The sequence below is a fragment of the Chitinophaga sp. 9-1-y genome (assembly GCF_059511905.2).
The window spans coordinates 4091586-4206928 of the sequence record NZ_CM197955.1 but is presented as its reverse complement, the minus strand read 5'-3'; the positions used below and the strand labels follow the sequence as shown (position 1 = coordinate 4206928).

100 protein-coding genes (2 of these 100 cut by a window edge) are annotated in these 115343 nt (G+C 46.2%); 58 read left to right on the top strand and 42 right to left on the bottom strand.

What is annotated here, in order from left to right; genetic code table 11:
* The 4 genes in view from AC5ZC7_RS16530 to AC5ZC7_RS16515 are tightly spaced (at most 47 nt apart) and all read left to right on the top strand, a layout consistent with a single transcriptional unit that may run on beyond the window.
* Positions 1-567 carry the 3' portion of a SusC/RagA family TonB-linked outer membrane protein gene (locus AC5ZC7_RS16530; RefSeq protein ID WP_496157808.1) on the top strand. It extends 2928 nt beyond the left edge of the window, so only the last 567 of its 3495 coding nucleotides appear in the window; its start codon lies off the left edge, out of view; the stop codon is at positions 565-567.
* Between the two features lie 18 nt (positions 568-585).
* Positions 586-2034, top strand: coding sequence for a RagB/SusD family nutrient uptake outer membrane protein (locus AC5ZC7_RS16525; RefSeq protein ID WP_496157809.1), 1449 nt, complete (start codon positions 586-588; stop codon positions 2032-2034).
* 25 nt (positions 2035-2059) lie between these two features.
* Positions 2060-2767, top strand: coding sequence for a DUF4843 domain-containing protein (locus AC5ZC7_RS16520; protein WP_496157810.1), 708 nt, complete (start codon positions 2060-2062; stop codon positions 2765-2767).
* A gap of 47 nt (positions 2768-2814) precedes the next feature.
* Entirely contained in the window at positions 2815-4278 is a 1464-nt protein-coding gene (locus AC5ZC7_RS16515) for a PKD-like family lipoprotein (protein WP_496157811.1), read from the top strand.
* 28 nt (positions 4279-4306) lie between these two features.
* Here AC5ZC7_RS16515 and AC5ZC7_RS16510 read toward each other — a convergent pair whose 3' ends face one another.
* Positions 4307-5227: an MBL fold metallo-hydrolase gene (locus AC5ZC7_RS16510; RefSeq protein ID WP_496157812.1), complete on the bottom strand. Its 921-nt coding sequence runs from the start codon at positions 5225-5227 to the stop codon at positions 4307-4309.
* A 91-nt stretch (positions 5228-5318) separates the two neighbouring features.
* On the opposite strand from AC5ZC7_RS16510, the gene AC5ZC7_RS16505 reads away from it, so the two are divergent.
* From AC5ZC7_RS16505 to AC5ZC7_RS16470, 8 genes are all read left to right on the top strand, one after another.
* A complete protein-coding gene (locus tag AC5ZC7_RS16505; RefSeq protein WP_496157813.1) occupies positions 5319-5693 on the top strand; it encodes a winged helix-turn-helix transcriptional regulator in 375 nt (124 codons plus the stop codon).
* 52 nt (positions 5694-5745) lie between these two features.
* Complete coding sequence (locus AC5ZC7_RS16500; protein WP_496157814.1) at positions 5746-6627, top strand: hypothetical protein; 882 nt, start codon at positions 5746-5748, stop codon at positions 6625-6627.
* A 253-nt stretch (positions 6628-6880) separates the two neighbouring features.
* Positions 6881-8035, top strand: coding sequence for a substrate-binding domain-containing protein (locus AC5ZC7_RS16495; protein ID WP_496157815.1), 1155 nt, complete (start codon positions 6881-6883; stop codon positions 8033-8035).
* Between the two features lie 159 nt (positions 8036-8194).
* Entirely contained in the window at positions 8195-9601 is a 1407-nt protein-coding gene (locus tag AC5ZC7_RS16490; protein ID WP_496157816.1) for a sugar porter family MFS transporter, read from the top strand.
* A gap of 8 nt (positions 9602-9609) precedes the next feature.
* Positions 9610-10485, top strand: coding sequence for a phytanoyl-CoA dioxygenase family protein (locus AC5ZC7_RS16485; RefSeq protein WP_496157817.1), 876 nt, complete (start codon positions 9610-9612; stop codon positions 10483-10485).
* Positions 10486-10488: 3 nt separating this feature from the next.
* On the top strand, positions 10489-11295 hold the full coding sequence (locus AC5ZC7_RS16480; protein WP_496157818.1) for a sugar phosphate isomerase/epimerase: 807 nt from the start codon (positions 10489-10491) through the stop codon (positions 11293-11295).
* 50 nt (positions 11296-11345) lie between these two features.
* Positions 11346-13274, top strand: coding sequence for a right-handed parallel beta-helix repeat-containing protein (locus AC5ZC7_RS16475; protein WP_496157819.1), 1929 nt, complete (start codon positions 11346-11348; stop codon positions 13272-13274).
* A gap of 134 nt (positions 13275-13408) precedes the next feature.
* A complete protein-coding gene (locus tag AC5ZC7_RS16470; RefSeq protein ID WP_496157820.1) occupies positions 13409-14299 on the top strand; it encodes a phytanoyl-CoA dioxygenase family protein in 891 nt (296 codons plus the stop codon).
* Positions 14300-14476: 177 nt separating this feature from the next.
* Here the strand turns inward: AC5ZC7_RS16470 and AC5ZC7_RS16465 are convergent, their stop codons facing one another.
* Both AC5ZC7_RS16465 and AC5ZC7_RS16460 read right to left on the bottom strand, forming a co-directional pair.
* Positions 14477-15100 (bottom strand): response regulator, encoded by a 624-nt coding sequence (locus AC5ZC7_RS16465; protein ID WP_496157821.1) that lies wholly within the window; start codon positions 15098-15100, stop codon positions 14477-14479.
* A complete protein-coding gene (locus AC5ZC7_RS16460; RefSeq protein WP_496157822.1) occupies positions 15097-17034 on the bottom strand; it encodes an ATP-binding protein in 1938 nt (645 codons plus the stop codon). The genes AC5ZC7_RS16465 and AC5ZC7_RS16460 overlap by 4 nt, the downstream gene beginning before the upstream one ends.
* A gap of 176 nt (positions 17035-17210) precedes the next feature.
* Here AC5ZC7_RS16460 and AC5ZC7_RS16455 point away from each other — a divergent pair, with 176 nt between their 5' ends.
* Positions 17211-18119 (top strand): TolB family protein, encoded by a 909-nt coding sequence (locus tag AC5ZC7_RS16455; protein ID WP_496157823.1) that lies wholly within the window; start codon positions 17211-17213, stop codon positions 18117-18119.
* Between the two features lie 110 nt (positions 18120-18229).
* Here AC5ZC7_RS16455 and AC5ZC7_RS16450 read toward each other — a convergent pair whose 3' ends face one another.
* Together AC5ZC7_RS16450 and AC5ZC7_RS16445 are read right to left on the bottom strand one after the other, a co-directional pair.
* Positions 18230-19891: a RagB/SusD family nutrient uptake outer membrane protein gene (locus AC5ZC7_RS16450; protein ID WP_496157824.1), complete on the bottom strand. Its 1662-nt coding sequence runs from the start codon at positions 19889-19891 to the stop codon at positions 18230-18232.
* A gap of 11 nt (positions 19892-19902) precedes the next feature.
* The gene (locus AC5ZC7_RS16445; RefSeq protein WP_496157825.1) at positions 19903-23070 is read right to left on the bottom strand and encodes a SusC/RagA family TonB-linked outer membrane protein; all 3168 of its coding nucleotides are present in this window, start codon (positions 23068-23070) and stop codon (positions 19903-19905) included.
* Positions 23071-23370: 300 nt separating this feature from the next.
* Between AC5ZC7_RS16445 and AC5ZC7_RS16440 the strand changes: the two genes are divergently transcribed.
* Positions 23371-24120 carry a DeoR family transcriptional regulator gene (locus tag AC5ZC7_RS16440; protein ID WP_496157826.1) on the top strand — a complete coding sequence of 250 codons (750 nt, stop codon included), beginning with the start codon at positions 23371-23373 and terminating at the stop codon, positions 24118-24120.
* Positions 24121-24201: 81 nt separating this feature from the next.
* On the opposite strand, the gene AC5ZC7_RS16435 is transcribed toward AC5ZC7_RS16440, so the two are convergent.
* On the bottom strand, positions 24202-25020 hold the full coding sequence (locus AC5ZC7_RS16435) for an alpha/beta fold hydrolase (RefSeq protein WP_496157827.1): 819 nt from the start codon (positions 25018-25020) through the stop codon (positions 24202-24204).
* Positions 25021-25303: 283 nt separating this feature from the next.
* Entirely contained in the window at positions 25304-25792 is a 489-nt protein-coding gene (locus AC5ZC7_RS16430) for a lipocalin family protein (RefSeq protein WP_496157828.1), read from the bottom strand.
* A gap of 268 nt (positions 25793-26060) precedes the next feature.
* On the opposite strand from AC5ZC7_RS16430, the gene AC5ZC7_RS16425 reads away from it, so the two are divergent.
* Positions 26061-27062, top strand: coding sequence for a lipase family protein (locus AC5ZC7_RS16425; RefSeq protein ID WP_496157829.1), 1002 nt, complete (start codon positions 26061-26063; stop codon positions 27060-27062).
* A 111-nt stretch (positions 27063-27173) separates the two neighbouring features.
* Here the strand turns inward: AC5ZC7_RS16425 and AC5ZC7_RS16420 are convergent, their stop codons facing one another.
* Both AC5ZC7_RS16420 and AC5ZC7_RS16415 read right to left on the bottom strand, forming a co-directional pair.
* Positions 27174-27869, bottom strand: coding sequence for a response regulator (locus tag AC5ZC7_RS16420; protein WP_496157830.1), 696 nt, complete (start codon positions 27867-27869; stop codon positions 27174-27176).
* Positions 27856-29301 carry an ATP-binding protein gene (locus AC5ZC7_RS16415; protein WP_496157831.1) on the bottom strand — a complete coding sequence of 482 codons (1446 nt, stop codon included), beginning with the start codon at positions 29299-29301 and terminating at the stop codon, positions 27856-27858. The genes AC5ZC7_RS16420 and AC5ZC7_RS16415 overlap by 14 nt, the downstream gene beginning before the upstream one ends.
* A 230-nt stretch (positions 29302-29531) precedes the next feature.
* Between AC5ZC7_RS16415 and AC5ZC7_RS16410 the strand changes: the two genes are divergently transcribed.
* From AC5ZC7_RS16410 to AC5ZC7_RS16375, 8 genes are all read left to right on the top strand, one after another.
* Positions 29532-31931, top strand: a complete 2400-nt coding sequence (locus AC5ZC7_RS16410; protein ID WP_496157832.1) for an outer membrane beta-barrel protein — start codon at positions 29532-29534, stop codon at positions 31929-31931.
* A 95-nt stretch (positions 31932-32026) separates the two neighbouring features.
* Entirely contained in the window at positions 32027-32671 is a 645-nt protein-coding gene (locus AC5ZC7_RS16405; protein WP_496157833.1) for a LuxR C-terminal-related transcriptional regulator, read from the top strand.
* Positions 32672-32802: 131 nt separating this feature from the next.
* Positions 32803-32991 carry a hypothetical protein gene (locus AC5ZC7_RS16400; protein WP_496157834.1) on the top strand — a complete coding sequence of 63 codons (189 nt, stop codon included), beginning with the start codon at positions 32803-32805 and terminating at the stop codon, positions 32989-32991.
* Positions 32992-33088: 97 nt separating this feature from the next.
* Complete coding sequence (locus tag AC5ZC7_RS16395) at positions 33089-34342, top strand: radical SAM protein (protein WP_496157835.1); 1254 nt, start codon at positions 33089-33091, stop codon at positions 34340-34342.
* A 30-nt stretch (positions 34343-34372) separates the two neighbouring features.
* Positions 34373-35503: a hypothetical protein gene (locus tag AC5ZC7_RS16390; protein ID WP_496157836.1), complete on the top strand. Its 1131-nt coding sequence runs from the start codon at positions 34373-34375 to the stop codon at positions 35501-35503.
* Positions 35504-35524: 21 nt separating this feature from the next.
* The gene (locus tag AC5ZC7_RS16385) at positions 35525-37738 is read left to right on the top strand and encodes a cysteine peptidase family C39 domain-containing protein (RefSeq protein WP_496157837.1); all 2214 of its coding nucleotides are present in this window, start codon (positions 35525-35527) and stop codon (positions 37736-37738) included.
* Complete coding sequence (locus AC5ZC7_RS16380) at positions 37735-38277, top strand: hypothetical protein (protein ID WP_496157838.1); 543 nt, start codon at positions 37735-37737, stop codon at positions 38275-38277. Before AC5ZC7_RS16385 ends, AC5ZC7_RS16380 begins: the two co-directional genes overlap by 4 nt.
* Before the next feature lie 94 nt (positions 38278-38371).
* Positions 38372-38953, top strand: coding sequence for a cyclic nucleotide-binding domain-containing protein (locus tag AC5ZC7_RS16375; RefSeq protein WP_496157839.1), 582 nt, complete (start codon positions 38372-38374; stop codon positions 38951-38953).
* A gap of 12 nt (positions 38954-38965) precedes the next feature.
* Here AC5ZC7_RS16375 and AC5ZC7_RS16370 read toward each other — a convergent pair whose 3' ends face one another.
* From AC5ZC7_RS16370 to AC5ZC7_RS16355, 4 genes are read right to left on the bottom strand one after another with little or no spacing between them, the layout of a single operon-like run.
* Positions 38966-39586, bottom strand: a complete 621-nt coding sequence (locus AC5ZC7_RS16370; protein ID WP_496157840.1) for a dienelactone hydrolase family protein — start codon at positions 39584-39586, stop codon at positions 38966-38968.
* Between the two features lie 55 nt (positions 39587-39641).
* Positions 39642-40574: a VOC family protein gene (locus tag AC5ZC7_RS16365; RefSeq protein ID WP_496157841.1), complete on the bottom strand. Its 933-nt coding sequence runs from the start codon at positions 40572-40574 to the stop codon at positions 39642-39644.
* A gap of 14 nt (positions 40575-40588) precedes the next feature.
* Complete coding sequence (locus tag AC5ZC7_RS16360) at positions 40589-40894, bottom strand: response regulator (protein ID WP_496157842.1); 306 nt, start codon at positions 40892-40894, stop codon at positions 40589-40591.
* 4 nt (positions 40895-40898) lie between these two features.
* Positions 40899-41624 carry a pirin family protein gene (locus tag AC5ZC7_RS16355; protein WP_496157843.1) on the bottom strand — a complete coding sequence of 242 codons (726 nt, stop codon included), beginning with the start codon at positions 41622-41624 and terminating at the stop codon, positions 40899-40901.
* A gap of 201 nt (positions 41625-41825) precedes the next feature.
* Here AC5ZC7_RS16355 and AC5ZC7_RS16350 point away from each other — a divergent pair, with 201 nt between their 5' ends.
* Positions 41826-43403, top strand: coding sequence for a Na+/H+ antiporter (locus AC5ZC7_RS16350; RefSeq protein WP_496157844.1), 1578 nt, complete (start codon positions 41826-41828; stop codon positions 43401-43403).
* A 66-nt stretch (positions 43404-43469) separates the two neighbouring features.
* On the opposite strand, the gene AC5ZC7_RS16345 is transcribed toward AC5ZC7_RS16350, so the two are convergent.
* Positions 43470-44333, bottom strand: coding sequence for a DUF6624 domain-containing protein (locus tag AC5ZC7_RS16345; protein ID WP_496157845.1), 864 nt, complete (start codon positions 44331-44333; stop codon positions 43470-43472).
* 148 nt (positions 44334-44481) lie between these two features.
* On the opposite strand from AC5ZC7_RS16345, the gene AC5ZC7_RS16340 reads away from it, so the two are divergent.
* Entirely contained in the window at positions 44482-45870 is a 1389-nt protein-coding gene (locus AC5ZC7_RS16340) for an MFS transporter (RefSeq protein ID WP_496157846.1), read from the top strand.
* Between the two features lie 122 nt (positions 45871-45992).
* On the opposite strand, the gene AC5ZC7_RS16335 is transcribed toward AC5ZC7_RS16340, so the two are convergent.
* A complete protein-coding gene (locus AC5ZC7_RS16335) occupies positions 45993-46196 on the bottom strand; it encodes a helix-turn-helix domain-containing protein (protein WP_496157847.1) in 204 nt (67 codons plus the stop codon).
* A gap of 10 nt (positions 46197-46206) precedes the next feature.
* Positions 46207-46554 carry a hypothetical protein gene (locus tag AC5ZC7_RS16330; RefSeq protein ID WP_496157848.1) on the bottom strand — a complete coding sequence of 116 codons (348 nt, stop codon included), beginning with the start codon at positions 46552-46554 and terminating at the stop codon, positions 46207-46209.
* Between the two features lie 745 nt (positions 46555-47299).
* Here AC5ZC7_RS16330 and AC5ZC7_RS16325 point away from each other — a divergent pair.
* From AC5ZC7_RS16325 to AC5ZC7_RS16315, 3 genes are all read left to right on the top strand, one after another.
* Positions 47300-48364 (top strand): alkaline phosphatase, encoded by a 1065-nt coding sequence (locus tag AC5ZC7_RS16325; RefSeq protein ID WP_496157850.1) that lies wholly within the window; start codon positions 47300-47302, stop codon positions 48362-48364.
* 92 nt (positions 48365-48456) lie between these two features.
* Complete coding sequence (locus tag AC5ZC7_RS16320) at positions 48457-48783, top strand: hypothetical protein (RefSeq protein WP_496157851.1); 327 nt, start codon at positions 48457-48459, stop codon at positions 48781-48783.
* Between the two features lie 77 nt (positions 48784-48860).
* Entirely contained in the window at positions 48861-51032 is a 2172-nt protein-coding gene (locus AC5ZC7_RS16315; protein ID WP_496157852.1) for a TonB-dependent receptor domain-containing protein, read from the top strand.
* 68 nt (positions 51033-51100) lie between these two features.
* Here AC5ZC7_RS16315 and AC5ZC7_RS16310 read toward each other — a convergent pair whose 3' ends face one another.
* Complete coding sequence (locus AC5ZC7_RS16310) at positions 51101-52435, bottom strand: amidohydrolase (RefSeq protein ID WP_496157853.1); 1335 nt, start codon at positions 52433-52435, stop codon at positions 51101-51103.
* 184 nt (positions 52436-52619) lie between these two features.
* Here AC5ZC7_RS16310 and AC5ZC7_RS16305 point away from each other — a divergent pair, with 184 nt between their 5' ends.
* From AC5ZC7_RS16305 to AC5ZC7_RS16290, 4 genes are all read left to right on the top strand, one after another.
* Positions 52620-53840: an amidohydrolase gene (locus AC5ZC7_RS16305; RefSeq protein ID WP_496157854.1), complete on the top strand. Its 1221-nt coding sequence runs from the start codon at positions 52620-52622 to the stop codon at positions 53838-53840.
* A gap of 110 nt (positions 53841-53950) precedes the next feature.
* Positions 53951-54433, top strand: coding sequence for a DUF4822 domain-containing protein (locus AC5ZC7_RS16300; RefSeq protein ID WP_496157855.1), 483 nt, complete (start codon positions 53951-53953; stop codon positions 54431-54433).
* A 96-nt stretch (positions 54434-54529) separates the two neighbouring features.
* Complete coding sequence (locus AC5ZC7_RS16295) at positions 54530-55387, top strand: helix-turn-helix domain-containing protein (RefSeq protein WP_496157856.1); 858 nt, start codon at positions 54530-54532, stop codon at positions 55385-55387.
* Between the two features lie 43 nt (positions 55388-55430).
* Entirely contained in the window at positions 55431-55862 is a 432-nt protein-coding gene (locus tag AC5ZC7_RS16290; protein WP_511911250.1) for a hypothetical protein, read from the top strand.
* Between the two features lie 24 nt (positions 55863-55886).
* On the opposite strand, the gene AC5ZC7_RS16285 is transcribed toward AC5ZC7_RS16290, so the two are convergent.
* The gene (locus AC5ZC7_RS16285) at positions 55887-56453 is read right to left on the bottom strand and encodes a hypothetical protein (protein WP_496157858.1); all 567 of its coding nucleotides are present in this window, start codon (positions 56451-56453) and stop codon (positions 55887-55889) included.
* A gap of 134 nt (positions 56454-56587) precedes the next feature.
* On the opposite strand from AC5ZC7_RS16285, the gene AC5ZC7_RS16280 reads away from it, so the two are divergent.
* Positions 56588-57526 (top strand): hypothetical protein, encoded by a 939-nt coding sequence (locus AC5ZC7_RS16280; protein ID WP_496157859.1) that lies wholly within the window; start codon positions 56588-56590, stop codon positions 57524-57526.
* Positions 57527-57604: 78 nt separating this feature from the next.
* Here AC5ZC7_RS16280 and AC5ZC7_RS16275 read toward each other — a convergent pair whose 3' ends face one another.
* Positions 57605-58159, bottom strand: coding sequence for an RNA polymerase sigma-70 factor (locus AC5ZC7_RS16275; RefSeq protein ID WP_496157860.1), 555 nt, complete (start codon positions 58157-58159; stop codon positions 57605-57607).
* Positions 58160-58279: 120 nt separating this feature from the next.
* On the opposite strand from AC5ZC7_RS16275, the gene AC5ZC7_RS16270 reads away from it, so the two are divergent.
* From AC5ZC7_RS16270 to AC5ZC7_RS16260, 3 genes are all read left to right on the top strand, one after another.
* Positions 58280-59449 (top strand): FecR domain-containing protein, encoded by a 1170-nt coding sequence (locus tag AC5ZC7_RS16270; protein ID WP_496157861.1) that lies wholly within the window; start codon positions 58280-58282, stop codon positions 59447-59449.
* Positions 59450-59519: 70 nt separating this feature from the next.
* Entirely contained in the window at positions 59520-62897 is a 3378-nt protein-coding gene (locus tag AC5ZC7_RS16265) for a SusC/RagA family TonB-linked outer membrane protein (RefSeq protein WP_496157862.1), read from the top strand.
* 12 nt (positions 62898-62909) lie between these two features.
* Positions 62910-64439, top strand: a complete 1530-nt coding sequence (locus AC5ZC7_RS16260) for a RagB/SusD family nutrient uptake outer membrane protein (protein WP_496157863.1) — start codon at positions 62910-62912, stop codon at positions 64437-64439.
* Between the two features lie 61 nt (positions 64440-64500).
* Here the strand turns inward: AC5ZC7_RS16260 and AC5ZC7_RS16255 are convergent, their stop codons facing one another.
* Together AC5ZC7_RS16255 and AC5ZC7_RS16250 are read right to left on the bottom strand one after the other, a co-directional pair.
* The gene (locus tag AC5ZC7_RS16255; RefSeq protein WP_496157864.1) at positions 64501-64956 is read right to left on the bottom strand and encodes a hypothetical protein; all 456 of its coding nucleotides are present in this window, start codon (positions 64954-64956) and stop codon (positions 64501-64503) included.
* A 61-nt stretch (positions 64957-65017) separates the two neighbouring features.
* Positions 65018-65920 (bottom strand): LysR family transcriptional regulator, encoded by a 903-nt coding sequence (locus AC5ZC7_RS16250; protein WP_496157865.1) that lies wholly within the window; start codon positions 65918-65920, stop codon positions 65018-65020.
* A 98-nt stretch (positions 65921-66018) separates the two neighbouring features.
* Here AC5ZC7_RS16250 and AC5ZC7_RS16245 point away from each other — a divergent pair, with 98 nt between their 5' ends.
* Together AC5ZC7_RS16245 and AC5ZC7_RS16240 are read left to right on the top strand one after the other, a co-directional pair.
* Positions 66019-66630: an NAD(P)H-dependent oxidoreductase gene (locus AC5ZC7_RS16245; RefSeq protein ID WP_496157866.1), complete on the top strand. Its 612-nt coding sequence runs from the start codon at positions 66019-66021 to the stop codon at positions 66628-66630.
* Complete coding sequence (locus AC5ZC7_RS16240) at positions 66627-66914, top strand: antibiotic biosynthesis monooxygenase (protein ID WP_496157867.1); 288 nt, start codon at positions 66627-66629, stop codon at positions 66912-66914. Before AC5ZC7_RS16245 ends, AC5ZC7_RS16240 begins: the two co-directional genes overlap by 4 nt.
* A gap of 44 nt (positions 66915-66958) precedes the next feature.
* Here AC5ZC7_RS16240 and AC5ZC7_RS16235 read toward each other — a convergent pair whose 3' ends face one another.
* Complete coding sequence (locus AC5ZC7_RS16235; RefSeq protein WP_496157868.1) at positions 66959-67339, bottom strand: hypothetical protein; 381 nt, start codon at positions 67337-67339, stop codon at positions 66959-66961.
* A 14-nt stretch (positions 67340-67353) separates the two neighbouring features.
* The gene (locus AC5ZC7_RS16230; RefSeq protein WP_496157869.1) at positions 67354-68193 is read right to left on the bottom strand and encodes a helix-turn-helix domain-containing protein; all 840 of its coding nucleotides are present in this window, start codon (positions 68191-68193) and stop codon (positions 67354-67356) included.
* A 137-nt stretch (positions 68194-68330) separates the two neighbouring features.
* On the opposite strand from AC5ZC7_RS16230, the gene xylA reads away from it, so the two are divergent.
* Complete coding sequence (gene xylA, locus AC5ZC7_RS16225; protein ID WP_496157870.1) at positions 68331-69659, top strand: xylose isomerase; 1329 nt, start codon at positions 68331-68333, stop codon at positions 69657-69659.
* 181 nt (positions 69660-69840) lie between these two features.
* Here the strand turns inward: xylA and AC5ZC7_RS16220 are convergent, their stop codons facing one another.
* Complete coding sequence (locus AC5ZC7_RS16220; protein WP_496157871.1) at positions 69841-71160, bottom strand: serine hydrolase; 1320 nt, start codon at positions 71158-71160, stop codon at positions 69841-69843.
* 415 nt (positions 71161-71575) lie between these two features.
* Between AC5ZC7_RS16220 and AC5ZC7_RS16215 the strand changes: the two genes are divergently transcribed.
* The 4 genes from AC5ZC7_RS16215 to AC5ZC7_RS16200 all read left to right on the top strand — a co-directional run bounded on the left by AC5ZC7_RS16215 (position 71576) and on the right by AC5ZC7_RS16200 (position 75931).
* Positions 71576-71953 (top strand): DoxX family membrane protein, encoded by a 378-nt coding sequence (locus AC5ZC7_RS16215; protein WP_496157873.1) that lies wholly within the window; start codon positions 71576-71578, stop codon positions 71951-71953.
* A 259-nt stretch (positions 71954-72212) separates the two neighbouring features.
* Positions 72213-73607, top strand: a complete 1395-nt coding sequence (locus AC5ZC7_RS16210) for a beta-L-arabinopyranosidase (protein ID WP_496157874.1) — start codon at positions 72213-72215, stop codon at positions 73605-73607.
* A 141-nt stretch (positions 73608-73748) separates the two neighbouring features.
* Positions 73749-74525, top strand: coding sequence for a DJ-1/PfpI family protein (locus tag AC5ZC7_RS16205; protein ID WP_496157875.1), 777 nt, complete (start codon positions 73749-73751; stop codon positions 74523-74525).
* Positions 74526-74728: 203 nt separating this feature from the next.
* On the top strand, positions 74729-75931 hold the full coding sequence (locus tag AC5ZC7_RS16200) for a redoxin family protein (protein WP_496157876.1): 1203 nt from the start codon (positions 74729-74731) through the stop codon (positions 75929-75931).
* Here AC5ZC7_RS16200 and AC5ZC7_RS16195 read toward each other — a convergent pair.
* Positions 75926-76891: a metallophosphoesterase gene (locus tag AC5ZC7_RS16195; RefSeq protein ID WP_496157877.1), complete on the bottom strand. Its 966-nt coding sequence runs from the start codon at positions 76889-76891 to the stop codon at positions 75926-75928. The genes AC5ZC7_RS16200 and AC5ZC7_RS16195 overlap by 6 nt on opposite strands.
* 110 nt (positions 76892-77001) lie before the next feature.
* Here AC5ZC7_RS16195 and AC5ZC7_RS16190 point away from each other — a divergent pair, with 110 nt between their 5' ends.
* Complete coding sequence (locus AC5ZC7_RS16190; RefSeq protein ID WP_496157878.1) at positions 77002-77694, top strand: TIGR02453 family protein; 693 nt, start codon at positions 77002-77004, stop codon at positions 77692-77694.
* Positions 77695-77730: 36 nt separating this feature from the next.
* On the opposite strand, the gene AC5ZC7_RS16185 is transcribed toward AC5ZC7_RS16190, so the two are convergent.
* The 5 genes from AC5ZC7_RS16185 to AC5ZC7_RS16165 all read right to left on the bottom strand — a co-directional run bounded on the left by AC5ZC7_RS16185 (position 77731) and on the right by AC5ZC7_RS16165 (position 80827).
* Positions 77731-78252, bottom strand: coding sequence for an SRPBCC domain-containing protein (locus AC5ZC7_RS16185; RefSeq protein ID WP_496157879.1), 522 nt, complete (start codon positions 78250-78252; stop codon positions 77731-77733).
* Between the two features lie 11 nt (positions 78253-78263).
* Entirely contained in the window at positions 78264-78719 is a 456-nt protein-coding gene (locus AC5ZC7_RS16180) for an SRPBCC domain-containing protein (protein WP_496157880.1), read from the bottom strand.
* Positions 78720-78750: 31 nt separating this feature from the next.
* A complete protein-coding gene (locus AC5ZC7_RS16175) occupies positions 78751-79065 on the bottom strand; it encodes a metalloregulator ArsR/SmtB family transcription factor (RefSeq protein ID WP_496157881.1) in 315 nt (104 codons plus the stop codon).
* A 116-nt stretch (positions 79066-79181) separates the two neighbouring features.
* Positions 79182-80426, bottom strand: coding sequence for a DUF6596 domain-containing protein (locus tag AC5ZC7_RS16170; protein WP_496157882.1), 1245 nt, complete (start codon positions 80424-80426; stop codon positions 79182-79184).
* A gap of 59 nt (positions 80427-80485) precedes the next feature.
* The gene (locus tag AC5ZC7_RS16165; protein ID WP_496157883.1) at positions 80486-80827 is read right to left on the bottom strand and encodes a YciI family protein; all 342 of its coding nucleotides are present in this window, start codon (positions 80825-80827) and stop codon (positions 80486-80488) included.
* A gap of 418 nt (positions 80828-81245) precedes the next feature.
* On the opposite strand from AC5ZC7_RS16165, the gene AC5ZC7_RS16160 reads away from it, so the two are divergent.
* Positions 81246-81653: a DoxX family membrane protein gene (locus AC5ZC7_RS16160; protein WP_496157884.1), complete on the top strand. Its 408-nt coding sequence runs from the start codon at positions 81246-81248 to the stop codon at positions 81651-81653.
* Positions 81654-81661: 8 nt separating this feature from the next.
* Here AC5ZC7_RS16160 and AC5ZC7_RS16155 read toward each other — a convergent pair whose 3' ends face one another.
* The 3 genes from AC5ZC7_RS16155 to AC5ZC7_RS16145 form a co-directional block, all read right to left on the bottom strand.
* The gene (locus tag AC5ZC7_RS16155; protein WP_496157885.1) at positions 81662-82048 is read right to left on the bottom strand and encodes a VOC family protein; all 387 of its coding nucleotides are present in this window, start codon (positions 82046-82048) and stop codon (positions 81662-81664) included.
* A gap of 76 nt (positions 82049-82124) precedes the next feature.
* The gene (locus AC5ZC7_RS16150; RefSeq protein ID WP_496157886.1) at positions 82125-82511 is read right to left on the bottom strand and encodes a VOC family protein; all 387 of its coding nucleotides are present in this window, start codon (positions 82509-82511) and stop codon (positions 82125-82127) included.
* 13 nt (positions 82512-82524) lie between these two features.
* A complete protein-coding gene (locus AC5ZC7_RS16145) occupies positions 82525-82917 on the bottom strand; it encodes a helix-turn-helix domain-containing protein (RefSeq protein ID WP_496157887.1) in 393 nt (130 codons plus the stop codon).
* Between the two features lie 247 nt (positions 82918-83164).
* Here AC5ZC7_RS16145 and AC5ZC7_RS16140 point away from each other — a divergent pair, with 247 nt between their 5' ends.
* Both AC5ZC7_RS16140 and AC5ZC7_RS16135 read left to right on the top strand, forming a co-directional pair.
* Positions 83165-83833, top strand: coding sequence for a hypothetical protein (locus AC5ZC7_RS16140; RefSeq protein ID WP_496157888.1), 669 nt, complete (start codon positions 83165-83167; stop codon positions 83831-83833).
* A 73-nt stretch (positions 83834-83906) separates the two neighbouring features.
* Complete coding sequence (locus AC5ZC7_RS16135; RefSeq protein WP_496157889.1) at positions 83907-85364, top strand: beta-Ala-His dipeptidase; 1458 nt, start codon at positions 83907-83909, stop codon at positions 85362-85364.
* 70 nt (positions 85365-85434) lie between these two features.
* Here AC5ZC7_RS16135 and AC5ZC7_RS16130 read toward each other — a convergent pair whose 3' ends face one another.
* Positions 85435-86331 carry an NmrA family NAD(P)-binding protein gene (locus tag AC5ZC7_RS16130; protein WP_496157890.1) on the bottom strand — a complete coding sequence of 299 codons (897 nt, stop codon included), beginning with the start codon at positions 86329-86331 and terminating at the stop codon, positions 85435-85437.
* A gap of 82 nt (positions 86332-86413) precedes the next feature.
* Between AC5ZC7_RS16130 and AC5ZC7_RS16125 the strand changes: the two genes are divergently transcribed.
* Positions 86414-86818: a winged helix-turn-helix transcriptional regulator gene (locus AC5ZC7_RS16125; RefSeq protein WP_496157891.1), complete on the top strand. Its 405-nt coding sequence runs from the start codon at positions 86414-86416 to the stop codon at positions 86816-86818.
* Between the two features lie 190 nt (positions 86819-87008).
* On the opposite strand, the gene AC5ZC7_RS16120 is transcribed toward AC5ZC7_RS16125, so the two are convergent.
* On the bottom strand, positions 87009-89423 hold the full coding sequence (locus tag AC5ZC7_RS16120; RefSeq protein ID WP_496157892.1) for a TonB-dependent receptor domain-containing protein: 2415 nt from the start codon (positions 89421-89423) through the stop codon (positions 87009-87011).
* Between the two features lie 193 nt (positions 89424-89616).
* Here AC5ZC7_RS16120 and AC5ZC7_RS16115 point away from each other — a divergent pair, with 193 nt between their 5' ends.
* Positions 89617-90321, top strand: a complete 705-nt coding sequence (locus AC5ZC7_RS16115; RefSeq protein ID WP_496157893.1) for a phosphodiester glycosidase family protein — start codon at positions 89617-89619, stop codon at positions 90319-90321.
* A 1-nt stretch (position 90322) separates the two neighbouring features.
* On the opposite strand, the gene AC5ZC7_RS16110 is transcribed toward AC5ZC7_RS16115, so the two are convergent.
* Both AC5ZC7_RS16110 and AC5ZC7_RS16105 read right to left on the bottom strand, forming a co-directional pair.
* The gene (locus AC5ZC7_RS16110) at positions 90323-91072 is read right to left on the bottom strand and encodes a response regulator (RefSeq protein WP_496157894.1); all 750 of its coding nucleotides are present in this window, start codon (positions 91070-91072) and stop codon (positions 90323-90325) included.
* Positions 91047-92717, bottom strand: a complete 1671-nt coding sequence (locus AC5ZC7_RS16105) for a histidine kinase (protein ID WP_496157895.1) — start codon at positions 92715-92717, stop codon at positions 91047-91049. The genes AC5ZC7_RS16110 and AC5ZC7_RS16105 overlap by 26 nt, the downstream gene beginning before the upstream one ends.
* A 215-nt stretch (positions 92718-92932) precedes the next feature.
* Here AC5ZC7_RS16105 and AC5ZC7_RS16100 point away from each other — a divergent pair, with 215 nt between their 5' ends.
* Positions 92933-93781, top strand: coding sequence for an ester cyclase (locus AC5ZC7_RS16100; protein WP_496157896.1), 849 nt, complete (start codon positions 92933-92935; stop codon positions 93779-93781).
* Positions 93782-93816: 35 nt separating this feature from the next.
* Here AC5ZC7_RS16100 and qhpG read toward each other — a convergent pair whose 3' ends face one another.
* From qhpG to AC5ZC7_RS16075, 5 genes are all read right to left on the bottom strand, one after another.
* Complete coding sequence (gene qhpG, locus AC5ZC7_RS16095) at positions 93817-95277, bottom strand: flavin-dependent monooxygenase QhpG (protein WP_496157897.1); 1461 nt, start codon at positions 95275-95277, stop codon at positions 93817-93819.
* A 15-nt stretch (positions 95278-95292) separates the two neighbouring features.
* On the bottom strand, positions 95293-96678 hold the full coding sequence (locus AC5ZC7_RS16090) for a radical SAM protein (RefSeq protein ID WP_496157898.1): 1386 nt from the start codon (positions 96676-96678) through the stop codon (positions 95293-95295).
* Between the two features lie 2 nt (positions 96679-96680).
* Positions 96681-99035, bottom strand: coding sequence for a hypothetical protein (locus AC5ZC7_RS16085; protein WP_496157899.1), 2355 nt, complete (start codon positions 99033-99035; stop codon positions 96681-96683).
* 11 nt (positions 99036-99046) lie between these two features.
* Positions 99047-100558, bottom strand: a complete 1512-nt coding sequence (locus AC5ZC7_RS16080) for a ferritin-like domain-containing protein (RefSeq protein WP_496157900.1) — start codon at positions 100556-100558, stop codon at positions 99047-99049.
* 235 nt (positions 100559-100793) lie between these two features.
* Positions 100794-101399 carry a cyclic nucleotide-binding domain-containing protein gene (locus AC5ZC7_RS16075; protein WP_496157901.1) on the bottom strand — a complete coding sequence of 202 codons (606 nt, stop codon included), beginning with the start codon at positions 101397-101399 and terminating at the stop codon, positions 100794-100796.
* A 114-nt stretch (positions 101400-101513) separates the two neighbouring features.
* Between AC5ZC7_RS16075 and AC5ZC7_RS16070 the strand changes: the two genes are divergently transcribed.
* The 8 genes from AC5ZC7_RS16070 to AC5ZC7_RS16035 form a co-directional block, all read left to right on the top strand.
* A complete protein-coding gene (locus tag AC5ZC7_RS16070) occupies positions 101514-102209 on the top strand; it encodes an HAD family hydrolase (RefSeq protein ID WP_496157902.1) in 696 nt (231 codons plus the stop codon).
* Positions 102206-102832, top strand: a complete 627-nt coding sequence (locus tag AC5ZC7_RS16065) for a CatA-like O-acetyltransferase (protein ID WP_496157903.1) — start codon at positions 102206-102208, stop codon at positions 102830-102832. The genes AC5ZC7_RS16070 and AC5ZC7_RS16065 overlap by 4 nt, the downstream gene beginning before the upstream one ends.
* Positions 102833-102991: 159 nt before the next feature.
* The gene (locus AC5ZC7_RS16060) at positions 102992-103588 is read left to right on the top strand and encodes a sigma-70 family RNA polymerase sigma factor (RefSeq protein WP_496157904.1); all 597 of its coding nucleotides are present in this window, start codon (positions 102992-102994) and stop codon (positions 103586-103588) included.
* Positions 103589-103663: 75 nt separating this feature from the next.
* The gene (locus AC5ZC7_RS16055; RefSeq protein ID WP_496157905.1) at positions 103664-104851 is read left to right on the top strand and encodes a FecR domain-containing protein; all 1188 of its coding nucleotides are present in this window, start codon (positions 103664-103666) and stop codon (positions 104849-104851) included.
* 162 nt (positions 104852-105013) lie between these two features.
* The gene (locus AC5ZC7_RS16050) at positions 105014-108349 is read left to right on the top strand and encodes a SusC/RagA family TonB-linked outer membrane protein (protein ID WP_496157906.1); all 3336 of its coding nucleotides are present in this window, start codon (positions 105014-105016) and stop codon (positions 108347-108349) included.
* An 11-nt stretch (positions 108350-108360) separates the two neighbouring features.
* Positions 108361-109749 (top strand): RagB/SusD family nutrient uptake outer membrane protein, encoded by a 1389-nt coding sequence (locus tag AC5ZC7_RS16045; protein ID WP_496157907.1) that lies wholly within the window; start codon positions 108361-108363, stop codon positions 109747-109749.
* 20 nt (positions 109750-109769) lie between these two features.
* Positions 109770-111908: a T9SS type A sorting domain-containing protein gene (locus AC5ZC7_RS16040; RefSeq protein ID WP_496157908.1), complete on the top strand. Its 2139-nt coding sequence runs from the start codon at positions 109770-109772 to the stop codon at positions 111906-111908.
* 3 nt (positions 111909-111911) lie between these two features.
* A protein-coding gene (locus AC5ZC7_RS16035; protein ID WP_496157909.1) for a DOMON domain-containing protein crosses the window boundary here: on the top strand, positions 111912-115343 show its 5' portion. It continues 78 nt past the right edge of the window; only the first 3432 of its 3510 coding nucleotides appear in the window; its start codon is at positions 111912-111914; its stop codon lies off the right edge, out of view.

Sequence of the window (115343 nt, the reverse complement as noted above, 5' to 3'; positions counted from 1 at the left end):
ATTGATCCCAGTAATGGGTATGAAGTTTTCAAAAAAAGAGATGGTGCACTGACATATGCCTGGGACCCGCATGATGAGGTGGCCACCGGGATAGGTGATGCCATGTTGTATGGTACCTTTGGAACTAATCTTCTTTATAAGGGTTTTAGCGTAAATATTGCACTCCGCACTAATCTGGGTGGGGATCAGTATAACCAGACACTGGTTGACAGGGTGGAAAACGCAAATCTTAATTTTAATGTTGACAGGAGGGTACTTGAGCAGCGCTGGAAGAAACCGGGCGATCTTACTTACTTTAAAGGAGTGGTGGACATAAACGGCTATACACGTACGGATATTACGAAAGCCTCTTCCCGGTTCGTAGAAAAGAACAACATTCTTTATTGCGACGCCATAACGCTTGGATATAGGCTTGAATCGGCAATCGCCAGGAAATGGAGAATGGAAAACCTGCAGGCATATTTTTATATCAACAGCCCATTTATTATTTCTTCCATAAAACAGGAACGGGGAACAGACTATCCTTTCGCAAGGACCTATTCACTCAGTATACAGGCCGGTTTCTAATATCCAAATAATCAGTGTATGAAAAAAAATAGAATTCTCCGTCCAGGCAAAGGATTGTTAAAGTTGATGCTGCATATCATGCTGCTGACTGTAGGGTTGGTTTTATCTTCCTGCAACAAATGGTTAGATGTGCGCCCTAAATCCCAGGTCAAGGAAACTGACATGTTCTCCACCGAACATGGTTTCATAGATGCATTAACTGGCGTGTATACCCTGATGACAAATACTTCCCTGTATGGTGATAATATGACGATGGGATTTATGGACGCGCTGGCACAACAATACGATATCAGTGGGAGTTCCAGTGCATTCTACCAGGCCGGGTTGTATAATTATCAGGACGGAAATGTGAAGTCGACAATTGGAAGTATCTGGAGCGGCATGTACAATGCCATAGCAAATGACAATAACATCCTGGTGAATATTGATGCACACAGGGATCTCTTCTCTGGCCAGAACTATAACCTAATGAAAGGAGAGGCACTGGGATTGCGCGCCTTTATGCACTTTGATTTGCTGCGGATGTTTGGACCTGTATATACAACTGGTGCAGATAAACTTAGTATCCCTTATGTTACAACGGTTTCTCTGAAAGTAACACCGCAGTTGAAAGCCGCTGCAGTAATGGATAGTATTCTCGCAGATTTGAATGCGGCGGAAAAGTTATTAGCTGCTGATTCTGCCAGTAACAGCTTTACTTCTGACGACAACTGGCTACTTGCGTTCAGGCAGAATCATCTGAACCTGTGGGCTGTCAAGGGCCTACTGGCAAGGGTATATCTGTACAAAGGGGACAGGCAGAATGCGCTGAAATATGCACTTCAGGTTATTAACGCTAAAAAGTTCCAGTTTGTGCAAAAGGTGGCGCTTACAGGTGCTGTTGCTTCCAAAGACAGAACTTTCAGGACAGAGCATTTATTCTCCCTGCATATATATAATCTGAAGGCCACCGTCGATAAATACTTCAAATTTTCAATCGGTAATGCTTACCAGCTTACACTTCCTGAATCGAGGCTCAATAATGTTTTTGAAGTGGCGGCCGGTGGGAGCACCGATTATCGATATGCTTTTTTGTGGGAATTGGATGGGGCGGTACGTTTCCCCTCTAAGTTATGGCAGGAGGCTAAAGTAGATGCCGCCTATAAGGAACTGATGCCCCTTATCCGCCTGCCGGAAATGTACTTTATTGCGGCGGAATGTGCGCCGGATGTTCCGGCAGCAGTAGAATACCTGAATGCAGTCAGAGAGAATCGTGGAGCTTCCATGCTACCTGTTACATTGCCAGGTGCTAATCTGCAAAACGAAATATATAAATCGTATCAAAAGGAATTTTTTTGTGAAGGACAACTTTGGTTTTACTACAAAAGATTGAATAGCCGCAGTATCGCCGGCACCTCTTTGCCAATCTCAGATGCGATATATGTTTTTCCGTTACCTGACGAAGAGGTGCAATTTGGTAACAGGTGAGAATTTTAAAGTAAAAATTTAAATGATGATGAAGAATTTCTTGTATCGCTTTGCGCTAATCATTTTTATTGCAGGTGGGGTAGGTGCATGTCAGAAGGATGGCAGGCTGATGTATAAGGAAGAACCAAGGATTTATATTTATAAGAATACCCTGGCGTATGCATACGATAGCTTAAATTATTCGTTCGCCGTAAAAAACAGCGCACGGGTAAAGGATACGGTTTGGGCTACTGTGAGAATTATGGGTGACGCAATCTCAAAGGATCGGGTAATTGAGTTCAGGCCCGTAGATAGTCTGACAACGGCGGTGGAGGGGCGTGATTATGAGCTGATGAAATATGTAATGCCTTCCGATTCCTTTGCCATCAGGTTGGGGATAATAGTTAAGAAAACTCCTGCGATGGATGTGAAAGCAGTGAAGCTGGTGATGAAATTAATGCCATCAAAGGATTTTCAGACAGGTATCTACGATCAGCTATTCTATAAGGTTGTTATCAGTAATATTCTTGTTAAGCCCAATGACTGGGATTCCTGGTTGAAAAATTACTTCGGGAACTACAGTGAAAGGAAATACCGTTTTATCATCGATGTATTGGGAATTGCTGAATTCACTGATGCAATGTCGTATAGTGAATATGGCTATTTCGCTCAAAGAATGAAGAATGCATTGGCTGACTACGAGGCGAAGAATGGTCCAATGATCGATGAAAATGGTAACCGGGTTGTCTTTTAGATAGCCGCCAAGGTGAAATGTATTTTGATACTTTTAAAAACGCATAGATGAGGTTTGTATTATTGATAACCGTTTTTGCTGCAGTTACATTTTTATTTGCCGGTTGTTATAAAGATAAGGGGGACTACAGCTACCACAACATTAATGATATCACAGTAAGTGCAAACAGGGACACTTTTTCAGTTTATCAGTTTGATACCCTGGATATCAAGCCCGTGATAACCCAGCGGACACCAGACGAGGGTATATTAAAATATGAATGGACTGTATCTCATGATTTTACCCGCCCTATATTACCTGCAAGAATAATATCAACAGAACGGAACCTGCATACTCAGATTGCCTTGTCGCCTATCAGCGACGCTTACACATTAATCCTTAAAGTTACGGATAGCCTCACCGGCGTGAGTGCCTTTTACCATTTTGCATTAAAAGTTTCCTCCGTTCTTTCCGAAGGTTGGGTATTACTGGAGAATGAATCCGGGCAAGCCGATATCAGTATAATAGCTACAAATGATACCGTGTACAGACATGTATTTTCTGCAGCCAATCCCACTGTTGTTCTTCCTGCAGACGCGTTCAGGGTCATTAGCATAAACAGTTTTTTCTCAGGACAGCGGAATTACGTGCTCTATCATGGCGGAGGATACGAACTGGCAAAGAATACATTTCAGGTGCAGCGGCCTTATAAAGACTGGTTTTTTAGCACCCCGGCGGTACAGCATCCGGAGACTATTGTATGGCCGTCTTATAGTAGTACTATCTGTTTTATTAATGATGGGGGATTGTATACACAATCGCCGATGTTAGGAGGAAACTCCTTTGGTGACAGGTTACGACCGGGCCGCGGCGATTACGAGGCAGCCCCATTTGTTGGAGGCTTCGCCTTTGGCATCCCTACAATTATCTTTGACCAGAAGAATTACCGGTTTCTGTTTGTTCCTGAGTTTGGAGAATCATTGGTATCCTGGGGAGAGATGGATTCTACACAAGCGTTTGATATGAACAATGTTCGGAAGAAACTGATAGTATTGGATGGTGGGACCAGTTTTTACAACAATGCTATCTTCCGTAATCTCAACAACGATAGCTGCTTCATTTATGTAATAGACCCGACTGGTGGAGGCCCGGTGGCAAACAAGTGGCAACCGGTACTCAATAGCCCAGATATAGGAAAAGCGAATATTTTTGCTATGTCCCAAACGGTTCCGCAATTATACTATGCCGCCGGAAATAAGGTATACCTCTATGATATTGCAGCTAACACATCCAGACTGGCCTATCAATTCGGTGATAAGGAGATCGTGACAGCACTAAAAATGTATTATATCAACGATGGATTCGACCATCCCCTGAATGATATGCGTATCGTTGCTGCTACCTATGATGGGGTGACAGGAAGACTTTATTATTTTGATCTCTCTGGCACCGGGGACATCCGGGGAAACAGTCCGGGCAAAATATTTACCGGGTTTAACAGGATTGTTGATTTGGTTTATCAGCAGAGATGAGGAAATCTAAAGGGCTAACGCCCTTTTATTATTGTGGTGTCAGATATCTTTCCTGCACCCACTTATAGGTGCTACCCACTTTTTGAACATGACCAAATCCCGGCCAGGGGAGATGGTAGGAAAAAACGCGCTGCCTCGAACGGGCAAATTGATCCAATATTTCCTTTCGTGTCGTTGCCGCCAGTTCAAAATCAATGTCGAATATGGTACCCCAATGCGGATTGGAAAACAAAATAACTTCATCATGAACAATATCAGCCATATGAATAAACATTTCGTCGTTAGCGGAAATAGCAAACATACAGTGTCCTGGTGTATGACCTGGTGCCGGAATAGGCATTAGAAAATCAAATAGCGGTTCTGTTTCATTAAATAATTTGAGTTGATTACCTAAAAGGGTAAAGCAATCCTTTGCTTGTTGCTGTACAAACAAGCAAGACTCAATTGTATTTTTACTTTTGGAGAAATCAGGAGTGGCAGACATCCAGAAATTATATTCTGTTTGGGGCAGATGTACGTCTGCACAGGGGAAAACCAATGCGTTTTCTCTATTGATCAATCCATTAATGTGATCGGGATGAGCATGTGTTAACACAATATCTGTAACCGATTGTAGAGAAATTCCGGCACGCAACAGATTTTCGGGCAACCGGCCTACACTTTTTTCACTCCCGTCTCCATTTCCAGCATCAATCAATACTGTTCTGTCTTCCGTCTGGATCACAAGAATATTATGAGCAAGTTCAACGTACTCAGATTCAATATAATGATCATCTAAAAGCTGATTTACCTCTCCTCTTCCGATACCAGGAGCAAAGCAATTCTTATCATAATGCCCGATGCCGTCTGTTACGACGATGATATTTAGATGGCCCAGTTGAAAATTCATATGCCCTGATGGGACAGACAATTGAAATGCCTCCATCTTGTTGATTTCTTTGTTAAACATTTTTTTATCTATTAGGCAGCAAATTTATGCAGGGTTTCCTATTTTTATGGTATAGTCTATATATCTGGTTATAGGCAATAATTTTAGACTAATGGCAAAAGAAAAGATTAGAAAAACAAAGGATTTTAATCCAAACAATTGTGCTGTAACGCATTGCATGAATATTATTGGTGGAAAATGGAAGCCTGTAATTCTGTTCCTTATCCGCAACGATAAAAACAGATATAGCTTATTACAGAAAAATATAGCTGAGGTAAGTAAACAAACCCTTACCAACCAGTTACGTGAATTGGAAGCAGATGGCGTAATTGAGCGCATCATTTATCCTGAGATCCCGCCAAGGGTAGAATATAAAATTTCAGCATACGGAAAGACATTATTACCTATAATTGATGAAATGACCATATGGGGCCGAAAGGATATGAGAGAAAAGGCTTCAATTTCAAATAAGAATATGCATGCTTAATTACCCTGGCGATTTAAAATCATAAACAGGGAATAGCGGAAAATAATTATTAATGAATAACCTTCTGTCCCGGATTTTTTTTTCTGCCATTACCCGGATGGTATTAGGCACCGCCCTTTTGTTCACTGATCCGTTGTCTGTAACGTTCCGGTATCTTATTGTGATTCTCTTTTTGCTGCCAGTGATAAGGTATATTGTTCATGAGTGGCAGCAAACTGAAATGGACACCTTTTTTACCGGATATCCGAAACTGGGAGTCATTGGCCATTTTTTTATTATCACTGGTGTAGCAGGGTTATATGTGTTTGTATTGGCACATGTGCTCCAGGTATATAACACCTCCTATTTCGGGTGGATTCTTATTATCATAGCACCTGTGATAGGTTGGTACCTGTTGTTTGGCAAGGACGCCACTCCTACAGAAAGACATGATCATAACAGGCGGGCATTGCTGCGTACATTAGCCTTTTACATCATTCCTTTTTTCTTTGCTGCCAACTATGCCTTCGACTTCTCTTCCCCGGGGAATACCAGGTATTATATTACCCGCAGCGATCACAACACCTATACCAGCAATGATCCGGATATTAACGAAACAGAGGTGTACTATTTTTATCTTTTGCCTGCCGGCAGTATAACCGGGACTTCACGATGGACAACCGTTTCCGCAAGTGACTACTATGGCGTCAATAACTACGGCCGTTACCATGGCAAGGATAGTGTAAACTATTTGGTGATGGATAAGAGTAAGGACCGCGACAGCGCCTCCATACCTTTCAGGGAGCGATTCCAGTTGCTTTTGCTTCGTACAGACATGGTGCCCGCCCGGCAAAGGGTTCCTTACCGTTTATACAAGCGGTTTAAAGACGGGGACTATCTCAATAAAGAGGAACACAAAGGTCTGTTTGGGATTAAATGGATGAGCTATCATTAGTGCGTTGTTATGATTTTGTCCGCTTGGTATCCGCTGGAAATAATTCCAGTGGATGATAAATGTGCCTTGCGCGGTGTTTTTTTCGCCCATGCCGCCTTTTCACGGGCCAGGTGTTCGGCTTTCGTTTTGTAAAAGGTGATATGGCCGATTGTTCAGCAGGGAATGGCGCTAATTCCACTATTTCTTTGTGACTTTATGTTAATATGTGTTAATTTACCGAAACTTCCATTATTAAATAGCAATCACTCAAACCGTGAAGAAGAAACTGAAGGTAGCTGTATTGGCCGATGTTTCCAGGGCTTACGACCGGGACATGTTAGCAGGTGTTACCCATTTTAACAAGATCCACGATAAATTTATTTTCTTCCCCTTCACACCGAAATATATTCAGCATAACGACCAGGCTGCATTGATTGAACGGGTAATCGTCTGGAAACCTGATGGCGTTATCACCAGGGAGATTGATGGATTTGAGAAACTGCTCGACCTGGATGTGCCTTTAATCATCGCTCCTCATACCACCTTGTATAAGAACAAAGTAAATTTATGGGGACACAATTGTGTAATAGGTAATGTGGCGGCTGAATATTTTATATCAAAAGGCTTCAGGAACTATGCCTTTTTTGGATTTAAAAATTTTCAATGGTCTTCGGAAAGGGAAGCCGCATTTGTTAGCCGGGTTAACGAAGCCGGATATAATGTGCAGTCGCATACTTTCGATAGCAAGACTTCATTATGGGAGCATTTACCGGTTAAGTTAACGGAGTGGCTGCCGCTGCTGGAGAAGCCATGTGCTGTATTTTCCGTTGCTGACGATTTGAATATCCACCTGCTGGCAGCAGCAAAAGAACTGGATTTTAAAGTGCCGGATGAATTATCTGTACTGGGGGTGGATAATGATGTGCTAATTTGTGATATGGCCAATCCAACACTATCCAGTATTGAGCATCATGTGCGCCAGGCAGGTTTTGAGGCGGCTATGGCACTGGGCCGGTGGATGGAACATGGGGAGAAACCCACAGGCGATATTATTGTGGGAGGTGCAACAGTGATTACCAGGAATTCTACCAGCGGGTTGGCGATAGATGATGAACAGACCCGTAATGCCCTTCATTATATAGCCACTACTGCTCCTTCAAAGGACATATCAGTTGAGGACGTGGTGAAGGTAACTACGCTCTCGCGACGCGGGCTGGAGAAGAAATTTCAACAGTTTATAAAATCCTCTATCCTCGATGAAATCAGGAAGGTGAGGATCATGAGAATTAAGTTCCTGCTGGAAAATTCTGACCTTACTATTCAACAAATTGCTGTTGATATGAATTTCAATAACTCCGATAATATCACCAGGTATTTCAGGCAACACGTAGGACTAAACCCAAGAGCCTACCGCAATCAATTTAGGTAAGAGCAATATACGGTTGTTCGCAAAATGACAGTTTTTATTCGCATAATGACAAGCGTTACCGGCATTGTGTTTCATAATTTGCCTTACAGATAGTTTCACGTTTATCGCTTTCAGCATATTAGATTTAATAAGGGGACCGATGCCTCTATAAATTGCGTTATGGAAAATTTAGTAACAAACAGTGCTGCCCGGGATAATCATATGGCTGTAACAGGAAATGAGATGATCCACGGAAAAGTCAATATTCGATTCGTTCTCCGTGTAAGCATAGTGGCGGCACTCGGCGGTCTCTTGTTTGGCTTTGATACTGCGATCATATCGGGGGCAATACCCTATATCACTTCTTATTTTTCGCTGGATGAGTATCGGCTGGGATGGGCTGTGGGTGCTGTATTGATAGGTTGTGCCGGTGGAGCCATGGTGGCTGGCAGGCTGGCGGATCGGTATGGCCGGCGATATGCGCTCATCGTATGTTCAATATTGTTTGCCATTTCAGGCGTTGGTGCTGGCTTGTCTACTCATCTGTCCACGTTCATCATCTTTCGGTTGATCGGTGGTATTGGTGTGGGCGCGGCCGCTATGGTATCGCCCATGTACATTGCTGAAATGGCTCCGGCAAGCTGGAGGGGCCGCCTGGTGGCATGTTATCAGCTGGCCATCGTATTTGGAATATTGATCGCCTATTTTTCCAACTATATTTTCGATGGAATGGGTGCGGATAACTGGAGATGGATGTTCGCCTCACAGGCTGCGCCTGCATGCCTGTTTTTCCTGATGTTATTCCTGGTACCCGAAACTCCCAGGTGGTTGATGATGCACGGAAGGAGGGAGGAGGCTAAAACCGTTTTAAGTAAGGTATCCGCCGCGGGGTTAGTAGAAATGGAGCTGGAGTTAATCGCCGGTAGTTTTGCAACCGACAATCGTGCTACATTAAAACAATTATTCAGCAGGAACTACCGGCAGATATTGTTTGTAGGTATCCTTGTCGCCGTTTTTCAGCAGGTTACCGGTATCAATTCTATTATTTATTATGCGCCGGTAATTTTTAAGGAAACGGGACTGAATAGTTCCTCTTCATTAATGCAAACGATCATTATTGGCATTGTCAACATCCTGGCAACTTTTGTTGCTATCGGGCTGGTAGACAGGATAGGGCGAAAAAAGCTGCTCCTGGTGGGGGCATTGCTGATGGGGATTTCACTGGCGGCAATAGGTATGTGTTTTCAGTACCGGTACTTTGAACATTACATGGTACTGGTATTTATGTTACTGTATGTGGCGTCTTTTGGTTGTACGCTGGGTGCGGTGGTATGGGTTTACCTGGCAGAAATATTCCCCAATTTAATCCGGGGGCTGGCGCTGTCTGTCGCTACGCTGGCTTTATGGTTGGCGGACTTCCTGGTTACACTCACCTTTCCCATTATGACGAAGCATCTGGGAACATCTTACACTATGTTTTGCTATGCCCTTTTATGCGTGTGCGCCTTTATTTTTATGTTTCTCAGGGTGAAAGAAACCAAAGGCCGTACACTCGAGGATATCGGGACTATGTTTACTCAAAAATAATTCAAACCATGAATAAGGATCATGCATTGGTGAACGGCGGCAAGGTAAGCCCGGAGAATATAGCATTCTATGCAACTTACGGTTTCCTGGTGGCAGATGCTTTGCTCTCTGCAGAAGAAATTAGCGCATTGCGAAAGGAAACGATTGCTATTTTCCGCGGCGAACGCGGGCATGTGGAGGGGTTGATGCCTGTAGATGAAAATGAAAGTGAATTGGATATCTTAAAGAAATATGTCGCGATTCATTTTCCGCACAAGATTTCAACCGTTATACGCGATAGCTTGTTTCATGAGCGAATCACGGGTATTCTGTCCAATATCGTCAGCCCTAATCTGAAATGCATGCAATCCATGTTGTTTGTGAAAGGGCCGGGAAAAGCAGGACAATCCTGGCACCAGGATGAATATTATATTCCAACACGCGACAGGTCACTGGTGGGAGCATGGATAGCGATAGATGATGCTACAGTAGAAAACGGTTGCTTGTGGATAGTGCCCGGAAGACCAGGTTTCATTATGCAACGTGTGAAAAATGACAATAATGAATATGCAGATGTAGATACGGTGGATACGTCGGCATATACCGACCAAATGATACCGGTGGAAGTCAGGAGCGGTACGGTCGTTTTTTTTAACGGGTACACTTTGCATAGCTCCCGGAGGAATAAAACATCTGATTGTTTTCGTACCGCTTTGGTCAACCATTATATGAGTGCGGAGTCTATGCTGCCCTGGGATCAGGATGGAAAACTGTCGCCTACAGAAGATCTCAGGGATATTATCCTGGTGGCAGGTGAAGACCCATATGCCTGGAAAGGAATCATAGATGTAAATCAACCATATTTACGACCAGAAATTTTAAGAATCAAAACAAATGATTTGTAAATAATGAAGCCAGTTCAGTTTTATTGTCCAAGATGGGGGAGTGAAGCACAATCTATAGATTCATTTTGCCGGAAGGCGAAACAAGAAGGTTATGATGGCATTGAATACGGTGTTCCGATTACTGCTACCACAGCCGAATTGGATGAAGCCTGGAATACAGTGGAGAAGTTGGATATGAAAATCATTATCCAGCATTACGATACTGTGGAACCTGATTTCTCCCGGCACTATGATCGCTATTGCGAATGGATCGCAAAAATTGAACCTTATCCGGCAGTGAAGGTAAATTCACAAACCGGGAAGGACTATTATTCGTTTGAACAGAATAGTAAATTAATTGCCGCTGCCGCTGCATCGAACAAGCCGGTACTCCATGAAACGCACCGGAATAAGTTTACATTCGCTGCTCATGTCACCCGCACCTACCTGGAGCAATTACCTGCACTCCGGATTACACTGGATGCTTCTCATTGGGTATGCGTGGCGGAATCATACCTGGAAGATCAGGAGGCAGCTATGCAGCTTGCAACCGAAAGAACAGATCACCTTCATGCGAGAGTAGGATATCCGGAAGGACCGCAGGTACCTGATCCCAGGGTAAAGGAATGGGAGTTTGCCCTGAACCGGCATTTGTACTGGTGGGATAAAGTAGTGGAAAGAAAGAAGCAGGAAAATGAAATTTTGACTATTGCACCTGAGTTTGGGCCATATCCCTATATGGTTCACGACCCGCTCACAGGACATCCGATCGCGGACCAATGGGCGGTCAATGTGTATATGATGAATTTCCTGAAAGAACGTTATTATTAGTTTGACAACATAAAGTTGTACTGAAAAATTTGATCCAAATAGGGCGAAGTATGAAAAGATTAATTGTTGCGCTGTTGTTGACTGCCATTGTAACGAATGCGGATGCACAGGAATCAGCAGGCCATCGGGGCAGGGAATACCATGTTGCTGTAAATGGGAGTGACTCAAGTGATGGTAGCATGAATAAACCATTTAAGACTATTATGGCTGCTGCCGGTAGGGCCATGCCTGGCGACGTTATCACCGTTCATGGAGGCGTATACCGGGAAGAAATTGTGCCGCCGCGTGGTGGTAACGCAGAGAACGAGAGAATCACGTATGCTGCAGCAAAAGGAGAGAAAGTAGAAATAAAAGGATCAGAAATTGTAAAAGGTTGGAAGAAGCTTACCAATGATACCTGGGAACTGAAGTTGCCGAATAGCTTTTTCCGGAAATTCAATCCATTTAAGGCGCTCATCAGCGGCGACTGGTTCAGTCCAACGCCAAAGGAAAGAAAATACCACAGGGGAGCCGTTTATTTGAATGGTGACTGGTTAATGGAGGCTGCATCTGCCGACGAGGTGATAAAGGCGGCTGATAAAAAGAACCAGTTGTGGTGGGGAGATGTGGACAGTGCTACCACTACTATCCGCGCGCAATTCAAAGACGTTGATCCAAATAGAGAGACGGTAGAAATCAATGTCAGACAAACCGTATTCTACCCCGATAAACCTTTTATCAATTTCATCACCGTCAGCGGCTTTATTATGGAACAGGCAGCCACCAATTGGGCGCCGCCTACCGCCGAACAAATGGGTTTGATTGGAACGCATTGGAGCAGAGGCTGGATCATAGAGAATAATACGGTGCAATATTCAAAGTGCGTAGGCATTTCGCTGGGTAAGTATGGAGATGAGTTTGATAATCGTGACACCGAATCAGCAGAAGGCTACGTGGGTACCATTAAACGTGCGCTGTCGTTCGGCTGGAACAAAGGCACTGTTGGTGGCCACCTGGTACGGAATAATCATATTGCCTACTGCGAGCAGGCTGGCATAGTAGGAAGTATGGGTTGCTCATTCAGTACTGTTACGGGTAACAGTATTCATGATATCCATGTACGTAAGCTGTTTACCGGCGCGGAGATGGCAGCCATAAAATTTCACGGGGCCATTGATGTACAAATATCAGGAAATCATATCTATCGCAGCTGCTTGGGAATCTGGCTGGATTGGATGGCGCAGGGCGCGCAGATTAAGTCAAACCTGATGCACGACAATGAAAATGATATTTTCATTGAGGTATGCCATGGGCCTACTTTAGTGAGCAATAACATCCTGCTGTCCAAACAGAATGTTTACCTGAATTCCAGCGGTGTGGCCTTAGCACATAATATTTTCAGTGGGGAGATAGGCGCCATCAGTTATGATGGAAGATTAACACCGTATCAGCTCCCGCATTCCACCTTTATGGCAAACCTGCATGATAATCCCGGTGGCGATGTACAGTTTCTTAATAACGTGTTTGTAGGTCAGGCGAATGTAAGCCAGTATTCCGAGTCCTTCCTGCCGGTTGTTTTTAAAGGAAATGTATATACGAAAGGTACCGTTCGGGCTACCGGCATGAAAGGGGAGAAAAGCAAAGGGGAGATGAATGAAAATGCAAAGCAACTGCTGAAGCGTTATAAGGTGCAGCCCGCTGCTGAAACTGATGCTATGGTGAAGAACGAATTTGATCCAAAAGTTTCCCTGGAGCAGAAAGGGACGGATTTTGTCCTTGAAATTTCGACAGATAAAGACTGGCTTTCGCAGAAGAGAACGGTAGTGACTACCACTACGCTTACAAAGGCTGTTGTCCCAAACCTTCCTTTTGAAAATACCGATGGCTCTGCATTGCGTATAGACACAGATTTTTCCGGGAAGAAACGGAATGCCGTAAATCCATCTCCCGGACCATTTGAAATAACAGGTACAGGAAAACAAAGAATAAAGGTTTGGTAAGTTTATAAGTGACTATAAACTGACTTTTTCTGTAAGGATAAAATAAGATCTGATTTAGTCATAATAGTGGCTTTTTTTTAAAAGAGAGCAGGTTAATTTCGTTTTGATTATAATAAAAATAAAAACCGAAATATATGGGCTTGTCCAGAGATCTTGCTGACTATAACTATTTGGTATCGGATTTATTTAATGCGCCAAAGTCCCTCGAAGAGTGGGAGAATTACAAACTGACAGATGAACAGGTGGCTTACTTTAACAAGTATGGCTACCTTTCCAATGTCAAATTACTCGATGAATGGCAGGTTGATTGGCTGAACCGGGAATTGGCGGAGATTCAGGATCCGAAGCATCCCAAACATGATTTGTTTTATGAATTCCATTCAAATGAGTCGACAGATCCCAACACCGTGATATTTCATTCCCTCGGTCATTGGAGGATTACACCCGGTTTTCACGATATCCTCTGGAATCCTGCATTTGTGATGGCTGCAAGTCAGTTGTTGGGAAATGTAGCTGTCCGCTTTTGGCATGACCAGTTATTTTGTAAGCCGGCTAAACATGGAGGAGTAGTGGCATGGCACCAGGATTATTCCTATTGGACAAGGACGGTTCCCATGAATCATTTAACCTGTTGGGTTGGCCTTGATGATGCTTCCACAGAGAATGGCTGCTTGCATTATATTCCGCAAAGCCATCATTGGGGGCTGTTGGAAAGGCCCGTTCTAACAGGGGAGATGGATGATTTGAAGGGGATGTTGAGTGAGGAGCAAAAACAGGCGTTTCATCCGGTCCCGATTGAAATGAAGAAGGGATATGCTTCGTTTCATCACCCATTAATGGTGCATGGCTCATATGAAAATTTTTCAGACCGTAGCCGCCGGGCATTTGTACTAAATGTTTTTGCGGATGGGGTAGTATCAGATACAGACGAACCGGTGTTGAAAGGCGTACCGCCCGTAGCGGTGGGGCACAAAATGGGAGGGAAGTTTTTTCCGGTAATTTATGATCCACTCGGGGAAATTTAAAATCGCCTTGCTGATCATTTAAAACACTTCCCTGAAACTATTTTTGGTTCAGTACTTCATTGGTTAATTTCCCTTGTCATTACACCTGATGCGGTTGTCGTTTTTATAAACAAAATAGCGTCAAAATCTGCACCTGGTATTATAGGCAAACTTCTTTTGCCTGTTCGGTAAGCGGTATCAGATAAGCCCCCATTCCCTGGCCCTGTTGAGCAGTGAAACGGTATTGTTCACTTTCAGTTTTTGCATCAGGCTGCGACGATGACTGTCCACCGTAACCGCGCTGATGAAAATTTTTTCACCAATCTGTGGGGAGCTAAGTCCCTGGGCAAGCCACTGCAGTACTTCTTTTTCACGACGGGTGATGGGCGGCATCTCCATGAGTGCATCGGCTGCCAGGCCACTCAGCACTTGTTGTACGCCGTCTCCAAAGTAAATACCACCGGAAGCCACAATTTGAATGGCTTTCTCCAGTTCTTCCATAGGCGCGCTTTTGAGCATATATCCTGACGCGCCATTGTTGAACATACGCAGTATCACACTTCTTTCGCTATAATTGCTCAGCCCCAGAATACGCAGGTCGGGTGCGGCTTTCCTGATATTGGCACAAAGGTCTACGCCGTTGCCATCGGGGAGATTCACATCCAGCAGCAGCACAGCTGCCGGTGTATCCTGTACCATGGTCATCGTTTGTGCTGCATTGGCGGCGGTGCCGGCAATACGGAAACCGTCTTTGCCCAGCAGAAAAGAGCGGAGTCCTTCTGTAATCAGCGGATGGTCGTCCGCAATTAGTATATCGATCATAACCTGCATTCTATGTTGATGACTGTTCCCGTATTTTTTCGGGAGATGATCTCTGTTTTACCATTTAAGTAGTCTACTCGTGCCCGCACATTGGTTAGCCCCGCCCCGGTATATGCTGCGGCGGCGTCGAAACCGGTGCCGTTATCTTCCACCGTGATGAGCAGCAGCCCGTCTTCCAGGGTGGCCTGTACCAGCATCTCTGTGGCGCGGGCATGGCGCACAACATTGGTGGCCAGCTCCTGGATGATCCGGTAGATCATCAGTTGTGTGGTGTTGTTGGAAAGCTGCTTCAGCCCATAGTGATGAAATTGTACGATGGGGCCGGAGGGACGGATGGTCTCGAAAAAATCCTTTAGTGCTTCCGTTAGCCCATATTTTAGCAATGTTTCCGGCATCATGTTCCTGGAAATCTGCCGGAGGTCAGCGATGGCGGTTTCCAGTCTGCGTGCAGAAGTAGCTACCGCTTCAGTGGAAGGCTGGTTGGAGATCTGGTCCAGCTGCATCTTCACAGCAGTGAGCGTGCCACCAAGGCCGTCGTGCAGATCACGCGCCAGCCGCAACCTTTCCTGTTCCTGTCCTTCCAGCATAGAGGTATAGGAGGTGAGGCGTTGTTGCTGCCTGGCCTGCTCCAGGTCCTGCCGGATGATTTTTCTTTTATTGCGGTAATAGAAAACGAAAAAGATGGTGCCAAGTAATACAAGGCTCATAAGGCTGCCAAGGAGCAGTTGGCGGTTGCGTGCTTCCTGCAGCTTCTTTTCCCGGGCTTCTCCGGTGGCCTGGAGAGACAGGATTTTCTTTTCCTGCTCCAGCGTACGATGCCGGATTTCCAGGTCATTGATGCGTAGGTCCATTTCTTGTTGTCGCAGGCTATCTTTCAGGGGCTGGTATTGTTTATATAGTGAGAGCGCCTGCAAAGGATGTCCCAGCTTGTCTTCCAGTTCGGCCATATCTTTAAGTCCGTTGAGCTGAAAGTAAGGAAGCCTGTCTTCTTCTCCCATATGCCGGAGTATGGTAGCGGTAGCCAGTGCTGCTTTCCATTGTTGTTGCGCTTTCTGTTGCTGTAGTAAGGCGGTGTAGTAGTTGAACAGGTTGGGCCGGTCGCCGGATTTATTGATAATGGTACGGGCCTGTGCCAGCAGTGTGTCTGCGGAGTTGTAATGGCGGGTGCGGCTGGCGTACATAGCGGCATAGATATAGTAGGTGCCCCATTGCCGTGATGCGGGCATCTGCTCCAGCAGCAGGCGTGCTTTATGGAGCCACGGCGGCATAGCAGAGATGCTGTCCATCTTGTACAACAGGGATGTCATATCGATATACGAACCGGCGGTATTTTCCTTTGCGCCGCTTTGTTCTGCCATGGCAATGTTGCGCAGCATATAATGATAGCCCTGTGCATACCGGCCTATGTTGATTAGTTTGGAAGATATATTATGCAGACATACTGCCAGCGCTGCGGAATCATGCAGGGCTTCAAACTCTGGCGCCAGCGAAGTAAGCAGCGCCAGTTCTCTGTCGGCAAGACCTTTCCTACCCAATGCCACCGACAGGTTTCCGGAAATTTTGGCTTTTGCCCGGCGTGCGCTGGTGCTGGTATCATTTTCCAGCAGCTGCCGGGCTGCTTCAAAATGGCTGATGGCTTCGTCGAGGTGGTTGGAGCGCATGAGGACAGTGCCCTGCATGGCGGTGGCCCTGGACTGATAGAGAGGGTTGCCGCTGCGGCGGCTGACTGTTACGGCGTCGTGTGCATATCGCAGTGCGCTGTCTGTGTCGCCCGCGCGGGAGCAGGCGTCTGCCAGTTGAATAAGCACATTGGTACGGCTGGTGTCTGTGGTGGTGGCACGAAGCAGTTGCCGCAGACTGTCGGGTGTCTGCTGGCTGGGAGCAGGACTGGTTAACCATAAAAGCAGCAGGACCAGGGCTGAGAATTGTTTCATGGTCGGAGAATTGAGGCAATAATACAAATATAGCGGGGAGGATGTATATGCGGGATAGAAATTCCATAAAATCAGGGAGATGAAAATCCATATATCCACCAATTGACCGGAGTGAGGAGGTAACAGATCTTTGTAGCGCAGCTCTTTTAGGCTGTTAACCCTTCAATGCTACGAATATGAAAACAACCATTCTTTCATTCATCCACCTATGTTTACTGGTTATGCTGATGGCTTGTTCCAAAAACAAAGATGGTGGTACGGCAGGAGGTGGCGCACAGGGAACGCTATACTATGCTTCGTTTAAAGGGTTTATGAAAATGGACCTGCACAGCGGGCAGCAACAACAGCTGCTGGACATCGCCAGTATGTCGCACCAGGAGCGGTTCGATGTAAGTCGCGATGGCAGCGAAATAGTGACTTATGAGGAAAGCCTTTCTTCTGACCAGGTGGACTTTACTATTTACAACACTGCCGGCCAGGTGGCGGCTTCCTTCCAGGTGCCACAGTATGTTAACGGTGTTCCGCGTATTTCTCCGGATAAAGGTAAAATAGCGGTGATCTGGCAGCCTGCGAGCACCTATCCCCGGAAGTTTGTAGCCATCTTTACCCGCAATGGCCAGCAGGTGGCCGGTTTTGAAGGGGTCACGGATTACGCCTGGCTGCCGGACGGCCGTATAGTGATGACAGCGCCCGGTGGCTTTTATCTCAGCAATCCGCAGCTGACCAGCGCTTCCCGTATGGCAGACGTGAGCCGGTTTCCGGATGTGCCGGGGCAGCTGGATGTTAGCCCTGACGGCGGTTCCATACTCTTCACCAGCAACTATCATATCTGGCTGATGAATATGGATGGTGGCGGTATCCGGCAGTTGACCACCAGTGACGTGAAGGAATGGTATCCGGCGTGGTCTGCTGATGGAAAGAAGATATTCTTTACCCTGGACTGGAGTGGTAACTGTAAAGAGGTACGGGTGATGGACCAGCCCGGGCAGACTATTCCCATCGATCCACACTCCGATGCAGTGGCTCCCCGCATACTGTTGGGTGGTAACCGCCTTTGTAGTGCCAGCAGGCCAATGGTGAGATGATTTTTTGTTTATTCAGGAAGAAGGGAAATAGTATGATTAACAAAAACAAAGCAGCCGTTTCAGAGTTTCCTCTGAAACGGCTGCTTTGTTTTAATGATAGATGTATACTGCTACCAGCCTGGGTTCTGCGATAAATTACCGGATGGATACAAGGCTATTTGTCCGCTTGGTATCGGCTGGAAATAATTCTTGGGATCGATGAAGGTACGTTGGGCAGTGGCGGCGGTATAAGGTGTGATGTAGCCGTCTGCATCCCTTATTACACTTCCATTGTCGGGAACTTTGGCACCGCGCCAGATATCTTTGTTGCTGGTATTCAGATAGCTGCCTTTGGCCCAGCGCATCAGGTCCTGGAAGCGGAAGCCATCGAATAATAATTCCATTCTTCTTTCTCTTCTGATTTCCCAGGTGAGCGAAGGTACGGTGGCATCTTTAGCAGGATCCGTATATGCGGTACCGTTTACTGCTACCTGTTGTGCGCCCTTATATTGTAGCGGCGGGATGGTAGCGCGTACACGAAGCAGGTTGATGGATTTGTCGAGATCTGCCTGTGAAAAAGTGTATTGACCGAGATTGTCCAGTTCAGCGGCGGCTTCTGCATAGTTTAATAATACTTCGGCCAGCCAGAAAATGGGGGCGTCTGTGTCATTATAAGGCGCCAGTACGTTGGCCACAGCGGGTTGCAGGAATTTGGCCGGACGATAACCGGTGCTGCTGCTGCGTCCACTTACCAGGTGACCGTTATAGCATAGTACGGTGTCAATGGTTTGTAGCAGGCGTTTATCCCGGTTGGTGCGGGTGTTTGCCAGGTTGTCGTCGCCTTTATAGAGAGGCGATAGTCCGATGGGCAATCCGTCCGAACAGAGGAAGGCGTCAATAGCAGATTTACTGGGGCCTGCCATGGGTGTACTACTGGTGAGGTATCCTATTAATGAGTGCGTGAGATATCCGGGCAGATACTTTTTATAAAGTAGTACTTCTTTGTTCCCGGCGAGGTCGACCGAGTTGTAAGTGGTTACATAATCGGCATTTAACACGGCTCCGGATGCCATCACTTTTTCGCTGGCATCTTTTGAAGCCAGGAGGAATTTGGCAGCGCCGGGAAGTTGAGGGTTGGTATGATATTTACGCCAGGTTCCTTCGTATAGGCATATGCGTGACTTGAGCGCTAGTGCGATATTCCGGTTAATGGTATTGTCCAGGTCTTTTACCCGGATATTGGCTGCTGCAAAATCGAGATCTGCCAGTACACTGTCCATTACTACGGTACGGGGATCGCGGGCTTTATAGATATAGCCGGTGTCGCTGATATCCATTGATCTTCCGATCCAGGGTACATCTCCATAATCTTTTACGCGGGTAAAGTAGATGAGGGCACGAAAGAAGCGTGCAACACCTTTCCAGTGATTTTTTGCTTCATCTGAAATAGGTACCTGGTCTATTCTTTCCAGCATGATGTTGGCTTTGCGTACGTCTTTGAAGTCCCAGGCAGCGGAGCTGGCAGGAACGTTTTGTGTGAATTTTGTGAAAGCGGTGCTGGCCTGGTCATCGGAAAAGGATGTGAAGTAAAAGTCGCCAAAGCTATTGCCATTGCCATAGCCCAGGAAGTTTTCATAGAAGGGCCAGTTGTACGACCGGATATTATCTTCCGAGCGCCAATAGCTGTTATCATCAAACTGATCGGGCAAGCCTTTGTCTACGTATTTTTTGCAACTGGTGCCTGTCAGCAAGCATGCTAATATGATGGGTAAGTATATGATATGTTTTTTCATGGGTTGCTAGTTTAAAGGGTGACCTGTAATCCGAATGACCAGGTTTTTTGAAATGGCCATGTTCTGCCGAAGATGTTTCCTTCACCGGTAGTGATTTCAGGATCCAGTGGTACGCCAACATTGGAGATGGTGGCAATGTTCTGCGCGCTGCCGTATATGCGTAACCGTTGGAGATGGATTTGTTTGGTGAGATTGGCGGGGAGGGTATATCCCAGCGTGATATTTTTCAGGCGCAGATAAGCGAGGTTCAGCAGGTATTTCGACTGCGGATAAAAGTTATTGCCGCCGGACAGTAAACCGGAGATTTTACCATTGGCATTGCCCGGATATGGCCGCGGATAGTAAGCGTTGGTGTTGGCAGTGGTCCAGTAATCCAGTTGGTGTTCGTACATGATATCGCCGGCGCGGTACAGGGGCAGGGTCACATCTCCCAATCCCCAGTAACTGGCTTTACCTACACCCTGGAACAATACATCGATGTCAAATCCTTTAAACGTGCTGCCGAGGCGAAAGCTGTACTGGTAGCGTGGGAGGGAGTTGCCGAGTAGTTTCAGGTCGCCGTGGTTACTGCGGGTAACTTTTCCACCGTCGATGACGCCGTTTCCGTCCAGGTCTTTATACTTAACGTCACCCGGGCCGAATACGAAGTTGCCGTCTGCCAGTTTCGATTGATCCGGTAGTTTACTGAGGTCATCTTCTTTCGTAAAATAACGGTCTGTTTCAAAACCCCATATTTCCCCGAGCATCTTTCCTTTATAGTTCAATGATAGTAATTCGGAAGGGTTATTCCATTGTGTAATCATTGTTTTACTGTCCCAGAAAGCAACGGAACCATAGAATGCCCATTCTTTGGTGATATTATAATTGGCATCTATGCCAATTTCGTAACCGCGGGTGCGGAGGGCGCCATTATTTTCACGGGGAGCGTCGGTACCAAAGGTGGCCGGTACGGCTCTGTTGGTGAGCATATTATCGGTGTTACGTTCGTACCAGTCTACGGTAACGCCTATATGATTATTAAACAGGCTGATGTCGGTACCTATGTCGAGAGAACGCACTCTTTCCCAGGTAAGCGAGGCTGCCACCGCGCGGGGAGCGTTTACGCCGGAAGCGTAGTTACCACCATTCATCCAGTTGACCTGGTTATTGGTAGTCATAGCAGGTATATACCATTTTCCACCCATGTCCTGGTTGCCGAGCGTGCCATAGGATGCCCTGATTTTCATGTCAGACAGTACATTTTTGAAACGGTCCATAAATTTCTCTTCCGTAAGGCGGTATCCAATGGAGGCAGATGGGAAGAATGCCCATCGGTCGGCCAGGGGGAAGGAGGAGGCGCCATCGTATCTGCCGTTTAATTCCAGCAACCATTTGTTTTTGTAGCTGTAGTTGATTCTTCCAAAAAATCCCGCATAGGCATTGGCGAGGTGACTACCCGTTACAAGCTGGTCGCCGCTGGCCAGTGGTATTTCTGCTTTGGTAGGATCTAATGGATTGCGGCGGTAGGCGCTGTAGTTCAGGGTATCTACATCTTCCGCATTAACGCCCGCAATAAATTTCAACTGATGATTTGCACTCAGTTTCTTATCGTAGGTAGCATATAGGTTAAAGGTGTTCACTTTATAATTACCGGCTGCATAGCCTACCACATCCTGCGAGGCGTTGGCAATATTGTTGAACGGCAAGCCGGCAGACCAGAAGTCCCATGCCATTACTTTACCGCCAACTTCATGACGGGTAATGTTATCGCGACCGATGGTATACTCTCCGCGGATGTTTAAATCTTTTGTCAGCTTCAACGTAGCGCCGAGGTTTACGCGGGTATAGTTGTCGGTAACAGTGCTGGTATTAGCGCCTGCCAGGTATCCGGGGGTATGATGGAAATATTTTCCCTGGTAGGTACCATATGGGAAATAGGCGCCCCAGCGCCACATGTATTGAAAGTAGTTCTGGTATTGGTAGGGGTAGTCGTATTCAAAGTTGCGGTACATCATGCGCAGGTCCATATCCAGCCATTTGGTGACGGATGCATTGACGCTACCGGTGATGTTGTATTTTTTTACGTTGTCCGGGTTCATTTTCAGGATGCCGCCTGCGTTGCTGTATCCGCCGGACATATAGTAGGAAATTTTTTCACTGCCTCCCTGTACGCTGATGTTTTGAATTTGTTGCGGAGTAAATTTTTTCAGCATTATATTTTTTGCATCCCATACCCGGTAGAAATAAGCGGGGCCGCCGTTGGGGTCAATCTCAAAATCTTCTCCCGGTACCATTTCAATGCCTTTGCGGTTATTTGCGTATTTCTCCTGCCAGTTTTTGATGCCGTCGCGTAGTTTGAGTAATTGCATGCCAAATAACTCCGGGGAGGTAGTACCAGCGCGTACGCCGGCGTCATACAATCCTGTCAGCTCTTTTACGGGGTCGGCAAAGTTGGGCAGTGCTGTAGGGGTGCTCCAGGCAAAGTTGTTGGAATACCGTACCCTGGTGGGCATATTGCGGAGGCCTGTTTTGGTTTTGATGAGTACTACACCGAAAGCGGCGCGTGCGCCGTAAATAGAAGTAGAAGCAGCATCTTTCAGTACAGAGATACTTTCAATATCATCGGGGTTGATCATGGTGAGGTCCGGCGTTTCTACGTTATCGACCAGGATAAGCGGGCGGCTGCTTCCGTTCAGTGAACCAACGCCGCGAATGTTGATAGCCGGCGACTGGGTAAGTCCGCCATTGGAATAGGTGATGTTGAGGCCGGGTACAATTCCCTGCAGGGCTTTGGACGGATCCGTAATCGGCCTGCTTTGCATGGTTTTGGTGACGTCTACGGAGGTGACAGCACCGGTCAGGTTGGCTTTCCGTTGGGTGCCGTAACCTACTACCACCAACTGTTCCAGCGAATGTTCATCGGGTTCCAGTGTGATCCGGTATTCTTTAGCGTTGCTTAAAGGAATCGTCTGCGATTTATAGCCCACAAATGTGATGTGTAAAGCCGTGATGCCCGCTGGTACCTGCAGGGTAAATTTCCCTTCTGTATTGGTAACAGTACCGGTTTTCCCGGCTAAGATGGTAGCGCCGATGATAGGTTCCTGACTACCTTTATCTACTACGCTACCTGATATATGCTGGGCCCAGGAACTGGCATAAAACAGCAGGAAAGCGAAAGTGATGAGTATCCTTTCTTTCATGTTGGGATGGTTTGAATTTTGGTTGAAAAAGTTACTATGCTAACAAAAAATTGAATTACAGTATCTTATGTGTTTTACAAGTTAGGTTTATCGGTTTACAGGAGTCTTTTCAGTGCTAACGCACTGCAATTTTCTTGCAGGTATTTGCGTTTTATTGCATGAATATAAAACACAAATGCGATATTTTGTAGTAATATCTGTTTAAACGCGTTTTATTATATTTGAAACACGCTAAAACACGCATCATTAGATTGGATTACTTTTTTTTAAATTTGTGCAGTTTAAAAAAACATGCCGCCAATGTTGAAAGAAGAACGCCAGGCCTTTATCATGAGACAGATCAACCTGCATAATAAAGTATTGTCAACGGACATTAGTGCTATGCTCAGCATCTCTGAAGATACCGTTCGGCGTGACCTGAAAGAGATGTCGGAAGAAGGGAAGGTGCTAAAAGTACATGGAGGCGCTATAGGCCGCTCTTTTCATTATCCATTTAATGCCAACAACGCCGTGTACGCGCAGTCGGCCAAGCAACAAATTGCCCAAAAAATTATTAAGCTCCTGAAAAATGATATGGTGGTACTCACCGGAGGAGGTACCACCATGATTGAACTGGCCAAAAGTATCCCTGAAAGCCTGCGTGTAACCTTTTTTACCATCAGCCCACTGGTGGCACTTGAACTGGTGGAACACCGCAATCTTACCGTGATCAGCATCGGTGGCCAGCTTTCTCCCAGTTCACATGTGCATATGGGCGCCAGCGTGATCAACCAGCTGGCAGATATTAAAGTAGATCTTTGCCTGCTGGGCGCCAATGGCTTCTCCGTCCAGGATGGAATGACAGATTCCGATTGGGAAGTGGTACAAGTGAAAAGAGCCATGATTCGCGCTGCCAAGAAATTGGCGATCATCAGCATTGCAGAAAAACTGAATTCTTCCCAACGCATGAAAGTATGCGATCTTAACCAAATCAATTACCTCATCACAGAACTGGCCCCGGATAGTCATTTTCTTTCCCCTTATCAGCACACCGGCATGGAATTGCTTTGATAAATCCGGGTAGATGATGGCGGTTATTTAAAGGTAGAATACCGGTAATGCATGGCCATATTGACGGGCAGATCTATCCGGTTACTTCAGAAAATTGTTCAGATAGTTCAAAATCGTTGTTGTCTGCATCATCAGGCTCACATGGCTTTGTGATGGAACAATGGCTAGTTGCGATTTGGGCAATTGACCCGACAGATCAGCAGAAACAGCCCCTCCCAATAATTGATATGTTTTTATCAACTCAATCTTATCCAGTCCGTCATTGTCGCCGGATATGATTAATACCGGGGCGGAAATTTTTGAAATATTATCATCGCCGAAATCGAATGGCGTCACGGCGCTGGCAATCATCTGCTCTAAAAACTTTGTCCAGGCTGTTTTATCAGGAGCAACTGCCTCGTAGGCGGTTTGCATAGGAGAGTTGGCAAAAAGTGCCGGTTTCATATTTTTAAACGCACTGTTTACTGCTGGTAACCAGCCACTGCTTTTATAAGTAGCAGAAATGATGACTAATTTTCTTAACCGTTGCGGACTTTGTATGGCAAACTGATATGCCACTGCGCCGCCAAAGCTAAATCCAGCCACATCAGCACTGTCAATTTTCAGGTAATCCATTACCTTTTCTACATCACTGGCCAAAGTAGCATGGGATAGTTTTCTGTCAGAAAACGGGGTATGTCCATGCCCTTGCAATTCAATAGCAATGACTTTCCTGTTTTTTGACAGCTCAGGGATTAACTGGCCCCAGTTGGAGTTAATGGTCATAAAGGCGCCATGTAACAGTACAATGGGCTGACCTTCGCCATAGACTTCATAATAAACTTTGATACCGTTAACAGGTGCATATCCACTGCTGGATGGTTTGATTTGCTGTGCGTTTGATGCTGATACTGTAGCCATAATGATTGCAATTAGTAATATGGATGTAAGAAAATGGAATGAATTTTTCATAGCGATTAAATTTTATTGACAACACAAAGATGACGTTCATTTTAGGATTTGACCCGGGGAGAAAACGACAACTTAAGGGATGAATTGCGACAGAATAGTGTTTGTCGCTGGTGTCGCTAAGAGGGGGAAAGGCTTATTGCACTAACGGGAAGCCTGCTAAGGCCGGGAAAGCCGAAGTATCGGGGAATTTTGAGGTATAGCTCATTATTGCTGATGGGCCAGGCCGTGGCTACTATATCTCCTTTACTTTATAGGCACCTGTAATAGTATGTTTTTTACCTTCTGTGTCAGAAAATTCATACACGACTACCATTTTACTGGCAGATAGTTCTTTTATTGTAACCACCTGCGGCTTTTCCACGCCTATATGATGCGAGGTAATTTGTTTGGTGGCAGGATCATATTTCCAGACACCGGATTCAATGATGACCGCTTCATCTTCATCACACTTGCTGGTGCCATGATGTGTCATCACCTTGCCATTTGATTTAAACATTTCTGCATCATCCTTATCGCACTCCTCCATAATAGAACGCAGGTCATTGTCGGGTTTGCCATCCAGGTTCATGTCGGCTGCCGGAACAATGGAAGAAGATTCAAGGACCCAGTATTTATCACTGAAAGAAGGTTGTTGCCGGGGTGTCAGGGGGACGCTGAAAGCGGTTATCATTAAAGCGCCAGCCGCAGCAGCAATAGAAAATATAGGTTTGTTCGTTTTCATAAAATGAAAATACAAAAAAGGAAAGAGATCGGTAAATTTTCCGGGATAGAAAAATTACCGGCGATGATAGTAGTATGCAGTCATGCCAATCATCAAAAAATATCCGGCCAAATAACGATGCGGTAACCGTTCTTTTTATTTATTGAATATTTAATTCGGAATCCAAATAATTATCATACCTTAATGCCCTCAATTTAACCAGGAAAAAAGTCATGTAAAAACCCTCATATCTCCCTATTTTATTTTCTCATCTCAAAATACCATAAACATGAAAACCGAAAACATCACACAACCTTTTCAAGCAACACTTGCTGTACAACTCTGCAACGTAGCCGCAGACTACAACCCTGTTAAGGACATAGGTCAGCTCATGCCAGGCTGGAAAATAGTATGGACCAGTGGAGACTATACGGACCCCAATTACTCATTTGTGGCGGTAGACGCCACAGGGAATCAGTATGTACTGATCACCAGGGGATCTGTTGCTGACGGCAAGGAATTCTCCGACTGGGATATCTTTGTTGACTGGGTATTGGAAGACCTGAACGACGTAATGGTACCCTGGGGATTTTCCGAATCAAAAACGGCGGCTATAAGCGCCGGCGTCAATATTGTATTCACCAGCATGTTGTTGGAGAAGGATGGCCTGGGAAGTGGTAAGCGGCTTCTTGAGTTTTTGATTGAGAATACCGTCGCTCCTGGTAAGCAGTTGATCATTGCAGGACATAGCCTGGGTGGTAATTTGTCCAAAGTGTATGCGTCTTTTTACGTGGAAACGCTTAAAAACCTGCCTATACCATTGCCTACTGACAATATATCCCTTGTTACTTTTGCCGCGCCAGCATCCGGTAACAGCGAATTTGTCAATGACCTGCAGAATAAAATCCCTTCAGCCTGGCATTATAGGAATATCCACGACGCAGTTCCCGGTTTTCCAACGGAGAGTGGCCTCATCGATACCAGTAAATTATATGTACCTACACCACTGGCTGCTGCCATTAAGTTTACCGTAGACAAAAAAACGGTAACACTGCAGGAGATTTACCTGGGACTGGCACAGCAATTCAAAAATTGTGATTACCAGCAGGCCACGAAGAACTATATTACCTTCAAGGTACCGCTGTTTCCAAAGTATGCTGATAATAGCATTGGAAGTTGGCTGGGCCAGGCTGGTTTACAACATCAGCTATTTAACTATGCGAATTACCTGGGCATAACACTGCCGGAAGTAAATAAAGCAAATGCTGTTACAGTACCACAAGCACTTTAAACAGATCTTTCTGATAGCATGATAGGGTGCCTGCATTATTGAAAAAGATAGCAGGCGCCCTTCATCTGTTTCCTGAGCAGGCAGTCGCAAAGCTTCCTGGTAAAAGATTCACTATTCTGCGGATAACAGCAATTTATAGCCAATGCCTCTCAGGTTCATGATATTAATATTCTTTTCGGCAGAAAGCCGTTTTCTGATCTGTGTCAGGTGAACATCCATGCTGCGGGACGTGTAGTAGTCATCGTTTCCCCATATTTGTTGGAGCAGTACACTTCGTTGCACAATTTGATTAACATTTAATACCAGGATCTCCAGCAGGATGGTCTCCTTATAGGAGAGAATGAACCGGTTGGTAGATGTTATCAGCGTTTGATGTATGGTATCAAGTGTACAGTTCCCGAAATGATAAATCTCTCTTTTGTGTGTTGCATCGTTGTTATTAAATCTCGTCAGAAGGGCATCAATCCTGATGAGTAGCTCGTCGATACTGAAGGGCTTTCTGAGATAATCATTTCCACCATGCCTGAATCCTTTGACGATATCTTCCGTTTGTACTTTGGCACTGAGGAAAATGATAGGGATCTCTTTGGTAAGACCTCTTACCTGCCCCGCAAGATCGTAGCCATTAATTCCAGGCAACATCACATCCAATAAACAGAGATGGGGTTCCCAGGACATAAATTGCTCAAAGAAGATAGTGCCATTATCTATATGCAGTACGTCATAGCCACCTGTTTTTAATCCGTCGCAGACAATTTTGGCTAAAAAAGGTTCATCTTCCGCATACATTATTTTATACTTCGTCATACAGCGGGAATTGAATGATAAATGTGCTTCCGTGTCCTTTATTGCTTTGTACTTTAATCGTTCCCTGGTGTTGCTGTAGGATCTCCTTTACATAATGCAAGCCCAGCCCACTTCCTTTGGTATTATGCACATCGAAATCAGGTACCCGGAAGAATCTTTCAAATATTTTTTTATGGTAGATGGGGGCAATGCCAATTCCATTATCTTTTACAAATACTATCACCCGTTTATCTTTTAGCTTACAGGTAATATTGATTTGCGGCGCCTGTTCAACATATTTAAGTGCGTTATCCAGCACATTAAAGAAAATATTTTCAAGGTGTATAGGGTCGCCTATCACCATTACCTGTTGTTGACAGGGAGCGAAATGAATGATCGCCTTTTTTTTCTGACGAAGGAGCTCTAAAGAATTGACCACATCCTTTATGAGCAATTGAAGATCAACTGGCTCCACCTGGAGAGACAGTGATGTTCCTTCTTCCGGGTTCAGGTTTAATATTTTTTCGATCATGAAATTAAGTCGTTCCAATTCTATCTGGCTCATATGTATATACTCATAGAGTTGTTCCCGGTTATTTTCCAGTTTATACTTAATAATGGATTCCAGTGCCACTGATATTGTTGCAACGGGCGTTTTAAATTCGTGTGTCATATTACTGATAAAACCGAGTCGCTCCTGCGAAAATAGCCGCTGCAGGCGGATAAAGCGAAGTAGGAAATAAAATGCGAAAGAAATGATGAGTGTTGTGATAAGGTTGGAAAGAAGGAAATACCTGAGAAGATACCAGACAGGCAGCTGAAGGGAGGGGATGATGAGGCGGTATTTGGCAAAATGATGTAGGTTGTAAGAATAGCTGTTGCTCCGGTAATCAGCATTTTTAACGGGCATGCTTTGTGGATATGCAGATAGCAGCGTGTCCTTTCCATAGCTGTATAAAGCATATGTGGAGGAGGAAATATTAGCTGCGGCTTTCAACTTCACCCGTATCACAGAATCCATGAAGTGAAGAGACTGGGCATCCTGCGGGCTTTGGAGGATATTTTCCTGGAAGTTTTCCCGTTTATTAGGTGCAGGTTCCTGGTGTGACTTCAATTTGAATCGAAGACTAAATTCGATGGAGTCGGGGGTAATATCATAATCGAAACTACTTCTTAAACCGCCAATTTTACTATTGTCAAAAGCGTTTCTCAGCTGTCCCCATTGCGGAGAAAGCAGGAATTGCCGGAAACTCTTGTCGGAAATATTGCTACCCCCCAGCGATTGGTAGACAGATAGTAGCGAAGCCTCGTTAACAATGCCTTCCAGTTGCTGTTTCAATTGTTTTTCCTGGGAGTGATAGGTAGCATAAATCCAGAGTGCCTGGAAGGTGCAGCACAGTAGCATACAAATCGCCACGAAATGATAAATGTACTTTGGTTGAAAAAGACGCATGTTTTCGTCGGTAAAATAGGGTACTGTATTATTTAAAGGTTATTTGAAAATCAATTAGATAGATCGGGAAATGTACCCTGTTGGTATATCTTGGGTTAACACATCAGATCTGCCTGGTCCCTAAAAATAAGGAATTTTCACCATTCCGGGATCGCCGGACTTAACTCTATTTAACAAATCTTAACAACCCTTAAGATTTAAAAAGAATAGGTTCGAAGAAATTAAGTGGAATGCTGAAATCCTTTGCTATCCTATTCTTGCTGGTTTACCCTTTTATGCTTTGTGCACAGCACAAGGTGAGAGGAAGGGTGCTATGTGAAGGACAGCCATTGCCCTTCGCCAGCATTAGCATTCGTGACAGCGTTCAGGTGGTAGTTACCCGGTTATCTGAGCAGGATGGTAGTTTTCTGTTGTCTCTTCCGGATGGGAAGTATCAGTTGGAAGCCAGCCTGGTTGGATATAAAACACATGATACCAGTTTTACCATACCAGCTTCCGGAGAGTTCCTGGTGGTAATGGAAAAGGAGAGCCGTCAACTTTCTACCGTCAGCATATCCGGATCGAAACCATTGGTAGAGCGGAAACTGGACCGCATTGTATTCAATGTTCAGAATAGTATCATCGCCAGCGGAGGAACTGCCTGGGAGGCCCTGGCCAGGGCGCCGGGGGTAAGGACCACCGCCAACGGAAATGTTACTGCCATGGGTAAAGGAGCCGTGATTTATATCAATAACAGGATGTTACGGTTATCCGGAGAAGACCTTGCCGCCTTTTTGCAGGGACAGAATGCCGACAATATACAGCGAATAGAGGTGATCGTAAATCCTCCTGCATCTTTCGACGCCCAGGGAGGAGCGGTGATTAACATTGTTACAAAAAAAATGCTTGCGGGCGGCCTTAACGCCGTGATTTCCGGTGGTATTACACAATCGGTACTCACAGGGGGGCGACTGGGAAGCAATTTCAACTACCGGGAGGGGAAATGGAATGTTTATGGAAGCCTGGGCGGTAACATCAGCAGGAAAGATTACCACGAGGATAATTACATTGTTTTTGGCTTGCCAAACAGCAATTCTTACTGGAAAGGAGTGAAACAAGGCCAGCGACGTGGAGAAACGGTCACTTATAAGCTGGGAGCCGATTTCGCTATTAACAGTCGTCATATAGTGGGCTTCATACTCGATGGTGCTGCGGGCAACAGAACACGGCCTGTTGATATACGGACGGACGTTTACCAGCCCGATTTTAAAGGAATAGATTCATTGCTTACTACACACAACGCAACGGAGAGTGCCATCAACCAGCAGTCTTTTAACTTAAACTACAGCGGCACGCTGGATACGGGGAAAGCAAGTACCATCAATGTTGATATTGATATTTCCCCGTTTCACAACCGGAAAAACCAGGAGGTAGATTTCGCATCCTATAAACCTGATAGCAGCAAACCTGCATACCGGGAGTTTAATAACACTCATTCGTGGCAGGATATCAGCATCATTTCGGGCCGGCTGGATTACTCACAGCAATTTAATAAAAACTGGCGTTTCGACATAGGAGGAAAGTATAACAACACATTCAACAAAAGCGATCTGCGCTTTTACAACCTGGAAAATAATATTCCCCGTTATGATACCCTGAGAAGCAGTGAGTTTCACTATACAGAGAAAAACCTCGCGCTGTATGTGAATATGCAGGGCGCTATTGGGAAGCTATCTGTAGAAACCGGCTTACGAGGAGAGTATACATGGACAACCGGATATCTTGTCACAAAAAATCTGTTGAATGAGCGTAATTATTTGAAGATATTTCCAACAGTTTTCATCGTCTATAGCATCAACGACAAACATGAACTGAACGCTTATTACGGGCGGCGGATAAACCGGCCGGATTACTGGCGCTTAAATCCATTCAGGTATTATACCAGCCCTTATACTTATTTAGAAGGAAACCCATACCTCCGGCCAGCATTTGTTAACGAAATAGAATTAGGATATTCCTTCAAAAAACATATCAGCATTACACTTTTTTACAACGATACGAGAGACTATTTCAGCAATATAACCATACAGGACAATACCCACAATATTTTCTATGATACACAACGGAACCTCGACCAAAGTCTGGAAACGGGTATACACGCTACTATCCCTTATACTCCCTTCAGTTGGTGGGAAATAAATGCTTTTTTGCAGGCATCTTATAAAAAGGAAAAATCTGGTTTCCTGGATAGTAAATACAACTACGACACCTGGTTTGCCTATGTCAATCTCACACAGGCATTTACCATCTCCCGGAAGCAAGGCTGGAAAGGAGAAATTACCACCTGGTACGCATCGCCAGGCATACAGGGGATTTATCGTATAGCAGCTAACTACGATGTTAGCTTGGGCATACGAAAAATGTTATGGGATGGAAAGGGAAGTATCCAGCTTTCAGTGGCAGATATTTTCTATAGTAATTTTTACAGGATTGATGTTAATTATGAAAACCAACGGAACGGATTCAGGGAGAAAACAGACACGCGCTCAGTAGCGCTTAATTTTAATTATAAAATAGGAAAGAAGAAAATTGCCGCTATACGTAGCAGAAAAACATCCAATGAGGACGAGAAAAAACGCGCCACCAATTAACGCGAAAACCCACTTTGTTAGGACCCGTTTTATTTAGAGCACAACGATGATAAACCCAACATGTATCTGAAATTAACCCTTAAAGCCTTAATGCTATGAACTGTATTATTATTGCAAAAAGTGACGCGTCTTATGTCGGTATTTTCACTGAATATCTTATGGAGAAAGGGTTTACCCATGTCACTGTAACACCTCCTGCTATCGGGGAGGTGAGAAGGGAGTCGGCAAAAATGGTTTACCACTATGCGTTGATAGATTTGGAAGATGACGGAATAGAAGGTTTTGAAGTAGCCAGGATCATCAAGAAGATCTCCCCCCGCACACATTGCCTGATCCGGATTTCGCCGGACGATTTTAAGCTTGATTTTCTTATTCATTTTGACATCAGCGGATATCTCTCCCCCAATAGTTCGCTGAAAGAACTTATGCAATGTTTTGAACTGATTAAAGAAGGTTACCGGTTTATGAGCAGGGATATCCGGGAAAAATTATCACAGATAGAAAGCATTACTCCAAAGGATTTTTCTGATAACAGTCTTACGAAGCAAGAGAACCGGATTCTTAATATGGTGATGAAAGGTAAGAGTACCGGGGAAATTGCCAGGGAACTTTTCCTTAGTATTAATACCATTAATAATCACAAAACACGGATCAGGAATAAATTGAATCTTCAAAGTAACCGCCAGTTAGTGGCATATGTGATACAGTGGAGAAATCGTGTTCATCAAAATGCCTGTTAGCAGATTTCTGCTAAGTAAGGCTCCAGTTAGATCAGTTACTGCTATTGACTTGTGGCTTGTGTTCGTCTAAATTGTGAGAACATTTCTGGGGCCTCAAATTGCATTTTTCAACTAATTAAATCCAACAAAAAATGGAAAAGAAAATTAAATTCAGCGCAAATCAGGCGCAACTGATCGCCAAATCTATCGATGCTTTCAAAAACGAAACAGTTAAGAAAGTAGCTAAATCTTATTTTGGTGGTAATGTTCCTTCTCACTCTAAAGGAACTTATTCTCAGAGCTATAGCAGAAGTTCTCAGGAAGAACCAGCTAGTCTGTAATCACATTTTAGTTTCAATAAAAGCCCACAAGGAATTTTCCTGGGGCTTTTATTTCTTATCCCTCTAATAACCTCACGCTGAATCTAACCTTATGACAATGCTGAAATGTAACACGCTCGTATTGAAAGTCGCCAGCAGATGTAATCTTAACTGCACTTACTGTTACATGTATAACATGGGAGACAGTACTTACCGAAATCAACCCAAAGTCATGAGTGATAAAGTGGTGGAATCACTACTGGAGAGAGTAAGGAATCATTGTCAGCAATACGGGATTGAGTCGTTTAATTTCGCTTTCCACGGTGGGGAACCACTATTGGCAGGGGAAGATTTCTTCATTCGGTTTATAAGTAAAGCGAATGCCATGTTAGAGGGTGTGGCAGCAATTACCTACCTGGTTCAAACCAATGGCACCTTACTGACCCGGCAATGGTGCGAGTTTTTCGACACCTGGAACGTTCAGATAGGTGTTAGTCTTGACGGAACCCCTGAAGCCAATGATCAATATAGGATTGATCATGCAGGAAGAGGTTCCTATAACCAGATTCTTGCAGGGTTGAAATTGGCGCAGCAATATACCGTAAAGAACAGCCAACCCGGCGTTTTGTCCGTTGTTAACATAGATGCAGATCCCCTCGATATCTACGTGCATTTCAAAGAAATTGGTGTGAATAATATCAGTTTCCTTTTGCCGGACTCTAATTTTGATAAACTGCCGCCCGCGCCTGCCGCTGAAAGTCTTTTTTCAGGTGATACCCCTTATGCGGACTGGTTGATCCGGCTTTTCGATACCTGGTTTTTTGATGATAAAAGCCGGTTGACCATTCAATATTTCCGGAAGATTATTCATGCCGTTTTGGGAAGGGAAGTAGTCTCTGAATTGCTTGGTACGGCCAATAATGAAGTATTGGTGATAGAAACGGATGGCAGTATAGAACCGCTTGACGTGCTGAAAATCTGTGGAGATGGCTTCACGAAAAACGACGCCAACGTCTTGTCTCACGAATTGGAGGAAGCTCTCAATACCCCCCTGGCAAATCTATATCAGTTAAGTCATACGAAGATCTGTGCAAAATGTGCCTCCTGCCCGGTAGGTGAAATCTGCGGCGGCGGTTACCTGCCGCATCGCTACAGTGCTGCCAATGGATTTAATAACCCTTCTGTTTACTGCAACGATTTGCTGAAGTTGATCACACATATTCAGAACCGGGTGATCAGCCAGTTGCCCCAGGATTTACTGGAGGAAGCCGGTGTAACCATGCTCACTTATGAGGAGGCATTGCAAATATTGGAAGCAACAGCAGCCGGCGGTGAAGGATCCCGGTTTGCCGAAGAACTGGAAGCGTATTGATCTGATATTTATTATATAAAATTTACTGATATGATCGGCACCTACAATGATACTGGTATATATACAGTGCTGGCTCCTTTTCAATTTAATAAAGGTGATAACCTGCCGTTTTATAAAACGGTGTTATCGCTTTTTATTTCTATTTTAAAACGGAACTTTGAAACATTGATGGCAGGCGGAAACTTATACCACGCCAATGATACCAGGCAGTTGGCCAGCCAGCTGAATGACCCCGACCTGATGGAGTATCTGCTGCAACCGGAAGTATCTCACCGGTTGTTATTTGACTATGAAAAAGTGTATGGTAAAGACGATTTCTTTCTGAGTACGTTGTCTGCTCATCTTGCAAAGAAAACGGGTACCTATGATATAGCCCTGGGTAGCCGTATCTGGTCTGCCAACGGGGACTTCCTCATCTCATCTGAAGAGGTGGCCGGAAGTTACGAAACATTTGAAGCGCCCCGGGTAGCCGGGCGTATACCGATAGATTTTTTCAGCCCCTGTTGCCTGGGCTTATCTGCAGAAGAAATACAGGAGGGGCAGCATACTGCATTCGATCTGTATAGCATAGAAGAAGCTGAGAATATCTTCACGCACCTGGAAGATGCCGTGTTGCCATTAGCAGATAATAGCAATTTCCACGAGTTGATTTGCTTATTCAATAATGTGCTGATGGTAAAAAAACAACAGAATCCTAATGGCAGAAAGCCGTTTATATCGGGCTCAGATGGTTATTACATCGGCAGAACGCATGTGATGAATCCGGATGTAGTGAGCCGTGAGCCTATTGCAGAAATGTTTGTTCATGAGGCTATTCACTCTATATTATATATGCTGGAAGAGCATGGGCCATGGATGCCCGGTGTTGAAGATGCCCGTCGTATCGGCATAAATGTACCTTCTAACTGGTCCGGTAACCGGTTGAGTATCCGCAGTTATTTCCAGGCGGTGTTTGTATGGTTTGGTATCTGGAATCTCTGGCGATTTGCCCGGGAAAACAACCGGTATAACCAGGAGTGGATAAGTAAAAGATTACAGTTTGTGGTCAACGGTTTTGCTACGCTTGACCTGGATGGTATCCGGAAAAAATATGGCATCCGTTTGCCGGATGAAACCGTGGATGCAGTACTGGCAGCAAAGAAAATAGTATTGGAAGGGTAGTCACTATTAAACAGATGCGCTTTGTGGTTCGATAAATTTCACTTTATACAGCAGCATGATCATGCTGATTGTGGACCTGCCTGCCTGGCAATGGTTTGCCATTTTTATGGCCGGCCGGTAAGCCTGCAACAAATTAAAGGAACTACCGCATTAACGAGGCAGGGGATGTCGTTGGAGAGTTTATCCAATAAGTCTGTTGAATTGGGTTTCAGGGCGCTGAGTGTGCAAACAACCCTCGCTAAGCTGGCCGCCAATGCGCCGCTGCCGGCCATCATACATTGGGAGGAAAATCACTTCGTGGTAGTTTACAAGATTACCGCGACGCATGTTTTTATCGCTGATCCGGGAAAAGGAAAACTAAAACTCACCCATGACCGGTTTACAGGTGGTTGGGTAGCCAGGGGAGAGGAGGATAATGCTGGCGTGGTATTGTTACTGGAACCTGCCGAAGAATTTTTTCATGCGGATGCAAAGCTGGAGGCTAAGGCAGGTACTGTTCTGCCGTTTATTACCGGTTACCTGGGAAGATACAGGCTGAATATATTACAAATCATATTCGGATTATTCCTGGGAAGTTTGATTCAGTTGGTAGTACCCTTCCTGACACAGTCTATTGTAGATAAAGGGATCGGTTATTCGGACAGCTCTTTTATATACGCCATCCTGGCGATCCAGTTGGTATTGTATTTGAGCGCTACCGGCATTGAGTTCATGCGAACCTGGGTCTTCATACACCTGAGTACCCGGATCAACGTACTTATTATATCTGATTTCCTGGCTAAGCTGATGCGACTGCCGGTTGGATTTTTTGACTCAAAGATCATCGGCGACCTTACCCAGCGTATTAACGATCATAAGCGTATTGAACAATTTATTACGGATACATTGGTGAAGAGCCTGTTCTCTATTTTCACGCTGCTGGTGTTTGCGGCTATCCTGCTTTATTTCAGTTTGCCTGTTTTTTGCATTTTCATCACAGGAACGGTACTGCAGCTTTCGTGGATTTTTTTCTTTCTCCGGAAGCTAAGATTGCTCGATTATGAATCTTTTGCATTGCTGGCGAAAGATAATAGTAAAATCCTGGAGATCATTACCGGAATGCAGGAGATAAAGTTTAACAACCTGGAAGAAGACAAGAAAAATGAATGGCAGGAAATCCAGTCTTCTCTTTTCGGTGTGAGCCTTGCAAAATTGCGGACCAACCAGGTAGAACAGGGAGGAACGCGTTTCATTGGCTACCTGCAGATCATCCTCATTGTATTTTTCTCTGCCCTGGCGGCTTTGCACCATGAGATGACGTTGGGTACCATGATGTCTGTACTTTTTATTACGGGCCAGTTAAACGCACCCGTTACGCAATTAATCAATTTTATCCTGTCGGCCCAGATGGCGAGGATCAGTATGAGCCGCCTGGCAGAAGTACATCAGCATGCGGAAGAAGAAGCAGCCGGCGTTCATAAACTGGAAACCTTACCGGAAGCCCATGATCTCGAATTGAGGGATGTGCGTTTTAGTTATACGGAAGGATTGGAGGTGCTGAGAGGGATTAATGTCCACATACCCAAAAACAAGATTACGGCGATTGTTGGGTTGAGCGGCAGTGGGAAAACTACCTTAATCAGGTTGTTACTGAAATATTACACTCATTTTTCGGGACAGATCACGGTAGGTGACGTTCCCCTGAAAGACATCCGGAATGCTTACTGGAGAAGCCAATGCGGAGCTGTTCTACAGGATAGTTTTATATTTTCAGAATCAATTGCCTATAATATTTCATTGCAGCGGGACCCTGATCCGGAGCGACTTTTAAACGCAGCAGTGGCGGCTAATATTTATGAATTTATCACTTCATTGCCGCTTCAATACAATACCCGGATAGGGCAGGAGGGATTTGGTATCAGTCATGGGCAAAAACAAAGGATACTCATCGCCAGGGCCATTTACAAGAACCCCCGGCTGATCTTTTTTGATGAAGCGACCAATTCATTAGATGCAAAAAATGAATTTATTATCATGCAAAATCTGCAGCATTTTTTCAAAGGACGTACAGTGGTGATTGTAGCGCACCGTTTAAGCACTGTCAGAAATGCTGACCAGATCATTGTCCTGGAACAGGGGAAGATCGTGGAATCAGGTACGCACTACGAATTGATGGCATCCGAAGGCAGTTACTATTCGCTGGTGAAAAACCAGGTTGAGCTGGGAGCCAGGGATGTTTTACAAGCAGAAATATGAGAAGCACCATTATTCATACCAATTATCCTTCGCAAAACGGGATGCAGTCACTAGCAGATCTGTCGGAGCCAGTAACAACAGGCTTCTCGAAGCCATTCCCCCGTTGGATTAATCGCTGGACTATTTTATTACTGGGCGCTTTTTTCCTGTTGCCATTAACATTACTGTTGTTTATCAGGCAACCGGTGTATACAAAGATCCCCTTTTCTGTAGAAGGTAGTACGGGGAAACCTGGTATTACATTGACCGTAAGTAGTGCCATCGCTGCAGAACACAACGCCGGCGACCATATTGTTTTATTAACAGATGCCAATGGCTACCAGCCAGCGGCACGGTACACCGGCTATCTTTCGTCAATAGCGCCACTGGGTGCAAATGAATGCAAACTTTTTATAATGCCGGTAGCCGGAAAAATGGATGGATTGTTTATAAAGGGCGCAGATGGTGGCCCGCACCTGATCACCGGACAGGCTATATTAAAGAGGACTTACGTGTCTATTTTAAGAAAGATATTTTATCGCGAATCCCCCACACCATAATCAGGGTGGCGCATAAAAATATCCTAAGTGCCGGGTGGTATTTATGTATCATAAATGTTTGCCTAAAAAGTAGAATTGATACTATCTTTACTCCATGTACGAACAGATAGACCAATTCGTAGACAAGTGCATCCAGCTCACACCAGAAGAGCGCAGCTACTTCCACTCTCTGTTAAAATTAAAGAGAGTCCGCAAACGCACCTTCCTCCTACAGGAAGGCGAAATTTGCGACTTTGAAGCCTTTATCGTCAAAGGCTGTATAAGAACGTATTTCCTCAGCGACGATGGCACCGAAACTATTCTCTCTTTCGCCATTGAAAACTGGTGGGTCAGTGATTTATACAGCTTCACGGATCAGCTGCCATCGAATATGTTTATTGAAACGCTGGAAGATTCCGAACTGCTGATGATTGATTATAAGAGTAAGAAGACCTTATTCGAAACGGTTCCTAAGTTTGAAACCTTATTCAGGCTACTGGTACAGCGTTCGTTGTTTGCCTTGCAACGCCGCTTTCATAGCCTGGTGTCACAAACGGCGGAGCAGCGTTATATAGCTTTTATGGAGAAGTATCCGGAAATAGTACAACGGGTGCCACAGCACCAGATTGCCCGTTATTTAGGGGTGTCGCCTGAGTTTTTAAGTAAAGTACGCGGGGCGATGAACAAAAAAAAGTAAGCCCCAACGGACTTACTTAAACACCAGTTTGTTTGCCTGGTGGATTTCTTCTCCGGTAATGGTATGACCCATATCCGGGTAGATGGTGGCGGTCACCACAGCTCCCATAGATTGCAGGATAGCGGCGGATTCATGTACCCTGGAAACCGGTACGTGGAAGTCCGGGTCGCTGCTGCCTATATATACCGGGGTTTGGTTAAAATTCCCTTTATAATTCTCCGTATATAATTTATCGCCGATCAGGCCGCCGGTAAAGGCTACGATTCCGCCATATTTAGTGGCGTTCCGGGTGGTAAATTCCAACGTCAGACAAGCACCTTGCGAAAACCCCAGGAAGTAAATGTTTTCCGGGGAGATTCCTGCTGCTACTACCTCATCCACTATTTGTGTCAGTTGTTTCAGTGCCTGGGTCAGGTAAGGTTCATTCTGTGACGGTGGCGCCAGGAACGACTGGGGATACCAGGTGTTGCCGTTGGCCTGTGGGGCCAGTATGGCGAAGTCTGATACGTTGAGATGAGGCGCCAGCGAAACGATGTCTCTGCCGGAACCGCCACGGCCGTGGATCATAATCAATGCCTTCCTGGCTTGTTCTAATGGTACGCCCGCTGTTACTATATTTTTCTGATGTATCATATTGTTTCCTTTTTCATTTCAGTGGGTACGCAGCGCGTACCCACTGTATTATCATTTATTTCAAAACCGGTAACACCTTTTCAATTTCCTGCCTGGAAGGCTCATATTGTTTAGGGAGTTGCAGGCTGGAACCCAGGGTTGGCAGTGACTCATCCACGGTGAAGCCTGGATTATCGGTGGCTATTTCAAACAGCACGCCTCCTGGTTCTCTGAAGTAGAGCGAGAAGAAGTAATCCCTGTCAATTTTAGGCGTGATCTGGTGCCCGGCAGAGAGGATTTTCTCACGGAACTCCATCTGCACTTTATCATCGGCTACGCGAAAGGCGATGTGGTGGTTGGTGCCGCCAGCATTGTGCCCGGGTGCGCCATCCGGTGTTGCCAGTAAGTCGATGATGTTGGCGCTATCTACCGAGTTGGTGATAAAGCGGTAACGATTGTCTTCCTGTGATTGCAGGGTATATCCGAAGATGTCTGTCAGGATTTTAGCCGTAGGCTCAATATTTTTCAGGGTGAGGGTAGTGCTGTGAAATCCTTTGGTAGCAACATCTGCGTTGATATCTGCGGTGATCCAGGGGCGACGTGTATCCGTTGCCGTTTCCACGAAGCTGAGTTGAAGGCCGTCCGGATCGGTGAACCGGAGGTATTTTTCACCCAGTCGTTCGATGGTTTCTTCGAAAGGAACGTTGAATTGTTTAAAGCGTTCTTTCCAGGATTCGAGACTACCTGTGGGAACGGTGTAAGTGATTTCAGTAGCCATTCCGGTGCCGGTGCGACCTTTACTGATGCCTTCCCATGGGAAGAAAGTGAGGATGGTACCGGGGGCTCCCTGTTCGTTACCGAAATAGAAATGGTAGGTGCCGGGATCATCGAAGTTCACGGTTTTCTTTACCAGTCGTTGTCCGAGTACTTTGGTGTAGAAGTCGAGATTGCGTTGAGCATTACCTGCAATAGCAGTGATGTGGTGTAAGCCTAATATTTTATCGTTCATAAGAAATTTTTTTGTCAGATGAAAAATGCGATGCGGATTTCGTTTTCGAGCAGTCCGCTACCACCGCCATAGTGGCGGATAATGCGGGTATTTGTGTGAGCAGTAGCTTGTCGGAGCTGGGCTTCTTCTTCCGTGTTGACGCCTGCGCATAACAGGATGCCATCGTACGGATGTTGCTGCAGCAGCGCCAGTGCTTCCGGAAGAGAAGCTGCCGTGGTGCCTGTCCAGCCTTCATGCTTATTAATCAGGCGGTGCACCACCTCCATGATTTCGGCATGGTAGCCTACTGCAAGAATGTTCAGTGATGATTTATCTGTCATGGTATTACTGTTGAATAGTCATGGGTACATCAATAACGAGTACCGTAGTGTGATTACTTTTAGCGGTGCCTTTGAAAGTGCTGGTATCGCTGATGCCCAGGGCGTCGCCGGCGGATAGTGTATGCCCGTCAATGTCCACGCTACCATCAATGATGTATACGTAAGCACCGTTGCCACTGTGTTTCACGTCGTAGCTGAAGGGCTGATCCGCAGCGAATTTACCCATGCTCAGGTAAGCTTCCTGGTTGATTGGGGCGGTATCTGCCGCCGCCTGCGGTGCTACGAAGGTGCCAAACCGGTTAACGAAGGAGGCTTCGTTCAGTGTTACCTGGCCATAATGTGGTGTCACATTCAGTTGGGCAGGATAAATCCAGATTTGCAGGAAGCGGGTAGCGAGGTGTTGCTCATGGTTATATTCACTGTGAAAAACACCGCTGCCGGTACTCATGATCTGGATGTCCCCGGTTTTGATGACGGCCTCATTGCCCAGGTTATCTTTATGAATCAGACTTCCCTGCAGGGGAATGGAGATAATCTCCATGTTATCGTGCGGGTGTCTGCCAAATCCTTTACCAGGTTGTACTATATCGTCATTAAATACGCGCAGTGCACCAAACTGGATCCTTTTAGGATTGTAATAATCCGCGAAGCTGAAAGTCTTTTTACTTTCCAGCCAGTCATTGTGTTCATGGTGCCTGCTGTCTTCTTTATGTAGGATATATTTGGTCATATGCGTTGTTGTTATTGATGATGTAAAATTGCAAAGAAGTGGGAGGGTGGCCAATAACCTTGTTTAAGAAACTATCTTAATCTAGGTTAAGATTTTGGGAGAAGGGAAGACGGCGGGGCATCTTTATCCATGTAAGTGCCCGGAAGGTCTTGTTTACCCGGATTTTCCCTATTTTTAGTGAGCGCAAATACATTCCCACTGATGCATACGATACTTCCTTTTCTTCTTGCCATGATTGCAGTTATTGTGTTGTTGGAAATGCTGGCCACCCGGTTAAAAATCGCCTATCCAATTTTGTTGGTGATAGCGGGACTCTTATTAAGCTTTGTTCCCGGCCTGCCGCCCATTCGGATAAATCCCGACCTTATATTTTTCCTGGTGCTTCCTCCTTTATTGTTTGAGGCGGCATGGAGTATTTCATTTAAAGAGATGAAAAAGTGGTGGCGTATTATCGGCAGCTTCGCTTTCCTGGTGGTGTTTTTTACTGCGCTGAGTGTGGCCCTTGCGGCCAATTATTTCATACCGGGGTTTTCAATTGCACTGGGCTTTCTGCTGGGGGGCATTGTTTCTCCACCTGATGCAGTGAGCACAAGCGCTATTATGAAGTTCGTAAAAATGCCGCGGGGGAGTTCTACCATCCTGGAAGGAGAAAGTTTACTCAATGATGCGTCAGCGCTTATTATATTCCGCTTTGCATTGGTGGCGGTGGGTACCGGACAATTTATCTGGCAGGATGCAGCCATCAGTTTTATATGGATGATTGTTGGCGGCGCCGGAATTGGCTGGGTATTGGGATGGCTGTTTGTACAGATTCACCGGCGACTGCCTACCGATGCTGCCTCAGATATCACCTTAACCATTATTGAACCTTACCTGATGTACTGGGTGGCAGAGCAATTACATAGTTCGGGTGTGCTGGCCGTTGTAGCAGGTGGTTTGTATCTGTCTGGTAAACGATTACTTTTTTTAAATAGTATGAGTCGTATCCAGGCCTATAGCGTTTGGGATAATTTTGTTTTCATTTTAAACGGCGTAGTGTTTTTGATTATCGGGTTAGATCTTCCTGAGATTGTGGGGGGATTACGCTCAGAGGGCATATCTATACGCATGGCGATGGGGTATGGCCTGATAGTAACCGCTGTACTGATTCTTGTGAGGATTCTCAGCGCTTATATTGCATTGATTGCTACGCTGATTTTTCGTCCAAAGGTAGCGCCACGCACTACTTCGCTCAAGGGCCGTTTTATATTGCCGTTAGTACTGGGCTGGTCGGGTATGCGGGGGGTAGTTTCATTGGCGGCCGCGTTATCTATTCCGGTTATGTACAACCAGGTAGTCTTTCCTCAACGAAACCTGATCCTGTTCATCACTTTTGTGGTGATATTATTTACATTGGTGGTACAGGGACTTACGTTACCTTATCTGATCAATCGTTCCAAAGTATTTCTTGCGCCTGTTGATGAAACCGAAGAAGAAACTACCCGGAGAATCAAACATGGCCTGAAGCAGCATATTTACCAGTTTCTGAAAGAAAATTATGAAAATAAGCTGCCTGATCATATGGGTGTTCAGAAGATGATGCAGCACTGGGAAGAACGGGCCAAAGCAGAAAAGGACGACTGGATGGATGAGAAGATAAAAATCATTTATTTAGAAACGCTGGAGAGTCAACGGCAATACCTTACAGGGCTTAATAATGATCCATTAATCAACGAAGAGTTGATCCGCAAACAGCTGTACCAGATTGACCTGGAGGAAGTGCGTTTACGTATGCTTTGAGTTGGTTGGTTATTCCTGGATGGATAAAGGGAAGAGGATAACTCACTCCTTTATCCATCCAATTTTTTATCGCAACATCGCATAAATATCATAAAAATCCATCTTTCCTTTAATCCCGTAATTCACCGTTTTAAATCCTGTCTTTTCCAACGTCACTTTCGCTCCCGCAATTTTTTCTTTCTCCACAGTGATCATAAAAAATCCATTTTCATCAGACATGCCAATTTTCTCACCGGCAATGGAAACATTTACGCTATCCAGCGGCTTCTCACCCGGTTCCCAGATATGCCCTATCAGCAGGCAATATTTACTAAAATCTGTTTGGGGTGGATGATTATACCTGAACCCTGAAGAAGCGAAGAATTCATTCAGTGGAGGAACACCTATCTGTTTCCGGAGAGAGTCTGCGAGCACCCAGTTTTCTATAGGGTAAGGATAAGAATTGCCCAGGTTGTCGGAGGCGGCCTGTGATCCATATAGTTGTGCTTTCCCCTGCTTAGACCGTAACCGGTCTACAAAGTAAGCGTATTCAATGGGGGAGATCTCTTTACGTTGCCAGGCCGTATCTACCCAGGGGGCATATTTGATTTGTGCTTCCAGTTGTGCGTGTTGTATGACGTAGAAAAATGCGCTGTTAGCCTTTTTAGAAATCAGCGGGACGGGTATCCACCCGTATTGATCAATAATAGGGAAAACAACCTGTTGATTGGCCGAGTCCTGCGCTCCCAGCTTTTTCCCCAACTCCTTGCAGGCAGCAGAAATGCCGCTATGCTCCGTCATACATTGGTTGAATTGTTTTCTTACTTCCTGGTCCAGTGTAAAGGCCTTTTCCAGGTCTGCTGTAATCCTTTTTCTTTCCTGACGGGTGAGTTGTTGGGCAGTTAAGGTCAAACTCACAAAAGTAAACAGGCATAGTAATAGAAACTTCATGGGATGCATTTGCATAAAAGATAAGAGAACTTATTGAAAATACCACGGGGTATTTCACAGGAGCAATAAAAAAATACTTGTCGCTTTTCCGGTTGTCAGGCGGACAGGGGAGGAATACTTTTGTGCAGGTAAATAAACGACTGACTATATGAGAACCGCTCCGACTGCTATCAATAAATGGTTTGCGCTGCTGATTATCCTTACTGCGCCACTGTTATATGTGATAGACATCTTTATTATTAACATCGCCATTCCTACTATCAAAAGCAGCTTACATGCTACTGATGGGGAAGTACAACTGGTGATTGCCGCTTACCTGCTGGGGAGTGCCTGTTTCTTAATCACTGGCGCCAGGGCAGGGGATTATCTTGGCAAAAAAAAAGTTTTCTTTTGGGGGATGTGTTGGTTTACGGTGACCTCCTGCTTATGCGGCTTATGCCAAACGCCTGCACAGTTGAATATTGCCCGGTTTTTCCAGGGGGTGAGTTCGGCGTTTATGGTAACGCAGTCTATTTCGCTGATACAGGTGTTGTTTCCGGTGCCGGAAGAAAGAGCCAAAGCTATTGGCTGGTATGGTATTACGCTGAGTATTGCGGCTATTATCGGGCAGATGTTGGGTGGTTACCTGGCGGAAACACATTTTGCTATTGAGGGCTGGCGACTGATATTTTTTATTAACCTGCCGGTAGGGATGGCTGCGTTGTGGGCTATCTGGCGTTATCTGCCGGAAACAGCAAAAATGGCACAGGTACAATTTGATTATCCGGGTGCCATGGTGTTGACGGCATCATTGGGATGTTTGATTTATGCGATTACGGAAGGTCGCGAACAACACTGGCCCTGGTGGAGTTTTGGGCTGATGATACTATCACTGGTGTTGTTGCGTATTTTCGTGTATACGCAGAAAAGAAGGTCGATGCCACTAATCAATCTCCGGTTATTTAAACAACCGGCTTTTAATATCGGCTTGCTGGCGGTGCTTTTTCACTTTATGTTACATACGGCTTACCTGTTGATGATGGCGGTATTCCTGCAAAATGGCCTGGGCATTACGGCGTTGGCTTGTGGTGCTTGTTTTATCCCACACGCTTTATTATTCATGTTATCGTCGGTGGTGGCGTCGCGGTTACTGGTAAGATATGGCAAGCGTGTATTGCAGGCCGGGTTGTTGATTATCCTGGTGGCTTTTTTGTTGCAGATTTTATGTAATCCAGGTCCGTTGCTGTCGGTGTTGTTTATTGCGATATATGGGCTGGGTAATGGGCTGGTGCTGCCTTTCCTGCTGAATATTGTGTTGGATAATGTACCTGTGGAAGATGCGGGTGCTGCATCGGGCATCTTCTCCACTTTTCAACAAACGGCTTCCGGGTTGGGGATCAGTATCATTGGCGGGATATTTTTTGCGGTATTGGAAGCGAAGCAACATCCCATGATATACGCCAGCGCGTTGCGTTACGGACTAATGGCGGGAATTGGATGTTTAATGATAGTAGCGCTGATGTTATATTGGTTACCTGGCCGGCCGGCTAGAAAATAAATCAAAAAGGACGTTCTATTTATTGGGGCGTCCTTATAAATCTCTTGCACGTTTCAGCTGCACCTGGCGATGATGCAATGCGTAAATCTGCCATAACATCCAATTCTACAAGGTAAATCTGCTCATAAATCTTTCTCTTCTAATTTAAATATTTCATCCACGGTACATTCAAAGAAACGCGCGATTTTCAGCGCCAGCAATGTAGACGGAATAAATTTACCGATTTCAATGGAGTTAATCGTTTGCCGCGACACCTTTACTTGCTCTGCCAGCTCCGCCTGGGTAAGGTTTTTCTTTGCACGCTCCACTTTTATTGAATTTATCATGTTGTGTGAGTTATTTGAAAGAATAGAACCGGATGTAGTAGATGATCAACGAAAGTGAGAATACCAATATCATAAAATGATTGATGTCTGTTAATGGGAAAGCCAGCCATTGCGTGCTTAACAGCTTCAATACATAAGAAAGTATAAATGAAAAATATAACGACGACGCTTTTAAACTCACCGATCTTTCATCTTCATATTTCGAGGGGGCTGTAAATAGTATAAATAGCCCCGATAACAACAGGGTGTCTTTATGCGTATCCATTAGAAAAATAGGTATGGCGATGAGAATACAAAGGATACCTACATATTTCTGAAACATAAATAGCCGGGTAAAGCTTTTTGATCTGGTCAACATAATGTTAGGTTTATTTTTCATAAAGATAAGTAAAATGTATAAAAAGACAAGTTTACTTTACATTTTTTTGTACACTCGATAAGCAGGGAGAAAATATGAACATCGTAAATGGACATAAAAAAAGCCCCACGTTTTTTCGTGGAGCTTCTACCAAAAATATAGTGCTTTAGGAATGTCTTTTAAGCAACCGGAGCATGTTAACTATGAATCTTACCATCAGGAATGTCAAAGCGAAAATGCCGATGGGCATCAGCAATGCAGCACCATACCAGTGATTTAATTTTGCCATAGCGCTAATAACAACTGTCACGATAGACAAAAGGGTTAAAACTTCAATGAACTTACTCATAATGTCTTTTTGTGGTTCCAAAAAAATGATAAAACTAAGGTACCAAATATTTCTAAAGCAGGGCGGTAATAAACCGTTGCTTGATAAATTAAAAGCAACAGGCAGTACCCCATCTCCCTACATTCAATTATTGCAAAAAGCTACTACTTAATCTTTCATACAAGAGCTTTGCCGCTGTATTATAACGAACCAACAGTATGCAGGATGCGCGGATCAGATAGCAGCACCGGCGAACAAAGCCGCCCTCATTTTGATGAAATCTATGAACTGTTAAAGCAGGCGTGAATGAAATATTCCCGATACCGCAGTCGCAGATTAACCTGAGCTGGGGTGTGCTGGTACAAAATCCCGGTTTTTAATCGCCAACTTTTGTATTTTATACTATAAAAGCACTACATGAAAAGATACCATATAGCAGTTGTGCTCATCCTGCCATGGCTTGCGATGTCCTGTGTACAGCCTGCAGCCACATCTCCCCATACCCTTAAAAATATCATTTTTATGGTGGGCGATGGCATGGGTACTACGCAGATTTACGCGGGACTAACCGCCAACAAAGGCTCACTGAACCTGGAGCGTTTCAAATACATCGGCTTTTCGAAGACCAATTCTGCCAATAACTATATGACGGAGTCGGCAGCAGGAGCTACGGCTTTTGCAATCGGGCAGAAGACCTATAACGGCGCAATAGGTGTAGACACTGCGGGGCATCCGCAACCTACCATCCTGGAAATTGCGAAGCAACATGGATTGTCCACCGGCATCGTAGTAACCACCGATATTACAGATGCCACACCTGCTACTTTTGCCACCCATGAAAAATCCCGGGAAATGCAGGCAGAGATAGCCGCAGACTATGTAAAGGCCAACGTGGACGTGCTGATTGGCGCTGGTCGTGAGCATTTCGACCAACGGAAAGATGGTCGTAATCTCTTAACGGAATTCATGCAGCAAGGTTACCAGGTAAAGCATACCACAGATGATATTGTACAGGTGAGACAGGGAAAACTAGTAGGCCTCGTGAAAGAAGAGCGGGTGGCCGGAAGAGGCGACCAGCTGACACGTACCACCAATGCAGCTTTACAGTTGTTGCAGCAAAATAAGAAAGGATTTTTTCTCCTGGTGGAAGGATCTAAAATCGATGACGGCGGCCATGCCAATGACCTTCCGTATGTGACAGAAGAAGTGATCGATTTTGATAAAGCCATCAAAGCCGCGCTGGACTTTGCCGACAAAGACGGAGAAACGCTGGTGGTGGTGACCGCAGACCACGAAACCGGTGGCCTTACCATCTCCGAAGGAGATCTTACTACCGGGAATATCAGTGGTAAATTTTCTACGGATGATCATACGGGAGTGATGGTGCCGGTATTCGCTTACGGGCCGGGTGCTGAGGCTTTCATGGGTATTTACCATAACAATACCATCTTCACAAAATTTATGCAGGTATTGAAATTCTGATGACCAGGTGAACATTATATCCCCCGGAATGCAGTAGCTGTCTGGGGGATTTTTATTGGAGATACTACCGGATCATGATTATATTTGCCGTTATGAAATGGTTCCTGTTTCTTTTCTCCATATATGTATTAACACTCTCCACTGTGCCATGCTGCGGAGATGACTACTGTTGTGAGGAAGAGCGCGCCCTGGTGCAAGGCGGACAGCAACACGAGGACCATACAGACCATCACAAGCCTGCACTGCCCTGCAGCCCTTTTTTCTCCTGTAGTACCTGCCATGGCGCAGTGATCCCGGAAATGACTAAGCCGGCGCCCGCAGCAATACCATTGGCAAGGAATATTTACTACGATCACAGAGAACCTGCGCTCCCCGAATTTCCTGCATCTATCTGGCAACCGCCCCAGCTTTTCTGCTAACGATTATTTACACCCTTGATATACTATGCTGGTAGCATGGTATAATTTTATTTATTGGATTTTTATCAATAGCAAAGATGTTTAAGATACTTAGCATGATATCGCTGCTGTGCTTTGCCCAGTTGTGCCTGGCGCAGAACAGGTTTACAGCGGTTATAAAAGACGCAGACAGTAAAGAACGGCTGATTGGCGCCACTGCCATACTCACAGGCACCGGCAAAGGGGCCAAAGCAGACAATAACGGCGTAGTCACTATTACCGGGATACCTAATGGCCGGCATGCCATTACCTGCACGTATGTAGGATACCAGGAGCAAACAGACACTTTTTCTTTCCCGTTACCTACCGATACCATGACGATCTACCTGGAGCATAGCGGGGAAGAAGTGGAGGAAGTAGTGATATCTTCCACCCGTAGTAATCGCAGCATCCGGGATATACCTACCCGTGTGGAATTTATAGCGGGAGAGGAACTGGAAGAAAAGGGAAACATGAAGCCCGGAGATATACGCATGATGCTGAACGAAAGCACCGGTATCCAAACCCAACAGGTATCTGCTACCTCTGCTAATTCTAGTATCCGTATCCAGGGGCTGGATGGCCGGTACACGCAATTGCTCAAAGATGGATTTCCGCTGTACGCTGGTTTTTCCGGTGGCCTGGGATTGCTGCAAACACCTCCCCTGGATCTCAAACAGGTAGAGGTGATCAAAGGGGCCGCGTCTACGTTATACGGTGGTGGCGCCATTGCCGGGTTGGTCAATCTTATATCAAAAGTACCAACTACGGAAAGAGAGCTGCGTTTTCTCATCAATGGCACTTCTGCCGGGGGACTGGATCTCAGTGGATTTTACGGACAACGGTTTAACAAAGTGGGCATTACTATTTTTGCATCCCGGAACAGCAACAAAGCCTATGATCCCTCCAACACCGGGTTTACGGCGATACCGAAATTCGAACGCTATGTATTCAATCCAAAGTTGTTCGTTTACCTGGGTCCGAAAACCCAGCTGAACCTGGGAGTGAATGTCATTACGGAAGACAGAACCGGCGGGGATATGCTGTATATCAAAGGGCGTGGCGACAGTACCCATAGCTACTATGAAAAGAATAAAAGCAATCGCTTTTCTACGCAGCTTTCCTTTGATCATATCTTCAGCGAAGGGAATACCCTCACTGTAAAAAATTCCGTCAACAGTTTTAAACGGACAATCGCGATTCCGGGTTATGTATTTGACGGGCAGCAATGGTCGACTTACACGGAGGCCACTTATCACCGGCAACGGGAGCAGATGGACTGGATCGCCGGTGCCAACGTATATACGGACCATTTCAAAGAACAGCCAACGGATACCATGCCCCAACGCAATTACCTGCAAACTACCCTGGGCGCTTTTGTACAAAACACCTGGAAGGCCAGCGACTGGCTACAGGTGGAAACCGGCTTGCGGGGCGACTATGTAATTGACTATGGTTGGGTGTTGCTTCCACGCATCTCAGCGCTGTTTAAAATAACGCCTGCATTTACTTCCCGCGTTGGTGGAGGACTGGGGTATAAAACACCTACTATATTCACGGAAGAAACGGAACGGATACAATACAAATCTGTGTTACCCATCAATGCGAAGGAGAACAAGCTGGAACGGTCCTATGGTGCTAACTTTGATTTAAATTACAAAACGTCCCTGTTCAGTGATAAGATAAGTTTCAGTGTTAACCAGTTGTTCTTTTACACCCGTATCAATCACCCGCTATTACTCCGGGCTGTTCCCGGAAACCTGTACAAGCTGGAAAATGTAGATGGATTTATTGATACCAAAGGCTGGGAAACAAACGTGAAATTCGGATATGGCGACTTTAAGCTCTTCATTGGTTATACCTTTACGGATGCCCGGTTGAATGATAATGGCGTTATCCGCGAAAACCCGCTCACCGCGCGTCACCGGCTGAATAATATACTGATGTACGAAAAAGAAGAGAAATGGAAACTGGGATTGGAAGCTTATTACTACAGCGCACAAACGCTTACAGATGGCACTACCGGAAAGCCTTACTGGATATGTGGGTTTATGGCAGAGAAGCTATGGGAAAAGTTTTCCTTGTTTGTCAACTTCGAGAACTACCTGGATACGCGGCAAACCCGCTTCGATAGCATTTATACGGGTACTGTCGCGCATCCTGTTTTCAGAGATATTTATGCGCCACTGGATGGTTTTGTGGTAAATGGTGGATTGAAATTGAAACTGTAGTGATGGATAAAATCAAAGGCGGGGAAATTATTGCCCCGCCTTTCGCTCACTGTTCCAACGCACTATTTTTAGTATACGATTTGTCCTTTATTAATCAGGGATCTTACCGGTGAAATCCTGGATACTGCTTCTGCAGAACAGCTGGCATCTATTAATACTACATCCGCTGCATCGCCGGCTTTAGGCCATTGTTGCACGCCTTTGTCGTCCAGCGGAAGTATGTTGCCAGTAGCCAATTTCAGGCTTCTCGACAGGTTGAATTCGTTAGAGTAGCCGTATAGTTGCGCCATGGTATGGGCTTTTTCCAATACGCTGCCTGATCCAAAAGTGCTCCAGTGGTCAATGATACTGTCGTTGCCCGTCATCACCGTTACATTATGTTTGTAGAGGGTAGGTATAGGCATAATAAGACCACCAAACGGAATGGTAGAAACAATACCAATGCCCGCAGCGCCCAGTTGTTCCGCGATTTCTTCCTGCTTCACTTTATCAATTTTTCCCAAAACAAAGCAGTGGCTCAGGAATGTTTTATTTTTCAGCGCCGGATTTTCGTTGATTTTTTTGATGAGGTACTCAACAGTTTTTAGCCCGGATTCTCCGGATTCATGCAGGTGGATATCGATTCCTTTTTTGTTGTCCAGTGCCAGTTGTACGGTGAAGTCGATCGTTTTTTCGATAGCGCCGTCAATGGTATAGGGATCCAGGCCGCCGATGAAGTCGATGTCCATTTTGGCGGCTTCCTTCAGATAAGGAACGGAGTCGGTATAGAACACGCCATGCTGGGGGAAGGCCACCAGCTCAGCGCCGAAGGAGTTCTTTTTATTTTCCAGTGCTTTCAGCAGGTTGTTGAGCGATTGCAGTTTTGACGTAGGCTCAATATTAACATGGCTTCTGGCGAAGTTGGTGCCTTTTGATTGCAGCAGCTCCACCAGCTTTTCCGCCCGGTAAGTGGATGTTTTCAGCATCTCCGGGAGGATTTTCTGTTCCAGGGCAATCATTCCCTTTACGCCACCGGGACCTCTCCTGGTAGCCTGCCAGGGCCCGCCATAGAATGTTTTATCGAGATGGATATGCATGTCCCGGAAGGCCGGGAGCATCAGCCAGCCTTTGGCATCAATAGCTTTGGCATCATTCGGTTTATTGGCAGAAATGCTGTAGATTTTGCCGTCTTTGATTGCTACGCAGAATAATTCGGTGTTAGTATGGACTACTTCTCCTTCTTCATACACAAATCCTGTTTCCAGTCGCACATTCTTTAACAGGTAGCTTTTACTGCCATTACCCGTTGCATCGCCGGCAAATGCCTGCGCAGATCCCAGTAAGCCGGAAGCGAAGGCAACACCTGCCAGCCCTAATCCGGACATTTTGATAAATTCCTTGCGGGATATTTCCGTTTTGTTCATAGTCCCAGTCATTTTTTACAAAGCTAATATTCGAAATCTTGTTTTCTGTGAAGGATTCATGACATGCCTTGAAAGATTTATCACTAATCCGGGAAAAGTGATAAATCTTTCAAGTATCTGTATAGATCCTACAAAGTTCCGGAGATATTAAGGACTTACTTTGCTATAGCAAAAAATGGAACCAATGGATAAAATAGCAAAAGATAGTCACTATACATTTAAGAATGTATTGCTGGAAACGGGCTTTGAGTATGATGGAGACGAAGTGGTGAAGACGAAGACCGCGCTTTTCTGTGTGGAAATAACAGGTGATAAAATTACCGCCGTTACGCCCAATGATCCCGCGAAGAATGCCATAGACGCAAAAGGCTGGCTGATGCTGCCTGCCTTTAAGGACATGCACGCCCATTTGGATAAAATGTTGTTTGGTTTGCCCTGGCAGGCCGTGTCTTCCAAAAGAAGAACCGTGAAAGACCAGATTGCTTATGAGCAGAAGATGATCCCGGAATGGCTGACAACTTCTATTGAGCGGACCGAAAAGCTGATTGATTTCCTGCAGTCAAACGGTACCCACTTTATCCGTTCTCACTTCAATGTGGACCCTACCTCTGGTTTTGATTCCCTGAAACACCTGGAGATAGCGCTGAAGAATAAGGAAAAAACGGTAGGAGCAGAGCTGGTGGCCTTCCCGCAGCATGGCGTATTTTATACCAATACCGCCCCGTTGCTGAAGGAAGTAGTGAAAATGAACATTGATTTTATTGGGGGCGTAGACCCTTATTCCCTTGACGGCAGCATAGAGAAAACGATGGATCTCACCACGCAGCTGGCGATCGATTATAATAAGGGAATTGATATCCATTTACATGAAGCAGGTGAATCCGGTATAAAAACCATTGAATACCTGATCAACAAGGCGAATGAAAACCCGGTACTTCGGGGTAAAACCTTTGTGAGCCATGCGTTTGCGCTGGGGCATTTATCGGCCGTGGAAACGGAGCGTATGGCAGCACGACTGGCGGAAGCCGGTGTAGGGATTGTGTCGTCCGTACCTTTCGGCGGCACCATTATGCCTATTCCAATGTTGAGAAAACACGGGGTAGAAGTGCTGATAGGTAACGATAATATCCAGGATCACTGGAATACCTTCGGGCCCGGACACATGCTGCAAAAAGCGAAGCTCATTGCCAGCTTGTATGGCTATAGTTCTGAATGGGCGCTGTCGAGGACACTGGGGTTTGCCACCCGTTATGTATTGCCGTTGGATGATAAAGGTAATCAGCAGTGGCCTAAAGCAGGTCAGGATGCCAACCTGGTATTCATGGATGCATCCTGCTCCGCGGAAGTAGTATCAAGGGTTTCACCGGTTAAATCACTGGTGCATAAAGGAAATATGGTATTCTGATAAATGCCCGTTATCCGCCCTGTTATAAATATTACAAGCTTTGGGAGGAAAAGCGCAAAGCTAAGCCGGACGGGGCAGATATCTTTGTAGTGCTTAAAAATTTCATTGATATGAAACATGTAAAAAAAGTAACCGCCGCCCTTTTGTTGGCAGTATGTAGCGTATTTTTCTTTAGCTGTAGCAAAGACAAAGATCCGGAACCAAAACAACTGACGCCTGGTGAAACGCTTGCCAGCACTCCCTGGGAAACAACCAACGCCAAAAATAACAAAGGCGAAAAGGTAGCGTTGAACGATGTCAACGTAGCTAACTTTGTAGGCTTCGCTTATTTTAAAGCAGATGGTACCTTCAACATGTACAACCTGGACGATTCACCAAAAATGCATGGCGACTGGACCGTTTCTGCCGATGGCAAAACCCGTACTGTGGTGGCGAAAGACGCAGATGGCAAAGTATTGTTCACCCGTGTAGTAGACATCACGGTGCTGACCAAACAGGAGTTTACCTACCGCATTTATCCTAATGCGAACGACAAAACAGTATACTTCGATATCATTCATACGCCTACCACCCACGCGGAGCCTAAGAAGTAGTTGCATTATCTTATTAAAAAATGGATTGGCTTTTCGTCGCCAATCCATTTTTTTTGCCATAAATTTTCATATTTTACAAGTTCAACGGGCGCTGATATGATGATTTATGACGACACCGGCTATATCCCTGTATTAGGGCTGCAGGAATTCAGGAAAGGCCAGCTGGCCGGCAGGGAAGAATTCCTTTTTAATGAACTGCATGGTGAACGGCATATTGAGAAGCCGCACAAGCATGATTTTTTTATTATCAACCTGTTTGAATCCGCTAAAGGTGTACATACCATCGACTTTCACGACTATCCCATCGGCAATAAGCAAGTGCATGTACTCTTTCCCGGCCAGGTACATACCTGGAGTATTAAGCCTAATACAACCGGATACCAGCTGATGATACAGCAAAATTTCTTCGAACGCTTTGCATCTTTCTTCCGTTTTTCGTTTTCAAATTATATGAATCACCCGGTGATTCCGTTGACCAACGATAATTTCCAATTGCTGAAATATGAATTTGATGCGATCAGGGATGAGCTGAATTCCCCCAATTCCGTACAGGAAGTGATCAGTGCAAGAGCGGCAGTCATAGCGGCCATTGTAAGCAAAGAAGCGGAAAACATTTTTACGGATCTGAAAGTGTTCCAGTCTAACCCGCGGCTTGCAAAATTCAATATGCTGATTGATAAATTTTACAAGCAGGAAAAACTGGTAGGGTTCTATGCGGCCCAATTGCATATTTCCGCCAACTACTTAAATATCCTTTGTAAAAATCATCTGCAGGTATCCGCCACCAAACTCATACAACAACGGGTATTGCTGGAGGCCAAGCGACTGCTGCAAACTACAGAGCTTTCTATTAAGGAAATTGCTTTTGAACTGGGCTTTGTAGATCATGCATATTTTTCTAATTTCTTTAAAGCGCAGTCGGGGATTACGCCTACGCAGTTTAGAGAAGGATAACGACTTAAATAGAAGACTAAAAATGAAATGCGTTAGAATCATTATGCTACTTATCGGACTGGGTTGTTTTCACGCGGTAGTGGGGCAAGGCAATAATTTAACCCACATATTTTCAGCCAGCCATAAGGTAACGAAAGACATATATCCCGCGGCAACATCCAGGTTTACCCCTACGGCTGGGGAAGTACGCCATGCAGAGGATGTACTAAAGAAAAAGCTGCAGAAGATAAATAATAAAACCTTGATGAATCTTAGAGATAATTGGGATTTTTATTACCGGCAGTATGTTGGATTTATTGGTGAAAATGGTAAGAAAATTGTTTGGATCAACTTCATATGGCCAGAGGACGAGTTTAAGGCAAATCTTGAAAAGCAAATTATCCAGGTAGATGACGGAGGTACTCATTATTGGAATGTTAAAGTGAATCTTTCCAGTGGTAGAGTATTTGAATTAAGGATTAATAGCAGGGCGTGATAAAACATCCCCAGGCTACCCGCATTACACTTTCCTCAGGGAATTGCTTTTCTTTTTCTTCTTCCTGCCTCGCAGCATTGCCCGTTCTTCCCGCCAATCATGGAAAAGGTCGAGTAACACCCTGCCATCTGATTTTACAGTCATATAATCATCCGTACCGAAGGTTCTTGGGTATAGATTATAAAAGAGATCGGCAGTAGCGAAGATTAAAAACATGCCGAAGATAAATCTGAAAGCACCATGCATGTCGAACAGGATGGCCATAGTAACAGAGATGGCTGCTACCAGCAAAGAAAAGAAAGGCCCTGCCAGTACTTGTATGGCCGTTTGCCGCAACGTCATGTAGCTGCCATCAGAGATACACAATCCCCTGTACCATAGCAACGGATTACGCTTGATATAAATGTCCAACAGCCCGTGGCTAAGTTTAATGCAATTATCTTCATCTCCAAAAGAGCCAATATACATGGATACAGGCATCCTGGTGTACTTTAATGCAGGAAGGGCGTGGCCCAGCTCATGAAAAAAGAGTGTCAGAAACCTGACAATGCCCAGTACTACGGTAAGGGTAAGGAAAATAAAAAGATCCATAGGTTTGCGTTGCTTATTATGTACAGGAATACAGGCAAAGATATAGGATCAGATGGAAAAACCAGGTATTCCTTTCGGACAAGGTAGGAAGGGATAATTTATATTGTTACTTTTGTACCTATACCTATATACCCATGAAGCCAATTCTTTCCTTGTTATCCGTTTTGTTTTTGCTGAATGCCTGTGTTTTTACTGTTGACAGGCACATTGATATACCAGACACTATTAACGTTACCAGGACAAATGCTCACCGGCAAATACCCGGAACAAGAGTACTTATGGTCATTCCTACAGGCTATAAAATTTCCGGCACCGTTTTAAAGAAGGCAGATGGGACAGAGATCGTGATAATGGATTCGCCGGGCAGACCATTCGATACCACCAAAGATCAGGTGGCTATTCCGGAAGAAACCAACTCCACAGTGACTTTTTATCAGAGAAATTTTGTGCTCAATGGATACCCGGCTAATATCAGGTATGGAAAAATTAAACAGGAAAAAGAAGACAAAATATTTTTTATATCCGGGAATAATAATTTCATAGTGGCGGCGATCACTAGGATGCCGGAAGGGAATGGCGTTGACCGGGATGAAATCGTTACTGCCATAAAATCAATAATTGTAGATACTTCCATCCGGGTTGATTATTCAAAAAATAATAGATATACGCTGGATTGCTCTACATCTGTTTTTAAGTTTAACAAGAATGTAGACAGGGTTTTTTATTACACCGAGGAGGGAAAAGGAGAGCTGACGAATAATTTTGTTTCGCTGGTTAGTCTGCCTGCATTACCAGATACCGCCGACATGATTAATTGCGGGAAAACACTTGTAAAACGACTGGAAAGCCAAATGACTATAAACAGTAAGATGGCTGAAGTAGTAAAAATTAATGGAAGACCGGCTTACCAGGTTATTATGAAAGTTACCAGGGAGGGTATTCCGTTAAATGCTTATGTGCTGGTAATCGGAGATAGGGAAAGTGCTGTTTATTATTTGGCATTCATGGATGATAATAAGCCTGCACTGTTTGAAGATTGTAAAAAACTGGCGGCGACGTTACGACTCAGGTAAGCTCTGGTGTTCATAATACCGGTAATGGCCGTTATCCGGTGAATTTTGTTAAGACAGCGCCGGATGTATCATCCGGTGCTACTGCTCCTTCAACTGCTGCCGTAATACATGCAGCGCCTTTACAATATGCTTCTCTACTGTACTTACAGAAATACTCATCTTGGTGGCAATGGCCTGGTGCGACAAATATTGCATCCGGCTTAAGATAAAAGCTTCCCTGCATTTATCCGGGAGTCCGTTGATGATATAATGTATTTTTTCTTCCAGCTTTTTACTGTCGATTTGTGGTTCGCCGGCATGTGGCGCCTGGTATTGTGCCTGTTCTTTCAGGGCGGCATATTGTTTTTGGCGTAACAGCCGTTGCCGGAAGCGGTCAATCATACCATTTTTTAGCAAGGTTTGCAGATAGGCGTGGAGGTGATCTGTATTTTCAATCAATGCACGTTTGGTATATAACCGGACAAACACATCCTGTACCACTTCGAGGGCATCTTCCCGGTTCCCCAGCAGCTTATAGGCGGTATTCAATAAGCGGATGAAGTAACGGTCGTAAATGGCTTCGAATGCAGTAATATCCCCTTCTTTTAATAACCGGAACAGATCACTGTCGGTGGTGTTGGAATACGGTTTCATGTTGTTGCTCACGTGCGGAATAAAAATACTCAAAAAAAAATCACAAATGCAATAGCGGTCTTTTCTTTTCTCTTCGTTTATAGTTAGGTAAGTTAATTGTATTGGGACAGGATTTATATTTTGAAGCATAAAATAGATATCAAAATATTAGATAAGTACCTGGATGGTACTGCTTCTCCGGAAGAACAGCTAATCATAGAAGCATGGTTGGCCGAATCAGGAGGGCATGCCCCCTTGTTTGAAGACGAGGAGTCGCCTGATGCGATGATGTACAGGGAAACCGCGAAGGCCGCAGTGATGGAAAGGATGCATCTCCGCGAAGACGATAAAGAAGAAGTTCCGCTCCGTGGTAGCCGGCGGGTGGTGCTGCTGCGTGTGGCTGCCGCTGCCGCAGTGTTGCTGGCCGTCATCATATGCGGTTACAACTGGCGGAAACAACCCGCAATACATCCGGTGGCGATGAAAGAGAAAAAGGCATCCACTTCCCGTAACAGAGCCGTGCTGGCGCTTTATAACGGGCAGGAGATTACGTTGGAGACGTTGGCTGTAGGACAAAAAATACAGGCAGGATCCATAACGATCCTGAAAACAGATACCAACGAAATCCATTACCAGGTTATGGGAGAGGGATGGCAACAGGAGGGAGGTACCAATAAATTAACAGTACCTAAATCATCACAATATGTGGTGGTGCTGGCGGATGGCACCAAGGTATGGCTGAATGCCGGGTCGTCTGTTAGTTTCCCGGCGGTTTTTGCGGCTAACAGCAGGAAAGTAGGGATTACGGGAGAAGCCTACTTTGAAGTAGCCAAACAGCTCACTGGCAATGGCGGGAACTACCAGCCATTTAGTGTAACTGCCGGCAAAGTAGAAGTGTTGGTATTGGGAACCCATTTTAACATTAACGCCTATACGAATGAGCCGTTCGTGAAAACTACCTTGCTGGAAGGGAGTGTACAGGTGAAAACAAATAAACAGAAAATACAGATCAGGCCTGGGGAACAGGCACAATTTAACCATACCGGCCAGTTGTCGGTAGCACAACCAAATCTGGAAGAGGTAACAGCCTGGAAAAGAGGCTACCTCCAATTCGACGACACACCGCTGGAAGAAGTTTTCAGGCAAATTGCACGCTGGTACGATGTGGACGTTGTTTTTAAGGGAACATCCCCGCAGGGATCTTTCCATGGAAAAGTATATCCCGGCATGACCCTGCCGGAAATCCTCCGCGGACTGGAAGTAAACGGCGCCCGGTTTACCTTCGACGGAACCAAAATCATCGTAGAGTAGCCATCATTACTCCGCGTTATTGTGACAGCTCAATCAAGGCTTCATCATTCAAAATTTAAATAAGGAAAGTATGAAACTACCTGTAAAAAGATTTCTTTTAAAGGGACCTCATGTCCATAAACGTTTGTTACTGCTTACCTGTATATTGACCTGCCTGTATAGCAGCATCATGGCCAAACAGCAGGCCGTGAAAATTAGTCTTGATGTATATGATCAACCACTCGACAAAGTCTTCAAAAAAATTGAAGCCAAAACAGATTATGTATTCTGGTACAAAATGGATGTACTGAATAAAGCCCGGCATGTAACGCTTAAAGTGAACAATCAGGATATTTTGCAGGTATTGGAAAGCATCTTTAAAAACCAGGTGCTCACCTACAGCATTGAAAAAAATGTAATCGCCATTAAAGAAAAACCAACGGCAAACATGGCGGATGCCAGCCTGGTAGCCGCGCCGGCTATGACGATCACCGGGAAAGTAGTAGGAGAAGATGGCAATCCATTACCCGGTGTTATTGTAAGAACGAAAAGCAATAAAGCCGGTACCACCACCGATGATGCAGGACACTTCAGCATCAAAGCAGAAGCCGGAGAAACCCTGATCTTCTCCTTTATCGGCTATGCGCCCACAGAGGTGGTGGTAACGTCTGCGGCAGCATTAACGGTTACACTGAAAGCATCTTCCGATAAATTATCAGAAGTAGTAGTGGTAGGTTATGGCACACAAAAACGGGCCAACTTAACCGGCGCTGTAGCCACTATCAACTACGACAAAGCCCTGGAAAACAGGCCTATCACCAATCCCAGCCAGGCGCTGGCAGGCAAGGTGGCAGGTGTTTTTGTGAGCCAGAATTCCGGATCTCCCGGCAGCGATGGCGCTACCCTGCGTATCCGCGGTTTCGGCACCCTCAACAATACCGATCCCCTGATCCTCATTGATGGTATTGAAGGCAAGCTGGCAGAACTTAACCCGGCAGATATAGGCAGTATCACCATCCTGAAAGATGCGGCCTCTGCTTCTATTTACGGTTCCCGTGCCGCCAATGGCATCGTGCTGGTCACTACCAAAAAAGGTAATTACAATATGGACCCCGTTATCTCTTACAACGGCTATTACGGCCTGCAACAGCTGGGCAGAAAATACGACCGTATCAATAACAGTGTACAATTTATGAACATGTGGAACACCGCGGTGGTAAATAGCGGCGGTGATCCCTTGTTCCCCAAAAATGTGATCGACGACTTCAGCAATAATCACGATCCTTATCTCTACCCGAATACAGATTTTTATAAAGAAATATTTCGCACGGCCCCTATTACAGAACATAATATTTCTGTACGGGGAGGTTCTGCCAAACAGAACTTTTACTTATCTGCCAACTACCTCTCCCAGGATGGTATCATTAAGCAAACAGACAGTAAACGCTATGGGGTGAACTTTTCACTCAATAACAAAGTGAAAGATTGGCTGGAAGTAGGCGGCCGCGTGCAGATTACCCGCAAAATCACCAACAGCCCGGTAGACGGCATTGACCGCGTGTATTATATCATGTCCAATGGCGCCTATCCGTTTATTGCACCCTATACGAAAGATGGCCGCTTTGGCGCTACACAGGCGCTGAAACCCAACGGTTCGCCGATTGTAGATTCCCGTAATCCTTTACCGGATTTATATGATGGAAGAAGTCAGTATGCCAATAACTTTTTCAGGGCCAACCTCAACGCCACCGCTAATATCACGAAGGACCTGACTTTTAAAACGATGTTTACCGGGCAGTTTAATAACAACCGCCAGGATAAATACAACCAGATGAATTACGTGTATACCGCCGGTGGTGTACAGGATAAGGTACTGGACTATCCTTCCCAGATATCGCCTTATCGCGCTAATAATGAAGAGTTTTACTGGGTATTCTATAACACCCTTAACTATACGAAATCATTAAGTGGTGGACATAATTTCTCAGCGATCCTGGGTACACAGTCGGAAGCTAATCAGTTGAAATCGATGTTTGCAGGAAAATCTGATCCGCCAAAATCTGGCTTGAATGAAGTAGACGCAGGTACCAGTAACCTGAAAGCATCCGGCAATACCACGGAATGGGCTATGCTGGCTTATTTCGGAAGATTGAATTATAACTACAAAGAAAAGTACCTGCTGGAGGCTAACCTTCGTGCAGATGCATCTTCCCGTTTCAGGCAAGGCAACCGCTGGGGATATTTCCCTTCTGTGTCTGCCGGTTGGGCCATGGAAAAAGAGGAGTTCATCAAGCATATTGGAGGGATCAGCCAGTTGAAGTTACGTGCTTCCTGGGGCCAGCTCGGCAACCAGAATATCAAGGATAACAACTATCCCTATATTGGATCAGTAACACAGTCTAACGGTACCAGCTATACGGTAGGAGGACAGTTTGCTCCCGGCGCCGCCATTACTGCGCTCGTTGATCCGAACATCAGTTGGGAAACCACTACCAGCACAGATATTGGGCTGGATGTAGGCCTGTTTAATAATGCGCTCTCTTTTGAACTGGATTATTTCAGTAAGAAAACTGACCAGATATTGGTACAGTTACCGATTTCTACGACTTTGGGAGAAGTGACTGCGCCGATCCAGAATATTGGTAAGATGAGTAACAATGGTATTGAATTTTCCGTGAACTATCATTCACCGGAATACAACTCTGGCTTTAGCTACAATGTGGGCGCCAATGTTACCTACATTAAAAATGAGGTAACCAAATTCAGAGCAGATGCACCGGATCAGTTGTGGCTCGTAAGAGAAGGAGTGCCTTACAAAATGTTGTATGGCTTTAAATCGATCGGCGTTTTTCAAACAGATAAAGAAGCCGGCGACTACATGAAGAACAACGGGTATATCCCCAGGGCCGGCGATTTAAAGTATGAAGATGTAAACAACGATGGCAAGCTCGATTTCAACGATAAGCAATCACTGGGTAACACTTTGCCCAAGTATACCTATGGCATCACCCTGGGAGCTAACTATAAAAACTGGAGCCTGAATATCGTTACCCAGGGTATGGCCGGTGTATATGGTTACAATCAAAGCGCCTGGACCACCCCGTTGGGTATTTCCGGAGGTACTTTGCTCACCCGCTGGAAAGATGCGTGGACGCCGGAGAACCACAGTAATACCATGCCGCGTATTGTGGTGAATGATACCTGGAACCGTTATGAATCTTCTTTCTGGGTACAGAATATGAGTTATTTCAAAATTAAAAATATCCAGTTGTCTTACAGTTTGCCGAAGTCGCTGCTGGAAAGGATCCGTTTCAAAGGAGGCAGTGTATACATCAATGCACAAAACCTGCCATCCTTTACCACAAAAGGATACATAGGCTTTGATCCGGAGCAGGACACCTTCGAAAATGGAGGAACCGTGTACCCAACGCCTTTCATCACTTCTTTTGGTATTAATCTGCAACTTTAAACTAAACGGACTATGAGATCTATATTTTTGATAGCTACTGCCATGGTGTTATTGACGACAGGCTGTTCCAAATCATTCCTGGAAAGAACACCAGACGATCGTATTACCACCACCAATTTCTGGGCGGGTGAATCGGATGCTAACCTGGCCTTATACGGCGTTTACAATACGTTACATGAATCATTTGTATATGGTTATGGCGGCGGTTTCGATGCCTGCTCGCCCAATGCTTACCAATGGGCTTACTGGGAGGGAATGGAAAAGCAGGTAGGCAATGGTACCATATCCGCTAATGATGGGGGTATTGTAAGTGGCCGTTGGCAGCAATGTTACACGGGTATCAACCGCGCCAATGCCTTCCTGGAAAATATCGGGAAAGTACCGATGGATAGCGCCCTTAAAGTACAGATGACGGGAGAGATATATTTCTTAAGGGGTGTCTTTTATGCGCTCCTGGCCAATTCTTACGGAGGTGTACCGGTATTCACCAAAACAATTACCGCGGAGGACGCCCGCGTCCTGAAACGCAATACAGAAGAAGAAACCTGGACACAGGTACATGCGGATTACGACGAAGCCATTAAACGCCTGGGGGTGACCGCTCCTATAACGGGAAGGGCTACACTGGGTGCTGCATACGCCATGAAGTTAAGAGCTTACCTGTACAAAGCTAACTGGGATAAGGTATTGGAATATGCCGATAAAATAGATGCGCTGAAAAAATATAGCCTGTTCCCCAGTTACCGCGGACTGTTTCAACTGGCCAACGAAAACAATGCGGAAGTCATGTTTGATGTAGAATACATGGATGGTCCTTTTTCGCAGGGTAGTTTCTTTGACCGTCACTGGCAACCGCAGAACATGAAGTATGGTATCGATGGGTCTAACTCGGTAGCACCTATACAAAACCTGGTCGATGCTTATGAAACAATAGATGGATCACCGGTAAATCCGGCGGCGCCTTATGTAAACAGGGACCCGAGACTGGATTTCACCATCCTGCGCCCGGGCGCTTATTTCCAGGGGCAATTATATCCGGTGGAAATTAAGAACCATACGGGTCAGAAAGTAGGTTTTGGTATCCGGAAATATACCATTGAAACGCAGCAGGTAGTGGCCGGCCAGGAGCCATTGAACTTTATCATTTTCCGTTATGCAGATGTGCTGCTTTCCAAAGCAGAGGCCTTGATAGAGAAAGGAACGGATATTCCAAAAGCGCTGCAACTGATTAACCAGATTCGTACTTCCCGTACGGATGTAAAAATTACTGCCCTGCCGCTGAATTTATCGCAAGCCGATGCCCGGATTAAGTTACGGCATGAGAGAAGGATAGAATTTGCCCTGGAAGGATTGTATTGGGATGATGTAAGACGCTGGGGAATTGGTCCGGATATTTATCCCGTTGAAGTACGTGGTGCTGATGGTGGACTTATTGAAACCAAATTTGCCAATGGGTATAGTAAGGAGAAATTTATGTTTTTGCCGATTTCCAATAATGAGATTTCGTTGAATAAGAACCTGACACAGAATAAGGGGTACTAATATCCCTGTAACGCGCAACCGCCTTCAGCTAGCTGAAGGCGGTTGCGCGTTTATGAAAATATTATTTGTCTTTTGCTTCAATTTTGATATTGCCATCTTCAAATCCACAAACAAAAGTGATCACCTCTTTACCCCGGGTAACACTGGCGGTTACCTCATCAGGATTTTTCGGTGTGAATTTTTTATCGAAAAGCGCTTTATATACCTGGGCCAGCATTTTCTTATCTCCCCATATGAGAATATTGTTCACGGGGCCCAGCTGGTAAAGTCCGTACCGGATATAAAGGTTTACTTCTTCTTTGTCGGCGTTTTTAAACGACTGTATATAATCTCCCTCGTTTGGCTTGGTGAGTATGCTGTCGGCCGTTACGTTGAGTGCCTGGGCTACCTGCCCGCTTAGCACGGTGGCCTCTTTAAGGTAAAGGCCAATGAGTTTGGTTTGCGCTGTTGCTTTGCTAAAGGGTAATGCCAGGAAGAATATCAAAGCCAGTCGACAGGTCATCGCGTAAAATTTCATTTCAGTCGGATTAGATGATAAAGTTGCGCATAAAAATAATAGAAAGTGGCAGACTATGCTGCTACTTCATCCATTTTTCTTTCAGCAACGTTTCCAGTTGTGCGATTTCTTTTTGATACATGGTTTTTTTCCGGGTGCCGAAATGAAGAGTATTCTCTACGGGGGTGGTGCCTTCCCATACGATCTTTATTTTTCCTTCAGCAATCGCGTCTGCACACAGGAAATCGGGCACCACGGAGAACCCGGAGTTATCGCTTAAACAACGGATAATAGAGCTGATATTGGGAACAATGTAGTTCGGTCTGAAATCGGGGTGTTCTCCAAATTGTTTCAGCCAAAAGCCTTTTAAGTGTTCCATGTCGGCGGCCGTGCTATACCATAATTGCTGTTTGAGTATTTCTGTGGCTTCTTTTGTTTTGCCTTTGGCCAGCAGTTTATCCAGTGCGGAAGTATCTGTTTTACTACCCGCAATTAACACGATCTTTTCTTTCGAGAACGGCACATATTCTATATTCTGCTGATTCCCTTTTTGTGGCGTAATGATCAGATCCAGTGAACCCGTATCAAGGTCGTGCTGCATTTGCGGATATTCCCCGAATTTGATGATCAGGTTAAAGGGAAGACTGGCAATATGTTCTTCCAGTGTATATTGGAATGTTTCGAAACACATGCCCAGGCTCACGGTTACCCGTTCGTCTTCTGAACGTTTATAAAAGTGTTCTTCCCCTGTTTCCAGTTTTTTCAGTGGCTCCAATATATAGTTGTAGAGGATCTTTCCTTTTTCTGTGGGCACCATTTTCCTTGCGGAGCGGTCAAACAGCTTGTTGCCGGTATATGCTTCCAGTGAATTCAAATGGAGACTCACACCCGGCTGGGAGATAAAGAGCGCCTGCGCTGCTGCGGAGAGCGTTCCTGTTTCATAGATGGCTTTGAACGTTCTCAGCCATTCCAGGTTCCATTGCATAACTATAATTTTTATGATAGATAGGCGCAAGTTAAGTTATTTGTGTTATATAAAAAACTGATAGAAATTTGCACTATCAATTATAAAAGTAATAGCAAATGAAAATATTTATCATCAACGGCGGACAAACCATGGCGCATTCAGGTGGCGCCTTTAATGAAACCGTAGCGAACTGGACCATCAACTTCCTGACCAGTCAGGGGCACGAATACCGCGTGGTCAATGCCGCCAGGGACTTCGACCCCGTAGCCGAAGTGGAACACTTCAAATGGGCCGATCTCGTGGTTTACCAAACCCCCATATGGTGGTTCCAGGTACCCTTTGGCCTGAAGAAATACATAGACGAAGTATTTACCGCCGGGCATCAAAACGGTATGTATGCGAGCGACGGCCGTAGCCGGAAGAATCCGGCCATCAACTATGGCACCGGTGGACTCATGCACGGTAAAAAGTACATGGTGAATACCACCTGGAATGCACCAGACACCGCTTTCACGCTGCCCGGGGAGTTTTTTGATCAACATTCAGTAGACGATGGCGTGATGTTCGGCTTCCATAAAATGAACCAGTTTGTAGGGATGGAACGCGTGCAGGGATTTCACTTCCATGATATGGAAAAGAATGCCACACAAGAACGGATCGACAACTATCAGATGGAATATCGTCAACACCTGGCAACAGTACTCACCCCTGAAAAACAATTATCATGAACCTCTATTTAACTGCCGTTATCAAAGCCCAACCGGCTTATCACGATGAAGTAGTAGCCGTATTACAACATATGGTGAAAGAAACGAGAAAAGAAGCCGCCTGCATCCAGTACGACCTGCACCAGGGAACAGCGGATGAAAACGTATTTGTTTTCTATGAGATATGGGCAAGCCAGGAAGGACTGGATAGCCACGGGCAACAACCGTATATCAAAGCATTTGGTGCGCTGGCAGCAGAAAAATTACAGGAAGCACCTCAGATTTACCTGACTAAGAAAATTTAATCCGGATGATGATTTAGCCATTGGAATGCTACGCGTTTCAATGGCTATCCTTTATAAAGAACAACGTCTTCATTACCCTCGTCATCAGTTTCCAATATTAACTCCCAATGCAGTTTTTCAGCAATAGCAGACAGCAATTTCACGTACACCGCTTCCTGTTCCGGCTGGGACCTGGACGCTCGTATAGCCATCATTGTTACCCATTTGCTGTTAAAATTTTCAGGCCGGCCATAGTTACCATCCCGGGTATAGATGGCTAATATATCTATCGCTGGAAAAGTGGGGATGTTACAAAATTGCTGGTTACCCTTATTCATTAATACCCCCGTGCCTTCCAATACTCCCAGTACCATATCGGTGGGCAGTTGTTCACTATAGTTACTATTGCTCCTTATTTCATAGTACCAACAAAGGTTTGACCACATATATCATCGCTTTTTTACAGTAAATACATTTTCCTATACTGACTGGGTGTTTGCTGCTTCACTTCTTTGAATTGCTTGCTAAAATGCGCCCAGCTTTTATACCCGCTTTCGTAGCAAATATCCAGTATAGGCTGGGTAGTAGCGGTCAGTAGTTTGCAGGCATGACTGATCCGCAGATCTCTCAGGAAATCGAAATAGGTTTTCTTAATATTCTTCTTAAAAAAACGGCAGAAATTGGGCACGCTCATATTCGCCATGGCAGCTACCTGTTCCAACGTTACCTTTTCCTGGTAATGTTTAAAGGAGAAGTCAATAATTTTTTCGATGATGGGATTTACCACGTGTCCGGTATCAGTGAAATCTTCTGTCAGTATTTTATATTGTGCCGAAAGTCCTACCTGGTGCAGGCATTGCAGGAGCAGCATCAATTTTTCAAAACCCTTTTTACGGTGCATGAGCTGCATTTTTTCTGCGATTTCTTTTTTCAGCCCGTGTTCCAGTTGCAGGCCGTTATTCTTTTGCAACAGGGATTGAATTGCTTTCATCTCCGCCATTTCCAGTAGTCCATCTCCCCAACAGTCATTGGTAAAATGGATGACCAGCGCGGCGCCCGTCATTTTAGGCTGATTTTTTCTAAACCAGTGGGGGAGGTTACCGGCAATGAAAAAAAGATCGTTGACGGAATAATCGCTTACATAATCGCCTATCATCACTGTGCCATGGCCTTTTAAGATGAGGATCAGCTCATACTCCGGATGTTTATGCCAGTTGGTTTCAAACTGCGGCGTTTGATATACTCTGCAGGCAAAACTCTGGCTGGCATCATTGGTAATTTTCTGAAGAATTGTTTTCATTGTGCAGCAGATGGCTCATTTTATCATGCAAACTACTAAAATTGATTAATTTTTGATAAGATAGCATATTTTCTTTCAAAAATAGCGGTTGCTAACTGATTAAAATCAGGCAATATTTGCGTTATTAAAACACGATTATGAAAATAGTTACAGGAAAGAAGGAATTCTTCGCCGGTATTCCGGCCATTCAGTTCGAAGGTGTACAGAGCGATAATCCATTAGCATACCGTTGGTACGATGAAAACAGGATAGTAGCCGGCAAATCTATGAAAGAATGGCTGCGGTTTGCGGTGGCTTACTGGCACTCTTTCAACGGAACAGGCGCTGATCCCTTTGGTGAAGCTACTCATATATTCGAATGGGATAAAAATCCGGATCCTATTGAGCGTGCAAAAGATAAAGCTGATGCGGCTTTTGAAATGATTACCAAATTAAACCTGCCTTACTATTGCTTCCACGACGTGGATGTAGTAGACTATACTAACGATATTAACGAGAACGAAAAGCGTCTGCAAACGCTTACACAATACCTGAAACAGAAGCAGGATGAAAGCGGCGTGAAACTGTTATGGGGTACTGCCAACCTGTTTAGCCATCGCCGTTATATGAACGGTGCTGCTACCAATCCTGATTTTCATGTACTCACACATGCTGCCGCACAGGTGAAAGCTGCACTGGATGCTACTATTGCATTAGGTGGTGAGAACTATGTTTTCTGGGGAGGCCGCGAAGGATACATGAGCCTGTTGAATACCAATATGAAACGGGAGAAAGAACACCTGGCCAGGTTCCTGCAGGCTTCCAGGGATTATGCCCGTAAAAATGGATTCACCGGTACGTTCTTTATTGAACCGAAACCTTGTGAACCAACCAAACATCAGTACGACTATGATGCAGAAACCGTGATCGGCTTCCTGCGCCAGTACGACCTGCTGAACGACTTCAAACTGAACCTCGAAGTAAACCACGCTACCCTGGCAGGTCACACCTTCCAGCATGAACTGCAGGTAGCGATTGATGCCGGCTTGCTCGGCAGCATGGATGCCAACAGGGGCGACTACCAGAATGGATGGGATACCGACCAGTTCCCTACCAATCTCAATGAACTCACCGAAGCGATGTTGATTATCCTCGAAGGTGGTGGCTTCAAAGGTGGTGGTATTAACTTCGATGCTAAAATCCGCAGAAACTCTACCGATGCGGCAGATCTCTTCCACGCACACATTGGTGGGGTGGACAATTTTGCCCGCGCACTGGTGACCGCAGATGCTATCCTGGAGAAAAGTGCTTACCGCAAGATCCGCCAGGAACGCTATGCTTCTTTCGATAGCGAGGCAGCAAAAACATTCGAAGCAGGAAAAGCAACACTGGAAAGCCTGCGCGACTTTGCCGTAGCTAACGGTGAACCAGCTACGAAGAGCGGCAGACAAGAATACATCGAGAATATCATTAATAATTATTTGTAGTAGTGCAATATTACTCCGTCAGGACAATGTAGACGGAATCTTTCATATCCACGTTACGGCACAGGGCCATAATTTTTACAGTTTCCCAGAGAGGCATTTGGGTATATACTGAAGTTTTAAAATGTAAAAGGACAAATTTGCGATAGCAGATTTGTCCTTTTACGTTTGGTAGAAAAATTATTTATTCTTTGTTGAACAAGTAGTCTTTGCCGCCCTGTTTCAATGTCAGCTGCCTTTTGTCGGTACTAAAAATGATCACTACGCCGGCCGGTTCAAACTGAAAACTATCCGGGGCTGTTGCTTCCAGTGGGAAGGCCGATTGCCCGGTAGCCTGCGCAAACAGTTTATCGCCATTTTTCGTGATGGCAATTTTCAAAGGCACCTGTGCGCTGCCGTAATTTCCCGGAAACGAATCCAGCGCCGCCGCGCTCAGCGTAATAGATTTAAAGGAAGGAAGCTGGTACGGTTGGTTGAAGTAGCTACTCAATGGACACAGCTGGATGTTATTGAGTGGGTATACGTCACCGTTAGAAGTGATGGCGATCGACAATTTTTCTTCCGGGAAATAATTGAGTACTGATTGGAATCCGTCGATGCCGCCGGTATGTCCATAGCATTTTTTGTCGAGGTAAGGATATTCAAATATTCCCATACCATAGCCTTGCTTAATGGTTTTCATGAGGGCAAATGAGGATGCGCTGATAATTTTTCCGGCAAAAAGTTGCTCAATGAAAACCGTTAAATCGGTAGGAGTAGACACGATAGCACCTGCTCCCATGGGGATAGAGGCGTCTGTTTCCGGCTCTTTTACCCATTTACCTTTATTGCTATAGGAATAACATTCGTTATTTTGGAGTTTGGCAGGGCCACCAAAATAAGTGTTTTTCAACCCTAATGGCTGGGTAATTTTTGTTTGAAGAATTTTAGCATAAGGTTGACCATACACCTGCTCCAGGATATAACTTAAAATAACAAAGTTGGAGTTGCTATAGGCCGATTTGGTGTTAGGCTCAAAATCACTTTTCCCTTTTGCAATAATATCGATCATGGCTTTGGACGACTGCGGGCTGGTGTAGTAGGTCAGGTATGTTTTGTCGTTGGTGAAGTTATGGATACCACTGCTATGGTTCAGTAAATTTTCTATTGTTATTTTATTCGAATTTTCAATCTGTGGGTAGTATTTATCGAGCGTTTGTTGCAGCGATAGTTTCTTTTCTTCCACTGCTTTAAAAATCAGTGCCGCCGTAAACATTTTAGAGATAGAGCCAATCCGGTATTTCGTATTGGTGGTGGCCTTTTTAGCAATGGCGATATCCGCAAAGCCAATGGCCTTGGTATAGAGCACCTGGCCGTTTTGCGAAATAGCGATACTGCCCATGAATTTATCATGTTTTGCCAGCAGCGTAAACAGGCTGTCCAGGCGTGGTGTGTTGATGGTTTGGGAAAAGGCGCTGCAGCTGAAAGCGATTACCAGGGCGAGGGTGAGGATTCTTTTAAGCATTAGTTATTGGGTGTTAATATGCGGCAAAGATAGGGTAAAGCCGGTAGCTATAGGGGAGGTAGTGACGAACTCCACTATAATCGGGATGAAAATGGGCCGTAGCAGGACGGAAGCCAGGTGTCTCTTTTTATTGGGTGCCTGAATTACCGGCTGTATATGATGCATGATTGTGGTATGGAACTTTTTGAGATTATTCCGCTACATACAAGCCATTGAGATTACGTTTATGCGTTGCAGTGAGGGTACTGACTATGGCGTTGCTGGTGTTAGCCTTACTTAGTGATGCGCTTTTATGATGAATCATTCAGGAAGTTCCTCATTGAAAAGTAGTTGGTTAAAAAGGAAGTGGCGGCAATATAATATGGCATCTATATTTGGAAAAATTTAATGTATTTTTAGGTTAAATTTGACCACTATGAAAAACAAAATTCTATTTGTCGTGAGCCTGTTGTTTGGGCTGATGTTCATCAATGCAGGGCTCAACAAATTCTTCAATTACATGCCAATGCCCAAAGACATGCCAGAGAACGTAATGAAAGCCATGGGCGCTTTTATGTCCATTGGCTGGTTTTTTCCGCTCGTAGGTGTGATCGAGGTGTTGGGTGGTTTGCTGTTTATTATTCCCAAAACGAGGGCGCTGGGTGCGCTGGTGATTTTACCAGTGATGGTGGGGGTTATGTTGACTAACATATTCCTTGACCCATCCGGACTGGCGATGGCGTTGCCCTTGTTCGTGATCAATATCTGGGTGATTATCGAAAACCGCCAGAAATACTTACCGATGGTAAGTTGAGTTGACAATATTTTACACGTATAAAAGCAGCTGTCTTCCGGGCAGCTGCTTTTATTTTTTTAGGGAGATGAATAACATTTGCGGATAGAAATATATTAATTGTCAATTTGACGATTAATAAAAAAAGTTTAGTTTTAGCGCCGGAAATATTCCATTTACAACAGGGAAGTAGCGGCAAAGGTTCCAGGTTATGAAATGCATAAGCGTTATGGTGCTGCTGGTATCAGCCACCGTTGTTTCCCGTCAGCCATAGTATAATATGATGCGTATAAAAATGAATGGCTTCGCCAATGCCAGGGCATATCTGCTGATGGTGGGTATCTTGCTGATAAGTGTGTTCCTGCGGGCACAAACCACGGAGAAATTTCACAGTTGGGCGGCTTCACCGCCTATGGGCTGGAACAGCTGGGATTGTTTTGGTCCTACGGTAACGGAAGCGGAAGTAAAAGCCAACGCTGATTATATGGCCAGGTACCTGAAACCGTATGGCTGGAATTACATCGTAGTAGATATTCGCTGGTATGTAGGCAACGACAAAGCCCATGGTTATAATGAAACCAATCCGGACTATGTGCTCGATGAATATGGCCGTTTTTTACCGGCAGTAAATCGTTTTCCATCTGCCGAAGGCGGCAAAGGATTTAAACCACTGGCCGATTACCTGCATAGCAAAGGGCTGAAGTTCGGTATTCATATTATGCGGGGCATCCCGGTACTGGCGGTGAAACGTAACCTGCCGGTGAAAGGATCTACTGCTACTGCCCGGGATATTTACTCGGAGAAAGACCAATGCCTTTGGCTGCATGATATGTACACCATTGTGCCGGAGAAGACCGGTGCCCAGGAATATTATAATTCCCTCTTTGAGCTATATGCCAGCTGGGGACTGGATTTTGTTAAGGTAGATGATCTTTCTTCTCCCATATACTTTGAAAAAGAAATTGAGATGATCAGGAAGGCCATTGACCATACCGGACGCAGGATTGTGTTAAGTACCTCTCCCGGAGAAACACCTATAGCACATGCCGCACACGTACAACAACACGCCAATATGTGGCGCACCGTAGGTGATTTCTGGGATAACTGGCCTCAACTGAAAGAACATTTTGCCGTATTTGAACGCTGGAATAAATGGCGTGCCTACGGCGCCTACCCGGATGGTGACATGCTGCCACTGGGACGTATTGGTATCCGCGCAGAAAGAGGAAATCCTCGTATGAGCGGCTTCACCCGTGATGAGCAATATACCCTGATGACGCTCTGGAGCATTTTCAAATCTCCCCTGATGTTTGGCGGTAACCTGCCAGACAACGATGCCTTTACACTTTCCCTGCTGACCAACCGATCCGTGTTGAAGGTATTAAAGGAAAGTACCCACAACCAGCCTTTATTTACAGCCGCCGAAAAAGCCGCATGGATGGCCGCAGAACCAGGTACCGGGGCAAAATACCTGGCCGTTTTCAATACCGGCGATAACGGGAAGCAAAGCATCGCGGTGGAATTATCGGCCCTGGGATTAACGGGTGCCTGCCAGGTAACGGACCTTTGGTCGGGTAAAGTGTATGGTAATGTTAGTGGTAAATTTGCGCCGGAAATTAATCCCCATGGAGCAGGCTTGTACCGGATAGCACCGGTGAAACGGAGCGGGAAATAAGCTGTATCCATTCATCATAAAGAAACCCCGGTATGCACCCATACCGGGGTTTCTTTATGATGGATATTCTCCCGTTTATCAATACACTTGTCCCGATTAATGTGCCTGCTTCCGGTTAGCTTTGCAGTATAAATTGCGCTTATGAAACCACTCATTTTATTCCTCTTGTTATTGCCTTGTATTGCCTTTGCACAAAAACCTTCGTTATTATATGTATGTCCGCCCTGTGGCCCTTGCGATACCCTGATATTTCATCAGGCCGGCAAATGCCCGCATTGTGGGATGGACCTGATGGTGAAGGATACCGCCAACGATAAGAAAATCTCGATTTGCTTTTACCTCTATGACGGTGTAGAAGTACTGGATTTTGCGGGCCCCATGGAAGTATTTTCCTATGCCGGATTCAAAGTATTTACGGTGGCCAAAACACGTGCGCCCCTGTTATCCCAGGGCATCCTGAAAATAACGCCAGACTATGGTATACAGGATGCACCGGCGGCCGACGTCTTCGCCATTTTTGGCGGCGATGCCGAAGTAGCAGCCAATGATCCCGAAGTCATTAGCTGGATCAAGTCGCGCGATAAATCCATCGCCCACTATTTTTCTGTTTGCACCGGTGCATTTGTATTGGGTGAAGCCGGCTTGCTGGATGGGCTGACGGTGACTACCTTTCACAGTGCTATCCCCGCTTTGCAAAAGGCAGTGCCTACAGCGAAAGTATTGCAGCAGGTACGATATGTAGACAATGGACGTGTGATTACTACCGCAGGTATCTCTGCCGGCATTGATGGTGCGCTGCACCTGGTAGCAAAGTTAAGAAGTGCCGGCGAGGCCTTGCGGATTGCACAGTTGATGGAGTACGACAAGTATGTGCCGGAGCAGGGAATGACGGTGGTGCATCCGAAGGGCGGTAAATAAAATTTCGTTGGCTTTCATTTTCATGGGGTTAGGTACGTAATCGTATCTACCTGCATTTAATGCAGTACTTATCGCAGGTATTTTGTATTATTAGTGAGATGGACAACGATTACCACCTGCCGGTAACCACGGTCAGTTTTCGTTGCCGGGAAATTTGAGCAATGTTTTATTCCCAATCACGTGATCCTAAAAATACCTGCCACATGTTTCGCTATATCCTGTCACTGGCTTTAATTTTTTTGACCGTAAAGGTTTTTGCGCAGGTCAAAGCGGGGGCGAAAGTGTCCCCACCACATTTCACCAACTGGATCAGCAATGTGCCTGCAGATACTTCCCTGAAGGGGAAATTACTGGTGATAGATTTTTGGGCCACCTGGTGCGCTCCCTGCCTGGAAGGAGTATCACATATCAATGAACTGGTAGCTGCAAATAAAAATGTGAAGAACCTCGTATTCCTGGCGGTTACTGATGAGATAGAAGCGAAGGTGCGCCCGGTATTGAAAAAAGTGTCTTTTTCATCTGCTGTAGTAGCAGATACTACCGGTCAGACATTTGAGCACTTCAAGATAGAAGGGATCCCGTTTTGTGCGTTGGTGAATGAGCAGATGGAGGTACAATGGGCGGGTTCGGCCAGTATGCTGACGAACGACATTATCCAGCAGTTTATACGGCGTCAGAAAATCACGGCGCCATCTTTCCCGCCCGGTAATATGTCGGTGGGGAGTGCGCAGGTATATGACTCGCTTAAAACGTTGTACCACACTGTAAAATCGGATACCAGCGTGAAAAATTATTTTGATGTCGGACCATTGTTGAAAGAAGAGAAGGGGAGTACGCTGACCGAAACCAATAGTAGCTTTAGAGCAGAGATCGTAATGGGAGTAGCATTGCAGCGGGAGGTGGCCCGCTTGTTGAATGTGGGTAACAGCAGGGTGGTATTGGCACCCGGTATGGAAGGTACTTTTGTTTCTTATTGTTATAAGGGCGAAGCCATACAGGATGATGAATTGTTGTCGCGTATCATGGCCTCGCTGAAGCTGGGATCAACCACTACGGAAGAGCAAAGGGAAGCGATTGTGCTGGAGGTAACAGATGCCACGAAGCTCTACCATGATTTGCCGGCTCCGGGCGCCAATGAAAGCCGCTTCAGCACAGATGCAACTTTTATTGCCATGACTAATAACGTCCCGGCTGCCATCGTCAATGGGTTGCAGGACCGTTTTCAATGTGCGGTAGTTTTAGAACAGACAGATCGTTTAATTACACGCATTAACATGACTATAAAGACAGGCAGCTTCGCTGAGCTGCAGCAGTCTTTACAGGATTATGGGATAAAGGCTACGTGGCACAAATTGCCACAAAAAGTATATCATCTCCATTATTTACCCGCTACTACGCGCCTATAACCGGATGGCATGATCGCTGATGGTAGTTGGAAATTGTGCTTTCACCTTATCCGGCACAGGGTCCCGGTAAACCGTACGGCGTCCGCTGATATGTAGCCAGCCGGAAGGATCGAGGGTGATGAACGCAAAGAGGGCTTCTTTATAGTAGTGCGCACCGGATTGGGTGTATACGTAGGAGGCGCTGTTGAGCAGGAAATAATGTACGCCGTTCCTTTCTCCGTACCGGTCGTCATGATCATGTCCCATAAACACAGCAGCTATACGGGCACGGCTACCCGCAGTTTTGGCCGCCAGGTTGGCGTCATCAAAGATGGCAAGGATTTCATCGGCATTGCCCAGCTCCTGGAAAAAGTCGCTGAGGAAAACGGGTTGGTGCATAAAAACAATGACGGGGTATTTGGCGGCGGCAAGGTCTTGTTTTAACCATTCCAGTTGCGGTGCATCGGTAAAGCTCCGCATAGGCGCAGGCAGGGGACCCCAATTACTGTTATTGTAATCCTCCAGTGTTTTATCTTCTTTCCGTAAAAAGTTTCTGTCCATTACCACAAAATGATACCCGCCCTGGTCGAAAGAATAATACGGCTTTTCCATACCCCATAATTGCATGATGGTGGCTTTGTCGCAAACATCCATATCGTGGTTGCCCAACACGTGGTATTTGGGACCGGTAAACCGGTTCCATTGCGACATGATTTCTTCTGATTTTTTAGGGCGACAAAAATCACCGCATTGGATAATGAAATCAGGTTGCTCTTTTATCACCGCATCCATGAAAGCAGTCATGCGCGGAACTTCCGGTATGCCAAATTGCAGGTGGTGCAGGTCGGAAATAACGCCTATCCGTAATTTTTTGCCAGCCGGAGCGGGCTGACTGATAGGAACAGACCAGCTGTTGGAGGCCATTAAGAGGCCCGTGCCTGATAAGCCAAGTTGCTTCAGGAAATTTCTACGTTTCACCATTCACTGTTATTTATAGTTCCCGGAAATTACGCGGATTATTTTGCATTTTCACCAATTGCCGGGTGAACCCGCAATAGGTGTTATATTTGCGGGGTCTTTAAAAATTACGCATGGCTAAGAAAATAGCACCAGCACAGATACCCGCATCCAGCTTTGATTTTCTGAATAAGCTGAAGCAGCATAATAACAGGGATTGGTTTAATGAACATAAAGCCCTTTTCCAACAGGAACAGGAGCAGGTGGAGATTTTTGCAGAAGGATTACTGGAGCAGTTGTCTGCACACGACCTGATTGAAACACCTTCCGGCAAAAAGAGTTTGTACCGTATTTACCGGGACATCCGTTTTTCGAATGATAAAACACCTTACAAAACCCATTGGAGCGGCAGTTTTAAGCGTGCTACCAAAATGCGGAGGGGTGGTTATTATTTTCACATAGAACCCGGCAACAGCTTTATTGCGGGCGGTTTCTGGGCGCCTTCACCGGCTGATCTGAAACTGATCCGTGATGATATTGCTTTTGATGCCGCACCACTGCGGAAAATCATTAAGAGCAAAACATTTATCAATACGTTTGAGTCCCTGAAAGGGGAGCAGCTCAAAAGCGCACCTAAAGGCTTTGAGGCAGATCATGAAGCAATTGACCTGTTACGTTACAAGCAATTCCTGCTCATCCGACCTTTTTCAGATAAGGCGGTGCTGAGTGAAACGTTTTTGAAAGAGGCCAGCGATACCTTCCGGCATATGCGGCCACTGTTCGATTACATGAGTGAAGTATTGTCGTCGAATCCAAATGGAGAATAAAAAAAAGTGGTGGTGTTACACCACCACTTTTTGAAATTATATCCGCTCATTGTAAACTGCTTCCAGTTCCTTTTGCGTTGTCCAGAAAGGTTGTGGAACGGTTCCTTCCAGGTTAGCGATGAGGATGCCAACATGATTATGCCATCCGCTGGAAACGCTTAACAGGGTAGATTTTTTATCGCCCAGTTTGCGGTGAGTGATCACCATATGTACCCGGTCCGCTTGTTCTGTTAGTTCAAAAGTTACTTCTGAACCACCTTCCCAGGTAAACGACAGCAAATGTGGCGGCGCTACTTGTAGCATAGTCCCGGTGAAATGATGCCCCTGCTGCATGTCTTTATACTTTTCGGGTACCACGTCTGGCAGGGGACTGAGTTCCTGGTGAAGGAAGTGTAAATGCACTTTTCCTCCTTCAAACAATTCCATATCGCCTTTTGCGAGCCATTTGCCCCGCTTTTCCGATTCCGTAAGGTAAGCCCATACTTTCTGGATAGGGCCGGGCAAAGAACGTTCGAACCGGAGCGTGCCCGGTGCAATGATGCTACCATATTTTTCCATAAAAAAAGGATTTATCGTTTTGGAAATTTATCTGCGATGAGTCCGAGATTAATATTGTGTTCGAGGTAAGCTTTCAGGCCATCTACCACACTGGTAAAGCCGCCGGTAGAATCATTGATTTTACGTACCAGGTCATCGCCCTGTTCTGTAAACCCGTAGTTGGAAATGGTTACATAGGTGTGTCCATCTCCCCATTCTTCAAACATGAAATCTACTGCAGTAGCGGGCGTTCCCCAGTCGATCGCTATTTTTTTGTTGGGTATAATTTCTTTTACCACTGCCTGGGTGCTTACCTGGTACATTTCCCATTCCCAGGTAACCGTTTTTCCGGCGGCCAGTTTTCCGCTGCCTTTGGTAAACCAGAAGTGTTTGGTTTTTTCAGGGTCAATGAAAGCATCAAATACAATGCTTACGGGTTTCCTGATGAGCATTTGCACTTCTACGCCGGGTGTTTTGTGTGTTGCCATATTGCATGGTTTATGGTAGAGTAAGAAATTGTTAGTCTTCTTCGTTCAATAAATGTTCCAGCGTATCCAGTCGCGCACTCCAGAAAGAGCGGTATTGGTCGGCCCATCGGGATACTTCTTCCAAGGCTTTGAAATTGGCGCTGCAATGCCGTTCCCTGCCTTGCTTTACGATGAGTACCAAACCGCATTCTGTGAGGATGCGCATATGTTTGGAGATGGCAGGCTGACTCATGTTAAAGTTCTCTGCCACGGTATTCAGCGTTTGCGTTTGTTGGGCTAACAGCCCTATGATAGCCCGTCGGGTTGGATCTGCAATGGCCTGGAACACGTCTCTTCTAGCTTTCATTTATTGTTGTTTAAGATATATAACCATTTGGTTTGGTAAAATTATATATAACCATTTGGTTTAGCAAATTTATTTTTCATGCCCTTAACGGGAGAACAATGTTGAATAGAAAAAAGTTAGCGGGAAGCTGCGCCTGTCAGCGTTTGTATTTTTTGTTGAATGATTTTTTTATCGGCAGGAGAATGGGCCAGGACCAGCGCGGTTTCCAAAGAGAGGAGTGCCTGGGCATCATCAGTGCCGGTATATAGTTCACTTAACAGCACATGGTAGAGGTGGTGGCTGCCCAGGTTTAATTTCAATGCTTCTTCTAACGCCACTGCCTTGCCTTTTGCTTTGGATAAAGCATAGGTGCGGTTGAGTGCTGCTACAGGAGAGTATTCCAGTGCCAACAGGTGATTATACAGCTGCAGGATATTATTCCATTTTTCCGGTGTATCCGTTTGGTTCGTATGTCCGTAAGCGATACAGGCTTCCAGGTGATAACGGGAAAGTTTAGGCCCGGCGGCAGATTGTGCCAGGAAGTCTTTGCCTTGTTGAATGAGGGCCTGATCCCAGCGACTGGCATCCTGGTCGTTGTACAGGATCATTTCACCGGCCTCGTCTGTTCTGGCATCAAACCGGGATGCCTGAAAGCTCATCAATGCCAGCAGGGCATACACCACGGGCTGGTTGGTGTTTTCATTTTCTGTGAGCAGGAAGGTGAGGCGCATCGCTTCCAGGCAGAGATCTTTCCGCAGCGTGGTATTGTGGTTGCTGGAATAATAGCCTTCATTAAAAAGCAGGTACAGGGTAGTCAGCACATTATCCAGCCGGTGGCTTATTTCCGATTTGCCGGGAAATTCAATTTTAATTTGTTCCGCCTTTAGTTTGTCTTTGGCGCGTTGTAATCTTTTGGCGATGGTTTCTTTATTGGATAAAAAGGCGGTGGCTATTTCTTCTATGCCAAAGCCACAGAGGATGCGTAACGCCAATCCGATCTGTGCTTCGGCTACTATGGCCGGATGGCAAACCGCAAACATCATTTGTAATTGGCTGTCGTGGATATTTTGAGCCGACAGGTCAATATCCGGTATATCCGTTTCCGTAGCTCCGCGTTTTAATTCCCCGGCTACTTTCTGCCGGAAAACGGCTTCATGCCGCAGGTAGTTCCGGGCTTTATTTTTTGCAACGGTATACAGCCATGCCGTGGGATTCTCCGGTAATCCTTTCAGCCCCCAGGATTCAGAGGCAGCTAAAAAAGTGTCGCTGGCAATATCTTCTGCCACCCCGATATGTTCGAAGCCAAACAACTTACATAACACGGCTGTGATTTTCGTGTATTCGGTTCTGAACAGGTGTGGTATCAGTTGATTTTTCTCCATAAAATAGAAGCCTTTGTAATATTACAAAGGCTTCGGGAATTTTGGTGGTGAAAAGAAGATTACATGGCGTTGATTTCTCTTATTTCAATGCTGCCGCCTGCCTCAAAAATAGGACAGCCTTTTGATAGCGCTACTGCTTCATCGAGGGAGCCCGCTTTGATGATGGAATATCCACCCAGTGTTTCTTTGAGTTCTGTAAAGGGGCCGTCTGTGATAACCTGGTTGGGTTTTACTACCTTACCGGCAGGGTACAGGCGGTTGCCCGCATCGCCTAATTTATTTTGTGCCGCAATATTACCTATCCAGTCCATCCATTTCTGGGTATTGATTTGTACTTCATCGGGAGAGCGTTGAGCAACTATACTCTGGTCGGCTCTGTACAAAAACAGGAAATCTTTCATGGTTTTAAGTTTTAATTGTTCTAAAACAGTATAACACGTTAAGGTTGCCGGGATGGACACATTTGATATATTTTTTTATGGCTATACTGTAAGGTACTTGTAAATTAATAATTTATAATGATTGTTGGCCGGCCCGGTCACCATCAAAAAAAACGTTTTTCATGCCTGCCGGGGTAAGTAGTACTACTGAATTATAAAGCTACGTTGTGTTACTAAGCATAGAAGTGTTTACCCTCCTTACTTTTGCGGGGTTACCATCAATAGGGTGTTGTGGTAACAGAAGCATAGGGTGATAAAGATCAGGCAACCTTCAAATCAATAGATTTGGAGGTTGTTTGTTTTCCCCCAAAAAATACAGCTTTCCGGGTATGGTTTCCACGGTTGGCCTCCTTATATTTATCCTTCAACCCTGACCTGTATGAAACAATACCCTTTTTTGTCGCTTAAACAAACATTGTTGCTGCTGCGTATAGCCGTTGCCATTATATTCCTGGCCCATGCGCTGGTAAGAATTGGCAACGGTACCATTCCCCGTTTTGCGGAATTTCTGACCAGTAAGGGGTTGCCTTTTGGAACCGCCCAGGTATGGGGTATTACCGGGTATGAAATAGTGGGAGGCCTATTATTAATGCTGGGGTATTATACCCGTTGGATAACGGCGGGTTTCATCATGTTGTTATTAATCGGTATTGGGTTAATACATGCGGAGCAGGGGTGGTTTGTAGGCGAGCACGGTACCGGCGGTTGCGAGTACAGTTTTGTGCTCATAGTGGCACTGATGGTGGTGGCGGCAGACAGGCCTTCCAAAGCCTTGCCTGCCGGGTAAAACACTGTTTATAATATTTCCACCAGCTGGATGTGATTTCCGCAGGTATCATTGAACACAGCTAATTTGTTAGGCCCCATGATGGTGGGCGGCATACTGAATACTACGCCCGCTTCCAGGAGCCTTTTATATTCGTTGTCTATATTATCTGCCTGGAAGAAGGTGAGTGGAATGCCCGCATCAAAGAGGGCTTTTTGATAAACCCTGGCGGGAGCAAAGGCCATTGGCTCCAGCAACACTTCTACGCCATCGGGCGCTTCTTTTGATACTACCGTTAGCCAGGCGTGTTCTCCCATAGGAATATCCCTCTTTTTTAAGAAGCCCAGCACGCCGGTGTAGAACTGCAGGGCCTTTTGCTGGTCATCCACCAGGATACTGATTACCGTAACTTTCATCGCTTGTTATTTGTGTTACAAACATAAGCATTGGGTAAGAACCGGGTTTATCGGATATTGCTTTTCTTTCCGGAGGCTACATATGAAAGACATTGAATTTATGGCCATCCGGATCTGCAAATACAAATCCATAATAGCCTTCTCCAAACGTTTCCGGTTTTGAAACAATGGTGCCACCTGCTTGCTGTATTGCTTTTTCCCATTCATTTACTTCTTCCTTGCTATCAGCGGAAAGGGTGAATATAATTTCATTGCCGGTGTCAGCATCACTGATGGGGCCTTTCATGGCGGGTTCCAGTATATCTTTTAAAAAGAAATGGATGATGAAGTGGTCGTTGCCAAAGAAGAAACTGGTTAGTTGGTCGGATGCACCGTTGTGTTTAAACCCGAGTTGCTGATAGAATTGGGTAGTGCGTGCTAAATCCCGGACGCTGAAATTGGCCCATATTTTTTTAGGTTTCATATACAGTAGGTTTTTATGGTGAAACATTTTTCTTCAGCTGCTGCTGAAATCGTGCCGGCGTTATGCCTGTGCTCTTTTTAAAAAGCGTGGTGAAGGTGGGTACACTTTCAAACCCGGTGGCCATACAAACGAACGCCACCGGTTCCTGTTGTTGCAGCAGTCGTCGGGCGGCTTGTATCCTCACGGCTGTCAGATGCTGAAACGGCGTATAGCCGTAATAGTTTTTAAACAGGCGTATGAAATGATATTTTGAAAGAAAGGCCTGTTGTGCAATCCGGTCCAGGCAAATACGCTCTGCATAGTGCTGATCCATATACTGTTTCGCCCGTACTACCTGCTGTGTCAGGTCGTCTTTCGGATATTTTTTCCGCGTGATCTTTTGTACCTGTGCGATGTAAAAGTTCATGACCTTATAAAGTTAAACAAAAACGTCGTCGAAAAATACCGTGCAGTGTTGTGTTTCAGGATGATAGTATGCGAACTTATCTCCCGAAAAAAAAATATTAACCGGAATAAATATTTGGATCAAAATACCAACGACCTTTGAATTACAATTCACTTTAATGCTACGCCCTAACCGTTGGTATACCTATACCTTCACGTCCCTTTGTGCTATTATTTTTGCTGCTTGTGAACAGAAAACGCAGCACGTTATGATCGAGACTTTAAAGACACCAGGCTATGGTGCTGTGTTTAAAGGAGATTCCGGTGTGATCATTAAAAAGCCCGCCTGGCCTTACCTGGTAACTGCTAAACTGATTGATACTACCCTCATCACCGATTGGAGTTATACAGAAGATACCGACACCATTGGCAAGTATTACCGGTTAAATGATGAAGACGCTTATCTCGCCTGCATATTAGACCACGCTATTGACGGAAGGGAAAATTTATTACTATTTGAAACCAATCCCCGGGGAGCTGTCACGAAATCCTTTCACTATTATTATGGTGCAGCGCATTGCTGCTGGGTAAGCGCATTTGACGGCTTCGGGCGCATGGGCCATTACTTTTTTATCAGAACCTGTAGCACGGGTACTGCTATGTGTACCAGTGAGCTGTATTTGTTCAAAACCGCGATCGCACAGGAGGCGCAGCAACCTATCTCAGAATGGTACTGGATGGGCAGCAATGCCGCCGATCCTGCCATACACGGCGTATCCTCTGTAGTAGATGTGCAGGGCGACAGCGTTCAGGTACATTATAAAGTAGTAGCCGGTGTAGCACCTATGAGAACAGACAGCTTTGATATCAGTTACCACCTGCTGGATGGCAGATGGGTAGCCAGTGATAGCGCTGCCTTCAAAAACGGCCGATACTAAATGTAAGCTCCCACCTTTTTTGACCGTTTGAAATGATTTGTATACTTTGCCATCTTTAATAAACACGTTACTGATGGAATTAAAGGATTTATCTCCACAACCTTTATGGCAACATTTTGCCGCATTAAATGCGGTACCCCGTGCTTCCAAAAAAGAGGCCGCTGTAATTGACTTTATGCTGCAATTCGGTAAAAGCCTGGGGCTGGAAACCAGCAGGGACGCCATTGGCAATGTGGTGGTGAAGAAGCCCGCTACACCCGGAATGGAACAACGTAAAACGGTGATACTACAATCACATCTCGATATGGTGCATCAAAAAAACAGCGATGTAAATTTTGATTTCGCCACACAGGGAATTGATATGTATGTAGACGGCGACTGGGTAAAAGCCCGTGGCACTACGCTGGGTGCCGATAACGGCATTGGGGTGGCTGCTATCATGTCGGTGTTGTCGGCTACTGACCTGGCACATCCCGCTATTGAAGCCATGTTCACCATTGATGAGGAAACGGGTATGACGGGTGCCAAACAACTGGATCCATCCCGCTTTAGCGGTACCATTCTCCTGAACCTGGATACAGAGGAAGAAGATGAACTGACGATTGGTTGCGCCGGTGGCATCGATACCAACAGCCAGGCCACGTATAAAGAAGTACCTGCACCCGCCGGAAGTATCGCCTATAGCATTCGTATCAAAGGCCTGATGGGCGGACACTCCGGCATGGATATCCATAAAGGACGCGGTAACGCCAACAAGCTGATGAACCGCTTGCTGTACAAAGCAACACAAGTAGTGGCGCTGCAACTGGTTAGTATAGATGGTGGTAGCTTACGTAATGCGATTCCGCGTGAGTCGGTTGCTACGGTAACCCTTCCGGCCACAGATAAAGCAACATTTACCGCTTTCCTGGACAACTTCCGCGAGGTGCTGATAGCAGAATACCAATCTATCGAAAAAGATTTGCAGATAACGCTGGAAGAAGTACCCGTTCCAGCCAAAGTAATGGACGCTGCTTATTTCACGCAATTGCTCCGTGGTATCTATGCGTTGCCTAATGGTGTATTCCGCATGAGTCCTGATATTGCCAACCTGGTAGAAGCATCGTCTAACCTGGCGCGGGTGATTGTGAAAGACGGTGAGTTCATCACACAGTCCCTGCAACGTAGCAGCGTGGAAAGTACCAAAGAAGACGTAGCTACCGCAGTAGGTGCCGCCCTGGCAATGATCGGATGTGAAGTAACCCATGGTGGCGAGTATCCGGGCTGGAAAGCAAACCCTGATTCCGAAATTCTGCGGTTGCTGTTGTCCTTATACAAAAATCATTTCACACATGAACCTAAGGTAGGGGCTTGTCATGCCGGATTGGAATGTGGTATCCTGAATGGTCATTTCGCCGGTAAACTGGACATGATTTCTTTTGGCCCTATCATTCATGGTGCGCACTCGCCCGATGAAACGGTGAACATTGGTTCTGTAGGCAGGTTCTATGATTATCTCCTGCATATACTGAGAGAGATACCCGCGAAGTAATAAATAAGATATAACAAGAAGAAGCCCCCCGCATATTTGCGGGGGGCTTCCTTATTCAAGGTACGGGCGCTTAGTTGTGACTGTTGTAGGCGAATGCAAATTCTTTTGCAAAGTCTGTAAAGCTTCTTTCGCCAAAGGCTTGTTGCTGATGTTGACGATAGTCGGTGAACAGGGTGCCTTCCCGTAAAGCCACTCCTATTTCTATGATGTATACTTTCGCCATTTGTTCGCTCATGCCGCTCTGTAACATGCCATGTAGCAGGTCTTCATCAGAAAAACCTATCCAGGCCAGGTTCGGCTGACCAATAGCATTGCCCAGTATAGCAGCTATTTCCCCACCGGTTTTTTCATCGCTGGCCACATAGCGAACGGTTTTCCCCTTGAAATCGAGGCGGTCAAGTGCCGTAGCGATGGCGGTGGCGATATCTTCAGGATGCGACATTACCATGGTGGTGGTGGCGTCGAAGTTGTTGCCAATGATGTGCTGGTGACGGATCATGTCCATAGCGCCGTAGAAGTTGGAGTAGAACATACCCGGACGAATGTGCAGCACGTTGGTGTTTTCCAGGGCGTTTAACTGTTGTTCCACATAGTAGTTAGCGCTGGTAGGGCCGGGGCCATCTGCTTTGTGGGCGCCGATGGCACTCAGGTTCACCACATGCTTTACACCGCTTTGTTTGATAGCGCTGGCATAACGTTCACCCATATCTTTCATATATGCGCGGATGTCGCTGGCCTGGTAATCGGGAGGGATCATGGTATATACGGCGTCTGCGTTGGCGAAGGCCTGCAGTAAAAAGTCGGTGTCGTCTATGGAGCCGATGGCAGGGATGGCATGCAGCGCTTTTATAGCGGCAGCTTTCTCTGGTTGGCGGCTTATAATAGTGACCTGGTGGCCTTTTGCGATGAGTTGTTGGGCAAGTGGTTTGCTGATGTTTCCAAGGGAACCTGTAATCGTGATGTTCATAAAATGATGTTTTAAAATTTTCTTTGACAAAAGTAAATCAGTACTTACTTTTGTACAAGTACTTACCCTAAAGTATGTATATATGACAAAGACAAAAGAAAATTCAACGATCCAGGAAAATAAGAAGAACGCTTTCCAGGAATGCCCGGTTACCTATGTAATGGAGAAGATTGGCGGCTATTGGAAACCCATCATCCTCTTCCAGTTATTATCCGGTAATAAGCGCTACAGCGACCTGAGAAAATCTATTCCTGCTATTACAGAGAAAGTATTGATCCAGCATTTGAAACAGCTGGAAGCCGATGATTTGATATTAAGGGAAGCCTTGCCGGTAGTACCACCGCATGTTACCTACAGCCTCACTAAAGCAGGAGCAGCATTGAAACCGGTATTATTTGCCATGGCAGTATGGGCAGTGGGGGATAGTAAGGAGAATGGGGCTACGTATAGTAAGAACTTAAAGAGCTTTCCAGGGTTTGCGGTGTAAGAATTAAGAAATAAAAATTACGAATTACGAATTACGAATTACGGATTTGTGGGGAGATGATATAGTAGTTGTCCGCTAATATCTCCCCACAAATTCGTAATTCGTAATTCGTAATTCGTAATTCGTAATTCGTAATTCGTAATTCGTAATTCGTAATTCGTAATTCGTAATTCGTAATTCGTAATTCCACCTAGTGTATCCTGCCTCTTTCATCTTCATTGCCGGTATCCTTGTTCACCGCTTTATGCTCACTACTGCCAAAGCGATAGGTAATACCCAGCAATACGTGCCTGTTTAACTGGAAGTTGGTGAATTGCTGCGGTACGCCATTAATAGTAGTGGTCACTGAATTGGCGCTGGTCAGGAAGATATCATTCAGCGTTAAAGCAATATCCATCTTCTTTTTCAACACAGATGCTTTCAACCCCATATCTACTTTGTAATACGCGTCTGCTTTGCCAATATGATCTACCTCCGGGAACTGGTACCAGGCATTTACGGCTGCTGCAAACGTTTTGTTTTTGTTGAGCCAGATAATGTTGTTGGTAGCCAGGTATAACCCAAAGCCACTTACATCCTGTATAAAGGGAAGGCTCGATTGTGCCTGCGTATAATAGAAAGTAGCCTGGTTATTGTTATCCAGCCAGGAGAATAATTGCAGGGCAATATTCTCCGAAATTCCATAACGGTAAGTTCTCAGGAAGTTTAACGGTTTCGTATATACGAGATTAGTATCGGGGCTGGCAATAATCAGGTTATTGAATCCATTGTTGGTAACGTTGAAAAATAATGCGGATGTCAGCATATTCTTATAGATATGTGATACCTCAAAGTTGGTATTGTATTCCGGGTTCAGGTAAGGATTCCCTTCTCCATAGCTATACGCCGTATACAGCGATTTAAACGGATTCAGGTTCCAGAAAGAAGGACGGTTCACGCGCTTACCAATAGTCAATGCCAGGCTGTTATCCGTATTGGCCTGGTAGGATACCGACAGCGAGGGAAACAGCCGGAAATATTTATTGGTCGTGATTTTATCGATGGTATAAGAGTATCCTTTGGTTTGGGTTAGTTCTCCTCTTAACCCTGCTTCGTATTTCCACTTGCCCTGCTCTTTATTCATGCTGATGTACAAAGCCTGTGTATTTTCTTTATAGTCAAATTCATTGCTCAGGTCTGTATCGTAAGTCAGTTCTCCCTGCTGGCTTTTCTTATAGTAGAAAGCATTGCTGTAGTTATCGATGAAACTCAGTTTGGTACCAAACATGATTTTGGCAAAGGAGGCAGGTATTTCCGCATCTGCTTTAAACGTGTAGATATTGAAGTTTTGTTTGGTATTGTCGTAGTAGCGGGTGGTAGCCCTGGGATGCTGTAAATCGCTGCCCAGGTAGTTGTTGCTTTCAAAATCAGATTTATCGGTGCGGTAGTAGTTGATATAATCCGCATTGAGCAACAGCTGACTGCCACTGCTATCCAGTTTGATCAGGGAGTGCAGGTTCACCGAATTGCTGCTGGCAATGGGATAATAGGTAGCATACGTTTTCAGTACAGAATCCAGGTTCCCCGTTTTATTGTTATAGATGGGATTGTGGACATGGTCTGAGCCGTCGTATACGTTTTTACCGCCCTGGTAGTTGATGCCGATGGATGCGTTTTTACTGACCTGGTAATCGGCGCCCGCCACGATGTTGATATTGCGGTATTTATAATCGCCGGTATCGCCCTGTTTCCAGGTTTGATTCGGATAGCGGAGCGTGGTTTCAAAGCCTTCGAGGTGATGGTCCTGGTCCAGGTTTACGCTGCCATAAGCCGACCAGCGGGTAGCATTGTACTGGAGGTTAGCGCTAAGATTGGCGGCTTCGTAATTACGGGTGCCGAATGCTTCCGCCGGGCTATACAACATGTATTTGCCATTGGCTTGTATGTTGCCGGAGTAGCCCTTTTTTTTGCTTTGTTTGGTGGTGATATTAATCAGGCCGGCATTTCCTTCTGCATCGTAGCGCGCGCCGGGATTTTTGAGCACTTCTATTTTAGATACCTGGTTGGCCGACATAGACTTCAGGTAGCGAATTAGTTCCAGTCCCGACAATTGTACCAGCCGGTCGTTGATCATCACCTTCAGCATGCCTTTGCCGGCGATGCTGATTTCATTGTCGTTTACTTTCACGCCGGGCACTTTCGCAATGGTGGAGAGTACATCGGCGCCGGTAGCGGTGATGCTGGAGGAAACGTTGTACACCAACTTATCAGGACTGTCGTTGATGGCCGGCTTGGCGGCAGATACCACTACGTAATTTAAGTCGACTATTGGACTAACCTTTGGCAATATGACAGTAATAGCGGTATCTTTCGACAAGATGAGTTGAAGTTCTACCTGTCGATAACCAATTTGTGAGACGGTTACAGTATATCGTCCATTCTCCAAATTGGTTAAGTGGAAATGCCCCACAGTGTCAGTTACTGTTCCTTTTGGCAAAGCACTGTTCACCTGTTGGATACGAATTGTAGCAAACGGAAGCGAGGCTTCGGTTTCACTGCGCACTGTTCCTGAAAGGGTTGACTGGGCAAAAACATGGCTACACGTAAGGCTGCATAGGAGCAGCATAAAAAACAATTTCAACTATAACGGAATTTATATCAGTAAATGAGTAACGTTCCAAGGTAATAAATATCATAGGGAAGGGGGTAAAAAAGAGGATAAGTGGTAGGTGGGGATCAGATCTTTATCCGGTAAACCTAAATATTTTTATTGTGGAGTCCGGAATAAATAGTACGTTAGATCAGCAAAACAGGTTATCATGAAAGTTGTTCTACTGGCGCTGCTTTCTTTGATGGGTTTCCAGTCCCGGGCCCAGGATAAGATTATTTCCTACCGTGTAACCAATCAGCAATGCATTCACTTTTATTGGAAGTTATCACCCGCGCAGCCATTCAGCACTATTGAGCAATTGAAGGCGCATGTAGTGGCCAAAAAGGATACCCTGGTTTTTGCGATGAATGGTGGCATGTTTAAGCCAGACTATTCGCCGGTGGGATTGTATATACGGCGCCAACAGGTGATCACACCATTAAACACCACTTCGGAAACGGGGAATTTTGGTATGCAACCCAACGGGGTGTTTTATGTTACTACCGAAAATGTGGGAGCGGTTTGTACCACAGAAAGTTTCCACAATGATGGGCATATCAGGTATGCTACGCAGTCCGGCCCTATGCTGGTGATCAACGGCGCTATACATCCGGCGTTTAAAGCCGGTTCCACCAACCTGAATATTAGAAACGGGGTAGGGATTTTACCAGATGGCAGTATCTTATTTGCTATCTCCAAAGCGCCCATTAGCTTTTATGATTTTGCACTATTTTTTAAGGAGCAGGGCTGCAAGAATGCCTTGTATCTTGATGGTGCTATTTCACAGATGTATTGTCCGGCCAAAGAGATGTGGCAGGCCGATGGCCGGTTTGGTGTGATTATCGGTGTGGTGAATCCCTGCGCCGGATTGTAATTTACATCAACCCCTTTTTTATATCATCGCGTTTAGCCCTGGATACCGGAATCATGCTGCCATCCTGCAGGAGGAGGTAGCCGCCGCCTGATTCTTTCACCATACTTTTCACCATTTTCTTATTCACCAGGTGCGACTGATGACAGCGCAGAAAACCATATGGGGTCAGCATTTCCTCATATTCATACATGGAAACGGCTACCATTATTTTTTCTCCGTCTTTCAGGTAGAAGTGAGTGTAGCTGTTGCTGCTTTCGCAGCGAACAATGTCCCGGGTGTATACAAACCGGGTTTCTTTCAGGGAAGGCAATGCAATGCGACGCTCTTCTTTCTGTTGTCCCTGTTGTAATATTTCCACCAGGTATTGCATTTGCTGCTGTTGTTTTTTCTTCGAGATAGCTTCCACCGCTTTGGCCACCGCTATTTTGAGTTCTGCCACATCTACGGGTTTCAGGAGGTAATCCATTGCCGCAAATTTCACGGCCAGGATGCCGTATTGATCATAGGCCGTGACAAAAATGAGGGCGAAGTTGGGAGCCGGGATTTCCTTCAGCATATCGATACCGCTTTTTTCAGGCATCTGGATATCGAGGAACACCAGATCCGGCCGGAGCTGCTGAATGGCGGCGATGCCTTCAGCGGCTCCGGTAGCGGTGCCTGTTACCTGTACATCCGGACAATGTTGTTCCAGTAGTCGTTGCAGGTTAATGATATTAATCGGTTCATCATCTATGATCAGTGCGTTCATCATCTATCCAGTTTTTGAAGCGGAAGGAGCAGCGGGTACCGTTATGATTACTGCTGATGTCCAGTATTATTTTCCGGTGCTTATACATCCTGTTAAAGAGTGCAATACGTTCCCGTGTGAGTGCGATACCATGACCAGTTGCATTGTATGCATCAAAGCCGTTGCCGTTATCAGTTATTATCAGCAGCAAATCTGACTCCGCCCTCGTTATTTGCAGCGATAGCAGGCCATTTTCTCTTTTCCCGGCAAGTCCATGTTTAGCCGCGTTTTCGATCAATGGTTGCGCCAACATCGGTGGCAGGCTGATGTCATCGGCCGGCAGGCCGGGCATAATATCCTGCTCATAGCGGAAACCAAACCGCAGTTGTTCCAGTGCAATATAATTATTCAGATCCTTTAGGTCTACACTCAGGGGCACTAATTCTTTCCTGCCCTGGGATACCGCACTGCGTAGCAACGTCGCAAATCCGGTGAGGTATTTATTGGCTTTGTCGGTTTGTTGATCATTCATAAGCCCCTGTATGGAACTGAGTGCATTAAACAGGAAATGAGGATTCATTTGTGCGTGAAGGGCTTGCATTTCCAGTTGCAGGTATCTTACGCGCCGTTTATTTTTCCGGTTCCGGGAATGCAGGTAGTATGCCAATAGTATGGCAACGGCTATTATTATCAACACCAGTTTGAACCAGGTCGTCTGATACCATAACGGCAGGGTGTAGAAAGTATATACAGACGACTGTCCGTGACCATCCCCAAATTTTACTTCCAGCCGGTAATGGGCATTGGTGGTGAGTCCTGTCATGAATACCAGTCCGTCGGTTTTTTGCCAGGTAGTGTCTGTATACTGTCCACCGGTAATGCGATACAATAGAATAGAGTCTTTACCAGTCTTGTTTCTGAAATGAAACGCCAGCTGATCGTCCGGGGAAAGTAGCTCGTTATGATAATTTAATCCAGGTCCCGGCCAGTCTTCATAAAAGAACCTGTTTTTAATAAGATCTCTTTTATTGATCAGTTGATCACTGATGAAAGACAGTTCCGTTATCTTATTTCTTCTCTCAGCGGTCATCAGGTGTGGCTGAATATTGCCGTCGGCCCGTTTCAGGTGCAGCCGGAAAAAGGGGGTGGCAGTATCTCTCCTTAGTTCAATCAGCATACTGTCGCCAATCTGGAGACTATCGTTTACGAGCCAGTAACTTGTAACAGGCAGGTGCGGGGATACCCTGTATCTGACAGCCGTATCTTTGAAGGACGGTCGCTGCTCAATGTACTGCCAGTTTCTCAGTAGCGTATTATTTTTGAAAAGCCTTACCTGCAGGTGTTCCAATGGAAATGCTTGTTGGTCCTGCCGGCTGCTGTCGATGAAAAAGCAGCCGCTATGTTCTGTCAAATCCACCAGGCTGTCGCGCTTAAAAGCACTCAATATTACCTGCTGCCCGTATACGATCATGTGTTCTTCCTCAAACGGCAGCTTTACTTCGTTGTCGGAGTATTTATGACCAGCGTCGACAAAGTTGTTTGACAGGGTCATATAAATACCCGGCCATGCAAAATGTACCGCCAGTTTGGGGCGTACAATGAGTTGCGCGGTGGCGGCAAATATGCCAGAGAATAAGGCCAGTAACGTAAGGAGTAGTTCCTTCTTCATAATTAAAGATATATTTATTTAAGTAACGAGAGTGATCATTTGAACAGACAGCAGCGGCATCGCTTTTCCTGTCTCCCGTAAAAATCCCCCGCTGGCGGCAAACCCCAACGCCCCTTCTTGAAACCCGGCACTCCGGGTTTGAATTCAGCATAAATCAATGATTTTTTACAATTCCAGGTTTGGCGGCGGGGCTACTTTTGTATAAAATAAATGCCATGAAAACAAGCACAGTAAAGATATCCCTGCTATTGGCAGGTATGATGACACCCGGAATAGCAGGAGCACAGCAAACCCATAAACATCTTCACACTACAAAAACAGTTACCATGGAAAACAACAAAGCGATCATAGAAAAATTATATGCAGTGGTATTGAATAAAAAACAATTTGAATTATTACCAGGCTTTGTGGCAGATACGTTTAAAGGCCCGGGGGGGCCGGGTGTTGAAGGGTTTAAAAATCCGTTTATGCCGTTGTATCATGGTTTCCCCGATCTTCAGTGGACATTGGTTACGCTGGTCGGGGAAGGCAATACCGTAGTTGCCAGGTGGAAATGGTCTGGTACGCAAAAAGGGGTGTTCCGTAATGTGCCTCCCACCGGTAAAGCCATTACAGGCAATGGCGTAACGATCTATGAATTAAAAGACGGAAAAATTGTGGGGGTAGATGCACATATTGATCGTTTCGGGATTTTGCAGTCGCTGGATGCTTTGCCTGCTGAACTTGCCTCCGCAGCACCTTTAAAAGACCAGGTACAGTTTATCGATAAATTCGTGGTACCCGCTAATGCGGTGGGGGAGTTTAAAGCGCGCACCAACCTTAACCGCCGGTTCATTAAAACCCTGCCCGGATTTATTACCGATGCAGAATATGATTTCACAGATGAACAAGGCAATCTCCACTGCGTTACCGTAGCAAAGTGGGAGAGCAAAGCAGCGCTGGCAAAAGCGAAAGAAGAGGTACAGGCCTTATACCGTGAGCAGGGATTTAATCCCGGTGAAATGCTGCAACGACTGGGCATTACCATGGACCGGGGTATCTATACTGCGGTAGAAGCTAACTAGAAAAGGAGGGTGCACCGCATGGGCGGTGCACTTTTTTATGCTGGTAACAGCACTTTTTTATCCCATAGGTAGATGGCCATTTTTGCGGCCCGATGGAAAGGCATCAGTTTACTCCAGGCGGTCACCAGGCTGCCAAAAGTAGGTGTATGCGCCGCCATTTTCAGCAAAGGATATATTTCCATTGTTTCGAGAAAAGCCATTTCTCCCGGCAGGTTAGGATGTTTAATGGCGGTTTTTATTTCCAGGCAATCATTGACTACACAGGAAGCGGGTACATAGCTAATAGCCGGCGATACGACCGGCTTCCCGTTCCATAGTTGCTGTAACATGTAGTTAATGTTGATGGCTTTTTCAGGAGAAGTCGGTGTCATCGGCTTTTCTTCCTGTAAGGCATTGCTCAGTTTTTCTGTAAAAGGAGTAGCTATATATTTTTCCGGGAGATAGCTACTGCCGTGTTCCTGCCAGAAGCGATGAGCAGTTCCCGGCCATGCCTGCGCATAGTATTGCTGTGTCCAGCGGGTATGATTCACCACCGATCCGATTATTCTATCTTCATAAAATTGCTGTGCCAACTGCATATCTCCGCCTTTCAGCATAGTGTTGACGGCAATCACGGCCTGTAATGCGCAACGCATAGCTTTTTCTACGCCGGTAGAAGAAAGGGGATCAATGGCAAAGGCAGCTTCGCCCAGTTGCAGCCGGTAATGCTGCCAGGGCTGTGTATGGGTGTAGGCCGTCACGGCACAGGATTGTAAGGGATGCAATTCCCGGCTTTGCCGGAATAAAAGCGACTGCTGCAACAGCCCATTATATATATCGTGTAGGCGTTGCCGTTTGATGGCATCGGAGGAGCTAAATGTAATCATCCGGTACCGGCCATCGTGTAGCGGTGCGCCCCATATCCAGCCATCGGGTACGGCTTCCACACAGGTACGGGCGGGCATCCGGGAAGCAGGTACATAGGCCCATATGGCTGCCATGGAGGGAGCCGTGAGCAGGCGTTGTTGCCGCCGGATGGCTTTACGGCCCCGCGCATCCAATATAAATGTGGCCGGCAGGGTTAGCAGATCTTTGTAATATGGCCGGATAGTTATTTCCCAGTTGCTACCGTTATGCCGGCTACTTTCATACCTCGCCGGCTGGAATAGTTGCAGCCCGCGTGCTACGGCGAGTTGCAGCAAGTCTTTATCCAGTATACCCCGGTCTACCATAACGCCGTGGCCACGTGTTTGTGGCGTCTGTAAAAGTGGTTGTTGTGATTCCCAGATTATTTCGGCGGGTAACTGGTGCTGGCAATGCGCTGTTTTTAGCAGGTCAGCGGCGCCGAGGTAATCAAAGATGCCATGTATACCCGGGGATAGCGATTCTCCAATTTGGGGGCGTGGAAATAGCTCGCTTTCCACGAGGGCTACGCGGTAGCCCAGTGATAACAGCCGCAATGCGGCGCAGGTGCCGGCCGGTCCGGCCCCGATAATAACAATGTCGTATAATTCCATGTAAAATAATAGGGACTATCTGTACCAATCGGGCGCCAGTCTGCTTAAGCGTTCGTGGGCCTGCATCGTATAATGTAACCAGCCACGGATATAATCACAGGCGTGGCGGCCTTTTTCCAATACTTCATGATGACAACCACCTCCGCATAGATATTTCGCCCAGCAGCTGTTGCAGGGGAGTTGTTGGTGTACATGCCGCGATGCCAGCCAGTTGTTTTGCAGGGTAGCATCTACGCCGTCGCGGATATTGCCCATGCTGCCGGCGGCTTCGTTCACGAAGCGATGACAGGCAAACAGGTCGCCATCGGCGGAAACGCCCATGTATCCTGCTCCTGCGCCGCAAGGGTAGGGGCGGTGGGTACCTTTGGCAATTTCTTTTAACGCGTTAATCATATTTAGAAACGGGAAGCGTTTGCCCTGCATCACGTGTTGTTCAAAGAGTAGTCCGCAGCCGATCATACCTTCGAGCATTACTTCCAGGTCTTGTTGGGTCATTTCATCACGGCCATTGGCAGCGCGTAACAGGGGGGAAAAGCCCACGCTGTGAAATCCCATCTGTACAAATTCGAGCAGGGTGTTACCAAGATCTTTTTGGGTAGGCGTTACTGTTACCCTGGCGGATACCTGCATCCGGCGCTGTAGTGCCAGCAACGGCTGAATTTTTTCGATGATGCGCTGGTAGGAGCCGTCGCCATTTTTCATGGGGCGTTGCTGATCGTGTTGGGCGCCGATGCCGTCCAGGCTGATGGTCACGGCAAAGCCATGTTCTTCAAAAAATGCGGCGTCTTCTTCCCGGAGCAGCGTACCATTGGTGGTCAGCGAAAAGTTGACCTGCACATTTTTTTTCGCGCCGGCATTAGCGGCGTATATCGTTGCAGCCCGTAGCGCGGTACGGTTCATCAGTGGTTCGCCACCAAGGAAAGTGAGTTGTACCCGGCCACCGGGTGCCGCGTCTTTCAATAGTAGATCAATAGATTGTTGCGCGGTATCCAGCTGCATGTTTTTGGCGGGGCCGCCAAAGTCGCCCTGGTCGGCGTAGCAATAGGTGCAGCCCATATTGCATTTCTGTGCAATGGCGAGGGAGAGGGCATATACCGGTGGACTGCTTAGCGGGGTATCATCAATCAGTGCAGGATGTTGTAGTCCCATGTCTGTCAATGCTGCCTGAATGCTTTCTTCATCCTGTTGGCTGATGAGTTGTTGAAAGTATTGTGCTTTTTCGGGAGATATGATATGCAGCCGGCTGCCATTGCTTACAAATAACTGCGTGCGGCCGGTAGACGGCACAATATGTATTTGAGAAGAGCCCGGCAAAGATTGCCGGGCTATCTGCGATGCCAGTTCGCTGGCAATCGTGTTGAGTGAGTGTTTGATGTTATTTGAGGGAGAAGGAGCAGACATGATTATTGTTTTTTTCGTTTATCCGCGGTGACCTGCTGTTGTTGTTCTTTTTTAGTCCAGGGGAAAGTGTCCGCCCCTCCGGTGGCAATGTGGTGGCCGTCGGTGGGCATATGCGGGGTAATGCCGCTACTCAGTGCATCACGACCATTAATAATAAAATTGAGTTCTCCTTCCCAGTTCTGGAATAAATCGTTGTAAGAGAACAGGCGGGTGTCTACCCGGTTATCCGGGATATATTCGCCGGTACGTTTTTTCGCCAGCCACATATCCCCTTTGCTGAGGCCATTGTCGCCGGGTGTAATGTTTACATAGTCCGGACGGGTGGCAGCCCAATAGTAACACGCGCATTCGCGGTAATCGTTTTGCCACGGTGCGCACAAGCCTTGTGTGAGCTCTCCGGGGCGAAGAATATCCGGTGAAATAGCGGCGGTGTTGGGCGTGAAAATTTCCCTGACTACAAAAGAGAAGGTGGGGAAGTTGGTGGTATTTTTTAGCTGGTCTGCTGTCACCAGTACGGGGAGGGTAGCTTCGCCGGGTGTGAAATGCAGGGTCACGGTATCGCCGCCTTTCAGGTTGAGGGAGGCGATGAAGTTAGACCATTCCATGAAGGCGGCGCCATTGGGATTGTCGGAGGTGGTGAGGTCTACATTGTCGCCGCCTGGAAATACGGGGCCTTCTCCCTTTACCATGGTAGGTTTACCGTTGATGCCAACAATGCGGCGTCCGGCCAGTCCTTTCAGGGCAGGTGTTTCTTCCAGCACATAGTTATCATTTTCGCTGACGGTTAAGCCCTGGAAGAGGTATCGCCAGAGGTTTCTGAAATCAGATTCCAGTCCGGGGAAGCAGTTGGAGATGGCGGCCCTGGACAGTACACTGTAAGGGTTTCCTTCTCCGCGATAATATATTTGTGCGTGGAAGTCGTTTGCCAGGATACCGTTGTTGCGGGTAGGCGTTAGCGTACTACCGTCTACGTTATTGTTTTCAAACATGGCATTGGCGGCGGCTTTGATCACGGTATTGATCATGCGGTAGGTGAGTGTTAACCCGCGGCCATCGGCGCCCCGCATGAGGCCGGGCATTTTACGTCGTTCTTTATCGGACAGGTCGCCGATTTTATTGGGGCGACGCAGCGCATCTGCAAACCAGGCAGCCATGCCGGTACTGAGCCCGTTGAATACGCGTTCATGCAGGGCTTGCAGTGCGAGGTTGTCAACAATAGAGCCGGCCATGATGGGTTCATATAAGCGGCCAAAGTCGTTGGTATCTTGTCGTACCATGGTGCTGGCCACATTCCATCTGCCATTGATCGGGTTGCCGTTCATTACGGCGGTATTCATGAGGGAAATGGATTCAAAGGCGCGGCGCACAATTTCTTCTGCTTCATCAATAGATACTTCACCTTCTCTTTCTGTGCCCAGCAGGATTTGTTCCAGTTCATCGGAGATAGCGCGGATGGGTAATATATCCGGTGCAAAGGCTGGCGGGCCGGCACATATGTGTGCGCTGGCTGTCAGGGAGCCAATGGTTACTGTAACGGTGCCGTCGCATTCATCATCAATATATCCCCAGCTATATTGATTGCCGTCGCTGTCGGAATAGCCGGCAAAAATCTGTGCCGGCATGGTGTACTTCGGATTGAAGTTGGGTGACTCGCTATAGTGTGCCCACGGTTTATCGGGGTTGTACAACAGTTGCGCGTCGCTGGTGATATTGGGATCAAGGGTAGGCGCCAGGCCTTTGGCCTTGATACTATAGAGCGATGCGCCATATACTTTACCACCGCCGGGGGTATAACGGAGACGGATACCCGGAAATTCAGCGGAGGGTTTTATAAATTGTAAGGTTCCCAGCGGAAGTTGTGCGCCGGTGATGAAATTGTTACAATCGGCCAATACTGGCTTGGGCGTAAAATCATTCCGGATCACCACTTTGGCGAAGATGTTATCATCGGGCTCGCCGGTTCTACGCATGATTTTGGAATTGTACAGGTGTACATCCCATACCAGGTCTGCCAGGGCGAGTCCTGCCTGTTCCATCAGGGCGGGGGTGAGTGGTACCAGCACGCCGGGTTGGCTGTCGGTGACCGCAAACACTTCCAGGAACGGGGCTACCGGCCGGATGGTGCCGCTGGTATCGGTAGTGCTGAGGGCATCTTTAAAAATAATTTCATTGGGGGTGTCTACACTTAATTCATGTGTAGTGGGATCAATAGTGAATGTGGGTTGTGGTACAATTTTCCGGAAGCCCAGTGGTTTGTGTGCGGGTACTTCCAGGTCGTACGCTGCCACGGGTGTGGATGATGAACCCAGCCGGGCGATTGCAAAAGGGGGCAGTATGCGTATTTCAGTGATTTTCATAGTCAGTAATTTTAGCGTGCATTGCAGGCGTTAACGGCCAGCATGTCTTTGATGATGTGTAGCAATTTGTGGTCTGCTTCTTTCAACGCGTAGAGGTAGCGATGATTTTTTTCCGGCGTTGTCAGCAGCAGGGTTCGAATGATGGTAGCAGAAGCCTGGAGCAGATCGGCATGTGTGCGCCAGCGGTTATGTTCTCCGGTGGGCAATGCCAGCGTGTAGGGGGTGAGGAAAGGAGGGCCGGCTGTTTTGTGGCCGCCGCCGGTATGCAGGGGCATTTGTACCATGGCAGTGGCGATGCTCCGGAGGTTATACATCTCTCCAAAGGTAGAGTTAATGATGAGCCCTCTCGGTGTCATGTCACCTACCGCGTTTAACCCATCTTCCAACACAAAACTATGTGTAAGGAAATTCAGCAGTATCCGGTAGCGCAGGTTAAAGAGGTGCCCCCAGTTTTGTGCTTCCGGGTTGGTGATTTTATCACGTTCTTCATCGGAGGTTTGTCCTTCGGAAGGGTCGGAGCTTTCATCGTCTGTATCGGAGGGGATGTAGGGGTTTACCGCTACGGGTCTGGCGGGGCCCCAGGCGCTGCCGGCTTCGGCGATGACAGTGCGCATTTCTTCATACACTTTTTTAAAGCGGATAAAGTGGGAGGGTTCGCCGGATTCGGTGGTATTATCTTCTCCCTGTTCCGCGATGGCGTTGAGGGCGTTGTAGGCATCATCTCTGCTGGCCAGTGGCATTACCAGTACGTCGGGGGCGCCGGCAGGGTTGCCGTGCCGGGTATTGCCCCGTTGCCCGCCTTTATATCCGCGGCCCCATTCATCAAATTTGGCCTGGAAGGGGTAGGTGTCGGCCTGGAATATTTCATCGCCAATCACTTTATTATCTTGTATCAGGTGCAGCAGCACATGAAACAGGGCGCCTACGGTATTGGGGTTGGCTACTTCTGCATGTACGCGGGTTCTGATTTCTATCGCCAGCGGATCTTCGCTCTCGATGAAGCTGGCGGGAGCTTCTGCATATACGTATTTGGCAAGGGAATCCAGGGTGAGTGGCTCCAGCTTGAACGGGAAAGGATAGAAGGGCGTATCCCAGGGATAGTCCTGTCTTTCGAAATGCAGGGGGGCGCCAATGAGCTTTAGTACATTCTGTACCGATACAAAGTGTCCCATTTCTTCTTTCGCAATACCCAGGATGATTTCCTGCCAGGCGCTTACCTGTTCCCGGTATTTTTCCGGTACCTGCGGACCTCCCAGGCTGTAGGCGGCATAGAGGTATTGCAGCATCAGTCCGTGTTCAATTTCTGCATCGATATGCAACAGGAAGGTTACATAATCTTTCCCGTTGAATTCTGGCGGAATAACAATAGGTTGCTCATCGGCCAGGATTTCTTCCGTCAGGAATGTTTGGAATCCTTCCTTTCCTCCGAGCAGGGCAGATTGTCGCGTAATTTCCGCCCGGCGTGCGGCAATATGTGCTCTTTTGAAAACCGGGCCAAGGAAACGTTGGTAATTACTTTGCATAAAAAGTAGGTGATTAGTGGTTATAGTGAGCGCGTAGAAAATGTTGCTGGTCGCCGTTTAGGGACACGAAGGGGTATTCATATGAATAGTTTTTTGAGTGGTTATTTTGAGTGGTCTTCGTGTTACTTGAGTGAAATAAAATAAGGTCATTTTTGCGACCTGGCAAAATTAATTTCCTGCGACGGGGTTGCAACCGATGGCGGATGATAGCAGTGGGGGCAAAAAGGAGGAAGGTTTATTCTTCAAACCGTTTTAAAATGTTTTCCAGTTGTTGTTTGGTTAAATCGATCTGCAGACCGGTGGTTTGCATGATATTACGCTCCCGTAGTTCTTTCAGCGTGCGGTTAAAGCTCCTCACAGAAATACCCAGGTAGGCGGCCATGTCCCGTTTGGCCAGCAGCAGGTGTTGATCGGCTTCCAGGGTGAGCAGGCGCAACAGGGCGTATTCTACCGGGTATAGCTGCTGATAGGAGGAACGGATACAGGTTTGACTAATCCGCGTAGCTAACTCCTGTAACAGCAGCTGGTTAAAAGTAGGATTGGTTTGTACCAGTGTGTTGAACAAGGTATGTGGAATGGCATATACCTGCACCGGGGTGATAGCTTCAATATTACACAAACAGGCACCTTTGTTAATGGCTTCCAGTTCTCCGATGATTTCGCCTTTACCCAGGAATTCGAAAATGTAGTCTTTCCCGTTATCTTCCGCTATATAACACTTCGTGATACCCTCCAGGATAATATATGCATGCCGGATGGTATCGCCCTGCTGTATCAACCGGGTACCCGGGGCAAAAGATTTTTGTATCACCGCCGGGTTATTGGCGGTATAAGTCTCCATAAAATTTAAAAAAGCCTGGTTCGTCCGTAACATATATCCGGGTATTGGGACAATTGTCCCGTTTTATTCAGTGGTCCGATTTATTTTTGCATCCGTATAAATGTAAAAATAACAATGATCAATCATATTAGCGTCATAGCCTTTGATGCAGACGATACGCTTTGGGTAAATGAACCCTATTTCCAGGAAACGGAAGCCCGTTTTTGCAGCCTGCTGGAAGATTACCTGCCACATCATACCGTGTCGCAGGAGCTATTTAAAACGGAGATGGCTAACCTGCCTTTGTATGGCTATGGTATTAAGGCATTCATGTTATGTATGATAGAAACCGTGTTGCGGGTAACGGAAAATACGGCCCGTCCGGAAATACTGCATAAAGTCATTGAATACGGCCAGGAAATGCTGAACAAACCCATCGAATTGCTGGACGGCATAGAAGGCGTACTGCAGGCACTATCTGGTAAATACCGGCTGGTAGTAGCCACCAAAGGAGACCTGCTGGACCAGGAAAGGAAACTGAGAAAATCCGGCCTCGAGCACTATTTCCATCATATAGAAATTATGAGCGATAAAAAAGAAGGGGATTATACCAAGTTGCTGAAGCACCTGGACTGCCGTCCGGAAGAATTCCTGATGATTGGGAACTCCCTGAAGTCGGATGTAATGCCGGTGCTGGCCATAGGAGGCCATGCGGTGCATATTCCATTCCATACCACCTGGGCGCATGAACATGTGGACGCCACCATCGAAGATCCCCGTTTTTATCAATTTACCACGGTAACAGAACTGTTACCCCAATTAATAGCATGAAACAATTATTAAACCTGGATACCTGGCCAAGGAAAGATCAATTTCAGTTCTTCGGCCGTTTTGAAGAACCTTTTTTTGGTGTTTGCGTCACCGTAGATGTAACAGTGGCCTATGAGCAGGCAAAAGCAACCGGTAGTTCCTTTTTTCTCTGGTACCTGCACAAATCGCTGGTGGCAGCCAATGAAGTCACACCTTTCCGCTACCGGATCAACGATGGCGCTGTGTGGGTGTATGACCAGGTGCATGCATCGCCTACTATTAACCGCCCGGATGGCACGTTTGGTTTTGCCTACATGGATTACTACCAGGACTTCCATGAGTTTGCGCTGCATAGTACCAAAGAAACAGAACGGGTGCGGAACAGCACCGGTTTAGTACCCGCCGTATCCGGCGAAAATGTGATCCATTACTCTTCTATGCCCTGGATTAATTTTACATCGGTTTCTCATGCCCGTAGTTTTTCGTTTAAAGACAGCTGCCCGAAAATAGCTTTTGGGAAGATGAGCACCGAAAACGGGCGGAAGTTAATGCCGGTATCGGTACATGTACATCATGCACTGATGGATGGCTATCATGTAGGACAATTCCTGGAGCTTTTCCAGCAACAGTTAAATAACCAGTGATTTCCTCTTTATTTTAAGAAGATATCAAATTTGGCGGCGGCGGAGTAAGATTACTTCGCCGCTGTCATTTCCCCAAAAATCTATCAATGCATTTTGCAAATTAGCGGCGGTTGTATTATTTTCATGTATCACTACCCGTATGACTAACTGCTGCCACCATTGATCCACGCTAATGAAAAGGAACTATTGCTCTCCATTGCCAATGGAGATGAGCGGAGCTTCCAGGTGCTGGTACAGCAATACTGGCCGCAGATTTACGGTACTGCCCTCCGGCTCACCCGATCGCCTGAGCAGGCCAAAGATCTTTCACAGGATATCTTCGTGAAACTATGGAATAGCCGGGAAAAGTTGCCGGAAGTAGAAAATACCGGTGCCTTTATATATGTATGTGCCCGCAACCTGATCATGGATCATGTGCGGAAAAAAGTATTTCATACGGATAACCTGGATACACTCACGGATCATTTGGCGGTGGTACCTTTTAGCGATGCGCAGAGCACGCTGGAGTATAAGGAACTGGAAAAAATCCTGTTGGCCGCCATCGAGCAGCTGCCGGAGAAAGTAAAGCAGGTATTTGTACTACATCGTTTTAATGGCCTGAGCCACGTGCAGATCTCGCAACAACTGAATATTTCTGTGGTCAGTTCCCAAACCTATATTGTAAGGGCTTTGCGTAGTATCCGGGAGTACCTGCGCCATCATGCAGAGGGCGTTTTTATCCTTTTACTTTTCTTGTCAAATTTTTTTCCGGGATGACTGTCTTACCCCTGTTTTATTTTCCGTCCTTATAAGAGCGGGGCGTTTTGGAGTCGCTAAAATCTGCCATCACGTATGTCTGACAAAACGTTTGAAACATTATTTAACCAGTATATGAATGGCGCGTTGTCTGCCGAAGAATTGCTGCAGTTCAGGGCTATGGCTATGCTGCCGGAGAATAAAGCCCTGTTGTCGCAATTACTGCAACAGGCGTTTACGAACCCGGCATTTGCCGAGCAGGCAGACTATAACGCCGGGGAGATGGCAGCCGAGATCATGCAAAAAGTACGGCAGCAGGAAGCGATTGATCCGGTGATACATCGTTTGCCGGCACCACTGATTTCCCGTTCATGGTTTAAATATGCGGCCGCTGCTGCCATCTTTGGCTTGTTGTTTACGATTAGCTGGCGCTGGTCTTTACACCGCGCGTTGCGTGCACCAGTGTTAGCAGGACAAACATTATCATCTACCCATCCGGTATTGATTTTGGGAGATGGTACCCGCATATTGCCCGACAGCGCCGGTATTGGTACCATTGCACAACAGGGCGGAACGCAGGTAGTGAAACTGGCCAACGGTGCATTGGCTTACCATGTTGCCGGAGGAAGTGATGGCACCACCTTGTTTAATACAATGCAAACCCCCAATGGCAGCCAATACCACCTCACCTTACCCGATGGCTCAGAAGTATGGTTAAATGCTGCCTCCTCTATCCGCTATCCTGCTGCTTTTACGGCAGAGAACAGGCGGGTGGAAGTATCGGGAGAAGCCTACTTCGACATCGCTAGAGACGACAGGAAACCTTTCGTAGTGGCTACCAAAGGAATGGACATACAGGTATTGGGTACCGCATTTAACGTAATGGCCTATAGCGATGAAGAAGCCGTGAAAACTACGCTGGTGCAGGGCGCTGTGAAAATCAACGCAGCTACATTACTACATCCGGGACAACAGGCAGTTTGGCTCTCTGCCTCCGGTCAGCTGCAGATCCGGCAACCGGATATGGCTGAAACACTGGGTTGGAAGAATGGAGAGTTTTATTTCCGTGAAACAAATATCCGTAACATTATGCGGGAAGTTGCCCGTTGGTATGATGTGGAAGTAAAGTATGAAGGAGACCTGTCCGCAGTACAACTTTCCGGTATCATCGCCCGCAGCGCACCCATTCCGCAATTATTGAAAGCACTAGCGCTCACCAAAATCGTTCGTTTTAAGATACAGGGAAAAGTAATTACTGTACTGCCTTACGAGGCTGCCAATTAAATGATCATCTAAATGAATAATCCATGACCTGATTGTTGCACGCATACACCACGTATACGATTGCTGTGAAAAACCAGTGCTGAGGGCCCTCGGCAGGGGAATGGCATGCAAACAATTTCCACGATTTATGATTACTAACGTTTAAATCCACGACTGAAAAATATGAAGTTCCTTACCCTTGGTATGTATGCTATTATAAAGCGACTACCGGCCAAATCGCTATGGATGTTGCTGGTGGTAGCGCTGCTGCCCATTTTCAGTATGGCGCAAAATGTCACCATTGCGGTTAAAAATGTGCCACTGGAAAAAGTATTCTCCCTGTTTAAACAGCAAACCGGTTACTCCTTTATCTGGCGGGGACAAGCATCTCCGGCGCTGAACAGTGTATCACTGGAGTGTAAGAATGAACCCTGGCAACAAGTGCTGAAACCTTTCCTGGACCGTCTTTCCCTGCAATATGAAGTAGCAGATAAGATTATCGTGGTTACCAGGAAAGAAACACCTTTGTCAGGCAAGGCTGAATTAAATCGTTTGTCCGTTTCCGGTAGTGTTGCAGATGAAAAAGGGCAGCCACTACCCGGTGTAACCATCCGGGTAAAAAATACGGCTATGGGCGCTACTTCCGACGGACAAGGGAATTTCACCGTTTCAGTACCCGGGGAAAACAGCATATTGGTATGTTCGTATGTAGGCTTTGAATCAAAAGAGGTGATTGTCATCGGCTCTCAACCATTACGTATTATCCTGAAGTCACAAAGTGCGTCACTAAATGACCTGGTGGTGGTAGGATATGGTACGCAGCAAAAAAAGAATGTTACTTCCGCTATCACATCTGTAAAAGGGAGTGAGCTGGCAGGCGTAGCAGTCACCAACCTGGATGCCGCTTTACAGGGAAAAGCCGCCGGTATGCAGGTAGTGCAGAATTCCGGTGCACCTGGCGATGAAACGTATATCCGTATCCGTGGTAACGGATCACTCTTTGGAGAAAACCGTCCGCTATATGTGATAGACGGGGTACCGATGAGCAACCTGCCCGCGGCGCAGTATGGCATTTCCGGTGATGGACAGCGCATCACTGCTACCAATAATATTAATCCCAACGATATACAATCGGTGGAAATTTTAAAAGATGCTGCCGCGGCTGCTATCTACGGTTCCCGTGGCGCCAACGGTGTTATTCTCATCACTACCAAAAGAGGTACAGAAGGAAAGTCGCGCTTTAATTTCAGCATGTACACCGGGGTGGCAGATATTCCAAAGCGGTTGCCATTGCTCAACGGAGATCAGTTCGTGGAACTGTTTAAAGAATCGCGCGTAAACGCAGGACTGGCACCCGATCCGGCCATCGTCAGCACTGGCCGCAATACCAACTGGCAGGATGCTATCTTCAGATCTGCCCCGGTGTCGAACTATAATTTATCCATCTCCGGTGGAAATGGGAAAATGTCGCACTATGTATCGCTGGGGTACCTCGATCAAACCGGGACGATTGTTGGTGTACAGCATTTCAAACGTTATAATGCGCGGGTGAATTTCGATTTTGCGGCTTCTGATAAATTAAAAATTGGCGTCAATTTAACAGGGGTACGTTCTATTAATAACCGCATGGATAATAGCTTTTCGGGGCAGTCGGTATTGGCGCTGGCATTGATAGAGAACCCCAACGATCCTGTTTACAATCCTAACGGTACCTACTATACGGACCCTAACCGTCGTTGGACCAACCCGGTGATGATTGCCAACAACCTGCGGTTTCAGTCGATCGTAAACAGCTATATTGGCAACGTTTTCGGAGAATACACCATCCTGCCGGGTTTGAAGTTTAAAACCAGCCTCGGCTTCGATAACCAACAAGTGACCGACGACCGTTATCAATCAAAACTGGTGAATAACGGTTCCCCCGCTACCGGCTTTGTATCAGTATTTACACAGTTTTTATGGGTGAATGAGAATACATTGTCTTATGTGCCGGCGCTAAAAGGAAAACATAAGTTAACCGCCCTGCTTGGACAAAGTGCACAGGAGGCCAGTGTACGTAGAATAGGGGTATCTGGTAATACCAATTCTACAGATATTATACAGGCCGTTACCGGGTTTACTTCGTTGTCTTCACCGATAGACTACCGCTCACAATGGGGCCTGGTATCTTATTTCGGCAGGATCAGCTATAACTATGATGATCGTTACCTGCTGGAAGGCGTGGCGCGCACTGATGGATCTTCCCGTTTTGGCGCCAATAAAAGATATGGTTTTTTCCCTTCCATATCGGCAGGATGGCGGATCATCAATGAAAATTTCATGAAACAACAACGTTTCTTCAATGACCTGAAACTCCGTGCCAGTATTGGGGTAACGGGCAATAACGAAGGATTGGGTAATGACTTCCCCTCACTCGCCACTTATTCCACCGGGTACAATTACGGCACAGAAGCTGGTATTGCTGCTACCTCTTTGTCGAATGTGGACCTGAGCTGGGAAGCCACTACGGCAACTAACCTGGGACTGGATGTTGCATTCCTGGACAACAGGATTAATATTACGGTAGATGCTTACCGCAAGTTGACGAATCGTTTAATTTTTAAACTGGATCTTCCCTATACCTCTGGCTTTGCCCGTACGAATGGTGCTAATATCGGGCAACTGATGAATAAAGGATTGGAAATAGCGATCAACACCGATAATATCAGGGGCAAGTTTACCTGGGGCACCAATTTTAACCTGTATTTCAACCGGAATAAAATTACCAGTCTCCCCGAAACCGTTGCCGGAGACCCAACCAGCTCTGATTTTACGGAAAGCTTACCCGGTTCTTTCTCTACCAGCTTACCTACCAGCATTTTTCGTGTAGGCGAGCCTGTTGGTTCCTTCTTTGGGTATCGTAGTAAAGGAGTGGATCCCGCTACCGGAAACATGATCTATGATGATATTAACAAAGACGGAAAAATTACTGCGGCCGACCGGGTGATTTTGGGAAATGCCCTCCCGGATTATACCGGCGGGTTAACCAACACTTTTGGTTATAAGGGTATAGACTTCAGCTTTTTTGTGTACTGGTCTTATGGCAACAAGGTATATAATCAAACACGTAGTATGCTGGAGCGTATGAGTAGCTATAATAACGGTGACGTACGTACGCTGAATAGATGGACGCCGCAAAGTACAATTACCGATGTGCCCAAAGCTGTTTTCAATGACCCTACCGTACCGGGTAGCCTGACTAACGGAGAGGTATCGCACCGGTTTGTGGAAGATGGATCGTTCATTCGTATGAAGAATATTACACTGGGTTATACGTTCCCATCTCTCCTGATAAAAAAAGCACGCATCAGCAGTGCCAGGGTATATGTGAGTGCACAAAACCTGTTCCTGGTGACCAACTATTCCGGCCTTGATCCGGAATCGCAGAACCAGTCGGTGAAGAATTCGCAACTGGGCATCGATTGGGCGGTACAGCCGCAACCCCGTACTTTCCTGGTTGGATTAAATGTGAACTTTTAAAAGTAGTTACGATGAAAAATTTACGACTCGTTTATATCCTGTTATTATTTGCTTCCTGTACCAAAGTATTGGACCAGGTGCCGGAATATTCCATTGCTGATGAGAATTTCTGGCAAACGGGTAATGATGCAGAAAGCGCTGCTATAGGCATTTATCCGGCCATACAAAGCCTGGCGCCGCAGTTCCCGTTGGCTTTTGACGCCGCATCGGATGCTACAACTGCGTTGCTGATTAATTACAGCCCGTTTAGCACGCATGGTATCCCGGTAGACAATGCCATAGTAGCCGCTTATTGGCAGAATAACTATACTGGCATTGGCAGGGCCAATGATTTGCTGAAACATGTGCCGGCTATGAAAGACAGCCTGTTTGTGCCGGATCGTAAGCAACAGTTGATGGGAGAAGCTTATTTTTTAAGAGCCTATTTTTACTTCAACCTGGTGAAAGCTTATGGTGGTGTGCCATTGGTGTTGGAGCCTTATACTTCTTTCAATGTTGATTTTACAATTCCCCGCAGTTCAGTTGACAGTGTTTTTAAGCAAATTATTTCGGACCTGAAGCAGGCGGAAGTAATGTTGCCGCCAACGTTCGCCGCGGCAGTATCTACCCGCGGACGGGCCAGTCAGGGTGGCGCCAAAGCCTTGCTGGCAAAGGCTTACCTGAGTGTAAAAAATTACGATGCCGCCGCTGCGAAAGCCCTGGAGGTGATGAATAGCCCGGTATATAGTTTGGTAACCGGTAGTGCTGCTTACTGTGGCATGTTTGCTACCAGTGGTAAAAACAGTGCAGAATCCATTTTTGAAATACAGTATGTAAGTGCTTCGGCACAAAGCAACGGGCTGTTTAGTTACTATGTGCCGGTAAATGGTATTCCTGCCGGTTTACAACCGGGTAGTTACCAGGTTGCGCCTACTGATAAAATGGTGGCTGCCTATGAAACAGATGATATCCGGAAGGGGGCGGCACTGGGTTTTAGTACCGCTACACCGTCGCTGCCCTATGTAAATAAATATACCCGTTTGACCAATGGTACCGAGCCCAATATCATTGCTTTACGGCTGGCAGATATCATACTGGTGAGAGCGGAGGCGCTTGATCATCTTGGTCAAACAGCCGACGCGATTGCGATGCTGAACGTTATCCGTCGCCGTGCATTTGGGTTACCGCTGGATGTAGCTTCTCCACACGATTACCCCCAGGGTGCTGAAACAAACCTCACACTGGCAATAGAAAATGAACGGTTTAAAGAACTGGCTTTTGAAGGCCATCGCTTTTATGACCTGGTGCGTACCGGTAGGGCTGCCGCTGTATTGGGAATCACGGAAGATCAAACCTTATGGCCTGTTCCGTTACGGGAGATTGGCCGTAATCCGCGGCTGTCACAAAATCATGGTTATTAACATCTCTCAAAATAATACCAATGAAACACATTACTATTTTCCTGACAGCGCTGGCATGGGCGTGTGGTGCCCATGCACAGTATACTACCACCTGGGTAGGTAATACTTTTCCGGATGTGGCGAACCATGTAGGTAATTGCGCCCGGTCTATGTGGGTATCACCGGAGGGAATCGTTTATACGGCCTCGTTATGGGATGAGAAAGGACGTAATATAGGCATCTACCAAAATGGGGCTACACTGGGATCTATGGGCGGAAACAAAGAGTCGCAGGGCAGCGCGATTGGTGGTAATGCCACTTATATATTCACTGCTCAGCAGGCGCCTAATAGTGGTAAAATAGGGCGTTATAACCGTGTTACTAAAACCCGTGACTTATTGTTTGCCGCCAGCGCGGGTACAGCAGATGCGATACAGGGTATTGCCGTTTCCGGGGGGCGGATCTTTGTAAGTGATTCCAGTGGCAACCGGGTGGCAGTATTTACTACTACGGGAACGTTGATCCGGCAATGGCCGGTGAATAATCCCGGCGCCATTGCCGTAGACAGCGCAGGAGCAGTATGGGTAGCGCAATTGAACGCAGGCACTATCCGGTGTTACGATTCTACCGGTACGGCCGGGCCAGTGATATCAATGGGCGCCACAGCGCGACCTTCAGCCCTGTATGCCGATAGCGCACGGGGGCAATTGCTGGTAGGAGATCAGGGACCGGATATGAATATCAAAATCTACACCCAGCTAACGGGAACGCCTGTACTAAGTGGAACATTCGGCGTAACAGGGGGGTATCTGGATGAATCTACCGGTATCCGCGGTGCTACAGGTGCCAGGCGCTTCACCAGGATAGTGGGTATTGGCCGGGATGCAACTGGTAAATTATATGTGTTGAATAATCCCTGGGGAGGTACCTGGGACCTGGGACGCAATGGTGCTACAGATATTCATTGTTACAGCACTACGGATAGTTTACTATGGACTTTGCAGGCGCTTAATTTTGAAGGTGTAGCCGCCGCCGATGCAGGCACCGACGGCCAGCTGTTGTATAGTGGTAATATTATTTATTCCTATACCGGCACGGATGGTGGCAGTTATGTAGCCAATACTGTGGATCCTTACCGTTACCCGCAGGATGCGCGCATACAGTGGGGAGATCATGGCCGGGGAGAGCATTTCGGACACATGGCGAATGTAGGCGGGCATCGCATACTGGTGGCTAATAACCAGAATGCCGATGTGTTTTATACCTACTATTTCAATCCTGCTACAGATGGGTACATTGCTATTCCTGGCGACACCATTTCAAAAGTACGTAACGGATTTTGCCTGGACTCATTGGGAGATATCTGGATTTCACAGGATAAAACCAATGCTATACAACATTATCCTTTAACCGGTTTTGCCGCCAACGGTAAACCCATATGGGGGCCTGTTATAGCTACCCCTACACCCGCATCCATTGCCCGGTTGAACCGGCTGGAGTATGTCCCTGCCTCAGATGTGATGGTACTGGCAGGAGGTAATGCAGATTGGACGCTGATCGGTAACCGGATAGAAGTATACCGGGGCTGGATAGCTGGTAATCGTATACCCAATACCGTTATTACGCTTAGTCGCGCAGTAGCCAAGTCCATTTCTGCTGCCGGTAACTATCTCTTTGTGGGGTACTATGCCATTCCTGATATAGATGTATTTGACTTAACTAGTGGCGCATTGGTGCTAACCATGAACAGCAGCAATCCCGCGGTGTATGTAGGCAATGATGTGGATTCCCAGTACGGAATTAAAGCGTATCACCGGAGTACCGGCGAGTATTACATCACCAAAGATGATTACAATGCTAACAAAGTAGTATTGTATACCTGGACACCAACAACAGCGCCGGTACATGCTTTAGCAACCAGTACACCTGCATTGCGCGTATATCCGAATCCGGTAGGCAATGTATTGTATGCGGAACTGAAACCGGCTGGTACCACCACAAAAAACTGTTTGCTCTGCATCTACGACCTGACGGGAAAAATGGTAAAACAAGTATCGGCAAAAAGTAGTGATCCTTTAAAAGTGGACATCAGCCAACTGTCTGCTAATGTCTATATTCTGGTCATCATGGACGCAGGCAACGCCAGGGTGCTCGGACAATCGAAGTTTATAAAGCAATAACAGATGAAATACAGCTGGATAATAGCGCTGATGCTGATCAGTGCAGGCAGCGCCATGGCGCAAATGAAGGCCCCGGAAGAATGGGTGAACTATGAAACGGTGATGGGAGTACGAAATCACCTTCGTCAGTACAACTACACGGTGGCATTGGCACACGCCACTAATAATACCAATGTACTCTGGCCGGGAGAGCAACCGGCCTATACGATACAGGTGGTGAATCAATTAAATGAACCGTTGATAACTGCCGGAACTATTGAACTGATTAGTTATGGTACCAAGGGGCGTCCCGGCGATATATGGTTACCGGAGATGGTGAAATTTGCAACCATCAGTACACATCCGGTAAAGGTGGAGATTTCACCCAAAGGATATGTGAACCTGGACTATTCCCCGGAAGTACCTGCCCGTTTTGGGGGCTATGCATTGGTGCTGGATCTGGGTACATACGGCCGCCGTTTTATCACCAGCCTTGTGCGGACGTTCAAAGCCAACCCGGAACGCATACAATATCCGAAGCAGTCGCTCGACGATATGGGACCAGATTTTCTGCAACGCGTGGGGGTGCAGGCTATCCGCATGGGCGTGGACTATACTCCTGTAACGGCGCCCGATTATGCAGAAAAGATGGCAGCTATTGAGAATAAGTTGGCGGCCTATCATCGCCGCAATATTACCGTGCTACTCATGTTTGGTGCGGGGACGGGGCCACAGCCGTTGGACCGGCCCCGTTCTTTCCTGGACTCCGCTGATGTGATGAAGAAAACGAAACAGGATTATGTATGGTTGCCTTCGTCTGACAATGATTTCAAGACATTTGTGCAACACCTCTGTGTAAAACATGGATGGCCCAGGGGACCTGTAACGGCGGTGTCGCTATGGAATGAACCCTGGGAAGGATTATCTATTTCCGGCTGGCAGTCGGATATTCCACGTTATCGCGAAATATATACAATGATGGCAGGGGCCGTACTGGAAGCCCGGAAGCAGGGGGCGGATGTACTGGTAGGTGGCGGCGACTCTAACTCTAATGCATGGGATAAATTGTTTGCAGATGGTAAAATGACGTTTTTGCCCATCTTCGATTTTTGTTCCATTCACTACCAGGGAATGGAGTCGCCGGCTATTTACCCGGAGTGGGTCAACCGTCAATCTCCCCTAGGGCGGGTAAAAATATGGGATACGGAAAGTTGGGTGGGCAATACTGATGATCGTATAGGCCTTACCGTAGCAGCCAGCCGTTCAGCCGGATATGATCGTTCTATGGGCATTTATGCCGGCTACATGTATTCCGGTGGAAGAGGAAGCGAACATTATACGCAACAGATAAAAACACCTACCGGTGTAAAAGTGATAGATCGTATTCCCGCTACCTGGTCGCCAGCTGCTGCTTTGGGAGCTGTGCAACACCTGGTAGGTGAACGGAATTTTAACCGCCTGCTTTTTACGAATGGCTTGCCCTGGATTATGGTGTTTGATGGTTTACGACAACAGGCAGATGATGGCACCGTTGTTATCAGCGGTGATATCGGAGAAGCCTTTGGGCCGGAACAGGTATTGTTCAGAGGGGTACGGGGTGTAGGGCAGCAGAATGCTGATGGATATCCGCCCCTTTCGGGTGGCCGGATGATACTGCCCGCTGCCGGTTTCCAGTTGTTTGATTTTTATGGCAATCTCATTTTGCCGGTAGCCGGAAAGTTAACCGTGCCACTGAACAGCCAGGGCTATTACCTACGGACCAATGGCGCAAAAGGCTCTTTCGCCAGGTTACTGGCGACACTGGATACTGCACGGATAGAGGGGTATGAGCCGGTAGAAATGATTGCAAAAGACATGACCGTTCCCATTGCTGCACAGCCGGAGATGTTATTGCAGTTAACCAATATCCTGAACCGCCCGGTACAGGGACAGCTTCATGTTACCCTGGGCGTGCTGCAACTGCAGGCGCCGGCACCTGTACACCTGGCTCCGCATGAAACACGCACCATACCGGTAAAAGTGATTGGTGGTGAAGCCACTGCAAATAATAGCTATCCGCTGTCGGTTACCTTTGACGCCGGAGCCGACGGGGTGGCCACCCACCGCGAAAATATGCACGTCAATGTAATATCACGGTTAAGCATACACGTAGACGGGCGATTGGACGATTGGAAAACCGCATTGCCGCAAACGGTATCTGGTAGCGGAGCTGCCACCGTTAGCCTAACAGAAGCCGCCTGGTATCCGTTCAGGAATTTTGACACGAACGCTAACGGCTATGCGAACGGTTACGTGGCTTATGATGACCATTACTTTTACTTTGCCGCTAAAGTAGCAGATAGTACACCGCATCCCGGCACCTACCGGTTTGCCTCGAGGCCGGACGACGATTTCTTTTACCCGGATACCGCTTATGCCATGGATATGCAGCGTGCTTTGCTCAGCAAGGAAAGCAGTGTACCGGCAGTGGATGCCAGTGCACTGCAGCTACCCGACGACAATGGACGTACCCTGCACTACCTGGAAAGCAGTGATAACACCAATGCTTTCGCCATTGACCTGGATTTGCCGGCGCCTACACAGGTGGCGCTATACCTGCCTAATCTCCGGGTACCCAATGTAACACTGGAAGTATACAGTGGTGGCAAACAATTGTTACAAAGGGTGGTTCCCGATTTATGGAACGGTACCTGGGAAGTGTTGCAGTTATCCGGGAAGGTAAGGATGGTATTGCGGAGCCGCGACTGGTGGTACGCCGTGAAAATGGCAGCCCTGCTTTTTGATGAAGCAACACCGGGAGCTAATATTTTTGTAAAAGAAGACCTGGATACAAAGGGCAATTGGAAAGGCGTGTATGGCAAAACCGGGCATTATATAGTAGGTTGCGCCCCTGCATTGCCCGCAGGAGTAAAATTGCAGATAGTGGAAGAACCGGTAAAACTGCCCATGGTATGGCCTGCCGGCGTCCGACATTATACCTATCGCAGGAACCCGGTAACGCCGGATAATTCAGGATTGGGCTACACTTTTGATAATGTGCTGCTGGCCTTCAATGTGTTGCCGGAAGGAAAAGATGGCATGTTGGCTTATCCCCCCGGTACCATGCCCCGCTATACCGGGTATAAATGCACAGACTACGAATATGCCCTCAACCAGGTGGCGCCGGAGTATGGAGGTGGAACGGAAATATGGCGGCTCCTGGCACCAGGCCTCAACCGGAAACACTTCTTCCCCAGGCAGCCCAAATCGGCCGGGGAAGGCCCGGTGAGAGACGGGCAGCTGGTGATACGCAGAGAAGGAAATACACTCATCACAGAATGCGCGATTCCCTGGGCGGAATTACCCGATATAAAGCAGGCAATAGACAAAGGGCAACGGATTAAATTATCCTTTCGGGTAAATGACAACGGAGCGCCAGGCAGCTGCATGGAGCTGGCAAAAGAACGGAGCGTGTCG

Excerpts from the sequence above, each read along its gene's own strand:
- AC5ZC7_RS16525 (WP_496157809.1), top strand. The coding sequence starts at position 586 with ATGAAAAAAAATAGAATTCTCCGTCCAGGCAAAGGATTGTTAAAGTTG.
- AC5ZC7_RS16520 (WP_496157810.1), top strand. The coding sequence starts at position 2,060 with ATGATGAAGAATTTCTTGTATCGCTTTGCGCTAATCATTTTTATTGCA.
- AC5ZC7_RS16515 (WP_496157811.1), top strand. The coding sequence starts at position 2,815 with ATGAGGTTTGTATTATTGATAACCGTTTTTGCTGCAGTTACATTTTTA.
- AC5ZC7_RS16510 (WP_496157812.1), bottom strand. The coding sequence starts at position 5,227 with ATGTTTAACAAAGAAATCAACAAGATGGAGGCATTTCAATTGTCTGTC.
- AC5ZC7_RS16505 (WP_496157813.1), top strand. The coding sequence starts at position 5,319 with ATGGCAAAAGAAAAGATTAGAAAAACAAAGGATTTTAATCCAAACAAT.
- AC5ZC7_RS16500 (WP_496157814.1), top strand. The coding sequence starts at position 5,746 with ATGAATAACCTTCTGTCCCGGATTTTTTTTTCTGCCATTACCCGGATG.
- AC5ZC7_RS16490 (WP_496157816.1), top strand. The coding sequence starts at position 8,195 with ATGGAAAATTTAGTAACAAACAGTGCTGCCCGGGATAATCATATGGCT.
- AC5ZC7_RS16485 (WP_496157817.1), top strand. The coding sequence starts at position 9,610 with ATGAATAAGGATCATGCATTGGTGAACGGCGGCAAGGTAAGCCCGGAG.
- AC5ZC7_RS16480 (WP_496157818.1), top strand. The coding sequence starts at position 10,489 with ATGAAGCCAGTTCAGTTTTATTGTCCAAGATGGGGGAGTGAAGCACAA.
- AC5ZC7_RS16475 (WP_496157819.1), top strand. The coding sequence starts at position 11,346 with ATGAAAAGATTAATTGTTGCGCTGTTGTTGACTGCCATTGTAACGAAT.
- AC5ZC7_RS16470 (WP_496157820.1), top strand. The coding sequence starts at position 13,409 with ATGGGCTTGTCCAGAGATCTTGCTGACTATAACTATTTGGTATCGGAT.
- AC5ZC7_RS16465 (WP_496157821.1), bottom strand. The coding sequence starts at position 15,100 with ATGATCGATATACTAATTGCGGACGACCATCCGCTGATTACAGAAGGA.
- AC5ZC7_RS16460 (WP_496157822.1), bottom strand. The coding sequence starts at position 17,034 with ATGAAACAATTCTCAGCCCTGGTCCTGCTGCTTTTATGGTTAACCAGT.
- AC5ZC7_RS16455 (WP_496157823.1), top strand. The coding sequence starts at position 17,211 with ATGAAAACAACCATTCTTTCATTCATCCACCTATGTTTACTGGTTATG.
- AC5ZC7_RS16450 (WP_496157824.1), bottom strand. The coding sequence starts at position 19,891 with ATGAAAAAACATATCATATACTTACCCATCATATTAGCATGCTTGCTG.
- AC5ZC7_RS16445 (WP_496157825.1), bottom strand. The coding sequence starts at position 23,070 with ATGAAAGAAAGGATACTCATCACTTTCGCTTTCCTGCTGTTTTATGCC.
- AC5ZC7_RS16440 (WP_496157826.1), top strand. The coding sequence starts at position 23,371 with ATGTTGAAAGAAGAACGCCAGGCCTTTATCATGAGACAGATCAACCTG.
- AC5ZC7_RS16435 (WP_496157827.1), bottom strand. The coding sequence starts at position 25,020 with ATGGCTACAGTATCAGCATCAAACGCACAGCAAATCAAACCATCCAGC.
- AC5ZC7_RS16430 (WP_496157828.1), bottom strand. The coding sequence starts at position 25,792 with ATGAAAACGAACAAACCTATATTTTCTATTGCTGCTGCGGCTGGCGCT.
- AC5ZC7_RS16425 (WP_496157829.1), top strand. The coding sequence starts at position 26,061 with ATGAAAACCGAAAACATCACACAACCTTTTCAAGCAACACTTGCTGTA.
- AC5ZC7_RS16420 (WP_496157830.1), bottom strand. The coding sequence starts at position 27,869 with ATGACGAAGTATAAAATAATGTATGCGGAAGATGAACCTTTTTTAGCC.
- AC5ZC7_RS16415 (WP_496157831.1), bottom strand. The coding sequence starts at position 29,301 with ATGCGTCTTTTTCAACCAAAGTACATTTATCATTTCGTGGCGATTTGT.
- AC5ZC7_RS16410 (WP_496157832.1), top strand. The coding sequence starts at position 29,532 with ATGCTGAAATCCTTTGCTATCCTATTCTTGCTGGTTTACCCTTTTATG.
- AC5ZC7_RS16405 (WP_496157833.1), top strand. The coding sequence starts at position 32,027 with ATGAACTGTATTATTATTGCAAAAAGTGACGCGTCTTATGTCGGTATT.
- AC5ZC7_RS16400 (WP_496157834.1), top strand. The coding sequence starts at position 32,803 with ATGGAAAAGAAAATTAAATTCAGCGCAAATCAGGCGCAACTGATCGCC.
- AC5ZC7_RS16395 (WP_496157835.1), top strand. The coding sequence starts at position 33,089 with ATGCTGAAATGTAACACGCTCGTATTGAAAGTCGCCAGCAGATGTAAT.
- AC5ZC7_RS16390 (WP_496157836.1), top strand. The coding sequence starts at position 34,373 with ATGATCGGCACCTACAATGATACTGGTATATATACAGTGCTGGCTCCT.
- AC5ZC7_RS16380 (WP_496157838.1), top strand. The coding sequence starts at position 37,735 with ATGAGAAGCACCATTATTCATACCAATTATCCTTCGCAAAACGGGATG.
- AC5ZC7_RS16375 (WP_496157839.1), top strand. The coding sequence starts at position 38,372 with ATGTACGAACAGATAGACCAATTCGTAGACAAGTGCATCCAGCTCACA.
- AC5ZC7_RS16370 (WP_496157840.1), bottom strand. The coding sequence starts at position 39,586 with ATGATACATCAGAAAAATATAGTAACAGCGGGCGTACCATTAGAACAA.
- AC5ZC7_RS16365 (WP_496157841.1), bottom strand. The coding sequence starts at position 40,574 with ATGAACGATAAAATATTAGGCTTACACCACATCACTGCTATTGCAGGT.
- AC5ZC7_RS16360 (WP_496157842.1), bottom strand. The coding sequence starts at position 40,894 with ATGACAGATAAATCATCACTGAACATTCTTGCAGTAGGCTACCATGCC.
- AC5ZC7_RS16355 (WP_496157843.1), bottom strand. The coding sequence starts at position 41,624 with ATGACCAAATATATCCTACATAAAGAAGACAGCAGGCACCATGAACAC.
- AC5ZC7_RS16350 (WP_496157844.1), top strand. The coding sequence starts at position 41,826 with ATGCATACGATACTTCCTTTTCTTCTTGCCATGATTGCAGTTATTGTG.
- AC5ZC7_RS16345 (WP_496157845.1), bottom strand. The coding sequence starts at position 44,333 with ATGAAGTTTCTATTACTATGCCTGTTTACTTTTGTGAGTTTGACCTTA.
- AC5ZC7_RS16340 (WP_496157846.1), top strand. The coding sequence starts at position 44,482 with ATGAGAACCGCTCCGACTGCTATCAATAAATGGTTTGCGCTGCTGATT.
- AC5ZC7_RS16335 (WP_496157847.1), bottom strand. The coding sequence starts at position 46,196 with ATGATAAATTCAATAAAAGTGGAGCGTGCAAAGAAAAACCTTACCCAG.
- AC5ZC7_RS16330 (WP_496157848.1), bottom strand. The coding sequence starts at position 46,554 with ATGTTGACCAGATCAAAAAGCTTTACCCGGCTATTTATGTTTCAGAAA.
- AC5ZC7_RS16325 (WP_496157850.1), top strand. The coding sequence starts at position 47,300 with ATGAAAAGATACCATATAGCAGTTGTGCTCATCCTGCCATGGCTTGCG.
- AC5ZC7_RS16320 (WP_496157851.1), top strand. The coding sequence starts at position 48,457 with ATGAAATGGTTCCTGTTTCTTTTCTCCATATATGTATTAACACTCTCC.
- AC5ZC7_RS16315 (WP_496157852.1), top strand. The coding sequence starts at position 48,861 with ATGTTTAAGATACTTAGCATGATATCGCTGCTGTGCTTTGCCCAGTTG.
- AC5ZC7_RS16310 (WP_496157853.1), bottom strand. The coding sequence starts at position 52,435 with ATGAACAAAACGGAAATATCCCGCAAGGAATTTATCAAAATGTCCGGA.
- AC5ZC7_RS16305 (WP_496157854.1), top strand. The coding sequence starts at position 52,620 with ATGGATAAAATAGCAAAAGATAGTCACTATACATTTAAGAATGTATTG.
- AC5ZC7_RS16300 (WP_496157855.1), top strand. The coding sequence starts at position 53,951 with ATGAAACATGTAAAAAAAGTAACCGCCGCCCTTTTGTTGGCAGTATGT.
- AC5ZC7_RS16295 (WP_496157856.1), top strand. The coding sequence starts at position 54,530 with ATGATGATTTATGACGACACCGGCTATATCCCTGTATTAGGGCTGCAG.
- AC5ZC7_RS16290 (WP_511911250.1), top strand. The coding sequence starts at position 55,431 with ATGCTACTTATCGGACTGGGTTGTTTTCACGCGGTAGTGGGGCAAGGC.
- AC5ZC7_RS16285 (WP_496157858.1), bottom strand. The coding sequence starts at position 56,453 with ATGGATCTTTTTATTTTCCTTACCCTTACCGTAGTACTGGGCATTGTC.
- AC5ZC7_RS16280 (WP_496157859.1), top strand. The coding sequence starts at position 56,588 with ATGAAGCCAATTCTTTCCTTGTTATCCGTTTTGTTTTTGCTGAATGCC.
- AC5ZC7_RS16275 (WP_496157860.1), bottom strand. The coding sequence starts at position 58,159 with ATGAAACCGTATTCCAACACCACCGACAGTGATCTGTTCCGGTTATTA.
- AC5ZC7_RS16265 (WP_496157862.1), top strand. The coding sequence starts at position 59,520 with ATGAAACTACCTGTAAAAAGATTTCTTTTAAAGGGACCTCATGTCCAT.
- AC5ZC7_RS16260 (WP_496157863.1), top strand. The coding sequence starts at position 62,910 with ATGAGATCTATATTTTTGATAGCTACTGCCATGGTGTTATTGACGACA.
- AC5ZC7_RS16255 (WP_496157864.1), bottom strand. The coding sequence starts at position 64,956 with ATGAAATTTTACGCGATGACCTGTCGACTGGCTTTGATATTCTTCCTG.
- AC5ZC7_RS16250 (WP_496157865.1), bottom strand. The coding sequence starts at position 65,920 with ATGCAATGGAACCTGGAATGGCTGAGAACGTTCAAAGCCATCTATGAA.
- AC5ZC7_RS16245 (WP_496157866.1), top strand. The coding sequence starts at position 66,019 with ATGAAAATATTTATCATCAACGGCGGACAAACCATGGCGCATTCAGGT.
- AC5ZC7_RS16240 (WP_496157867.1), top strand. The coding sequence starts at position 66,627 with ATGAACCTCTATTTAACTGCCGTTATCAAAGCCCAACCGGCTTATCAC.
- AC5ZC7_RS16235 (WP_496157868.1), bottom strand. The coding sequence starts at position 67,339 with ATGTGGTCAAACCTTTGTTGGTACTATGAAATAAGGAGCAATAGTAAC.
- AC5ZC7_RS16230 (WP_496157869.1), bottom strand. The coding sequence starts at position 68,193 with ATGAAAACAATTCTTCAGAAAATTACCAATGATGCCAGCCAGAGTTTT.
- xylA (WP_496157870.1), top strand. The coding sequence starts at position 68,331 with ATGAAAATAGTTACAGGAAAGAAGGAATTCTTCGCCGGTATTCCGGCC.
- AC5ZC7_RS16220 (WP_496157871.1), bottom strand. The coding sequence starts at position 71,160 with ATGCTTAAAAGAATCCTCACCCTCGCCCTGGTAATCGCTTTCAGCTGC.
- AC5ZC7_RS16215 (WP_496157873.1), top strand. The coding sequence starts at position 71,576 with ATGAAAAACAAAATTCTATTTGTCGTGAGCCTGTTGTTTGGGCTGATG.
- AC5ZC7_RS16210 (WP_496157874.1), top strand. The coding sequence starts at position 72,213 with ATGATGCGTATAAAAATGAATGGCTTCGCCAATGCCAGGGCATATCTG.
- AC5ZC7_RS16205 (WP_496157875.1), top strand. The coding sequence starts at position 73,749 with ATGAAACCACTCATTTTATTCCTCTTGTTATTGCCTTGTATTGCCTTT.
- AC5ZC7_RS16200 (WP_496157876.1), top strand. The coding sequence starts at position 74,729 with ATGTTTCGCTATATCCTGTCACTGGCTTTAATTTTTTTGACCGTAAAG.
- AC5ZC7_RS16195 (WP_496157877.1), bottom strand. The coding sequence starts at position 76,891 with ATGGTGAAACGTAGAAATTTCCTGAAGCAACTTGGCTTATCAGGCACG.
- AC5ZC7_RS16190 (WP_496157878.1), top strand. The coding sequence starts at position 77,002 with ATGGCTAAGAAAATAGCACCAGCACAGATACCCGCATCCAGCTTTGAT.
- AC5ZC7_RS16185 (WP_496157879.1), bottom strand. The coding sequence starts at position 78,252 with ATGGAAAAATATGGTAGCATCATTGCACCGGGCACGCTCCGGTTCGAA.
- AC5ZC7_RS16180 (WP_496157880.1), bottom strand. The coding sequence starts at position 78,719 with ATGGCAACACACAAAACACCCGGCGTAGAAGTGCAAATGCTCATCAGG.
- AC5ZC7_RS16175 (WP_496157881.1), bottom strand. The coding sequence starts at position 79,065 with ATGAAAGCTAGAAGAGACGTGTTCCAGGCCATTGCAGATCCAACCCGA.
- AC5ZC7_RS16170 (WP_496157882.1), bottom strand. The coding sequence starts at position 80,426 with ATGGAGAAAAATCAACTGATACCACACCTGTTCAGAACCGAATACACG.
- AC5ZC7_RS16165 (WP_496157883.1), bottom strand. The coding sequence starts at position 80,827 with ATGAAAGATTTCCTGTTTTTGTACAGAGCCGACCAGAGTATAGTTGCT.
- AC5ZC7_RS16160 (WP_496157884.1), top strand. The coding sequence starts at position 81,246 with ATGAAACAATACCCTTTTTTGTCGCTTAAACAAACATTGTTGCTGCTG.
- AC5ZC7_RS16155 (WP_496157885.1), bottom strand. The coding sequence starts at position 82,048 with ATGAAAGTTACGGTAATCAGTATCCTGGTGGATGACCAGCAAAAGGCC.
- AC5ZC7_RS16150 (WP_496157886.1), bottom strand. The coding sequence starts at position 82,511 with ATGAAACCTAAAAAAATATGGGCCAATTTCAGCGTCCGGGATTTAGCA.
- AC5ZC7_RS16145 (WP_496157887.1), bottom strand. The coding sequence starts at position 82,917 with ATGAACTTTTACATCGCACAGGTACAAAAGATCACGCGGAAAAAATAT.
- AC5ZC7_RS16140 (WP_496157888.1), top strand. The coding sequence starts at position 83,165 with ATGATCGAGACTTTAAAGACACCAGGCTATGGTGCTGTGTTTAAAGGA.
- AC5ZC7_RS16135 (WP_496157889.1), top strand. The coding sequence starts at position 83,907 with ATGGAATTAAAGGATTTATCTCCACAACCTTTATGGCAACATTTTGCC.
- AC5ZC7_RS16130 (WP_496157890.1), bottom strand. The coding sequence starts at position 86,331 with ATGAACATCACGATTACAGGTTCCCTTGGAAACATCAGCAAACCACTT.
- AC5ZC7_RS16125 (WP_496157891.1), top strand. The coding sequence starts at position 86,414 with ATGACAAAGACAAAAGAAAATTCAACGATCCAGGAAAATAAGAAGAAC.
- AC5ZC7_RS16120 (WP_496157892.1), bottom strand. The coding sequence starts at position 89,423 with ATGCTGCTCCTATGCAGCCTTACGTGTAGCCATGTTTTTGCCCAGTCA.
- AC5ZC7_RS16115 (WP_496157893.1), top strand. The coding sequence starts at position 89,617 with ATGAAAGTTGTTCTACTGGCGCTGCTTTCTTTGATGGGTTTCCAGTCC.
- AC5ZC7_RS16110 (WP_496157894.1), bottom strand. The coding sequence starts at position 91,072 with ATGATGAACGCACTGATCATAGATGATGAACCGATTAATATCATTAAC.
- AC5ZC7_RS16105 (WP_496157895.1), bottom strand. The coding sequence starts at position 92,717 with ATGAAGAAGGAACTACTCCTTACGTTACTGGCCTTATTCTCTGGCATA.
- AC5ZC7_RS16100 (WP_496157896.1), top strand. The coding sequence starts at position 92,933 with ATGAAAACAAGCACAGTAAAGATATCCCTGCTATTGGCAGGTATGATG.
- qhpG (WP_496157897.1), bottom strand. The coding sequence starts at position 95,277 with ATGGAATTATACGACATTGTTATTATCGGGGCCGGACCGGCCGGCACC.
- AC5ZC7_RS16090 (WP_496157898.1), bottom strand. The coding sequence starts at position 96,678 with ATGTCTGCTCCTTCTCCCTCAAATAACATCAAACACTCACTCAACACG.
- AC5ZC7_RS16085 (WP_496157899.1), bottom strand. The coding sequence starts at position 99,035 with ATGAAAATCACTGAAATACGCATACTGCCCCCTTTTGCAATCGCCCGG.
- AC5ZC7_RS16080 (WP_496157900.1), bottom strand. The coding sequence starts at position 100,558 with ATGCAAAGTAATTACCAACGTTTCCTTGGCCCGGTTTTCAAAAGAGCA.
- AC5ZC7_RS16075 (WP_496157901.1), bottom strand. The coding sequence starts at position 101,399 with ATGGAGACTTATACCGCCAATAACCCGGCGGTGATACAAAAATCTTTT.
- AC5ZC7_RS16070 (WP_496157902.1), top strand. The coding sequence starts at position 101,514 with ATGATCAATCATATTAGCGTCATAGCCTTTGATGCAGACGATACGCTT.
- AC5ZC7_RS16065 (WP_496157903.1), top strand. The coding sequence starts at position 102,206 with ATGAAACAATTATTAAACCTGGATACCTGGCCAAGGAAAGATCAATTT.
- AC5ZC7_RS16055 (WP_496157905.1), top strand. The coding sequence starts at position 103,664 with ATGTCTGACAAAACGTTTGAAACATTATTTAACCAGTATATGAATGGC.
- AC5ZC7_RS16050 (WP_496157906.1), top strand. The coding sequence starts at position 105,014 with ATGAAGTTCCTTACCCTTGGTATGTATGCTATTATAAAGCGACTACCG.
- AC5ZC7_RS16045 (WP_496157907.1), top strand. The coding sequence starts at position 108,361 with ATGAAAAATTTACGACTCGTTTATATCCTGTTATTATTTGCTTCCTGT.
- AC5ZC7_RS16040 (WP_496157908.1), top strand. The coding sequence starts at position 109,770 with ATGAAACACATTACTATTTTCCTGACAGCGCTGGCATGGGCGTGTGGT.